84 protein-coding genes, 2 tRNA genes and 3 pseudogenes (1 of these 89 running past the window's edge) are annotated in these 104,947 nt (G+C 60.4%); 36 read left to right on the forward strand and 53 right to left on the reverse strand.

What is annotated here, in order from left to right; translation table 11 throughout:
• Positions 1–4,265: the 5' portion of a dermonecrotic toxin domain-containing protein gene (locus AC07T0_RS10775; protein WP_495001158.1), read on the reverse strand. It extends 610 nt beyond the left edge of the window; the window shows 4,265 of its 4,875 coding nt (coding positions 1–4,265); the start codon lies at positions 4,263–4,265; its stop codon lies off the left edge, out of view.
• Between the two features lie 277 nt (positions 4,266–4,542).
• Here AC07T0_RS10775 and AC07T0_RS10780 point away from each other — a divergent pair, with 277 nt between their 5' ends.
• A complete protein-coding gene (locus tag AC07T0_RS10780) occupies positions 4,543–10,764 on the forward strand; it encodes a TcdA/TcdB pore-forming domain-containing protein (protein WP_495001159.1) in 6,222 nt (2,073 codons plus the stop codon).
• A gap of 17 nt (positions 10,765–10,781) precedes the next feature.
• Here AC07T0_RS10780 and AC07T0_RS10785 read toward each other — a convergent pair whose 3' ends face one another.
• From AC07T0_RS10785 to hemA, 6 genes are all read right to left on the reverse strand, one after another.
• Positions 10,782–11,300, reverse strand: coding sequence for an acyloxyacyl hydrolase (locus AC07T0_RS10785; protein ID WP_495001160.1), 519 nt, complete (start codon positions 11,298–11,300; stop codon positions 10,782–10,784).
• Between the two features lie 109 nt (positions 11,301–11,409).
• Positions 11,410–12,201, reverse strand: coding sequence for a glutamate racemase (gene murI, locus AC07T0_RS10790; protein ID WP_495001161.1), 792 nt, complete (start codon positions 12,199–12,201; stop codon positions 11,410–11,412).
• Positions 12,194–12,949, reverse strand: a complete 756-nt coding sequence (locus tag AC07T0_RS10795) for a molybdopterin-synthase adenylyltransferase MoeB (RefSeq protein WP_495001162.1) — start codon at positions 12,947–12,949, stop codon at positions 12,194–12,196. The genes murI and AC07T0_RS10795 overlap by 8 nt, the downstream gene beginning before the upstream one ends.
• On the reverse strand, positions 12,943–13,773 hold the full coding sequence (prmC, locus tag AC07T0_RS10800) for a peptide chain release factor N(5)-glutamine methyltransferase (RefSeq protein ID WP_495001163.1): 831 nt from the start codon (positions 13,771–13,773) through the stop codon (positions 12,943–12,945). The genes AC07T0_RS10795 and prmC overlap by 7 nt, the downstream gene beginning before the upstream one ends.
• Entirely contained in the window at positions 13,774–14,856 is a 1,083-nt protein-coding gene (gene prfA, locus AC07T0_RS10805) for a peptide chain release factor 1 (RefSeq protein WP_495001164.1), read from the reverse strand.
• Positions 14,853–16,142, reverse strand: coding sequence for a glutamyl-tRNA reductase (gene hemA / locus AC07T0_RS10810; protein WP_495001165.1), 1,290 nt, complete (start codon positions 16,140–16,142; stop codon positions 14,853–14,855). Before hemA ends, prfA begins: the two co-directional genes overlap by 4 nt.
• Positions 16,143–16,326: 184 nt before the next feature.
• Here hemA and AC07T0_RS10815 point away from each other — a divergent pair, with 184 nt between their 5' ends.
• The 11 genes from AC07T0_RS10815 (at position 16,327) to AC07T0_RS10865 (ending at position 27,274) form a co-directional block, all read left to right on the forward strand.
• Complete coding sequence (locus tag AC07T0_RS10815; RefSeq protein ID WP_495001166.1) at positions 16,327–18,051, forward strand: tetratricopeptide repeat protein; 1,725 nt, start codon at positions 16,327–16,329, stop codon at positions 18,049–18,051.
• 4 nt (positions 18,052–18,055) lie between these two features.
• Positions 18,056–18,673 carry a lipoprotein insertase outer membrane protein LolB gene (lolB, locus tag AC07T0_RS10820; RefSeq protein WP_495001167.1) on the forward strand — a complete coding sequence of 206 codons (618 nt, stop codon included), beginning with the start codon at positions 18,056–18,058 and terminating at the stop codon, positions 18,671–18,673.
• 1 nt (position 18,674) lies between these two features.
• A complete protein-coding gene (ispE, locus tag AC07T0_RS10825; RefSeq protein WP_495001168.1) occupies positions 18,675–19,526 on the forward strand; it encodes a 4-(cytidine 5'-diphospho)-2-C-methyl-D-erythritol kinase in 852 nt (283 codons plus the stop codon).
• 34 nt (positions 19,527–19,560) lie between these two features.
• Positions 19,561–19,635, forward strand: a tRNA-Gln gene (locus tag AC07T0_RS10830).
• Positions 19,636–19,681: 46 nt separating this feature from the next.
• A complete protein-coding gene (locus AC07T0_RS10835) occupies positions 19,682–20,623 on the forward strand; it encodes a ribose-phosphate pyrophosphokinase (protein WP_003171603.1) in 942 nt (313 codons plus the stop codon).
• Positions 20,624–20,761: 138 nt separating this feature from the next.
• Complete coding sequence (locus AC07T0_RS10840; protein ID WP_495001169.1) at positions 20,762–21,355, forward strand: 50S ribosomal protein L25/general stress protein Ctc; 594 nt, start codon at positions 20,762–20,764, stop codon at positions 21,353–21,355.
• A gap of 169 nt (positions 21,356–21,524) precedes the next feature.
• Complete coding sequence (gene pth / locus AC07T0_RS10845; protein WP_495001170.1) at positions 21,525–22,109, forward strand: aminoacyl-tRNA hydrolase; 585 nt, start codon at positions 21,525–21,527, stop codon at positions 22,107–22,109.
• A gap of 22 nt (positions 22,110–22,131) precedes the next feature.
• Entirely contained in the window at positions 22,132–23,232 is a 1,101-nt protein-coding gene (gene ychF / locus AC07T0_RS10850) for a redox-regulated ATPase YchF (RefSeq protein ID WP_495001171.1), read from the forward strand.
• 406 nt (positions 23,233–23,638) lie between these two features.
• On the forward strand, positions 23,639–25,096 hold the full coding sequence (locus AC07T0_RS10855; RefSeq protein WP_495001172.1) for a sensor histidine kinase: 1,458 nt from the start codon (positions 23,639–23,641) through the stop codon (positions 25,094–25,096).
• A gap of 2 nt (positions 25,097–25,098) precedes the next feature.
• Positions 25,099–25,533 (forward strand): response regulator, encoded by a 435-nt coding sequence (locus AC07T0_RS10860; protein ID WP_495001173.1) that lies wholly within the window; start codon positions 25,099–25,101, stop codon positions 25,531–25,533.
• A complete protein-coding gene (locus tag AC07T0_RS10865; RefSeq protein WP_495001174.1) occupies positions 25,508–27,274 on the forward strand; it encodes an EAL domain-containing response regulator in 1,767 nt (588 codons plus the stop codon). The genes AC07T0_RS10860 and AC07T0_RS10865 overlap by 26 nt, the downstream gene beginning before the upstream one ends.
• A gap of 254 nt (positions 27,275–27,528) precedes the next feature.
• Here the strand turns inward: AC07T0_RS10865 and AC07T0_RS10870 are convergent, their stop codons facing one another.
• The 6 genes from AC07T0_RS10870 to AC07T0_RS10895 all read right to left on the reverse strand — a co-directional run bounded on the left by AC07T0_RS10870 (position 27,529) and on the right by AC07T0_RS10895 (position 35,031).
• Entirely contained in the window at positions 27,529–30,372 is a 2,844-nt protein-coding gene (locus AC07T0_RS10870) for an autotransporter outer membrane beta-barrel domain-containing protein (protein WP_495001175.1), read from the reverse strand.
• A gap of 324 nt (positions 30,373–30,696) precedes the next feature.
• Positions 30,697–31,737: a helix-turn-helix domain-containing protein gene (locus tag AC07T0_RS10875; RefSeq protein WP_495001176.1), complete on the reverse strand. Its 1,041-nt coding sequence runs from the start codon at positions 31,735–31,737 to the stop codon at positions 30,697–30,699.
• A gap of 3 nt (positions 31,738–31,740) precedes the next feature.
• Entirely contained in the window at positions 31,741–33,039 is a 1,299-nt protein-coding gene (locus AC07T0_RS10880) for an MFS transporter (RefSeq protein ID WP_495001177.1), read from the reverse strand.
• A 213-nt stretch (positions 33,040–33,252) separates the two neighbouring features.
• Entirely contained in the window at positions 33,253–33,564 is a 312-nt protein-coding gene (locus tag AC07T0_RS10885; protein ID WP_495001178.1) for a hypothetical protein, read from the reverse strand.
• Positions 33,565–33,587: 23 nt separating this feature from the next.
• Entirely contained in the window at positions 33,588–33,932 is a 345-nt protein-coding gene (locus AC07T0_RS10890; RefSeq protein WP_495001179.1) for a CC0125/CC1285 family lipoprotein, read from the reverse strand.
• Positions 33,933–34,107: 175 nt separating this feature from the next.
• Complete coding sequence (locus tag AC07T0_RS10895) at positions 34,108–35,031, reverse strand: TAXI family TRAP transporter solute-binding subunit (protein WP_495001180.1); 924 nt, start codon at positions 35,029–35,031, stop codon at positions 34,108–34,110.
• Positions 35,032–35,249: 218 nt separating this feature from the next.
• On the opposite strand from AC07T0_RS10895, the gene AC07T0_RS10900 reads away from it, so the two are divergent.
• Positions 35,250–36,263, forward strand: coding sequence for a LysR substrate-binding domain-containing protein (locus AC07T0_RS10900; RefSeq protein WP_495001181.1), 1,014 nt, complete (start codon positions 35,250–35,252; stop codon positions 36,261–36,263).
• A gap of 47 nt (positions 36,264–36,310) precedes the next feature.
• On the opposite strand, the gene AC07T0_RS10905 is transcribed toward AC07T0_RS10900, so the two are convergent.
• From AC07T0_RS10905 to AC07T0_RS10915, 3 genes are all read right to left on the reverse strand, one after another.
• Positions 36,311–36,898, reverse strand: coding sequence for a hypothetical protein (locus AC07T0_RS10905; protein ID WP_495001182.1), 588 nt, complete (start codon positions 36,896–36,898; stop codon positions 36,311–36,313).
• A gap of 4 nt (positions 36,899–36,902) precedes the next feature.
• Positions 36,903–37,346 carry a DUF3592 domain-containing protein gene (locus AC07T0_RS10910; protein ID WP_495001183.1) on the reverse strand — a complete coding sequence of 148 codons (444 nt, stop codon included), beginning with the start codon at positions 37,344–37,346 and terminating at the stop codon, positions 36,903–36,905.
• Between the two features lie 220 nt (positions 37,347–37,566).
• Entirely contained in the window at positions 37,567–37,701 is a 135-nt protein-coding gene (locus AC07T0_RS10915) for a hypothetical protein (RefSeq protein ID WP_495001184.1), read from the reverse strand.
• Positions 37,702–37,817: 116 nt separating this feature from the next.
• Here AC07T0_RS10915 and AC07T0_RS10920 point away from each other — a divergent pair, with 116 nt between their 5' ends.
• Positions 37,818–39,170 (forward strand): Fic family protein, encoded by a 1,353-nt coding sequence (locus AC07T0_RS10920; RefSeq protein WP_495001185.1) that lies wholly within the window; start codon positions 37,818–37,820, stop codon positions 39,168–39,170.
• 91 nt (positions 39,171–39,261) lie between these two features.
• Here AC07T0_RS10920 and AC07T0_RS10925 read toward each other — a convergent pair whose 3' ends face one another.
• From AC07T0_RS10925 to AC07T0_RS10940, 4 genes and pseudogenes are all read right to left on the reverse strand, one after another.
• Positions 39,262–40,314: a GGDEF domain-containing protein gene (locus AC07T0_RS10925; protein WP_495001186.1), complete on the reverse strand. Its 1,053-nt coding sequence runs from the start codon at positions 40,312–40,314 to the stop codon at positions 39,262–39,264.
• A 136-nt stretch (positions 40,315–40,450) separates the two neighbouring features.
• Complete coding sequence (locus AC07T0_RS10930) at positions 40,451–41,218, reverse strand: methyl-accepting chemotaxis protein (RefSeq protein WP_495001243.1); 768 nt, start codon at positions 41,216–41,218, stop codon at positions 40,451–40,453.
• Between the two features lie 135 nt (positions 41,219–41,353).
• A pseudogene (locus AC07T0_RS10935) lies at positions 41,354–42,406 on the reverse strand (cache domain-containing protein); the annotation flags it as partial.
• Positions 42,407–42,624: 218 nt separating this feature from the next.
• A complete protein-coding gene (locus AC07T0_RS10940) occupies positions 42,625–43,407 on the reverse strand; it encodes an SDR family NAD(P)-dependent oxidoreductase (protein ID WP_495001187.1) in 783 nt (260 codons plus the stop codon).
• Between the two features lie 210 nt (positions 43,408–43,617).
• Here AC07T0_RS10940 and AC07T0_RS10945 point away from each other — a divergent pair, with 210 nt between their 5' ends.
• On the forward strand, positions 43,618–44,766 hold the full coding sequence (locus AC07T0_RS10945) for an aldose epimerase family protein (RefSeq protein WP_495001188.1): 1,149 nt from the start codon (positions 43,618–43,620) through the stop codon (positions 44,764–44,766).
• Positions 44,767–44,993: 227 nt separating this feature from the next.
• Here the strand turns inward: AC07T0_RS10945 and araH are convergent, their stop codons facing one another.
• The 7 genes and pseudogenes from araH to AC07T0_RS10980 all read right to left on the reverse strand — a co-directional run.
• A complete protein-coding gene (gene araH, locus AC07T0_RS10950; RefSeq protein ID WP_495001189.1) occupies positions 44,994–45,962 on the reverse strand; it encodes an L-arabinose ABC transporter permease AraH in 969 nt (322 codons plus the stop codon).
• Between the two features lie 9 nt (positions 45,963–45,971).
• Complete coding sequence (gene araG, locus AC07T0_RS10955; protein ID WP_495001190.1) at positions 45,972–47,516, reverse strand: L-arabinose ABC transporter ATP-binding protein AraG; 1,545 nt, start codon at positions 47,514–47,516, stop codon at positions 45,972–45,974.
• A 64-nt stretch (positions 47,517–47,580) separates the two neighbouring features.
• Positions 47,581–48,585, reverse strand: a complete 1,005-nt coding sequence (locus tag AC07T0_RS10960; protein WP_495001191.1) for a substrate-binding domain-containing protein — start codon at positions 48,583–48,585, stop codon at positions 47,581–47,583.
• 64 nt (positions 48,586–48,649) lie between these two features.
• The gene (locus tag AC07T0_RS10965) at positions 48,650–49,525 is read right to left on the reverse strand and encodes an SMP-30/gluconolactonase/LRE family protein (protein WP_495001192.1); all 876 of its coding nucleotides are present in this window, start codon (positions 49,523–49,525) and stop codon (positions 48,650–48,652) included.
• A gap of 50 nt (positions 49,526–49,575) precedes the next feature.
• On the reverse strand, positions 49,576–51,156 hold the full coding sequence (locus AC07T0_RS10970) for an aldehyde dehydrogenase (NADP(+)) (protein ID WP_495001193.1): 1,581 nt from the start codon (positions 51,154–51,156) through the stop codon (positions 49,576–49,578).
• Between the two features lie 10 nt (positions 51,157–51,166).
• The gene (gene araD1 / locus AC07T0_RS10975) at positions 51,167–52,159 is read right to left on the reverse strand and encodes an AraD1 family protein (protein ID WP_495001194.1); all 993 of its coding nucleotides are present in this window, start codon (positions 52,157–52,159) and stop codon (positions 51,167–51,169) included.
• A gap of 16 nt (positions 52,160–52,175) precedes the next feature.
• A pseudogene (locus AC07T0_RS10980) lies at positions 52,176–52,812 on the reverse strand (MFS transporter); the annotation flags it as partial.
• Between the two features lie 193 nt (positions 52,813–53,005).
• Here AC07T0_RS10980 and AC07T0_RS10985 point away from each other — a divergent pair.
• A complete protein-coding gene (locus AC07T0_RS10985; protein ID WP_495001195.1) occupies positions 53,006–54,742 on the forward strand; it encodes an IlvD/Edd family dehydratase in 1,737 nt (578 codons plus the stop codon).
• 109 nt (positions 54,743–54,851) lie between these two features.
• On the forward strand, positions 54,852–55,574 hold the full coding sequence (locus AC07T0_RS10990) for a FadR/GntR family transcriptional regulator (protein ID WP_495001196.1): 723 nt from the start codon (positions 54,852–54,854) through the stop codon (positions 55,572–55,574).
• A gap of 37 nt (positions 55,575–55,611) precedes the next feature.
• Here AC07T0_RS10990 and AC07T0_RS10995 read toward each other — a convergent pair whose 3' ends face one another.
• The 5 genes from AC07T0_RS10995 to AC07T0_RS11015 all read right to left on the reverse strand — a co-directional run bounded on the left by AC07T0_RS10995 (position 55,612) and on the right by AC07T0_RS11015 (position 60,702).
• Entirely contained in the window at positions 55,612–56,415 is an 804-nt protein-coding gene (locus AC07T0_RS10995; RefSeq protein ID WP_495001197.1) for an IclR family transcriptional regulator, read from the reverse strand.
• Between the two features lie 62 nt (positions 56,416–56,477).
• Positions 56,478–57,788: an MFS transporter gene (locus AC07T0_RS11000; protein ID WP_495001198.1), complete on the reverse strand. Its 1,311-nt coding sequence runs from the start codon at positions 57,786–57,788 to the stop codon at positions 56,478–56,480.
• Between the two features lie 87 nt (positions 57,789–57,875).
• Positions 57,876–59,024 (reverse strand): galactonate dehydratase, encoded by a 1,149-nt coding sequence (gene dgoD / locus AC07T0_RS11005; RefSeq protein WP_495001199.1) that lies wholly within the window; start codon positions 59,022–59,024, stop codon positions 57,876–57,878.
• Positions 59,025–59,072: 48 nt separating this feature from the next.
• On the reverse strand, positions 59,073–59,693 hold the full coding sequence (locus tag AC07T0_RS11010) for a 2-dehydro-3-deoxy-6-phosphogalactonate aldolase (RefSeq protein WP_495001200.1): 621 nt from the start codon (positions 59,691–59,693) through the stop codon (positions 59,073–59,075).
• A 31-nt stretch (positions 59,694–59,724) separates the two neighbouring features.
• Positions 59,725–60,702 (reverse strand): 2-dehydro-3-deoxygalactonokinase, encoded by a 978-nt coding sequence (locus tag AC07T0_RS11015; protein ID WP_495001201.1) that lies wholly within the window; start codon positions 60,700–60,702, stop codon positions 59,725–59,727.
• A gap of 1,709 nt (positions 60,703–62,411) precedes the next feature.
• Between AC07T0_RS11015 and AC07T0_RS11020 the strand changes: the two genes are divergently transcribed.
• Positions 62,412–63,467, forward strand: a complete 1,056-nt coding sequence (locus AC07T0_RS11020) for a methyl-accepting chemotaxis protein (protein ID WP_495001244.1) — start codon at positions 62,412–62,414, stop codon at positions 63,465–63,467.
• Positions 63,468–63,582: 115 nt separating this feature from the next.
• A tRNA-Met gene (locus AC07T0_RS11025) sits at positions 63,583–63,659 on the forward strand.
• A 114-nt stretch (positions 63,660–63,773) separates the two neighbouring features.
• Here the strand turns inward: AC07T0_RS11025 and AC07T0_RS11030 are convergent.
• Both AC07T0_RS11030 and AC07T0_RS11035 read right to left on the reverse strand, forming a co-directional pair.
• Positions 63,774–64,106 (reverse strand): hypothetical protein, encoded by a 333-nt coding sequence (locus AC07T0_RS11030; RefSeq protein ID WP_495001202.1) that lies wholly within the window; start codon positions 64,104–64,106, stop codon positions 63,774–63,776.
• A gap of 73 nt (positions 64,107–64,179) precedes the next feature.
• Positions 64,180–64,368: pseudogene (locus AC07T0_RS11035) on the reverse strand (helix-turn-helix domain-containing protein); the annotation flags it as partial.
• Positions 64,369–64,806: 438 nt separating this feature from the next.
• On the opposite strand from AC07T0_RS11035, the gene AC07T0_RS11040 reads away from it, so the two are divergent.
• Positions 64,807–65,652 (forward strand): LysR family transcriptional regulator, encoded by an 846-nt coding sequence (locus AC07T0_RS11040; RefSeq protein ID WP_495001203.1) that lies wholly within the window; start codon positions 64,807–64,809, stop codon positions 65,650–65,652.
• A gap of 1 nt (position 65,653) precedes the next feature.
• On the opposite strand, the gene AC07T0_RS11045 is transcribed toward AC07T0_RS11040, so the two are convergent.
• The 4 genes from AC07T0_RS11045 to AC07T0_RS11060 form a co-directional block, all read right to left on the reverse strand.
• Positions 65,654–65,779, reverse strand: a complete 126-nt coding sequence (locus AC07T0_RS11045) for a hypothetical protein (protein ID WP_495001204.1) — start codon at positions 65,777–65,779, stop codon at positions 65,654–65,656.
• Between the two features lie 357 nt (positions 65,780–66,136).
• Positions 66,137–66,475 carry a hypothetical protein gene (locus AC07T0_RS11050; protein ID WP_495001205.1) on the reverse strand — a complete coding sequence of 113 codons (339 nt, stop codon included), beginning with the start codon at positions 66,473–66,475 and terminating at the stop codon, positions 66,137–66,139.
• A gap of 284 nt (positions 66,476–66,759) precedes the next feature.
• Positions 66,760–67,551, reverse strand: a complete 792-nt coding sequence (map, locus tag AC07T0_RS11055; protein ID WP_495001206.1) for a type I methionyl aminopeptidase — start codon at positions 67,549–67,551, stop codon at positions 66,760–66,762.
• A complete protein-coding gene (locus AC07T0_RS11060) occupies positions 67,548–67,814 on the reverse strand; it encodes a ParD-like family protein (protein ID WP_248794918.1) in 267 nt (88 codons plus the stop codon). The genes map and AC07T0_RS11060 overlap by 4 nt, the downstream gene beginning before the upstream one ends.
• Positions 67,815–68,189: 375 nt before the next feature.
• On the opposite strand from AC07T0_RS11060, the gene AC07T0_RS11065 reads away from it, so the two are divergent.
• Positions 68,190–69,623: an acyltransferase family protein gene (locus AC07T0_RS11065; protein ID WP_495001207.1), complete on the forward strand. Its 1,434-nt coding sequence runs from the start codon at positions 68,190–68,192 to the stop codon at positions 69,621–69,623.
• A 27-nt stretch (positions 69,624–69,650) separates the two neighbouring features.
• Here the strand turns inward: AC07T0_RS11065 and lysA are convergent, their stop codons facing one another.
• Positions 69,651–70,889, reverse strand: a complete 1,239-nt coding sequence (gene lysA, locus AC07T0_RS11070; RefSeq protein ID WP_495001208.1) for a diaminopimelate decarboxylase — start codon at positions 70,887–70,889, stop codon at positions 69,651–69,653.
• Positions 70,890–71,042: 153 nt separating this feature from the next.
• Between lysA and AC07T0_RS11075 the strand changes: the two genes are divergently transcribed.
• Positions 71,043–71,978, forward strand: coding sequence for a LysR family transcriptional regulator (locus tag AC07T0_RS11075; protein ID WP_495001209.1), 936 nt, complete (start codon positions 71,043–71,045; stop codon positions 71,976–71,978).
• Between the two features lie 44 nt (positions 71,979–72,022).
• Entirely contained in the window at positions 72,023–72,226 is a 204-nt protein-coding gene (locus AC07T0_RS11080) for a hypothetical protein (RefSeq protein WP_495001210.1), read from the forward strand.
• 213 nt (positions 72,227–72,439) lie between these two features.
• Here the strand turns inward: AC07T0_RS11080 and AC07T0_RS11085 are convergent, their stop codons facing one another.
• Together AC07T0_RS11085 and AC07T0_RS11090 are read right to left on the reverse strand one after the other, a co-directional pair.
• Positions 72,440–72,976, reverse strand: coding sequence for a PBECR2 nuclease fold domain-containing protein (locus tag AC07T0_RS11085; RefSeq protein WP_495001211.1), 537 nt, complete (start codon positions 72,974–72,976; stop codon positions 72,440–72,442).
• 280 nt (positions 72,977–73,256) lie between these two features.
• Positions 73,257–73,688, reverse strand: coding sequence for a nuclear transport factor 2 family protein (locus AC07T0_RS11090; protein ID WP_495001212.1), 432 nt, complete (start codon positions 73,686–73,688; stop codon positions 73,257–73,259).
• Positions 73,689–73,699: 11 nt separating this feature from the next.
• On the opposite strand from AC07T0_RS11090, the gene AC07T0_RS11095 reads away from it, so the two are divergent.
• The 3 genes from AC07T0_RS11095 to AC07T0_RS11105 all read left to right on the forward strand — a co-directional run bounded on the left by AC07T0_RS11095 (position 73,700) and on the right by AC07T0_RS11105 (position 76,181).
• Complete coding sequence (locus AC07T0_RS11095) at positions 73,700–73,990, forward strand: tautomerase family protein (RefSeq protein ID WP_495001213.1); 291 nt, start codon at positions 73,700–73,702, stop codon at positions 73,988–73,990.
• A 183-nt stretch (positions 73,991–74,173) separates the two neighbouring features.
• Positions 74,174–74,845 carry an ATPase gene (locus AC07T0_RS11100; RefSeq protein ID WP_495001214.1) on the forward strand — a complete coding sequence of 224 codons (672 nt, stop codon included), beginning with the start codon at positions 74,174–74,176 and terminating at the stop codon, positions 74,843–74,845.
• 376 nt (positions 74,846–75,221) lie between these two features.
• Positions 75,222–76,181: a cation diffusion facilitator family transporter gene (locus tag AC07T0_RS11105; RefSeq protein ID WP_495001215.1), complete on the forward strand. Its 960-nt coding sequence runs from the start codon at positions 75,222–75,224 to the stop codon at positions 76,179–76,181.
• A gap of 59 nt (positions 76,182–76,240) precedes the next feature.
• On the opposite strand, the gene ddlA is transcribed toward AC07T0_RS11105, so the two are convergent.
• The 4 genes from ddlA to AC07T0_RS11125 form a co-directional block, all read right to left on the reverse strand.
• Positions 76,241–77,335 carry a D-alanine--D-alanine ligase gene (gene ddlA / locus AC07T0_RS11110; RefSeq protein ID WP_495001216.1) on the reverse strand — a complete coding sequence of 365 codons (1,095 nt, stop codon included), beginning with the start codon at positions 77,333–77,335 and terminating at the stop codon, positions 76,241–76,243.
• 225 nt (positions 77,336–77,560) lie between these two features.
• Complete coding sequence (locus AC07T0_RS11115) at positions 77,561–78,013, reverse strand: carboxypeptidase regulatory-like domain-containing protein (RefSeq protein WP_495001217.1); 453 nt, start codon at positions 78,011–78,013, stop codon at positions 77,561–77,563.
• Positions 78,014–78,307: 294 nt separating this feature from the next.
• Positions 78,308–79,177 carry a Dyp-type peroxidase gene (locus AC07T0_RS11120; protein ID WP_495001218.1) on the reverse strand — a complete coding sequence of 290 codons (870 nt, stop codon included), beginning with the start codon at positions 79,175–79,177 and terminating at the stop codon, positions 78,308–78,310.
• 74 nt (positions 79,178–79,251) lie between these two features.
• A complete protein-coding gene (locus tag AC07T0_RS11125; RefSeq protein ID WP_495001219.1) occupies positions 79,252–80,856 on the reverse strand; it encodes a sensor domain-containing diguanylate cyclase in 1,605 nt (534 codons plus the stop codon).
• 159 nt (positions 80,857–81,015) lie between these two features.
• Between AC07T0_RS11125 and AC07T0_RS11130 the strand changes: the two genes are divergently transcribed.
• A complete protein-coding gene (locus AC07T0_RS11130) occupies positions 81,016–81,495 on the forward strand; it encodes a RidA family protein (protein ID WP_495001220.1) in 480 nt (159 codons plus the stop codon).
• On the opposite strand, the gene AC07T0_RS11135 is transcribed toward AC07T0_RS11130, so the two are convergent.
• Together AC07T0_RS11135 and AC07T0_RS11140 are read right to left on the reverse strand one after the other, a co-directional pair.
• Entirely contained in the window at positions 81,488–82,804 is a 1,317-nt protein-coding gene (locus AC07T0_RS11135) for a methyl-accepting chemotaxis protein (protein WP_495001221.1), read from the reverse strand. The two genes, AC07T0_RS11130 and AC07T0_RS11135, sit on opposite strands and share 8 nt — an antisense overlap.
• A gap of 163 nt (positions 82,805–82,967) precedes the next feature.
• A complete protein-coding gene (locus tag AC07T0_RS11140; RefSeq protein WP_495001222.1) occupies positions 82,968–84,281 on the reverse strand; it encodes an MFS transporter in 1,314 nt (437 codons plus the stop codon).
• A 257-nt stretch (positions 84,282–84,538) separates the two neighbouring features.
• Between AC07T0_RS11140 and AC07T0_RS11145 the strand changes: the two genes are divergently transcribed.
• The 6 genes from AC07T0_RS11145 to AC07T0_RS11170 all read left to right on the forward strand — a co-directional run bounded on the left by AC07T0_RS11145 (position 84,539) and on the right by AC07T0_RS11170 (position 93,695).
• On the forward strand, positions 84,539–85,957 hold the full coding sequence (locus AC07T0_RS11145; protein WP_495001223.1) for a short-chain fatty acid transporter: 1,419 nt from the start codon (positions 84,539–84,541) through the stop codon (positions 85,955–85,957).
• Between the two features lie 293 nt (positions 85,958–86,250).
• The gene (locus AC07T0_RS11150) at positions 86,251–86,937 is read left to right on the forward strand and encodes a helix-turn-helix transcriptional regulator (RefSeq protein WP_495001224.1); all 687 of its coding nucleotides are present in this window, start codon (positions 86,251–86,253) and stop codon (positions 86,935–86,937) included.
• A gap of 191 nt (positions 86,938–87,128) precedes the next feature.
• Complete coding sequence (locus tag AC07T0_RS11155) at positions 87,129–88,826, forward strand: acid phosphatase (protein WP_495001225.1); 1,698 nt, start codon at positions 87,129–87,131, stop codon at positions 88,824–88,826.
• A gap of 211 nt (positions 88,827–89,037) precedes the next feature.
• A complete protein-coding gene (locus AC07T0_RS11160) occupies positions 89,038–90,735 on the forward strand; it encodes a molecular chaperone HscC (RefSeq protein WP_495001226.1) in 1,698 nt (565 codons plus the stop codon).
• Between the two features lie 13 nt (positions 90,736–90,748).
• Positions 90,749–92,383, forward strand: a complete 1,635-nt coding sequence (locus AC07T0_RS11165; RefSeq protein ID WP_495001227.1) for a J domain-containing protein — start codon at positions 90,749–90,751, stop codon at positions 92,381–92,383.
• A gap of 139 nt (positions 92,384–92,522) precedes the next feature.
• Positions 92,523–93,695, forward strand: coding sequence for a hypothetical protein (locus AC07T0_RS11170; protein ID WP_495001228.1), 1,173 nt, complete (start codon positions 92,523–92,525; stop codon positions 93,693–93,695).
• A 195-nt stretch (positions 93,696–93,890) separates the two neighbouring features.
• On the opposite strand, the gene can is transcribed toward AC07T0_RS11170, so the two are convergent.
• The 3 genes from can to AC07T0_RS11185 all read right to left on the reverse strand — a co-directional run bounded on the left by can (position 93,891) and on the right by AC07T0_RS11185 (position 95,829).
• Positions 93,891–94,535, reverse strand: a complete 645-nt coding sequence (gene can / locus AC07T0_RS11175; protein ID WP_495001229.1) for a carbonate dehydratase — start codon at positions 94,533–94,535, stop codon at positions 93,891–93,893.
• A gap of 69 nt (positions 94,536–94,604) precedes the next feature.
• Positions 94,605–95,057 (reverse strand): ribosomal protein S18-alanine N-acetyltransferase, encoded by a 453-nt coding sequence (gene rimI / locus AC07T0_RS11180; protein WP_495001230.1) that lies wholly within the window; start codon positions 95,055–95,057, stop codon positions 94,605–94,607.
• Positions 95,050–95,829: an energy transducer TonB gene (locus tag AC07T0_RS11185; protein ID WP_495001231.1), complete on the reverse strand. Its 780-nt coding sequence runs from the start codon at positions 95,827–95,829 to the stop codon at positions 95,050–95,052. Before AC07T0_RS11185 ends, rimI begins: the two co-directional genes overlap by 8 nt.
• A 167-nt stretch (positions 95,830–95,996) precedes the next feature.
• On the opposite strand from AC07T0_RS11185, the gene mksB reads away from it, so the two are divergent.
• From mksB to mksF, 3 genes are read left to right on the forward strand one after another with little or no spacing between them, the layout of a single operon-like run.
• The gene (gene mksB, locus AC07T0_RS11190; protein WP_495001232.1) at positions 95,997–97,277 is read left to right on the forward strand and encodes an Mks condensin complex protein MksB; all 1,281 of its coding nucleotides are present in this window, start codon (positions 95,997–95,999) and stop codon (positions 97,275–97,277) included.
• Positions 97,267–97,980 carry an Mks condensin complex protein MksE gene (gene mksE / locus AC07T0_RS11195; RefSeq protein ID WP_495001233.1) on the forward strand — a complete coding sequence of 238 codons (714 nt, stop codon included), beginning with the start codon at positions 97,267–97,269 and terminating at the stop codon, positions 97,978–97,980. The genes mksB and mksE overlap by 11 nt, the downstream gene beginning before the upstream one ends.
• Positions 97,977–100,817 (forward strand): Mks condensin complex protein MksF, encoded by a 2,841-nt coding sequence (gene mksF, locus AC07T0_RS11200; protein WP_495001234.1) that lies wholly within the window; start codon positions 97,977–97,979, stop codon positions 100,815–100,817. The genes mksE and mksF overlap by 4 nt, the downstream gene beginning before the upstream one ends.
• A 190-nt stretch (positions 100,818–101,007) precedes the next feature.
• Here mksF and AC07T0_RS11205 read toward each other — a convergent pair whose 3' ends face one another.
• The 3 genes from AC07T0_RS11205 to AC07T0_RS11215 are packed head-to-tail and all read right to left on the reverse strand — an operon-like array spanning position 101,008 to position 104,573.
• Positions 101,008–103,311, reverse strand: a complete 2,304-nt coding sequence (locus AC07T0_RS11205) for a PqiB family protein (protein ID WP_495001235.1) — start codon at positions 103,309–103,311, stop codon at positions 101,008–101,010.
• Positions 103,304–103,927 carry a paraquat-inducible protein A gene (locus AC07T0_RS11210; RefSeq protein ID WP_495001236.1) on the reverse strand — a complete coding sequence of 208 codons (624 nt, stop codon included), beginning with the start codon at positions 103,925–103,927 and terminating at the stop codon, positions 103,304–103,306. The genes AC07T0_RS11205 and AC07T0_RS11210 overlap by 8 nt, the downstream gene beginning before the upstream one ends.
• On the reverse strand, positions 103,914–104,573 hold the full coding sequence (locus AC07T0_RS11215; RefSeq protein WP_495001237.1) for a paraquat-inducible protein A: 660 nt from the start codon (positions 104,571–104,573) through the stop codon (positions 103,914–103,916). Before AC07T0_RS11215 ends, AC07T0_RS11210 begins: the two co-directional genes overlap by 14 nt.
• Positions 104,574–104,947: the final 374 nt, after the last annotated feature.

Consider the following 104,947-nt stretch of genomic DNA (forward strand, 5'->3'; position numbering starts at 1 on the left):
CCGGCCAGCGCCTCCAGCGCCCGCGCCCGTACTTCGAGCACATCCTGCAGATAGATCGGGTCTTTGGTGACCGGGACCTGCTGCCGGGCGATCTCGATCTCCCGGCCGGCCTGACGGATCTGGCTCTCGGCCATCAGCACCAGGCGCCTGAGGCCCGGCTGCGGCTGGGGTCTGGGCAAGGAGGCGGCAGCCGGCTTGGGCAACGGCTGCCAGTAGCCATCTTCTTCTTCAACAAAGGAGTCGATCGGTTGACCGGTCTGGGGATCCATCAACTCGACCACCTCATGGCCATCCTGAGGCGTGTCTCGAACATAACCGATATAGTTTTTCTTACGACGGGTACGGATAATTTTCCGGGTCTTGCCGGCGGGCTCCGAGGGTAGCTCAGGCTCGTCTTGCAGGGGGGCCTGCGCCTCAATGCGCTCGACCAGGCTGCGCTCGGCCTCTTGCTGCAACTCCACCAGACGCTGGACAAACAGATCGCCCCAGACCAGACGGTGACCTGGCGGCAAGAACCCGGTCTTGTACTCGACCATGGCCAACGCTTCGTTATATTGACTCACACAGGTGTTGAGCACCGCCATGTCCGCCTCGGCGGACAGGGGCGAGGTAGATCGCTCATCGAGAATGGACTGGGAGGCCAAGGCACTACGCAGGTCGTCGAATTTCGTCCAGATATCGCTCTCGAGCTGCTGCGGATCCAGTTCCCTGAAGCAATACAGCGCGAGCCGACACGCCCTGACGGCTTTCAGTCCAGGCACATTGCTCTTCCTGTCCCTGATCTCGCGAATGGCCTGATAATCCGTCAAATTCTGGTTGCGATGATTGCCCAGTTCGCTGAACGCCTGTTTCTCTCGCTCCGACCAGTCGATAAACAGGTCCGCGGCGCGGTTTTCCCGTAGCTCCAGCCGTTGCGTTTCCAGCAAGACCCGGCCCGATTCGTCCTGATAGGGCAGACGCCCAATGATCCGCACGCAACGATGCTCGATAATCCTTATCGCATCCAGGGCAATCTGCATCGACATGACGAACTGATGCAAGGTGTCAAAGAGTTTCCCCTTGTACCCCCGCAGGAATAACGTCTCGTTCATCCGCAGCTCGTTGAGCTGTTGCTCGTAACCGTCGATCAAGGCTTTTCCCAGGTCGCCGATCCGATCCATGCGGGCGAACCACTGCTGGGCGGTATAGCGGTCGGGATTGTCGTCCATCCTCACCAGCATCTCCCGCTCGGGAAACAACGCGCGTGCATGTTGCCGCTGCTCCGTAACGCGCAGTTCCCACCCCTCCATGAAGCGCTCACGGACCGAGTCCCTCTGCTCCTGCTCCCGACGTTTTTGCTCAAGCAGGGCGGCTCTTCTTTTCCCGATGTTTCCCTGACGCCCCGATCCGCCGCGCAGACGCAGCTTCAGGTCCGGCGTCCAGGTTCCCGCACCATCGCTTTTCAGATAGAACCCATCACGCAGACCGTCCGCAGAGACCACCTGCACATTGCCTTCGGTATCCGCCTTCACAGCAAACAGCCATCCTCCGAAGTAGGCCGCCAGCCGGTTTGATTCCTTCAATCGGATCAGCCCCTTCAGATCGCCGGATGCAATGACCTCGCCCAGGGTCTCCGGCTCGGGCCAGGGATACGGGTGAATCTTCAAGGTGAACGAACTGAGCGTCGGACGCGAGGCGGCCATGCCTGGCGCCACGGGGTTGTCCAGTTTCATCGGCAGCGGCCGGTCCGGCCCTTCGCTGACTGTCGCCCGGATCGGCGCGCGCCGGCCCTCATCCACCGGGATCTGCTGCGGTGTCTCGGTGTGCGCCTGGCGGCGGGTCAAGTGATGCCCGAGAATAAAAGCAATATTGACCAGTATATCGGCCCAGGCACTGGCCTTGGCCCCGGGGTCCTTTTCCTGCAGCCGCCGAAAGTCGGCATCGACACTGGCGACCACGGCGAAAATCCAGCCGGCCACCGCCGCCGGGCCGCGGATAAACATCAGCACCACGTTGAACAGTTGCCAGCCGCCCTCCTTCAAGGTATTCCAGCGCAATTCGGCATTGGACACCGATTGCCGGTCCGCCAGGGCGATCAGGGTCCTGGCCAGCGAGCCGAACAGGTGATGCGGATAGTCGCCCGGGACCTCCGCGTCATCGAGCGTGGCCGGCGCCACCGGCAACAGCGCGGCAAAATCGTCCTCGAACGAGCGCCGCAGATGGGGCTCGACAAAGCCGCCATTGGCGTAGGTGCGCCGGGCCTGATCGCTCAACCAGGTCAGGACGCTGTCCTGCAATGCACCGGGTTGCTTGAGCGCCTCGAACAGGGCCGGTAGCGTCGGGTATTGCAGCAGCGGCTCGACGGCAGGCGTGGGACGGGCGTCATTGTCGTGAGGACAAAAATTCTTGTCCGGGGCCGACTGGAACTGCTGGAAAGCCGACGCCTGCGGACCGGCCTTGGCGAGCAGGGGACGATAGAGAATGAACGGACCGTGGCCAGTGTCCCTCGGACCGATAATGAACATCGACGCCACGACATCCGCTGTCGCATCGGATTCGGCCTTGAAAGCCAGGGGGCGCAGGACGATCTCCTGGCCATTCACCTGGCGCTTCTGCGCTTCGGCCTGCAATACCGCCTCGACAGTGCGGTATCCCGATTCGTCGAAATTCGCTTCACCGCGAATCTTCAGCTCCAGCGCCGCCATGGGCAATTGCACCCGCAGTTGCTCGGTGAAGAGTTTTTCCCGACGCAGGGCCTCGTCGGCGTCGTCGATAAGCTTGGCCCGCAGTGTATCCAGGTAGGTTTTGCCGATGTCCACGGCCGTCACCAGCCCCTTGACATAGTCCGGGGTCAGCCATTCGGGAACCGGCCTGTCCACGCCACAGTGGCGAATACCGATCTTCATCTTCGCATGCCGAAAGCCGCCGAGATTCTCCAGGGCAAAATCCGTCAGGCTCATCCGCACCTTTTGCACCGTCCCCAGCGCCCCGCCCGCGCCCCCGGCGACGGCCACCGCGACGACCTTGTCGAGTTCCAGGCGAATATCATCAGGGTTGGCGATATCGGCAGCGGGTGGATGGTCCTCGCCCATCTTCTTGCGCAGCGCCTTGACCGCGAACGTCGGCAGATCCCCCACATCATCGAGAAATGCCTTGCCACCCGAGGTTTGTTGCACATCGGCGAGTTTTTCCAGCAGGGAGCGGTAGGCGCTGATGTCTTCGCTCGATGCACCCAGCAACCAATGCGGCAAACCATCCCTGAGCGCCGCCAGCGCTTCGGGCAACTCGACCACCTTATGGGGCTCTGCCCGCACCGGCGTAAAAAACCAGTCATCGGGACGGGTAATCGCATCGAGCCGGCGCTGGTAGTCCTCGAGTGTCCACTCGGTATCGAGCCCGATCAGGGAAATCTCCTGAAGCTGGTTTTCCAGCAGGCTTTCGGCAAGGCTGGCGAGGGCCTGCTCCAACTGCATATCCGGGTCGCCCTGCTGCCAGAGCAGATGCTCGCGGTACTCGATATTCCGACCGTTGGCCCGGGCACTCATGAACAAGGGCACCAGTTGTCCGAGATTCGTGGTACCGGCCCTGAAGAGGCCTTTGGCCAGGCTGAGCACCAGCGGGCTCTGCTCGATACCCCGCTCCTTGCGGCGGGCCACCAGCACGGGCAAGGCTTCAGGATAGGCGCCCCCCCAGAGGTCCTTGCTCACCGCCTGTATGCCATAGAGGGCCAGTTGCTGCTCGGGCCGTTCCAGATCGATCGACAGAAAGGCACGATGCTGTTCACGACCGGCGGACAACATCCGCCCCAGTATCCTGCCAAGACGATAAAAGCGGCTGTAGCCTTGCTCATCCTCCGCGTTCCAGTAGTCGACCAATGCCTGTTGATAGAGTTGCAGCAGGATATCTCCCCACGACCCGAGCGTCGCCTGGATTGCCGCGGCCTCAACCACGAACCGGTCGCCGGGCAAACCCTCGAGCCTGATCTCCAGCACATGCTCGGCGGTAAAGACCGGCGCGACCCCGGTCGTAAAATGCTCGAGCACCAGGTCAATGACCGCACGGTATTGATAGCCACCCGAGAACCTTTTTCCATCGCGCTCCAACCATTGCAGTTTGCCGACATACAGATGCGAGGCATTGCGCCGCGGGTCCCAGCGGCTGAAAAAATACCCCTGGATGGCCGACAAGGCCACTTCCCGCAAAGTCGGCGGATGGGCGAAAAGCGCCTTGGCCGCCTCGATTTCGTGCTCAAGCGACACGCCCGGCAGTGTGACAGCATCATTCATACCGACTATTCCCTTCAAACAGATCCGACAGGCTTGGATTCAAGCGGCCATGCCTGGCACCGCACAGGTACAAGGGAAGTAGGCGCCTGACACACCCAGTCCATGCGGTATCCGGCTATAGCTCCAAACGCGGGGCCGAATCGGGGCGATTTCAGCTCCGAGTCAGGGACGCATCCCATATATCCAGTGAACCGGCTCAATCCACACTTGCGACCAACGCGTCACAAGCAGCGGGCAGCTCGACAGTTGCCCCCCCGGACCCCGAGACCACTGACCCATGAACACCCCCTCTCCCGTTTCCTCCCCTCCGCCCTGTATTTCACCCTCCTGCGCGACCGACAGCACGCCCATCCAGACGCGACTGTTGCTCTCGCTCAATACCGCCAATGCGCAAGTGGCGGCCCTGTTCAACGAACTGCCCGAGCCGCTTCTCACCACGGGTGAAACGCAGGCGACAGCCACGCTTGAGCAGATACGCCAGCAACAGCCGAGTTACCTGGCACAATTGCAACAGTTCTGGAGCCAGTCCAATGGCGTCACCGCCGGTCAGCCCGCCGGGCAATGGCTCGCGCAGATCCTGAAAACCCAACTCGACAGCGAGGCGCAGCTGCGCAGCGCCGATGGGACGCTCTGCGCTGACGACCGACAACTGATTGACCAGGTGCTCAACCATTCCACCCGGGCACAACGCGAGGAGTCATTGCCGGTACTGCCCAAGGTCCGGCGGCCCGGGGTGTACGATATTCTCCGCCAGGACGCAAACACCTCGGACAATCCACCGTGGCCCGGGGCATTCGTGATCACCGGCAGCGACGGTGCCGCTTTGCCGGGTAGCGACCCCGACCCAAGACATTTCAAGGGCAAGACCGCGGTCGAGATCCACAGTGAGCTGGGCCGGGTCGTGCTGTACAGCCTGGAGGACGGTCTCGAGTCCTTTGACTCGCTCAAGCTTTTGCACACAACGCTGCAAGCGCGACTCGGAGAAAAAATCGCCCAGCGTTTCAGCGCGAACGGTGACAAGCACGAAAGCGTCTTCGAGCGACAGGTACAGGCATTGCGCAATGCCCAGCAAGAGCGGGTGCGCGAGGCCTTTGCCGAGCACGAGGCGGACACGCCGGCGGACCTGCTGGAACGCATCAAGGCCGCCGCGGACCTGCGCGACATCCTGGATATCGGCACTCGCCTGAATCGGCGGGCGCAACTGCTGCACTACCGCACCTGGCAACAGCGCTTCAAGGGGGGCAGCATCGAGGACTGGAAATGCTATCAGGCGGCGTCCTGGCAAGTGCGGGCAAGCCACTTGGCACTGAAGGCGGCGAGCACTGTCGCGAGCGCGGAGCGGGAACAGGCGCTACGTAACACCTGGCAATTCGCCAATGCCGCCGCCATGCAACTGGCGGCCCTGGAAGCCACGTTCCACGGTCGCATCGACGCCCGCCAGCGACAATGGATCGAGGTGGTGCTCGACTATCCGGACCCCGACACCCGCCCCACCCTCGGCGCCTACGCCATTATCGCCAATGCCCTGGGCTGGCGGGCGCCCACCCAAGCGCCGCAGAGCGCGACCCCTATCATCAGTGGTGGCGTACTCGCGATCAGCAGCGCGGATCCGAGCGATCCTGGCGTACTGCTGTATACCCCGGACGCACCTGACAGCCACGACTGGGTAGCACTGAACCAGCTCCACGACCTGGGCCAACGCTTCCCGGAACCCGCGTGGACCGACTACTTTAGCGCGCGACTGGCAACATCGGAGAACCCCGCAGTACCGTTGCCGACACCCGAAAACGCTGCTCACTTCCAACTGCTGCCCATGCCAGGCAACGTGCAGCAGCACCTCTACGAAATACAGGCAAGCGGGCAAATCGACACAGTACCGCAGCCGAACAGTCACTCCATTTGGCGCAAGATCAGCATCGACGCCACGCAACCCGAGGCACCGGCAATAGCCGGGCGCCTGCGATTACTGGGTGGCGCGCCGACACAGCCCTCCTCGTCGCGACGGCGGTCGGCAATCGCCGGCCTGGTTCGCCTGGGGTCGTGGAACCCCCAGGTGATGAACATCGTGCCGCCGATCATGACCAGCCTGCCTGACTGGCCAGCGGGCTGCAGCCTGGTGATTATTGACAACAGCCAACTGGGACCTGGCTGGTCGGTCCGTTACGGACTCAATGAAGACAGCTATGGATACCGGGTGAATCCGGATATTTTTACCACCCGTCACGATGTCGTGCTGTACCGGTCCGCTCCTGATCATTACAGCGTCAGGCTCAATGGCGGACGGTTGGACGTTCCCGCCGGAGATGACAGCTTCTTCCATGCCGTGGCCCTGTCGCTGAACCGCGGCCATGAGAGCGGCGCGTTCAACATAGAAAGACTGCGCAATGCCGCCGCCGATCAGATCGAACACAATCCGCGGATCGCGCGCCTGGTGAGCTCGGCGTATCTGCCTCTTTATACCCGCGCACTTGAACGCTGCATGGAACTGGGCGTCTGGCTGGGCGATGAGGTCTATCGAGAGCTGCTCGCAATCCTCAAGGGCGAGCCCAATCCCCACGGTCTCTTCCTGCCGGCCATCCGTTACCTGGAGGCGACCTTGCCGTCCCATTCGGCGAGCCTCAGGGACGCGGTCGATGCCGCATTCAATGCCGTCCGCGAGGACTATCAACTGCGCGCGCTGCCTGCCGAAATACGCCGGATCATCGATGCTCACATTGACGCCCACCCGCGTCCAAGCTTGTTCCTGTCGAGCGACGCACCCGACAGGAAAGCATTGTTCGAAACCCTGCTGGTCCGCCCCTCACCTGCGCCAGACATCGAATTCCTGGTTGAACACAGCTACATTTTTGATCACAACATCCGCCATCTCACGCTGGAGTACGGGGCCACAGCCACACAGCTACGCCAGTATGCAACCCTGTATCCGGGGAATTCGATTACCGCCCGGCGTGACTTGCTGAGGGCCGTGCTCGGCCGTTTCCCGGCGCTGCTTGAACGGCTGGATATCATTTTCAGTTCACCCGCCTTGACCCCTCCCCTGGGTGCGGGACTCAATATCAATCAAATCGCCCACTTGCTGCGAGACCCGCAAACCTCGACGAACAGGCTGCGCTTGATCGCCCGCTGCGCGGATGCCGGCATCGCGCCGATCAACCTGCTGGGCAACGCCGACTGGCTGAAGTCACTGACTGACGATGTGCTCGGCCGACTCCTCGACTATCGACAACCACTGCGGGAACTGGCCGATCATATGGAGCTCCACGACATCAGATCGATGCTTTCCCCCTTCGACCCCGGCTTCGCCTTATGGAGCCCGGACCGGTTCCACTCGGCGCCGCTGGCGAATGCCCGACTCAGGCTGCTGCTCGATACGCCCCGGCTGTTCAGCCTGCTCAGGCAACGCTCGGGCCGAGTGGCCGCCAATATGTGGAGGCAACTGAGCAGTGCGACCCATGACGAGGCCAGGATTCGTCAGGTGCTGGCCAATCCGCGCACGCTCAGCAGCCTGCGCCAGCTGGAAAGGGCGCTGAGCGCAGAGCTGCCGATCACGACCGCAGGCGCCGGGCCCTCGACCAGCGTGGCGCAGTCGCAGCCGGCCGGCCTGAGGGGCTATGCGGTCAACTGGTCGGAACAGGCATTGCCAGGGCCGGATGAGCAAGGCCTGTATTATGCGACCGATGGCAGGACGTACATCCTCCAGGCCGGCCGCTACTACGAGGTCCGCCGCATCGCCGGCAAGTTCCAGATCGTCCATCCCATCCATGGCCTCATGAGCCCGACCTATGAAGTGGCGCGGCGCAGCGACGGCTCGTGGATACTCATCGACGTCCCCGGCCTGGGCGGCGATGTACGCCACCCCTATCCCGCCATCGCCGAGCAATCGCGGAGACAACGCGACGCATTCGCCGACCTTGGCCAGGCGGCGCAACAGGAGTGGCAACAACTCGCGGCCAGTGCACCACTGTCCGAGCGGGTTCCCGACCTGCGCACCCTGGAGCCCATCGGCGGAGGCTACACGCTGGAGCTCATCGGCGCGCCACGCCGGCGCCTGACGCTGGAGAAAGCCAGCCCACTGGCCCAACTCTCGACACGCATCCGCAATACCCTAAGCACGCTCCAGCAGCACTTCGAGCTCCACAACGGTCAGTTGCAACCGCGCCCGGGCGTGACTCACCACGAAGTGATCCACAGCCTGGCGCAACTCGATGGGCTGCACAGCCTGAATAGCGGCTTCGCCTTGTTGCTGCTCAATAGCGGCAAGCGCTTTTCCCTGTCGGCGCAACTGGCCAGTGCCGTCCAGGTGCAGTTCTATACCCAATTGGCTCTGGTGGTCGTGGGGGTCGCGACCGATGCGAGCCTACTGGTCAAGGCGATTTACCTCGGTCTGAAGGATGCCGGCCACCTGGGCAGCGAAACCCTCAGCCTGCTGGACAAGGCCGGTCGCGGTATCCGCCTGGGCGGCAAGACGCTCACCCTGCGTGGACTGCTGGCCGCCGGCAATACTTTGCTGGTCCTGGCCAGCCTGGGGGTCGACAGCTATCTGCTCGCCCATGCCGAGAGCGCCGAGGACAAGGCCCTCTACGGCAGCAACGTGGGGCTCGATAGCGTGGCGCTGGGCACGGTCCTGGCCGGCTTTGCCGAGGGCGCCGAGGTCCTCGGGCCGCTGTCGATACCGCTGGCCGGCCTGGGCCTGGGCGCCAGCAGCCTGGTCTCGGGGTTCTTTGCCAAGGCCCATCAGGTCCTCGCCACAGGGGAGCAATTCGCCCAGGAGATCGAGGCCTACCGCAGCGGTTACGTCGAGAATCCTGAAACCCATGGGCTGCGCACAAGCGGCCCGGTAGTGGTGCGCCATCTGGATCAGCGTAACGGTCAGGTCTATCTGGGCAGCCCGAAGATCTACAGCGTCGACAATTCCCGTTCAGGCGATCCGCGAGTGATCCTCGACGAGCGTGAGGCGATCGATGTCGGTCGGCTCCTGGAGCTGCCCACGCAGCTGCCGCTGCCCGTTTCAAACAGCATCCGCACCCTCCATCTGCCGGCCACGCCCGAGCATACCTACCGGCCACAATATGGCTGGCTGGTCGGCGCCACCCAGCGCAATGACGCTGAATTGCAGCTGTTCAAGGCGCTGGAACAAAAGACCCGGGGCAAGTTCATCGAAGCCGAATGGGTGACGCTGTTCGAGAAGATCGTGGAAAAACTGCAGCCGCACTACCACCTCACGCGCATCCGGATCAGCCTGGGGCAGAAGGCGCCGGCGCTGGTCATGGACGATCCCGGCGAGGGCGCCGGGTATCTGAGCTATGACATCGAAGGCCAGGGCAGCCAATATGACCTGTATCTGAGCGACGGCCCACGGGTTCATCTGTCCAGTTGCACCACATCCCCGCCCTCCACCTGGGTGCTGCACACCGACAACCTGAGTCGCCCGGACGATATCGGGTTCGAGGCCGAGCACCTGACGGTGGGCGACGTTGTGCTGCAAGTCCAGGACCAAAACACGGTGTATGTCGTCAACAAGGCCGACGAGGCCTACCGGTTGGACCTCGCTGGCGGCCGACAGACACTGGCGACACTGAGCGCGCGGGACTACGAGAATGTCGGCACGCTGGTGCAGCGCCTGCAAACGCTGCAGGGCCAGCAACGACTGGGATCGCCGGTGCATCTCGAAGACCTGTGGGTATCCGGCTATCCGGGCCGCGGCATTTACTATCGCCCCACCGACGGCACCTTCATGGCCATTCCCGTGGACGGGGAAGATCACGGCGAGGCGCTGTACCAGATCCCGGTGCCGCCCGAAACGCTGATCATCGCCCCCAGCGCGCAGCGCGAGAAGGTCCAGGAAGCCGCGGCCACACTGGCGACGATAACGGCCCATCTGAACACCCAGTACCGGAAATTCGGCGGGCGCTCGGCAGGCTTCTGGAGTGCCCACCCCGCCGATGGCCTGCCCGACAACGAGAAGCTCTATGGCGATTTTTTGCGCGCGCAATACCGCCTGCAGGTCCGGCGCGCACATCTGCACAACGGTTACTCCGAGACCGCATACTCGATGATGGTGCAATTGCTGCCCAACCACGAACGCGACCGCTCGACCCAGGGGGCCCGCCAGGTGCCGGTGCATCGGTTGAACATCAACGGCTACCCCTCCGACGACGTGCTGATACTCGGCGACCCCCATCAGGGACTGCTGCTGTTGTATGTGCCGGAGCCACAGCCGGCCTTGGCCGAGTTCAGTGGCATCAGTGAACTCAAGGCCGGTGTGCAACAGCTGGCGGCTGGGGATAGCACCCGCCAGGCACTGCAGGAACACTTCCCGCGCCGCAACCGCGCCAGTAACCACAGCGCGCTCTGGGGCTACACGGGAACGGACGAGGCGCTGGAAAAGCTCGGCGACAACGGCGACTGGAGCCTGCTCCAGATCGACCGCAGCGCCATCGATAACGAGGACGTGTTTGCCGCCCTGGCCAGCCTCAAACGCCAAAGCGAAGGTGGCTGACCGCGGCAAATGCTCCGTTACAACGGCATCGTATAGTGCAGCGCGTAGCTTTCGATGCCTTCGTTAGGCGTGCGCAGACCCGCGTTGGAGTAGTGGGTCGCACGGATCCCGACTTCATGCCCGCCGGCGAAGCGCAGGCCGAAGCCCACGCGGTCCTCGAAGAGGAAGGCTGAGCCCAGCTTGTTGCCTTCCACTTCGGTGTGGGCAAACAGGGCGACGCCGATCCCCGCCTCGATATACGGCTTGATCGATGCCCCGGAAAACTCGTAGACGAACACCGGTGAGAACGACAGGCTGTGATTGCCCGAACTCTTGTCACCTTCCCAGTAGGTGTAGGCACCGTTCCAGTAACCGGTCAGGCGCCCCACATCGCTTTGCAGCCAGCTTTTCTCCCAGTCCGATTGCAGGCCCAGGCGATAGCTGCGGGTCGAATCGCTGGTCTGGCCAATCGAGAACTCGACGCCGGCGGCTGGCGCCATGGCGCCATACCCCAAGGTAGCGGCCGCAATCGCAGCCAAGCAGAACAGTCGTTTCATAAGAAACTTCCTATGTCCAATGCACTTCAGGTACGGCTCAACAGCCCCCCGCAACAGAAACCTGACGTGAGGCATAAGCTCACGGGGATTCGCCGCTCTACGCCGACGTTTACCCTGTAAAGCTTTGCACAACGCCGGACTTCTGCCAGAGCATTGGCAGAATTTTCCTGAAATGATCCGGGTCGGCGCTGGTCCAGAATTGCGCTTCGCGCACAGGTCCCGGTGATAGCAGGTCGCGCGCTTCCAGCAGACGCTGAAGTTGCCGGGCCACGGCGGCGCCGGTGTCGATCAGGCTGATGGACGGCGGAATCATCTCCAGCAGCAGCGGCTTGAGGAAGGGATAGTGGGTGCAGCCGAGGATAATGGTGTCGCAGCCCGCCGCCAGCAAAGGGTCGACATAGTAGCGTAGCAACTGGCGCAAGGCCTCGCTGTGCAAATCCCCGTCTTCGATCATTTCCACCAGGCCCGGGCAAGGCTGGGTGATCACCCGTACATCGTTGGCAAAACGATCGAGCAAGGCAGCGAACTTGGCGCTTTGCAAAGTCCCGGTGGTGGCCAGCACGCCGACCACGCCACTGCGGGTGGCCGCCGCCGCGGGTTTGACCGCCGGCTCCATGCCCACCAACGGCCAATCCGGGTAACGCAGGCGCAAATCGGCAGCCGCGGCCACCGTCGCGGTATTGCAGGCAATCACCAGTGCCTTGGCGCCTTGCTCACGACAGAAGTCAGCGATCACCGAGCAGCGCTGGCGAATGTACTCCGGGCTTTTTTCACCGTAGGGGATATGCCCGCAGTCGGCGACATAGAACAGCGACTCATTGGGCAACAGCGCCTGGATTTCCTTGAGCACCGACAAACCGCCGACGCCAGAGTCGATGACCGCGATCGGTGCGTCACGCATCGCCGCCACCACAGACGCTGCACTGCGGATCGCGCTTGACCCGCAGCTCACGGAATTTCGTGCCCAGGGCATCGATCAGCAGCAGGCGGCCGACCAGCGGCGCGCCGAAACCGGCCAGCAGCTTCAAGGCTTCCAGCGCTTGCAGGCTACCAACCAGGCCCACCAGCGGACCGATGACGCCGGCCTCGCTGCAGGTCAGCTCAGCTTCGCTGCCGTGCCCGTACAAGCAGTGATAACAAGGGCTTTCCGGACGACGTGGGTCGAACACCGAAAGTTGCCCTTCGAGGCGAATCGCCGCACCGCTCACCAGCGGCTTGCCGGCGGCGACACAGGCCGCGTTCACCGCTTCGCGGGTGGCGAAGTTGTCGCAGCAATCGAGCACCAGGTCCACCGCCGCCACTGCGACACCGAGGGAATCGGCGTCGAGGGCCTGGCGATGGGCGACCAGGGTCACTTCAGGATTGATCGCCGCCAGCCGCCGCAGCGCCGAGTCGACCTTGCTCGAACCGATGCTGGTGGTGTCGTGGATGATCTGACGCTGCAGGTTGGTCAGCTCGACCGTGTCGAAGTCCGCCAGGTGCAGTTCACCGACGCCGGCGGCGGCCAGGTAAAGCGCCACTGGAGCGCCGAGGCCGCCCAGGCCGACGATCAGTACCCGGCTGTTTTTCAGACGCAACTGGCCGTCGATATCGACCTGTTGCAACAGGATCTGCCGGCTATAGCGCAACAGCTCCTGGTCGCTCAGCACGATAGGCACCCCAGACTGATGCGTTGATGGCCGCCCAGGTCAGTACGGCTGTGAACGTCGCTGAAACCCTGCGCCGAGAGCAACGCACGAACGGCTTCGGCCTGATCGTAACCGTGTTCGAGCATCAACCAACCATCGGCCTCCAGGTACGCCGGGGCCTGGGCGATGATCAAACGCAGATCGTCCAGGCCGTCGGCACCGGCCACCAGGGCGCTGGCGGGTTCGAAACGCACATCGCCCTGGGCCAGATGCGGGTCGCTCGCGGCAATGTACGGCGGGTTGCTGATGATCAGATGGAAACGCTGACCGTCCAGGGCGCTGAACCAATGGCTGCTCAACACCGTGGCGTTGTCCAGGCCCAGGCGCTGGCGATTGCGTTCGGCCAGGGCGACGGCTTCCGGCACGCGGTCCACCGCGGTCACTCGCCAGGCCGGACGCTCGCTGGCCAGGGCCAGGGCAATCGCCCCGCTGCCGGTGCCCAGGTCGAGCACCTGTGCCGGGGTCGCCGGCAGCCGCTCAAGGGCCGCTTCCACCAGCAGCTCGGTGTCCGGACGGGGAATCAGGGTATGCGGCGCGACTTCCAGGTCCAGTTTCCAGAAACCCTGCTGGCCGAGAATATAAGCCACCGGCTCGCCACCACGACGGCGTAGCAGGAAGTCGGAAAAGGCCAGCGCGGCTTCGCTGCTGACGATCTTTTCCGGCCAGGTGTGCAGGTAACTGCGGGACTTGCCCAGGGCGGCCGCCAACAGCAGTTCGGCATCCAGGCGCGCGCTCGGCGAGTCAGGCAGTTCGGCGGCGCGCAGCAAGCTGGCAATAATGGTCATTCAATCACCCAAGGCGGCCAGTTGATCGGCCTGGTATTCGGCCAACAGCGGCTCGATAACGGCTTCCACCCCCCCGGCCAGGACTTCATCCAGGGAATACAGGGTCAGGTTGACACGATGGTCGGTGACCCGGCCCTGGGGGAAGTTGTAGGTACGGATACGTTCGGAGCGGTCGCCCGAGCCTACCAGCAGCTTGCGCTCGCTGGCGATGGCGTTGGCCGCGGCGCTGGTCTGCTGGTCGTTGAGCTTGGCCGACAGCCAGGACATGGCGCGCGCCCGGTTCTTGTGCTGGGAACGCTCTTCCTGACATTCGACCACGATGCCCGAAGGCAAGTGGGTGATGCGGATCGCCGAGTCGGTCTTGTTGACGTGCTGACCACCGGCGCCGGAGGAGCGATAGGTGTCGATGCGCAGGTCCGCCGGGTTGATCTCGATGGCTTCCTGTTCGTCCGGCTCGGGCAGTACCGCGACCGTGCAGGCCGAAGTGTGGATGCGCCCCTGGGATTCGGTGGCCGGCACGCGCTGGACGCGGTGGGCACCGGATTCGAATTTCAGCTTGCCGTAGACGTTGTCGCCTTCGACCCGGGCAATGACTTCTTTATAGCCGCCATGCTCGCCGACGTTTTCCGAAAGGATCTCCAGGCGCCAGCCGCGCCGCTCGGCATACCGCGAGTACATGCGGAACAGGTCGCCGGAGAAGATCGCCGCCTCGTCGCCGCCGGTGCCGGCGCGGATTTCGAGAAACACGTTGCGGCCGTCATTCGGGTCCTTGGGCAGCAACATGCGTTGCAGGTTGCCCTCCAGTTCGAGCAGTTGCTCCTTGGCTTCGCGGACTTCCTCGACGGCCATTTCACGCATGTCCGGATCGCTGTCCTTGAGCAGCGCCTGGGCGCCCTCGAGGTCGGACTGCACCTTCAACACCAGTTTGTAGGCCGTGACAATCGGCTCGACTTCGGCGTACTCCTTGGAATAGGCGCGGAACTTATTCTGATCGGAAATGACTTCGCCATCGCCAAGCAAGGCGGTCAGTTCCTCGAAACGGTCCTGGAGGATGTCCAGCTTATTGAGCAGTGACGCTTTCATTGCGGTTTCTTATCCGAAAAGCTATCCGATGAGCCCTCACCGAGGGCAAAGAGTTCCTGGGCCATGGCCAGCGCATCGAGGCGGCCTTCGGCGGACAACTTTTTCAGTTGCACGCTGGGCGCATGCATCAACTTGTTGGTCAGGCCGCGAGCCAGTTGCATCAGCACCTCCTCGGCGCTGCCGCCATTGGCCAGCAGCCGCTGCGCCTTCAGCAATTCTTCGTCGCGCAGGCGCTCGCTCTGCTGGCGGTAGGCGCGCAATACATCCACCGCGGCCAGCTCGCGCAGGCGCGCCATGAAATCGTCGACACCGCTGCTCACCAGTTCTTCGGCGGCTTGCGCGGCGCCCTGGCGGCTCTTCAGGTTCTCGGCGACCACTTCGTGGAGATCGTCGACGCTGTAGAGGTAAACGTCGTCCAACTCGCCGACTTCCGGCTCGATATCCCGGGGAACGGCGATGTCCACCATGAAGATCGGCTTGTGCTTGCGCAGCTTCAAGGCACTTTCCACCGCGCCCTTGCCGAGGATCGGCAACTGGCTGGCGGTGGAACTGATGACGATGTCGCTGTGCACCAGCTCCTGGGGAATATCGGCCAACAGCACCGCATGGGCACCGAACTCTTCAGCGAGGATCTTCGCCCGCTCCAGGGTCCGGTTGGCCACCACGATACGCTTGACGCCCTGCTCGTGCAGGTGGCGGGCGACCAGGGTGATGGTTTCGCCGGCGCCGATCAACAACGCGCTGCTGCGCTGCAGATCGCTGAAAATCTGTTTGGCCAGGCTGACGGCGGCAAAGGCCACCGACACCGGGTTCTCGCCGATGGCGGTGTCGGTGCGCACCTGCTTGGCGGCGCTGAACGTGGCCTGGAACAGGCGCCCGAGCAACGGACCAACGGTTCCCGCCTCCCGCGCCACGGCATAGGCCGACTTCATCTGGCCGAGAATCTGCGGCTCGCCCAGAACCAGCGAATCCAGGCCCGAGGCCACGCGCATCATATGACGAACGGCGGCATCGTCTTCGTGCACATAGGCGCAGGCCCGCAGTTCTTCGAGGCTCAGGTGGTGATAATCGGCCAGCCAGCGCAGGACCGAGTCCGCGGTAATGTGCTCCTGCTCGATATACAGTTCACTGCGGTTGCAGGTGGAGAGGATCGCGGCTTCGCGGCTGTCGGTGAGGCGACACAGCTGCTGCAGGGCCTCCACCAATTGCTCGGGGGTAAAAGCCACGCGCTCGCGCACGTCTACGGACGCCGTCTTGTGGTTGATGCCGAGTGCGAGGAAGGCCATTCAGGGTCGCTGATGATGTCGGGAAGCCGACAATTGTCCACCTTCGACTGATTCAGAACAACCATTGCCGACTATTGTCCTAATGTAACGTTGCTATAAGTGTCTGGTGAGCGTCTCGGGTATGGTTCTGCCCACCGCTTGTGTCATGATGACCCGACCCGCAGGTAAGTCGTCCTTCTCCTATATGAATAGATCCTCCGCGTTGCTCCTCGCTTTTGTCTTCCTCAGCGGCTGTCAGGTCTTGGCACCCGTGTTGCCGGGGCGTACGCCACCGGCTGAAGACACCACTCCGGCCCCGGAAAAGCCCAAGGTCTACAGCTCGTTCACCGAAGATACGGTGTTCAGCCTGTTGAGCGCGGAGTTGGCCGGACAGCGAAATCGTTTCGATATCGCGCTGGATAACTACGTGACCCAGGCGATCAACACCCAGGATCCGGGGATTTCCGAGCGGGCCTTCCGCATTGCCGAGTACCTGGGCGCCGACCAGGCCGCCCTCGATACCTCGCTGATCTGGTCGAAAAACGCCCCGAACGACCTTGAGGCGCAACGCGCGGCGGCCATCCAGCTGGCGCGCAGCGGGCGTTATGACGACTCCATGGTCTATATGGAGAAGGTCCTGCAAGGCAAGGGCGATACCCATTTCGACTTTCTCGCCCTGTCGGCCGCCGACACCGACCAGGACACCCGCAACGGCCTGAAGAAAAGTTTCGACCGCCTGCTGCTCAAGCACCCGAAGAACAGCCAGCTGATTTTCGGCAAGGCCCTGTTGCTGCAACAGGATGGCGATACCCAGGGCGCCTTGACACTGCTGGAGAAAAACCCGCCGGAAGACGGCGAAATCGCCCCGATCCTGCTGCGCGCACGCTTGCTGCAAGTGCTGAACCGCGGCAAGGAAGCCTTGCCGATCCTGGAAAAAAGCATCAAGCATTACCCGGACGACAAGCGCCTGCGACTGACCTATGCGCGGATGCTGGTGGAACAGGACCGCATGGCCGACGCCAAGACCCAGTTCTCCAGCCTGGTGCAGCAATACCCGGAAGACGATGAGTTGCGTTTCTCCCTGGCACTCGTCTGCCTCGAGGCCAAGGCCTGGGATGAAGCCAAGGGTTACCTGGAAGAACTGATTACCCGCGACAGCCATGTCGACTCGGCGCACCTGAACCTGGGCCGCATCGCCGAAGAACACAACGACCTGCAGACCGCCCTGGATGAATACGGGCAAGTCGGGCCGGGCAACGATTACCTGCCGGCGCAACTGCGCCAGACCGATATCCTGGTCACCACCGGGCGCGGCGCCGAGGCCTCGAGCAAACTCAAGACGGCCCGCGACGAGCAGCCGGACTACGCGATCCAGCTCTACCTGATCGAGGCCGAGATTCTTTCCGCCAACCATCAGGGTGATCGTGCCTGGAGTGTCCTGCAAAAGGCCCTGTTGCAGTATCCAGACGACCTCAACCTGCTTTACACCCGTGCCATGCAGGCGGAAAAGCGTAACGATCTGGCACAGATGGAGAAAGACCTGCGCGCCATCCTCAAGCGCGAACCGGACAATGCCATGGCGCTGAACGCCCTCGGCTACACCCTGTCGGACCGCACCACCCGCTATGCCGAGGCCAAGGAGCTGATCGAGAAGGCCCACCAGCTGAACCCGGAAGATCCGGCCGTGCTCGACAGCCTCGGCTGGGTGAATTTCCGCCTGGGCAACCTCGACGAAGCCGAACGCCTGCTGCGCCAAGCCCTTGAGCGTTTCCCCGACCAGGAAGTCGCCGCGCACCTGGGTGAAGTCCTGTGGGCCAACGGCAAGCAGCGCGAAGCCAAGCAAATCTGGGGCAAGTTCCTCAAGGACCAGCCCGACAGCCCCCTCCTGCGCAGCACCATCAAGCGCCTGACCGGTTCCGAGACTCTTTAAGCTTATGTTTTTGCGCCACCTCGTTGTTTTCAGCCTGATCGCCCTGCTCGCCGGTTGTGCGGGCTTCGGTGCCCGTGAATCGGTCGAAGGTCACGGTGACCCGGCCCTCTGGGCCAAACACAAACAGCAATTGAGCAGCCTCGACGGCTGGCAGATCAATGGCAAGGTCGGTATCCGCGCACCGAAGGATTCCGGCAGCGGCACCCTGTTCTGGCTGCAACGCCAGGATTACTACGATATCCGCCTGTCCGGCCCGCTGGGTCGCGGCGCCGCGCGCCTGACCGGGCGTCCCGGCCAGGTGACCCTGGAGGTTGCCAACCAGGGCCGCTATGCCGCCACCAGCCCCGAGGCCCTGCTCCAGGAGCAATTGGGCTGGGAGCTGCCAGTGTCCCATCTGGTCTGGTGGGTCCGCGGTCTCCCCGCGCCTGACAGCAAGAGCCGCCTGAACCTGGACAGCGACAGCCGCCTGGCTTCCCTGGAACAGGATGGCTGGCAGGTCGAGTACCTGAGCTACAGCGAGCAGAACGGTTACTGGTTGCCCGAGCGCGTCAAGCTGCACGGTCGCGACCTCGACGTGACCCTGGTAATCAAGGACTGGCAGCCGCGCCAGCTGGGGCAGTGAGATGAGCGCCGCACGCCTGACGCTGCCCTCGCCGGCCAAGCTCAACCTGATGCTGCACATCCTCGGTCGCCGTGAAGACGGCTATCACGAGCTGCAGACCTTGTTTCAGTTTCTCGACTACGGCGACGAACTGAGCTTTGCCGTGCGTGACGACGGTGTGATCCAGTTGCACACTGAATTCCCGGGCGTGCCCCACGACAGCAACCTGATCGTGCGCGCCGCGAAGAAACTCCAGGAACAATCGGCTTGCTCCCAGGGCATGGATATCTGGATCGAAAAAATCCTGCCCATGGGCGGCGGCATCGGTGGCGGCAGCTCGAATGCCGCGACCACCCTGCTCGGCCTCAATCACCTCTGGCACCTGGGTTGGGACGAAGATCGCCTGGCCGCGCTGGGCCTGACACTGGGCGCCGACGTCCCGGTTTTCGTCCGTGGACACGCGGCTTTCGCCGAGGGCGTGGGGGAAAAACTCACCCCGGTAGACCCCGAAGAACCCTGGTATGTCGTGCTCGTTCCGCAAGTCTCTGTAAGTACAGCAGAAATTTTTTCCGATCCGCTGTTGACACGTGACTCTGCGCCCATTAAAGTGCGCCCCGTTCCCAAGGGAAACAGTCGTAATGACTGCTTGCCGGTTGTCGCAAGGCGTTATCCAGAGGTACGTAACGCTTTGAATTTGTTAGGTAAATTTACCGAAGCAAAGTTAACCGGAACTGGAAGTTGTGTGTTTGGGGCCTTCCCAAACAAAGCTGAAGCTGATAAAGTCTCGGCCCTTCTTACAGAGACCCAAACAGGGTTTGTGGCAAAGGGAAGCAATGTTTCGATGTTGCATCGCAAGCTGCAGAGTCTGCTCTAGGAATCGAGTACTGGGTACTCGTTGCAACAGATACAGGGGCGTCGCCAAGCGGTAAGGCAGCAGGTTTTGATCCTGCCATGCGTTGGTTCGAATCCAGCCGCCCCTGCCATTTTCCTATACTCATCCAGGTTACCCTCAGCCTTCAGGTACTGCGCGTGTCCAAGATGATGGTCTTTACGGGGAACGCCAACCCCGATCTGGCTCGACGTGTCGTACGTCAGCTGCATATCCCACTCGGTGACATCTCTGTCGGCAAGTTTTCCGACGGCGAAATTACCGCTGAGATTAATGAAAACGTCCGCGGTAAAGACGTCTTTATCATTCAGCCGACTTGCGCTCCGACCAACGATAACCTGATGGAACTCGTCGTGATGGCAGATGCCTTCCGCCGTTCCTCAGCCACTCGAATCACTGCGGTGATCCCTTACTTTGGTTATGCCCGTCAGGATCGCCGTCCGCGTTCCGCGCGTGTGGCTATCAGCGCGAAAGTCGTCGCTGACATGCTCACCGTCGTCGGCATCGACCGTGTTCTCACGGTTGACCTGCACGCAGACCAGATCCAGGGTTTCTTCGATATTCCGGTAGATAACATCTACGGCTCCCCCGTTCTGGTGGATGACATCGAAGACCAACGCTTCGAAAATCTGATGATCGTGTCTCCGGACATTGGTGGCGTCGTGCGTGCACGGGCCGTTGCCAAGTCGCTGGGCGTGGATCTGGGCATCATCGACAAACGTCGTGAGAAGGCCAACCACTCCGAAGTGATGCACATCATCGGTGACGTCGAAGGCCGCACCTGTATTCTCGTCGATGACATGGTCGATACCGCCGGCACCCTGTGCCACGCGGCGAAAGCCCTCAAGGAACATGGCGCTGCCAAGGTCTTTGCCTACTGCACACACCCTGTGCTGTCGGGTCGCGCGATCGAGAATATTGAAAATTCCGTGCTGGACGAGCTGGTGGTGACCAACACCATCCCGCTGTCCGCTGCCGCACAAGCCTGTGCGCGTATCCGTCAACTGGATATCGCACCGGTAGTCGCCGAAGCGGTTCGCCGCATCAGCAACGAAGAATCGATCAGCGCGATGTTCCGCTAAGGGCCCTGCCCTTTCGGATGTCTCGCTGACGAAAAGCGCCCCGCCCCAACACCTGTTGGGGCGGGGCTTTTTTGCCCATACCGCCTTTAGCGCTGGTCGCAAACGCTAGGGTGGATGTGGTTAATTTGGAGAGTCAACATGAACGAATTTACCCTGAATGCTGAAGTGCGTTCCGACCTGGGGAAAGGTGCGAGCCGCCGCCTGCGTCGTCTCGCTAGCCTGGTTCCAGCTGTAGTTTACGGTGGCGAAAAAGCCCCTGAATCCATCAGCATGCTGGCCAAAGAAGTTGCCAAACTGCTCGAAAACGAAGCGGCTTACAGCCACATCATCGAGCTGAACGTTGGCGGCACCAAGCAAAACGTGATCATCAAAGCCCTGCAACGTCACCCGGCCAAAGGCCACGTGCTGCACGCAGACTTCGTGCGCGTTGTGGCCGGTCAGAAACTGACCGCTCACGTGCCTGTGCACTTCGTCAACGAAGCGGCAGCCATCAAGAAAGGCGGCGAGATTTCCCACGTTGTGGCCGAAGTCGAAGTGACCTGCCTGCCAAAAGATCTGCCTGAGTTCATCGAAGTCGACCTGGCTGACGCCGAAGTCGGTTCGATCATTCACCTGTCGGACCTCAAAGCTCCGAAAGGCGTTGAGTTCGTCGCACTGGCTCACGGTAACGACCTGGCTGTTGCCAACGTTCACGCGCCACGTGTTGCACCGGAAGCTGACGCTGCCGAGTAATATTTACTCCGTAACGTTGGAGTCATGGAAACATCGCGAGCTGGCAAGTAGCGAGTAAAGCGGGCGGGATCGCGAAGTTTGCATCATGTAAATGAGCGCGTTTCGTCCACTTTCGCCGCTACCTGAGTAGCGCCGATGTTATCCACAACTCCTAGGAAGGGCCCCTGTCGTGACTGCCATCAAACTGATCGTTGGCCTGGGAAATCCAGGCCCCGAATACGAACAGACCCGGCATAACGCGGGGGCCCTTTTTGTTGAGCGCATCGCCCACGCCCAAGGTGTCAACCTGGTGGCCGATCGCAAATATTTCGGCCTGACCGGGCGCTTCAATCACCAGGGTCAGGACGTTCGTCTGTTGATCCCCACCACCTACATGAACCGTAGCGGCCAGGCCGTTTCGGCATTGGCTGGATTCTTCCGCATCACGCCTGAAGAAATCCTGGTGGCCCACGACGAACTGGACCTGCCTCCCGGCGTCGCCAAGCTCAAACAGGGCGGCGGACACGGCGGGCACAACGGCCTGCGTGACATCATCGCGCAGCTCGGCAACCAGAATACCTTTCACCGCCTGCGGCTTGGCATTGGCCACCCGGGCGTTGCCAGTATGGTTTCAAATTTCGTCCTGGGTCGTGCGCCACGCGCCGAACAGGAAAAGCTCGATGCCAGCATCGATTTTGCCCTCGGCGTGCTGCCGGATATCCTCGCCGGGGAATGGAACCGCGCGATGAAAAACCTGCACAGCCAGAAGGCCTGACTCTTACCCGAGGGGAAACACCATGGGATTCAACTGCGGCATCGTCGGCCTGCCCAACGTCGGCAAATCCACCCTGTTCAACGCCCTGACCAAATCCGGTATCGCGGCGGAGAACTTCCCCTTCTGCACCATCGAGCCGAACAGCGGTATCGTGCCGATGCCTGACCCGCGCCTGCAGGCCCTGGCCGAGATCGTCAAGCCCAAGCGCATCCTGCCGACCACCATGGAATTCGTCGACATTGCCGGCCTCGTCGCCGGGGCTTCGAAGGGTGAAGGCCTGGGCAACAAGTTCCTCGCCAACATCCGCGAGACCGATGCCATCGCCCACGTGGTCCGCTGCTTCGAAGACGAGAACGTGATTCACGTCTCCAACAGCGTCGACCCCAAGCGCGACATCGAGATCATCGACCTGGAACTGATCTTCGCCGACCTCGACAGCTGCGAGAAGCAACTGCAGAAAGTCACCCGCAACGCCAAGGGCGGTGACAAGGACGCCGTGGTGCAGAAGGGCCTGCTGGAGCAATTGATCGCCCACTTCACCGAAGGCAAGCCGGCGCGCAGCCTGATGAAGAGCATGAGCGACGACGAGAAAGCGGTGATCCGCGGCTTCCACCTGCTGACCACCAAGCCGGTCATGTACATCGCCAACGTCGCCGAAGACGGCTTCGAGAACAACCCGCTGCTGGACGTGGTCAGGGCCATTGCCGAGGAAGAAGGCGCGGTGGTGGTGCCGGTGTGCAACAAGATCGAAGCGGAAATCGCCGAGCTTGATGACGGTGAAGAGAAGGACATGTTCCTCGAAGCCCTGGGCCTTGAAGAACCCGGCTTGAACCGTGTGATCCGTGCCGGCTACGAAATGCTCCACCTGCAGACCTACTTCACTGCTGGCGTCGAGGAAGTCCGCGCCTGGACCGTGCGTGTCGGTGCGACCGCGCCACAGGCTGCCGGTGTGATCCACACCGACTTCGAGAAAGGCTTTATCCGCGCCGAAGTGATCGCCTACAACGACTTCATCCAGTACAAGGGCGAAGCCGGGACCAAGGAAGCCGGTAAATGGCGCTTGGAAGGCAAGGAATACATCGTCAAGGACGGTGATGTGATGCACTTCCGCTTCAACGTGTAAGCGCGCAGCCGGATTCCGGCGGACACTAAACCCCCGTACTCACGCAGTGATACGGGGGTTTTTTTATCCGTTTAATCGAGTAGCTCTGCGACGGGGGCTCTGGGGGATCCTGGACGGCGAGCTCGTCTTTTCAGCTCAGCCCGGCCCTGACTGGTGATCTTTGCTGAGCGGGTAAGCACGTATTTATTAAATTTGAGGACTTGCACCGAGGTTTGCTGGCATTGCGCTATGCTCTACTCCATTAGCTGGAGGATGCCATACCCATCGGGGGTAGCTAGAAGAGCAGCTACCCGTCGTACAAGCCGCAGGCGTCAAGCTACACCTTTGACAACCGGCTAAAGTCATCAAAATGTTTAACCATGGAAAGCTTTCGAGGCTTTGTAAAGGGACGGCGATGACTAATGGCATGCATTATGATCATTTCAGACTTGTCGTTGATGCAGCGCCGACGGGTATCGTTATGGTCGACCCCAAGGGTGACATCGTCCTGGTGAACCGGCATCTGTTGGGCGTATTTGGCTATGCTGAATCAGAACTGCTAGGGCAACCGATAGAGTTACTGCTGCCTCAGTCCCTACGTCCGACTCACCCGGCGAAAGTACGCGCTTTTTTCAATAGCCCTTCTGTCCGTTCCATGGGCGCTGGACGTGACCTGTACGCGGCCCGAAGCGATGGAAGCGAGTTTCCAGTAGAAATTGGCCTGACCCCCGTGGACACTGAAGAAGGCCTTCATGTCCTTGCTACTATTGTGGATATCACCGAGCGCAAAAATGCTGAGAAGCTGCGTGCCCGCACCCGTGATCAGTTCAATGCTGTCGTGGAAGCCTCTCCAACCGGCATTGTGATGATCGATGAAAATGCGCGTATTACCTTGGTTAACTGTCAGATTGAACGCCTATTTGGTTATTCGCGCCATGAACTGATCGGCCAACCCATTGAAATTTTGTTACCCGCGCGAATGCGTATGAGCCACCCTGAAAAGGTGAGAAGTTTTTTCATTAACCCCACCACCCGATCGATGGGAGCAGGGCGTGACCTTTATGCGGCCCGTTTTGATGGAACTGAATTCCCTGTCGAGATTGGTCTGAATCCGCTTGATTTGTTCGATGGGCGCCAGGTCATGGCGACTATTGTTGATATCACCGAACGAAAAAAAGCCGAGGTCAAGCTCCTGCGCGCCAATGAGGGATTGGAGCAATTTGTGTACGTTGCTTCGCATGATCTGCGCTCGCCTCTGCGGGGCATTGCCGATCTGTTGGAGTGGATCAAGGAGGATATTCAAGACACCCCCAACGAAAGCGCGCTGAAGAATATTGATCGGGCCAGGCTCCGGGTGGAAAGGCTTGAATACCTGATTTCCGATTTATTGATTTACGCACGCGCTGGCTCAGTGGATGCGGAAGTCTCGTGCATCGACTTTCAAGCTTTTTTTTCACAACTATTGGAACTGCAATCCCTGCAGGCAGGTTTTGAAATCAAGCTCAACATTGGGCCAGCCAATATCTATGCTGCGCGCACGCCAATTGAGACGGTGATGCGTAATCTGGTCTCTAACGCGGTTAAACATCATGATCTTGATCACGGTGTATTGACGATCAGCGTGCTGGACAAGGGAAAGTTCATTGAATTTTCGGTTGGCGATGATGGCCCCGGAATACCTGAGCACGCACAGCAACGTATCTTCAAGTTATTTCAAACTGCGTCGTCGAGTGAGCGACAAAGTTCGGGGGTGGGCTTGGCTGTCGCCAAGAGGCTGACGGAAGCGCACGGCGGCTGGATTGTTGTTGAATCCCAGGATGGTCAGCGTGGAACCACTTTCCGCGTCAATTGGCCGAATACTCGGCCGGACATGGGAGCAAGCTAACCATGGCACAATCACACAACTCCGGGTTCTCGATTTTATTAATCGAAGATGATGACGTCGCGGCTGAAGCCGCTATGCGCAATCTGAAAAAAAGTGGGCTTGACTACCCGTTCTATACGGTTGCCAATGGTGCCGAAGGCCTCGCTGCTCTGCGCGGTAATAGTCCCCACGGGACACTGCCTAAATCCACCATCGTACTGCTCGACCTCAACATGCCGGTGATGGATGGTTTTGAGTTTCTCGAGGCTCTGCGCGCAGACCAAGAACTTCGCTCCAAGGTCGTGTTCGTACTAACGACGTCGGACGCTGATGCGGACCGCACGCGGGCTTATCACAACTGCATTGCTGGTTACATAGTGAAATCTGCCTTGGACAGCAGGCTTTCCAATCTTGCCAATCTGTTGAAGTCCTATGACGCAGCCATCACACTCGCCTGATACGGCAGTTGAGATAGGCATAATACGCCTCTTGCTCGTTGATGATGACGATGTCGACCGCGAGCGTATTTGTCGCCTCTTGGCTAAAAGCAGCGTCCCGTGTACGGTGACTGAGTCCTCGACATTGGATAAAGCACGTTCCTTGTTAGTCTCGAATGACTTTGATTGCGTGTTTTTAGACTACCACCTTGGTGAAAACATTAGCACAGAACTCCTGCGCGAGATTAAATCAAGCTCGAAACCCTATCTACCTGTCATCATAGTAACCGGAAGCGACAATGAGCGCCTGGTCGTACAAACTATGCAGGATGGTGCGTACGACTTCATTTCCAAAACCCATCTACAGGTAGGCCTGGTAGAAAGCATTTTGCTGAATAGCCAGGTCCGCATCAAGCTGGAGCGCGAATTGCGTTCCGAGCGCGAGCGGCTTGAGTACCTGAGCTTTTACGACACATTAACCGGCCTACCAAACCGCGCGTTGTTTTTTGACAGGGCAGAAAACAACCTGCAAACGGCATCCCGTAGGGGTGAAGCGTTTGCGATCATGCAGATTGACCTTGATCTATTTAAAAACGTGAATGATAGCTTTGGACATTGGGTCGGAGATGTCGTGCTGACTGTCGTGGCACAGCGCATCAAATCCGTTCTGCGAGGGGCCGACACCGTCGCACGTTTTGGCGGCGACGAGTTTGCGGTCGTATTGTCCGAAGCCTCTACCTCAGAAGTTGCTTTGCATGTTGCTGAAAAGATAACCCAGGAAATTCGCAAACCTATCTCTGTTGACAAACATGTGGTGATCATTGAGTCCTCGATCGGTATTGCCCTATACCCATCGCAGGGCGAGTCCGTTCAAACGCTCCTCCTTAAGGCCGATTGGGCCATGTACGCGGCAAAAAAAGGCGCCAACCTTTACCTGACGTACGCGGAGGGCATGGAATCCATGCGTCAATGTCCAGCTCTCGAGAGCGAGCGCTTGCGACAAGCACTTGACCGCCAAGAGTTGTTTGTTGAATATCAGCCCATTATGGACCTGTGCAGCCAAGACATTGATGGTTTCGAGGCGCTTGTACGCTGGCGCACTCAGGACGGAAAAGTCGTACCACCTGACGTGTTCATCCCTCTTGCCGAACGATCTCCACTGATCCGGCCACTGACTTACTGGGTGCTCGGCGCGGCTTTAGACCAAGCTCAAGCTTGGCGCGCTCAGGACTTGGCACTAACGATATCCGTCAATATTTCTGCGCGAATGCTCGATGACACGACCCTTACGCAACGTGTCTTGCAGGAACTGAAGGTCCGTGGACTTCCGACGTCGCTACTAACACTAGAACTCACCGAAACGGCACTTATGTCTAACGTAGAAAGGGCCAGGAAAATTCTGGAAGAACTTATAGACTCAGGTATTCGTATTTCCATCGACGATTTCGGTGCAGGGTTTACTTCATTTAAATATCTGCGCCAGATGGATGTCTCGGAAATCAAAGTGGACATGGCGTTTACCACCGATTTGAAAGAAGGTTCGCGTGATAGGGTGATTGTTCGCTCCATCGCACAGTTAGCCAACGGCTTTGGAGCTACAGCCGTGGCCGAAGGCATAGAGAACCTTAGCGACGTTCCCAAACTGCTGGCGCTCGGTTGTCATAAGGGGCAAGGTTATGGGATTGCGCATCCGATGCTGGGCAAACTCGTTGCTGGATGGATAGCCAATTGGAATACAAGCCGGGTTTTGTTAAATAAATAACCAGAAAAGCCATCCCCCTTTGACCTTGCTGGCACTATTAACTATATCCATAAAACCAGCTTTACCATGGAAAGATCGTGGACCGCCCCAAACCGCTGGCGTGCTTGACGTCTTTCAGGCGAAGACTCATCAAGCCTCATCATCGCGATAGATGCGCACAGGATTTTCGTCCACATCCGCTGCCGACCGAAAGATAAACGCCCATTGTTCATCACTGAACAATGGGCGTTATCCGATCAGCACAATTTAACGGATCAGAAGGTCCAGCGCACCTGCACATCACCGGTATTGGCGGTGTAACCGCTCGCCGCCTCCAGGGTGTACTTCGCCGACAGGCTGAGGTTTTCGCTGCGCAGCAGGGTCACGCCCAGTGCCAACACCCCGGTGTCGGCGACCGGTTTCGCCCCCGGGCTGGTGAAGCTGGTGGCGCCCGAGGTATCGGCGGCGTAGTTGGCGACCGATTGCAGGCCGTTGTCGTGGTACTCATGCCGCCAGGTCAGTTGCGCCGAAGGCACGACGCTGCCGTAGGACGTGGCGAAGGAACGCTCCAACTTGGCGCCCAGGTCGCTCTTCAGCGAAGTGCTGTTGCTGGAATCCAGGTGCAGCGCCGCGCCATTGCCGCCGCTTTCGGTGTAGCTGTCCTGGCGCAAGGTGCTGTAGGTCAAGCCGGCAATCGGTGTCAGGATGACGTTGGCCATCGAGGCGCCGAGGTCGATCGGGTAGCCGGCTTGTGCCGAGGCAATGTACTGCATGCCATCGTGTTGGCCTTTAGCCGCGCCATTGAAACCGCTGAAGCTGATTTCACGCTGGGTATCGTACTGATGCTGGATGGCACCCAGCGACAGGTCCAGATACCACGGCTGGCCCTGGTAGCTGGCATAACCGAACAGGCCGTAGGACTTCACGTCGGCGGAACTGCCGCTGTTGTCGCCGTCGTTGTTCACCGTGGTCTTGGTGTAGCTGAACAGGCCGCCGGCGCGCCAGCTGTCGTTGAGCGCGGCATCGGCGCCCAGCAGGAAGCCGCTGTAGCGGGCGTGGTAGCCGGCAATATCGTCGCGCTCGCCAAGGTGCGAACTGCCACCGAAGGCCTGGCCCCAGAGCCCGGTGTTGCGGGCGCTTTCACCGGTGGCCACACCGCTGCCGGCGCTGTCGTTCTGTGCGGTGCGCAACCCATCGAGGTGCGCCGCGGCGACATTGAGGACTTGCACGGTGGAGGCGGTGGACGCCTGGGTGGCGGCACTACTGTTCGCGGTCGGGCTCAACTGCGCCCCGGCGTGGTTGCCGGCGGCCGAAGAGTCGAGGGCCGCGGCGGCGTTGAACAGGTTCATCAGACCGGCATCGACACCGCTGTAATTGAACAGCCCGGTCAGGGGGGCGTTGCTGTTGGCGCTGGAGGCCTGATTGATCGGCGTGGCCCCTGCCGTCGCCGTCCCCAGCGTCACCAGCAAGTCGGCATTGGCGCCATCGGCCACACTGGTACCTGCGGCGTTAAAACCCGCAACCGTGTAGTGCAGGCTGTCGGCGTTGTAGTTCGTCCCCGTGGAATTGGCTTGAATCACCACGTAGCGTTGGCCTTGGGCAAAACCATAGCTGCCCAGCTTCTGCAGGCCGATCGTCGAACCCGAAGCGACGTTCGCGCTGCCGGACACCACCAGGCGCCCGTAGCCTGCGTCGGTGTTGATATTACCGGTGGTCACGGCATTGTTGGCCACGCCGAGGATCAGGCTGGCGTTGGCGGCCTGCTGGTAATTACCGGTGATATGGATCGTGTTATTGACCTGCAGCGTGCCTTGGTTGGACACGTTGAAGCTGCCGACATTGATATTGTCGTTAAGCAGTTGATTGCCAAGACCGAATACCAGGTTCGAGGTGGTATTACTGATCGTGCCGATCGTGCCGCCGAAACCGGTCAGGGTGCCGAAGGTCAATCCCGTGCCACCGTTGATGGTCAGGTCCTGGCTGGAGAGGTTCGTGATATCGCCCGCCATCGTGCCTGAGTTGGTAATCACGCCAGGGGTGCCGCCGAGCACGCTGGCCGCCTCGTTGTAAAGCGCATAGCTGCTGCCGGTGATCAGGCCGCTGTTGCTTAGCGTACCGATCGTGCCGCTGTTGTCGATGCCATAGCCGGTGCCGGTGCCGCTGACAGTGCCGCTGATCGTACCGCTGTTGTTCAGCGTGCTGATCGTGCCGCTGTTGACGATGCCATAGCCGAAAGTACCAGCGTTGCTGTTACTGCCGCTGATGATGCCGCTGTTGTTCAACGTGCCGATGCTGCCGTTGTTGCCGATGCCCTCATAGTAGCCGCCGCTGATGGTGCCGCTGTTGCTCAGCGTGCCGATCGTGCCGCTGCTGCTGTTGGCGAAGCCGGTACTATAGCCGCTGATGGTAGCGCCGGCATTGTTGGTCAGCGTGGTGATGCTGCCGTAGTTGAGCATGCCGTCGGCAGTGCTGCCGTTGATGAGGCCATTGTTGGTCAGCGCGCCGATCGTGCCGTCGTTGCGGAAGCCGCCGTTGCCGCCACCACTGAGAGTGCCACCGACATTGTTGGTCAGCGCGGTGATGCTGCCACTGCTGTAGATGCCGCTGTTGTTGCCGCTGATAAGGCCGCTGTTGATCAGCGTGCCGATCGTGCCCTGGTTGTTGATACCGCTGCTGCCGCTGGCGCTGATGGTGCCACCAGCATTGTTGGTCAGCGTGGTGATGCTGCCAGCATTGTAGACACCTGTACCAATGGCGCTGATGGTGCCACCAGCATTGTTGGTCAGCGCGGTGATGCTGCCGCTGCTGTAGATGCCGCTGCCAGCGCTGCCGCTGATGAGGCCGCTGTTATTCAGCGCGCCAATACTGCCGCTGTTGTTGATGCCATTGCCGCTACCGCTGCCGATGAGGCTGCCGTTGTTGAGCAGCGTGCCAAGCGAGGATCCCGTTGCCGACACTGCCGTGCCACTGGATACCGAGACGCCGCTGTTGACCGTGAGATCGCTATTGGTCCATGAAACCTGGTTAGTGGTATTGGAGGAGATAACCGTCGGGACCGGAGCCGCACTCGCCATCGCCGTCGTGGGCGCCAGCGCCGCCAGCGCCGCCGTTATCGACATGCTTAATAGGGTCAAGCGGCCAGCCGTCGATGGCTGTCGATACCTGGATGGGCGTATCGTCATGTACTGCATTTTTTCTCCCCTGTGTCACTTTTTGAAATAATTATTAAATTCGCCGGAGTTTATTCAATCCGCTTTCACAGCCTTGACCGTGCGTCCAAGTTACTGAAATAAATCATTACAACTTACTCTTAAAGGGAATGACTCGCAGGGACGACGGAAAAACGACGTATCGCTGGCGTCAAAGATCGCGATCCTCGACAACCGCGGCGCAACATGCGCAGACAATCAATGCGAGGAAGAATACGTGTCCAATCCTGGAAGTTAACGCCCAAGCGAAGCGGCATAGGCATGCAAATCCTGCGGAGCCATGTCATAGGCTCGACGAAATGCGCGCGTAAAACTCGATGCGTTGTTAAACCCCAGCCCGAAGGCAATATCCTTTACCGCCAGATGCGGAAAGCGGACCAGATCACTGGCCGCCGCACGCAGCCTGCGGCTGCGGATATAGGCCGCCAGGCCGCCTTCATGGGCAAACAAGCTGTAGACGCTGGCGCGCGACAGATGCAACTGCTGCAAGACACTGTCGGGAGATAAATCAGGCTCGTGCAGATGCGCCTCGACATAACGCCGCACCTGTCCATATACGGCTGCGCGCACCGCCGCGCGGGCGTTACCGGAAAGCCCCGCCTGCTGGCTGAAAGCCGTGGCCAGCAACTGAATCCCTGTGCGAAAGGCACTATCCGCTTCGTCCTTGCTCAGACCGACGATCTGTTGATTGAGTGTCAGCAGATGCGCAACCAGCACCCGTGTCAACGGCGTGGTCGCTTCAACCCGTCGACCATGCAGAGAGGCAGCATCGGGAAAGACCTCTTCCACCAATGCACGCGGCACGAAAAATATCAGCATTCGGCCATGAAAACTCTGGATGGTGCACGGCTGAGCCAGGTCCTGCACCAGAATGCTCGGCGCCGAGGGCCGGTGCGTGTCGAGCCAATGCGCGTAACCCTTCATGTGCGCGGGCGTTCCCTCCAGGAACAGGCTAAAAGAGAGATCGCAGACGCTCTCCGTCGACACGCGCCCGAGTGAGCGCTCGGCCACATTCGGGCTGGTGTGAATATCGAAGAAGCTCAAAGGACCGATCGAGTAACGGCAAAGCGAAGCCGCGAAGGTTTCCTCGCCCTTGGCTGATGGCGGGCGCAGATCGTAGACCGGATCCATCCGTTCTTGCCAGGCCAAAAAGCTCAGGTTGGCATCGCCTTGCACGCTGAAATGACTGCACGTGATGCCAGGCGCGAGGATGGGCCGCTCCGGCGGCAACAGCAGGCGCCTTTCCGGCATGCCATCTAACACCATATCGCTCATTCGTCAGTCTTCGTGAACGGTATCGGGAAACCGGATCAACGCGAACAGGCTGATGCATAAGGTTGCCAGCAAATACCAGGCGGGCGCCATCGGGTTGCCGGTCACGCCGATCAGCCAGGTCACGATAAAGGGCGAAAAACCGCCGAAAGTCGCCACGCCCAAACCGTAAATGATGGAAATGCCGGTGGCCCGGTGGTGACGCGGAAAAGCTTCGAGCATCATCACCGAACTGGGCCCGGTGTTGGTTAACGCCAACGCGACATAGCCCATGATAATGAGCAATGAAGCAATCTCTCCGACACCATGCGTCAATGCCAGGAACGCGGGGTAAACCAGCAGGATACAGCCGGTCAGCAGCAGGTACTGGATCGGTTTGCGGCGGGGTTGTCGATCGGAAATACCGCCCAGCAACGGTGTGCCAAGGAAAATGACCGTGCTTGCGAGACAGGCGCACAGCAGACTGAAGATGGGTGGCAGATGCAATACCGTCACCAGGTAAGTCGGCATGTAAAACACCATGATGTAAGCACTCGCCGAGGGCCCCGCCATCGACAGTATCCCCAACCACAGCGCGCGCGGATGGTGAGCGAACATACTCTTCAGCGAGGGGCGATAGGTTGCATCCATCGGACGCTCGGTCATTTGCTGTCGCAGATACCATCCGACCGGCCCGATCAGCATTCCCAGTATGAAAGGGATCCGCCATCCCCAAAGCTGCATGGCTTCGGGCGTCAGCACTGCCGTGGTGCAGGCGCCGATCAACGCGCCGGCCAGCGCGGCCACCCCCTGGCCGGTGCCCCGCCAACTGGTCAGGTAACAGCGGCGGCCTTTTTCAGCCAACTCCATCAAGGCCGCCGTAGAGACGCCGATTTCCCCGCCCGCCGCGAAGCCCTGCAGCAGCCTTGCCAACACCATGAGCAGCGCTGCCGCCCAGCCGATGGAGGCGTATGACGGGGTGAATGCGATGATGCCGGTGCCCAGCGTCATCAGCGTGATCGAGAGCGTCAGTCCCGCCTTGCGCCCCTTGCGATCCGCCAGATTACCGATGAGCAGCGCCCCCAGCGGACGCATGATGAAACCGACGCCGAATGTGGCGAGCGAAAGCAGCAGCGATACGAGGACGCTGCCCGATGGAAAAAAGAGTTTGCCGATGATGACAGCGGAAAAGCTGTACACCGTAAAGTCGTAGGTGATTAAACCGTTACCAATGGCAACCGCCCAGATGATGCGCTTTGACTGTTCATCGGCGCGCAGGGCCTCTTCAGCGACGGGCATTGGGACTGAGACGGGAAGCATGGTCATTTTAGCCTTTAGTTATCGAGCAAAATCCATGCCCAACTCAGCAAAATCCATGCCAGAGAATTCAAAGCGCTGTACGAGTATCAAAACAGAAACTGGCCGTGATATTTCACACCGAACCGATCACAACGGCCACTTTTCTTCGTGTGCCTGCGGATTCCACACACATCCGAGCACCTGCTCCACGCTCATCCGGTCAGGGAGGAGTCGCGGCCTTCAGCCATGTGTCATGATCAAATCGCAGGCCCGGACCGGCGCGCCGGAACTCAGCATGTGGCCCTTAGCCTTATACACGCTAGCGCCGACTGAGAGTTCGCCGTTGAATTTGAACTGCCAGATGACATCGGGATTGCTGATGCGGTAGCCGATGCCCTGCAAGTCCAGCATGTTGTTGGCGATGTTACCGGTCAAGGTTTCCACCACGATATCATTCTTACGGTAGGCGTTGACGGTACCGCCGTTCACTTCCATGGTGAACTTGGCCTGATAGGCGCTTTTACCGTTGTTCGTGTTCGCATCGCAGCTCATCAAGCCATTCCATTTCTCTGCTGTCAACACAGGCGCCGGTCTCGCCTGCGACGGTGGTGTGGCGGGGTTGTGGAGGCCTCGGCTTGCGACAGCACCGGGGCCTTCAATTGCCTCTGTGACGGGATGAAAAACTCATAACCGTTTTGCGTGGTCAATTCGGCGCAGCGATAAATCCAGTAATACCAGACCATGTCGCGCGAGGTTTGCCCATTGCCGTTGAAGACGACACGATAGGTGCTGTCGTCGATTTTGGTTTCAGTGTAACCGCCGGTGAATCCATGCGGTCCGTAGGCAGTGGTGCATCCGCTCAGCAACGCTGCTGTCAGCAACAAGCAGGGTAAGGCCTGGCACCACGGGTTAATCATCATGGATGACGAATTGACCTTGTTATTGTTGTGGATATATCTTGAAAAACGCCAGAATATTATCCTGACTTACGGCTGTATGGGGGTACAAAGTTCTACCCGTGTTCCGTCGGGGCATCAAACATAGGAAACCGTTTGTCCCCAGCCGCGATTTGTGTGGCGCCTGTGTTAACCCTCATTATGATACCGGCAACACAATGTTGCTTTCCTGGTAATAACGTAGCGCGCCAGGATGAAAGGCTATGGACGAGCCCAAAACAGCATGCGCAGGTGTGATTTCCTTTGCGGCGGGAAGTGTCTGTGCAAGTTCAGGAGCGTGCTCCAGAAGTGCCTTGGTGATCTCATAAGCCTGTGACATCGCCATTCGCTCATGCGCCACGAAGAGTGTTTTCCCAACCGCAACGCAAATGTCCTGGTCGATCCCTGGATAGGTGCCCTTGGGTATCGGTGCCACGAAATAGAACGGACCGTATTTTTCGACCATCTTGGGGACGGCATCGCCGGTGGCCAGCAGACGAACCTTGATCCCCGGCGTTGCCGCCAGATCGAGAATCACTGGCCCGGGCAACGTGGCATCCCAGGCGAAGGCGTCAAGCTTGCCGTCCTTGAGCGCCTGGGCAGCCTCCGGATATTCCTGGTGGACATGCGCGCCCAGGTTATCAGGCGTGACACCATAGGCTTCCAGTACCCGAAGTGCTTTGACCTCTGTCCCGCTGCCTGTCAACCCAGTCGATACGCGCTTGCCTTTCAGGTCGGCTACCGTGTCGATTCCCAGTCCTTCGAGAGTCACGATATGCATGTATCCGGAGGTCGTGCTCAGGAGGGTTTTCACCGGCACTCGCTCGGGGAAGCCGTCGAGCCGACCTTGAGTGGCAGCCCATGAAACATCGGCCTGGGCGAGAGCGAGCTCAATTTTCCCCTCTTGAAGAAGTTTCATATTCTCAGCGGCACCACTGGTCACGACGGCTTTAGCATCGATCTCTGGTGCGTACCTGGAGATCACTGCTGCCAGACTATTACCCAACGGGTAAAACACCCCGCCTTTGCCGGCAGTCCCGATAGCAAGTTGGCTGCGCGTCTGGGCCAGGAGTGATTCAGGCATTGCCGCAATCACTAGCGATGCCCCAACTCCCGTCCCAATGAGCTTGATGATCTGCCTGCGTGTCATTGTTGTCATAGCACACCTTTCATTGATATTTACGATGTTTGACCCACCAGGATCTTCGCCGGGCATCCGTATATCTGATGCCGGGCGAATGCTATTTTCCCGCGACGGGAGCAACAAACGATTTGTTTGGCATCGATGCATGAGCTAGAGTCATGCATGATTTTTACCGACAGACTTCAATGAAGCGCGCACTCCCTCCATTACTCGCACTGCGTGCCTTCGAAGCCGCCGCGCGTAGGTTGTCGTTCACCCATGCGGCGCTTGAACTCAACGTCACCCAGAGCGCAATCAGCCGACAGGTGCGTGCGCTGGAAGAGCATCTGCAGCGCAAGTTATTTATCCGTCTGACAAGAAAAATTGAACTGACCGAAGAGGGCCAATCCTTCTACGAAGCGATACGCAAGGCGTTTGAACAGATCGAGGAAGCGAGCGCGATTGCAATCGGCAGGCGTGCGCGCACAGTACTGACCATCAGTGTATTGCCAACTGTCGCCTCACTCTGGCTGATGCCGCGTCTGAGTTCATTCTGGCAGTCGAACCGGGATATTGAAGTACGGATAGTTGTCTCGACCGAGCCCGTTGATTTTCAGGCGCAGCAGGTCGATATGGCGATCAAGGTCGGACCGTTGCCGGGCAAGTGTTATCAAGCGAAACAACTTGAACTGGGTATTGGCGGCGAGATGGTGAAAGAATGGCGTGGTGTACAGGCCGATATGCTCTTTCCAGATGTGCTGGTGCCGATCTGTAGCAAGCACTTGCTTGAGCGCGGAGCACCGTTGAAAGAACATGCCGATTTGCAGTGGCACACGCTCATCCATACGGCGATCCGCCGCCATGCGTGGCGGGACTGGCTGAGCGCCCATGACGTTCATTTCGATACACGTAAGAATGCCATCGATTTCGGCCAATACTTCATGTCCCTCCAAGCCGCGCGCGACGGCGAGGGTGTCGCATTGATACCTTCCATACTGGTCGACAGTTTTGATTTGAATACCGAGCTGGTTCGACCGTTTCCGACAACGCTTGCCAGTGCCGGGGAGTATTACCTGCTGACGCAAAAGGCACGCTATGAAGAACGGGCGATCAAGCGTTTCCGCCAGTGGATTCTTACGCAGACAGCCATATCAACGTCAGGCAGCACTCCAAGTGAGTCTGTTTTGAACTGATGGGTCAGTTGGCCTCGGCACGGACAGCCAGCAACAAGCCCATCGCACTAGAACAGATAGCCCATGTAGATCGCGGCGCTACCACCGGCCTGCACGCCAGCGTTCATGCCGGCCATGACCACCGCCCCCTTGGCCGACTGCAGCAACTGCCGGTTGACCGTGGTGGAGGCAATGAGCGAGGTTGCCGGGTTGGAACTCAGAACCGCCGCCAACGCCAGCAGCTTGGGATCAAGTCCGAACAACAGCGCCGTGGCCGAACCGCCGACCACCAGCCCCGCCCCCACTTCGGTATACAGGCAAGGCCCGGTGATGTCGTCGCTGGTCAGATCACGACTGAGCAAGGCATCGCTGACAAACACCTTGCCGGTACTCGGGAAAGCCTCCGCCGCACCGGCTGCACCCACGCTCTTACCCTTGAGCTGGATATTGATCTTGCCGAAACGCGGCAGGCGCGCGCCAAATCCGACCCCCACCCCGACGCCACCGTAGCGATAGCTGACGTTCTCGCCCTGGGGCGAACGCAGGATGATCGAACCACCACTGCCCGCCACCAGGGCCACGCTCAGACCGCCGCCGCTGGCGGTCTGATACTGCCAGCGACTTTCATTGACCGGGATCGGGATGTTGTAGCTCATACGTTCAAAGTCCTTTAAGTGAATGAACCGCACCGCGACCGCGCCGGCTGATAGCCCTCAGCAGACCGGTAATAATGAACACCAGACCGATACCACCCAGTACCCCCGGAGTGCCCCACAATGCGGCCGGGTCATCGACGGTGGCGCTGCTGGCCGGCTGCTCGGGCAGGTAATACACCCGCACCGGCTGATCCTTCTGGTAGCCGAAGATAAAGCCGCCCTGGGGGTAGGAGATCTTTTCACCACTGCTGGCGATGAAGGCGATCTCAGGATGCGAGCCACCGGCATTCAAGTGGCTGACGATGCCATCGGCGGTCTGTGCGTGAGCGAGGAATTCGCGTCGATCAAACGTGAGATTGACGGCAATGCCCAACAAGACGATACCAATCAGGGCAAAAAGCAGTCCCTGGAGTATCGTCCCGAGGCGTGACGGGGTGAGGTTAGCCATGGCTTGTCTCGGTATTCGTCCATGAAAGAGGCGCTCAGGATAACAAGAAACTTCGCTATATCGCACTCCAGCAAAATAGGGCACCCCCCTGACATAATGGTGCCCTACCCTCCCGAAAAGATTCTGACTCGAGAAACAACCGCGCCTCTCAAGTAGCCCTCAACCTGCCAGTCCTGCCGGCTGTTCGTCGAGAAGCGAATCCAACAACTGCTGCACCACTTCAATCTGAAGTGACAGCGTGGCGCACCGCCGACTCAGGATGGGCGCAATTGTGATAAGCCAGCGCACGATCAATGGTTTTCGGATCAAAGTCTGTGCAAGCACTCAACGAGGGATTGGAGATAGTCTTGAGCATCTCTGAAACTCCTGTAATAGATAGTAAAGAACCTCTTGGCCTTGACCTCTTCAAGGCCAGACAGGTGCGACTCGCGAGTCAGTGAGCTCATATGAGCTGATACCAGACCCGCCCAAATGGCCAATGCACCCGACGCCCTCATCGCCACCCTCCAGCGCCGAACCCAAGGCAGCAACCCTTGGATCAGCTCTAGTGAACTGCTGAGCGAAGTGAACATAAGCTGGTCCACGATCAAGCGCCATCTGGACGATCTGGTCAGGTCTGGAGAAGTCATTCGGGAAGGTAAAGCACGCGCCACTCGCTATCGACTGGCTGGCAGCAATGCTGCCCCACTGCCCGGCAGCATTGCGGTCTCCACACCAGGGGTAGCTCCTGCCTGGTCAACCGAAAGTCAGACACTGCGCCAAGCTCTGCTGCAACCTCTAGGCCTGCGCAACGCCGTCACCTACCAACGCACCTTCGTGGACAACTACGTCCCCAACCAGACCTCGTTGCTACCAACCTCACTCGCCACGACCCTGATGGAAGAAGGACGCATGCGCGGCCAACAACCGGCGGGCACCTACGCACGCAAGGTCCTGGAGCCCCTGCTTATCGACCTGTCCTGGTCCTCTTCGCGCCTGGAGGGCAACCGCTACTCATTGCTCGCCACCGAGCAACTGTTCAAGAGCGGAGCCACCGGTGGCGACCTGGATGCCGTGATGCTGCTCAACCACAAGGCAGCCATCGAGTTCATGGTCGACACCGTCCCCACCTACGGCCTGACCACTCCGGTGATCCAGAATCTGCATGCACTGCTGATGCAGGATCTGCTGGCCGACCCGAGCGGCCTGGGCACCATTCGCCAGAAAGTCGTCAATATCAGCGATACCACCTACCTGCCCAGCCAGGCCCCTTCCCTGCTCGGCGAAATGCTCGAATCCATCCTGGAGAAGGCCAGGCAGATCAAGAACCCGGTCGAGTCGGCCTTCTTCCTGTGGGTCAACCTGGCCTATCTGCAACCTTTCGACGACGGCAACAAACGCACGAGCCGTCTGGCGGCCAACGTCCCCCTGATGCTGTACAACAGCGCGCCGTTGTCCTTTCTGGATGTCGATGCGCGCGATTATGCGCACGCCATAATGGGCGTCTATGAACACCTGGATGTATCGCTGGCCGCAGACCTGTTCGAATGGGCCTATCGCCGCTCGATCAGGAAGTACGAAGTGACCCTGGAGGCCATGGGCAAACCCGATCCCGTTCGGGTGCAATTCAGGGAAGCGCTGAACGAGTCCATTGGCGCCATTGTGCACGACGGCAAGACCTGTGAAGAGGCCATCGCCGACTTATCGCTGCCCCTCGATCAGGCGCAGCTACTGCGCCCATTGCTGATGGACGAACTCAGGGTGCTGGGTGTCTTCAACTGCGCGCGCTACCGGTTGACGATGAAGCAGACCGAGAGCTGGATCAATGCCGGCCGCCCTTTGTAGGGGCGAGCTTGCGGGCAAATGAGAGCGGCCCGTCGCTCGGCTCAACACTACGGCGCGATCTGCACTTCACTCGGCAACACAGCCAGCCCCCTCAAGCCAGTACCACTTCCACCCTGTTGCGGCCAGCCGATTTGCCCTCGTAGAGCGCGCGATCGGCCCGGGCAATGGCGTTGCTGAGTGCCTCTTGAGCGCGATATTGGGTGATGCCGATGGACAGCGTCACGCTGACTTTATTGTCGTCACTGTCAATCACCAACGCCTGGATCGCCTTGCGTATGCGTTCCGCGATTGCAGCCGCCTGGTCAAGATCGGTTTCCGGCAATATCGCCAGAAACTCTTCGCCGCCCCAACGGCCAATATAATCCTGCTCGCGCATCGAGCTGTCGAGTAAGTCGCTCACGGCATTGAGCACCCGGTCCCCCACATCGTGACCGTACTGATCATTGATGTGCTTGAAGTGATCGATATCCATCAACATCATGGTCAGGTTGTTGGGGCGTCGATGGTGCCGCGTCAACTCTTTCTCGGTCAGCGCAATCATGTGCCGACGATTGAACAGGCCGGTCAACGAGTCGGTCGTCGCCATCCGCGCCAGGCTCTTGTGCGCACGGGTCACGGTGATCACATAGAACAGCGCCAGGTAGCTGAACATGCAGAACACCACCGTCAGGTTGAAAACATGCACACCCAACAAGGCATTGGAGGAAATGGGTTGCAGCGGCTGGATGTACCACATGAGCACATCCAGCCCCACATAGTAGGCCCACAGGCAAGCGGCGAGGGTCCAGGCGCTGCGGGGACGCATGGTCACGAACAGGGCCGGTATGAACATCAGCAGAAAATAGTGAAAGCCACTTTCCCAGCCAATCAGCACGGTTCCCAGTCCTGCGTGCACCAGGACTTCAGTGCGGATCAGCAGGATCGCCAGCCGATTACGCCGCTGGCTGAACGCGCGATAGGCGTAGACATACATGGCCACGCTGATCACGTTGACCCAGGCCAGGATGGGTGAGCCAAGCAGGAGAAAAATAAACAGAAAGGCGACATCCACCGCGCCGGCCAACTGGCAGCAACGCATGGAAAGCTGCCAGAACTCGGGACGGGCGACACTCTTGTGCGAGTTTTCCGAGGGTATGCCTGGCATCGAACCTGTTACCTCAAGTGCCGGTCGCGAGTCGCGGTTTTTACTTAGGTTGACTACCTGATAACCGGCAGCCAGGGAGCGTCTGAAGTGTAGTGAATCGCCGGGCGGTCAGCCACCCGGCAATATCATAATGCCTCTACGACTTGAAGCGCCCCACCAGCCCGTTCAGTTCATCCGAGAGGTGCGAAAGCCGACCTGAGTCTTCTTGCGCGGAATTGGCCAGGCTTTCGACCAACTGTGCCTCGTCGTAGATCTGCTGGATATGTCGATTGATCTCTTCGGCGACACTGTGCTGCTCTTCCGCCGCCGCCGAGATCTGCAGGTTCTGATCGCGGATTTCATTGACCGACAACTGGATACCTTCAAAGCTGTCACGGGCGCTCTCGATCGAGGACACACTGGCCCGCGACAGGTCCAGGCAACTTTCCATCTTCTGCGAAACTTCCTGGGTCTTGCTGCCGAGCGTATTGAGCAGCTGGTCGATTTCCCCGGTGGAGTCGGACGTGCGCTTGGCCAGGGCCCTGACCTCATCCGCAACCACGGCAAAACCGCGGCCCTGGTCACCGGCCCTGGCGGCTTCGATCGCCGCGTTCAGCGCCAGCAGGTTGGTCTGTTCGGCGATGGCGCGGATGGTCCCGAGAATCTGGTTGATATTGCGGCTGCCCTCCTCCAACTCGACCATGGCCTGGGACGATTCGGTCAAGCGCCGCCCTAGCCGGCCGACATTCTCGGTGGTCAACTCGATCTGCTGCTTGCCTTCGGCCACACGGTGGTGCCCGCTCTCGGCGGAGTCGGCGGCGGCACTACAGGAGCGGGCCACTTCGTTGGCGGTGGCGACCATTTCGTTGAAGGCCGTGGACACCAGTTCCACCGCTTCACGCTGGCGACCGGCCGCCTGGTTCATGTTGTGCGCCACCTCGCTGTTGACCCGTGAGGCATCCTGCAGGTTGGTCGAGGCGGCACCGATACGTTGGATCAACTGGCGTATCGCGGCGAGAAACTTGTTGAACCAGCCGGCCAGTTCCGCCGTCTCGTCCCGGCCCTGTACCTCGAGATCGCGGCGCAGGTCACCCTCGCCCTCGGCAATCGATTGCAACCCGGTGCTGACTTGGCCGATCGGCTTGACGATGACCTTGGCGAACGCCGCCGCGAGCAGTGCAAAGAGCAGCACCAGCACCACCACGATCCCCGCCGTCAGGTAGGTCATGCGCGTGGCCGCGCCCATGACTTCGTTGTACTCGATCAAACCGACGTAGCGCCAACCCAGGCCGGGCGATGTCCAGATATTGGCCATATACCTGACCCCGTTGATCTCCACTTCGGTGGAGCCTTGCTGGATGGCCGCCAGTTTGCCGTAGGGCTCGCCCAGGTCCTTGAGCGACTTGAAGTTGTGCGCGGCGTCACGCGGATCGACCAGCACGGTGCCATCCTCGATCAGCATCACATAGCCGCTTTCGCCGAGCTTGATGCTTTTGACCAGCTCGGTAAGGTTTTTCAGCGAAACGCTGACGACAAACACACCCTTGGCCTTGCCCGCGTCATCGAGCATTGCCCTGGCGCTGCCAACCAGCGCCAGGGCGTCCTTGTCATAGTAGTAAGCCGGCGTGCGCACCGCCTTGCCCGGGCTGGCCATGGCGGCCTTGTACCAGGGCCGCGCACGCGGATCGTAGCTCGACAGCTGCGGGTCGTCCGGCCATTTGGCGTAGCTGCCATCTTCCAGGCCGATGGAAATGATCGCCGCGGCCGGGTGCGTCGAGCCATAACGCGCAAACAGATCAATGACCTGTCGGGCGGCCGGCGGCATCGGCTGGCTGGCGGCATCGGCAGTCTCATAGTGCTTGAGGCTGGTGACCGATGTGTATACAGGATCAGCGGCCATCTGATCGACGTTCTGCTGAGTGCCGTCGAAAAACTGCCGGATATTGCCGTCGATCTGGCGTATCTCGCGGGTGCTGCCATCAATAAACTGATCGACCGCCTGCGACCGTATATTCAATACCGATATCACCGCCACCAGGCTTACAGGAATGAAGGCGACCAACACAAAGGCGAGAACGAGCTTGTTTTTTATTTTCATTGTAACGATCACCATCCGAGGAAATGCGGTGCGAATGGCCAGACTACACGGACAAATAGCGATTTGCCACCGAGCCTGCCTCGGTTGATTTGACGGAATATCCGCCGATTTTTCGTATACAAAATTAATAAATATTGTGGCGAACACAAAGACTGATCACACGAACTCTCACTTCATGTCGCAGCACGGTTGAGCTGATTCCTGTATCCGCTCAAATCAGCTCATCCAAACGCCTATACCCAACCCCCATCGACGATGAAGTTTTGCGCGGAACACATGGCGGACGCCGCGGAGGCCAGGAAAAGCGCCATGTTGGCGATATGCAAAGGTTCCACGCTACCTGGCAGGCACTGGCTGCGACTGATCAACGCCCTGGCGGCATCATCGACCCAGAGAGCAAGCTGCTTTTCGGTCATCACCCAGCCGGGAACCAGGGTGTTGACCCTGATGCGCCATGGCCCCAACTCCCGCGCCAAGGCCCGGGTCATGCCGTGAGTGGCCGCTTTGCTGGCCGCGTACACCGGGTATCCGCTGGAGGCCATCATCCAGCCAATCGAACCCAGGTTGATGATCGTGCCTTCTCCCGCGGCCTTCATCATGGGGACCACCGCCCGAGCGGCAAAAAAAGCATGCTTCAGATTGACCGAAATCAGCTTGTCGAATGTCTCAGAGTCAACTTCATCCAAGGTATGCCGGACATCATTGGCGGCATTGTTGACCAGGACCGTCACCGGCCCCAGGGTTTGCGCAAAGCGCCCGATCGCCTCTTTATAGGCGCTCTCGTCAGTGATATCGCAGTGAGCGAACTCAACCCGATGGCCCTCGGCCGACAATTGCGCCGCCAGCCGTTCGCCTTGGCTCTTGGCCATATCCACAAAGGCCACCTTGGCTCCCTGCCGGGCAAAGGCGCACACCATGGCCTCGCCAATCCCTGAAGCACCACCGGAAATCAGTACGGTTTTATTTTTCAGGTCCGCATACACGGCCTGCGGACCGGCGTCCGTTTCGTTATTCATCTGACGGTTACTCCACAGTAAGCATTTCGATTCAAGCAGTTGGACTCAAGGTGTGCCTGGGCACGGATGGATCACTTTTGCCAACCTGCCAATTAGTCTTATTTTATATTGCAAAACCGGCATTCAAGGCTATAAATTTGTGGGAATTTCGGAAAATTATCGCGAATTAGTAGAACTATTCAACTCAACAACAATAAAAGGAGTTCAACCATGCGACAATCCCGGCACCTGCTTTCCGGCCTCGGTCTTTCCCTGATGATCAGCAGCTTCGGCGCCCAGGCTGGCGGCCTGTCCAGCGAACACAAAGCGTTTGGCAAGACCCATGATGGAACCGCCGTCGAACAATATGTGTTGCGCAACAGCCATGGCCTGCAAGCCACGGTCATTACCTACGGCGGCGTTCTGCAGTCGTTGAAGGTGCCGGATAAAAACGGCAAATTCGAAGACGTGGTACTGGGCTTTGACGATGTCCAGGGCTATCAGAGCGGCAAGGCATTCTTCGGCGCGACCATCGGACGCTACGGTAATCGCCTGGCCAAGGGTGCGTTCGAACTGGATGGCAAGCGTTACCAGGTGCCGCTTAACGATGGCCCCAACGCGCTGCACGGCGGTGCGCTGGGTTTTGACAAGCGTGTCTGGAAAGCCCAACCGGTCAAGAGCAAGGATGCGGTCGGCGTGAAGCTGAGCTATCTGTCGGCGGACGGTGAAATGGGTTTTCCCGGCAACCTGAAAGTCGAGGTCACCTACAGCCTCAACGACAACAACGAGCTGCGTATCGAGTACAAGGCCAGCACCGACAAACCCACGGTACTGAACCTGACCAATCACAGTTACTTCAACCTCGCCGGGGCCGGTAACGGTGATGTGCTCAAACAGCTCGCGACCTTGAATGCCAGCCATTACACCCCGGTCAACGGCACGTTGATTCCAACCGCTGAACTGGCTCCGGTCGCCGGCACGCCGATGGACTTTCGCCAACCGACCGCCATCGGCCAGCACATCAGGGACGATCATCCGCAACTCAAGTTCGCCGAGCCGAAACAGGGCGGTTTTGATTTCAACTGGGTCCTGGATACCAAGGGTGACGTCAGCCAACTCGCCGCCGACGTGCGCGACCCACAATCCGGCCGGCGCTTGCAGCTCTATACCAGCGAGCCTGGGGTGCAGTTCTATACCAGCAACTTCCTCGATGGTTCGGTCAAGGGCAAGGCGGGCAAAACCTACGCCCACTGGGGGGCGTTTACCCTGGAGACCCAGCACTATCCCGACTCGCCGAACCAGCCGGGCTTCCCGTCAACGCGGTTGGACCCAGGCCAGACCTATACCCAGAACACTGTCCTGAAATTTTCCGCTGATTGAACCTGAAACCTGAAACCTGAACTGAACCTGTAGGAGCTGTCGAGCCTTGGCGAGGCGGCGATGACGACGGTACAGGCAACATTGATGTTGCCTGATCTACCGCTATCGCCGCCTCGCCAAGGCTCGACAGCTCCTACAATATCGAATATCGGTGTCAAACCGCGAAGCTTTTGGCAGCCTCAAGGGCCTCTTCGCGGCGTTCCAGCTCCCACATTGAACAACCGTGCTCAGCGTTGTTTCAGGCGATCAATCACCACCGCCAGCAGCAGGATCGAACCACGGATCACGTACTGGTAAAACGTGTCGATGTTTTTCAGGTTCATCGCATTCTCGATGATCGCCAGTATCAGCACCCCGGCAATCACATGCCGAATCATCCCCACCCCACCACTCAACGACACCCCGCCCAGCACGCAGGCGGAAATCACCGTCAATTCGAAACCCTGGCCAATCATCGGCTGGCCGGAGGTCATGCGCGAGGCCAGGATCACCCCGGCCAACGCTCCGATAACCCCGTGCACGGCGAAGATGATGATCTTGGTCCGGTCGACGTTGACCCCGGCCAGCAGCGCCGCTTCCGGGTTGCCACCAATGGCCATGGTGTTGCGCCCATAGGTGGTGTAGTTCAGCAGCCAGCCAAAAAACAGGAAACAGCCGATAGTGATCAGGATCGGCACCGGCACGCCAAACAACTGGCCATTGCCGTAGATGAAGAACTGATCCTGGGACACGCCGACCGCCTTGCCGCTGGCAAAGATATAGGCCAGGCCCCGCACGATCTGCATGGTCGCCAAGGTGGTGATCAGCGCATTGACCCGCAGCTTGGCAATCACGATCCCGTTGATCAGCCCGACGATCAGCCCCATCAGCAGCGCCGCGCCGATACCCAGCAACACGCTGTCGGTGTCGCGCATCACCACCGCCGCAACGACCCCGGCACAGGCAATCACCGAGCCCACCGACAAGTCGAAATGCCCGGACGCCAGGCAATACAACATGGTGCACGCGGCAATGCCGGTGGTGGAAATCGCCAGGCCCAGACCGCGCATGTTCAGGGGCGAGAGGAAGTTGTCGATGAGCAAGGTGCAGAGCACAAAGATCCCCAACGCCGCCAACAGCATCGCCCAATTGTCGAGAAGGCTGCGCAGGTCCAGGGCTTTACGCGCCGTTGGTAAAGTGTTGTCTTGGATGGTCATAGTCACCTCTCAATTCTCCAGGCCGTCAGCGCGTTGGCGCGGCAAGGCCAGTTGCAGCAAGTTGGATTCATTGGCCTGTTCGCGGCTCTTTTCGCCACGCATCGCGCCTTCACAAAGCACCAGGGTGCGGTCGGAAATGCCCATCACTTCCATCAGGTCGCTGGACACCACGATCACCGCCACCCCACTGGCGGCCAGGTTATGGATGATCTGGTAAATCTCGGCTTTCGCGCCGATATCGATACCCCGCGTTGGCTCGTCAAGCAGCAGGACCTTCATCGGCATCGACAGCCAACGGCCAAGAATGGCCTTCTGCTGATTGCCCCCCGACAGGTACATGATTTTCTGCGTCGAATTAGGCGTTTTGACTTTCAACGCCTTGATCTGCTTGTCGGCATTGCCCCGTTCCCAGCCGTCGCGCAACAGCCAGCCAAAGGCGGAATTGGCGCCGCGGGCACTGATGTTGATGTTCTCGGCAACGCTGGAAAGCGGCATGATGCCTTCCTTCTTGCGGTCCTCGGGACACAGCAGGACACCGGCAGCAATGGCATCGCGCGGCGAGCGTAGTTGCAGCGCCTCGCCACACAGCTGCAGACTTCCGGCGGTACTGCGCTCAAGACCGCAGAGCAGGCGCAGCAGCTCGGTGCGCCCCGCGCCGACCAGGCCGAACAGGCCAAGAATCTCGCCCTTGTGCACCTCGAAACTCACCGGCGTACGCAAGCCCGGTCCCAACAGACCATCGACCTTGAGCGCCACCGCGCCACGTTCACGTGGACGGTAATCGTAGATGTCCTGAATGTCGCGACCGACCATGCAGGTGACCAGTTGATCGTGGGTCAGCGCGTTCATGTCCTCGAAGGTACGCACGTAGCGACCGTCCTTGAACACGGTCACCGCATTGCAGATACGGAACACTTCCTCCATGCGATGGGAGACGTACAGCACCACTTTGCCCTCGTCCCGCAGGCGCTCGATGATCGCCATCAAGCGCTCGATTTCCCGGGCGGACAAGCTGCTGGTGGGTTCGTCGAAGGCAATCACATGGGCGCCACGGGACAACGCCTTGGCGATTTCCACCAACTGCCGTTGCCCCAGGGACAGACGACCGACCTTCGTCTGCGGATCGATTTCATCGGCCAGGCCCTTGAGACAGGCCAGTGCATGCTGGCGCAATGCAGCACGGTTGATCACCCCGAAACGGGCCGGCAAGTGCCCGAGAAACAGGTTTTCCGCCACGCTCATTTCCGGCACCAGGTGCAATTCCTGGTGGATGACCGCCACGCCGCTGGCAATGCTGTCGGCGGCGCACTTGAAGGCCATGGTCTGCTCGCCGATCTGCAAATGGCCGCTGCTCGGGGTATAGGCGCCGCCGAGGACCTTGAGCAAGGTCGACTTGCCCGCGCCATTTTCGCCCATCAAGGCATGGACCTGCCCCGGGTGGGCGGTAAAGCTGATGGCGTCCAGCGCCTTGACCCCGGGAAAGGTCTTGCCGATGCCGTTGAAGCGCAAACTGGCGCCGACACTGTGCTGTTGTTTGTTCAATTGCGCGTGCATAACCACCTCATCACACCGATCAGGCAGCCCCGTCGCCAAGGCCGCCGAGGACAGCAACCGATCTTCAGTTCCACAGACCGATCTTTTCCAGTTCCTGCTTGAAGTTGTCGCGCGTGATCAGCGTGACCTTGTCCATCGCGGTGTATTTCAGTGGTTCCTTACCGGTGGTGACCCACTCGAACATCATGCTCGCGGTGTTGTAACCCTCAAGATGCGGGCTGGGCAGCATCGAGCCGAAGAACCCGCTGTTGGGCTTTTTCAACTCGCCGATGGCGTCAGTGCCATTGATCCCGACACCGATGACATTGGTGGCGGCGAAACCGGCGCTTTCGGTGGCGCGCACGGCGCCCAGCACGGAGTTGTCGTTCATGCCGCCGACGATCAGTTTTTTCGCCGCGCCCGGCAGTTTCACCAGGGCCGAGTTGGTGGCGTCCATGCTGCCTGGCACGTCGAGGGTCTTGAGCGGCGCAAACAGGATGTGGTCTTTCGCCAGGCCAGCGTCTTCGAGCGATTTGACCGAGCCATCGGTACGTTTTTTACCCGTATCGAGCTCATTGTAGGTGGTGATCACCGCGTAGGTGTCTTTCCAGTCCCAGCCACGCTTCTTCGCTTCGCCAGCCATCGCCGCGCCCTGCTGCTGGCCCACTTCGAACGCCGCCATGCCCAGGTAAGGCACGTCTTCCATGAACTTGCCCTTGGCATCGACAAAGCGGTCATCGACGGCGATCACCTTCAGGTCATTGGCCTTGGCCTTGGCCATGATCGCCGGCCCGAGGGACACGTCCGGCGCGCAAATCACAAAGCCCTTGGCACCATTGGCGGCGAGACTGTCGATGGCCGAGAGGGTTTTCTCACCGTCCGGCACGGCGATCTTGATCACGGTAAAGCCCTTGTCCTTACCGGCCTTTTCCGCGAACGCCCATTCGGTCTGGAACCAGGGCTCTTCCGCCTGCTTGACCAGAAAACCGATCTTCACCGGCTCGGCGGCCAGCAACAGGCTGCTCAGGCTGACGGCCGATGCTGCCAGGGCGATACAGCACAGGGAACGGATTGCACGACGACGATTCATAAGGTGACTCCTTGTTTTTGTTGTGAGTGCGAGTGGTGAACCGGTACAGCCTGGTGTTCGACATTTATCCGGCAAAGCGGTGACAGAGAGTCCCCGGGGTTTCGACCTCAATGGCCAGCACCGCGCCGTCCAACGGGTGATTGAGCGGGCTGGCGGCACTGGTGATGTACAGGGTTCGCAGATCCTTGCCACCGAACACGCAACTGGTGGGGCGGCTGACGGGCAGCTCAATCACCCGATCGACCTCGCCGTTGGGTGCCAACCTGAGCAGGCAGCCACCGTCCCAACGGGCGTTCCAGAGGTAGCCTTCGGCGTCCATCGCCGAACCGTCCGGGACGCCGCGCGGGTGCGGGCCAAACCATTCCCGCGCCGGGCCGAGCTGGCCGTCGCTGCCGAGCGAATACTGATACAGCGTGCCGTCCAGGCTGTCGCCGAAATACAACTGCGTGGCGTCCTCGCTCCAAAGCAAGGTATTGGGAATACCCAGGCCGCGCGCCAGAGGCGTGACTCGCGCATCCGCATCGATCCGAAACAAGCCACCGCAACGGCGCAGAACGGGGAGGTCTTCGCCCTGCTCGCCGAGGTTGTTCTGCATGGTCCCCAGCCAAAGCCGGCCCTGGGCATCGCAGCGGGCCTCGTTGGCCCGGTTGCCCGGTTGCGGATCAGCCACGCAAAGCAACGTCAGGCGCGGCGTTTGTGCCACGGAGCTCAGGTCGAGTCGATACACGCCACTGCTCAAGGTGACCAACGCATCGCCGCTTGCGCAGGGGATAAACGCCGATACCGGCTCCGGCAGTTGCCAGATCTGTACGTCGGTACCCGTCATGCGCAAGGCCTGTTTGCCAGCAATATCGACCCAATACAGGGCCTGGCCCGGGGCGTCCCAGAACGGGCCTTCACCCAATTGCGCACGGTGTGCGGTGACTGCGGTCCACGACATGAAGCCTCCTCGGGTGTTCGGATTTTCAGTGGCCGACAAACGGGTTCACGTTACAGCGGGTCGCGGGATGGCAGCCCATCCACCAGTCGTTGAATGCGCAACGGGTTGGCATTTTTCAAAGCGTCCGGGAGCAGGCTGTCGGGGTAGTTCTGAAAGCACACCGGGCGCAGGAAGCGGTCGATGGCCAGGGTCCCCACTGAAGTGCCACGCGCATCGGAGGTCGCGGGATAGGGCCCGCCGTGCACCATCGCGTCACAGACCTCAACGCCGGTCGGATAACCGTTGAGCAGGATCCGCCCGACTTTCTGCTCCAGGAGTGGCGTCAGCTCGCTGAACTGCCGCAAGTCCTCGGGCTCGCCAATGATCGTCGCCGTCAGTTGGCCGTGCAGGCCGTTCAACGCGGCGCCGAGCTGCGCCTGATCGGCCACTTCAACGAACACGGTGGTCGGACCGAAGACTTCTTCTTGCAGTACTTCATCCCCCTTGATCAGCAGGCTGGCATCCGCCTTGAACAGCTGTGGCTGCGCCTGATTGCCCACTTGCACAGCGCCGGCCAAGTGCTCGATGCCAGGGTGGGCAAGGAGCTTTTGCAAGCCGTTGCCATAACTGCTCAGGGTGCCGGCGTTAAGCATGGTTTGCGCGGGTTGGTCGCCGATCAGTCGGGCGACCTGCTGGATGAACGCGGTGAACTGCGGCGAACGGATACCAATCACCAGACCGGGATTGGTACAGAACTGGCCGCAGCCTTGGACCACCGAGGCGGTCAGATCACGGGCCACGGTTTCCGCCCGCGCTTGCAGCGCCCCGGGTAACACGATCACCGGGTTGATGCTCGACATCTCGGCGAACACCGGAATCGGTTGCGGGCGCGCCGCCGCCATGTCGCACAATGCTCGTCCGCCCTTGAGCGACCCGGTGAAACCGACCGCCTGGATCGCCGGATGCTTGACCAGCGCTTCGCCGACTCCGGCGCCGAAGATCATGTTGAACACACCGGCTGGCATCCCGGTGGTTTGTGCCGCCCGCATGATCGCATCGGCGACCCGTTCGGCAGTTGCCATGTGGCCGCTGTGAGCCTTGAACACCACCGGGCAACCGGCCGCCAGCGCCGACGCCGTATCCCCGCCCGCGGTGGAAAACGCCAGGGGAAAGTTGCTGGCCCCAAACACCGCCACCGGCCCCAGGCCGATGCGATACTGACGCAAGTCCGGGCGCGGCAACGGCTGGCGCTCGGGCAGCGCCCGGTCGATACGCGCCCCGTAGAAATCGCCGCGACGCAGTACGTTGGCGAACAGACGCATCTGGCCACTGGTACGGCCTCGCTCGCCTTGAATCCGCGCGGCGGGCAACGCGGTCTCACGACAGACCAGGGCGACAAATTCATCGCCCAGCGCGTCCAGCTCATCGGCCACCGCCTCCAGGAACTGGGCCCGACGCTGCGCACTCAGGGCCCGATAGACCGGGTAAGCCAGCGCGGCCGCCTTGGCGGCGGCATCGACCTCCTGCGCAGTCGCCTGGTAGAAATCATGGGGCAAGCGTTCACCGCTGCGGGCATCGATACTCTGAAGCCTGACGCTGCCGGTCGCGCTGCGCTGGCCGCCGATGTAGTTGTGGCCAAAAAACTGGGTCATGCCTGTCTCCTTAAAGAGTCCCTAGGGTTCCGGGTGCAAACACCGCGTCGACAGCGCGAATACCGTTGATCAATGGCGCACCGAACTCCGCCTGGCTGATTTCGAACACATCGCCCGGCTGCGTCCGGATACCGTCCGCGAAAGACAGGGTGGCGGTACCGAAAAAGTGAATGTGTACATCCCCCGGCCGCAGGAACTGAGCGTACTTGAAGTGGTGGTACTCAAGATTTTCCAGGCTATGGCACATATTGGCTTGGCCACTGAGGAACTCGTTCTGCCACAACACCTCACCATCACGCACAATGCGACTGGTACCGGCCAGGTGCTGGGGTAGCTCACCGACCCGCAGTTCTGGACCGTAGCTGCAATTGCGCAACTTGGAGTGGGCCAGGTACAGGTAATTCTTACGCTCCATCACGTGATCGGAGAACTCGTTGCCCACGGCATACCCCAGGCGATAAGGCTTGCCGTCCTGGCCGATGACATACAGGCCGCCGATTTCCGGCTCTTCGCCGGCGTCTTCAGCGAACGGTGGCACGGCAAATGCCTGGCCCGGACGCACGACGATGCTGCCGTCGCCCTTGTAGAACCATTCCGGCTGCACGCCGGCCTGACCGGCGGCGGGTTTACCGCCCTCCACGCCCCATTTGAAGATGCGCATGGTGTCGGTCATCGCGCTGTCGTCACCGCCCTGCTGATGCATCTTGTCCCGCGCCGCCGCACTGCCCAGATGGGTCAGCCCGGTACCGCTGACCAGCATATGCGCCGGGTCCGGATGATCCAGTGGCACCAGCACCCTGAGCTCAGCCAACAACTCGGCGTAGTCATGACTGGCCCCCAAGCCGAGGTTCTGTACCTGTTGCCGCAGATCGACACCCGCCTCGATGGCGGCCAGCGCCAGCTCGCGCACCGTGCGCAGCGATTGCACTTCACGTACCCGGCCGTCCTCGACCACGCCAACCCGACGCTCGCCGTGACTCAATTCGAACTGAACTAAACGCATGAAGCTTCTCCTGATTGCCGATCACGAACGGACCGATGTAGCCGCCCAGGTTGTCCGCCGGGTTGATCAACGCAATCCCTGTCGCCGCACTGGCGCCGGCAAAAAAACGCCCCGGCAAGGTCCAGAACACCGCGGTACAGGAAAACAGCGCGAACGCCACCAGGCACAGCGCCGCCAGTTACAGCAGCGGGACGCTCAGCCTGATCCATCCAGGCAACCTGCCGCGGGCCATCGGGCAGATAACGCAGCACCGGCCAGGTCAGCAAAATCGCCGGCGTACCGATGGCGATGAGCAGCCACTGCCAGCCGTGCAGGCCGAGCAGCAAGCGCATCAGATAGAAACTGTAGGGCCCCTGGACAAATGCCATGCCAATGGTGATGGCGCCCCAGGTGAGCATGATCCGCGCGAACCAACGCCGTGCGCCGAAGCGGTCGAGCATCAGGTTGCTGGGGATTTCCAGGAGGAAGTAGCCAATGAAGAACAGGCCGGCCCCCAACCCATACGCCGCATCGCCGATGCCGATATCAGCGCCCATGTGCAATTTGGCGAAGCCTACTGCAGAGCGATCCACGTAGGCGATCAGGTACAGCAGGATCAGGAACGGAATCAGTTTCAGCGTGATGCGACGAATCAGCCGCAGTTCCTGGCTCATGAGATCGATTTCCGATTGTTGTTTTTATGGAAGCTCGGGGGACGCCTCTCGCGGAAAACCGCCAGGGTCATGCCTCAGTTGCAAACGACTATATAGTATTACTATTTACCCAACAACACTTCCAAACCCAAGATTTTGCGCTTATGTTAGACCCAGCAAAGAACAATATAGTCTTACAATAAGAGAGCTGACCATGTCCGATAAAAAACCCGACCTGCGCTCCGCCCAGTGGTTTGGTACGGCCGACAAAAACGGCTTCATGTACCGCAGCTGGATGAAGAACCAGGGCATTGCCGACCATCAGTTCCATGGCAAGCCGATCATCGGGATCTGCAACACCTGGTCGGAGCTGACCCCATGCAACGCGCACTTCCGCCAGATTGCCGAGCACGTCAAACGCGGCGTGATCGAGGCCGGTGGCTTTCCCGTGGAGTTCCCGGTGTTCTCCAACGGTGAATCGAACCTGCGTCCGACCGCCATGCTCACCCGCAACCTGGCGAGCATGGATGTCGAGGAAGCCATTCGCGGCAACCCGATCGACGGCGTGGTGCTGTTGACCGGCTGCGACAAGACCACCCCAGCGCTGCTGATGGGCGCCGCCAGTTGCGACGTACCGGCCATCGTTGTCACCGGCGGGCCGATGCTCAACGGCAAGCACAAGGGCCAGGATATCGGTTCGGGCACCGCGGTCTGGCAACTCAGCGAACAGGTCAAGGCAGGCACCATCAGCCTCGACGACTTTCTCGCCGCCGAAGGTGGCATGTCGCGCTCGGCGGGGACCTGCAACACCATGGGCACCGCCTCGACGATGGCCTGCATGGCCGAAGCACTGGGGACTTCCCTGCCCCACAACGCGGCGATTCCGGCGGTCGATGCACGCCGTTATGTCCTCGCGCACATGTCCGGCATGCGCGCGGTGGAGATGGTTCGCGAAGACTTGAAACTGTCGAAGATCCTCACCAAGGAAGCCTTTGAAAATGCCATCCGTGTCAACGCCGCCATCGGCGGCTCGACCAACGCGGTGATCCACTTGAAAGCCATCGCCGGGCGCATCGGCGTCGAGCTTGACCTAGATGACTGGACCCGGATCGGCCGTGGCATGCCGACCATCGTCGACCTGCAACCGTCCGGGCGCTTCCTGATGGAAGAGTTCTACTATGCCGGCGGCCTGCCGGCGGTGTTACGCCGCCTCGGCGAAGCCAACCTGATTCCCCACCCCAAGGCCTTGACCGTCAATGGCAAGTCGCTCGGCGAGAACACCCGGGAGGCGCCGATCTACGGCCAGGATGAAGTCATTCGCACGCTCGCCAACCCGATCCGCGCCGATGGTGGTATCTGCGTACTGCGCGGCAACCTGGCGCCGCTCGGCGCGGTGCTCAAGCCGTCCGCCGCCAGTGCCGAACTGATGCAGCATCGCGGCCGCGCGGTGGTGTTCGAGAACTTCGACTTGTACAAGGCGCGGATCAACGATCCGGAGTTGGACGTCGATGCCAATTCGATCCTGGTGATGAAAAACTGCGGCCCGAAGGGTTATCCCGGCATGGCGGAAGTCGGCAACATGGGCTTGCCGGCCAAACTGCTGGCCCAGGGTGTCACCGACATGGTGCGGATTTCCGACGCGCGCATGAGCGGCACGGCGTACGGCACCGTGGTCTTGCACGTGGCACCGGAAGCGGCGGCCGGCGGACCTTTGGCCATCGTCCGGGAAGGCGACTGGATCGAACTCGATTGTGCCAATGGGCGCCTGCATCTGGACATCCCGGACGCCGAACTGGCGGCGCGCATGGCCGACCTGCAAACGCCGCCGCCACTGATCGTGGGCGGCTATCGCCAGCTGTACATCGACCACGTGCTACAGGCGGACCAGGGCTGCGATTTCGACTTCCTGGTGGGTTGCCGCGGCGCCGAGGTGCCACGGCATTCACACTGATCGTCATGAAGCGGCAGCATTCCCCAGCGGTTCAGGCGCGCAGGAGCACCTGAAAGGAATGGGAGCGATGCTATGATGCGGCGTATTTCGTCAGAGCAGCCTCCCTGTTATGGAACACCAGCCCCCCAAGCCACGCAAGAGCATGCATGCCCAGATCGTTCAGGAACTGGGCATGCACATTGTCTCCGGACGTTTCAAACCGGAAGAGCGTTTACCTATGGAGGCAACGCTGTGCGAGGAATATAAAGTCAGTCGCTCGGTGCTGCGCGAAGCCACTCGGGTACTGAGCGCCAAAGGGCTGGTGTACTCCAAGCCACGGGTCGGCGCGGTGGTCCGCCCCCGCGTGAAATGGCACTTACTGGACCCAGATGTGCTGTCCTGGCTGATGCAGTCGACGCCGCACAGCGAGTTCTTCAACACCCTGGCCGGCGTGCGTCGCATCCTCGAACCGGAAATCGCCGCCATGGCCGCCACCACGGCGACCGATGCGGATATCGCGATCATCGAAAAAGCCTATAAAGCCATGGAAGCGGCACAGACCCACGCGAACCTGTTGCAGGCGGACCTGGATTTTCACCGGGCGATCGCCGATGCAACCCGCAACGACTTGCTCGCCTACATGTGCAACATGCTCTCGCTGCCGCTGCGCGAGTCCATCAATATCACCAATCAGCGTCCCGACAGTCAAAGGCTCAGCCTGCCCCGGCACAAGGCGATCCTGACCGCCATCAAGAATCGTGACGCCCTCGGTGCCCGGCATGCCTCGCTGGTGCAACTGGACGATACCCGGGTCGCCCTGGATGCCGTGATGAACGTCCTCACGCCGCTGTAAGCCAACGCGCTATCAACCAGGCCCGCACGTATCTGACTCAGGCCTTGGCCCCCAGCTCCGCGGAGAGCCGCGCGGCAACCTGTTTGATCAACGGGATCAGTTCGGCCATTTTCTCCAGCGGCATATAGGGCACGGTACTGGCGATGCTGATCCCGGCGACGATTCGCCGGCTGGCATCGCGTACCGGTGCCGCGACGCAGCGGATCGACGGTTCATTGTCTTCCAGGTCAAAGGCGTAGCCGCCCGCCACGTACGCCAGCATGCGCTGCTGAAATTGCTCCCAGGATTGCTCCGGGAGCTGCGGCCATAACAGATTTTTCCCGGCCACCGGCACGCTGAGCCGATACAGGCGCTGCCATTCCTCTGGCGAGTCATCGAGCATCAGTGCCTTGCCGATCCCGGTGCGCGCCAACGGCATGCGATGCCCGACCCGCGAACGCATTTCCGGACCATTACGTCCAGGGTTCTTGTGCAGGTAGAGCACGTCATCGTCGTCCCGAATCGCCAGGTGAATGGTGTCGCCGGTCAACACCGACAATTCATCCAGGTAGGGGCCGGCCAGGGTCACCAACGGCAACTCTTCGCGCGCCTGAAAACCCAGCTCGATCAGCTTGGGCCCGAGCAGATAACCGATTTGCGGCACCACCCGCAGATAACGTTCATCCACCAGGCAACTGGCCAGTCGATGGGTGGTGCTGCGGGTGGTGCCGATCAGCCGGGCGATTTCCTTGAGGTCACGCGCACCACTGGCCACGGCTTGCACCACACCGAGGCCGCGGAGCAGCGTCTGGGTACCGGTTGGCGCGGCGTCCTTGGCATTTTTTGCGGCGTCTTCCTGCATATCCGGCCTTCAACAATGAGCGAGAGAACGGGCGGCATTATGGTCGCCCGGTCTGGCGCTTGCTAGAGCTCGATCCGCGCCACCTTGCCCACCAGCAACACATAAGACAGTGCGCCGATCAGCGCCAGCACGGCGATATAGGTGATCGCCGGGGCGAAAGAGTCGCCGCTGGCGAGAAAGCCGATGACGATTGGCGTGGTGATTGCCGCCAGATTGCCGATAAAGTTGAACACGCCCCCCGTCAGCCCCAACAAGCGGGCCGGCGCCAAGGTCGAGACCAGCGACCAACTGATCGAGGCCATGCCATTGCCGAAAAACGCCAGCGCCAGGCAGGCGATCACCCACGGCGTCGATTCGACAAAGTTGGCACCGATGATCGAAGTGGAAATCAGCAAGCCGCCAATGATCGGCAACTTGCGGGCAAAGCCGAGCGGCGCGCCACGGCGGATCAACCAGTCGGAGAAGAACCCCGAGCAGAGCACGCCGACGAACGCCGCGAGAAACGGCAGCGATGCCAGCAGGCCGGACTTGATAAAGTCCATGCCACGGTATTTCACCAGGTAGGTCGGAAACCAGGTCAGAAAAAACCACAACGTCGAATTGAGACAGAACTGTCCGAGGTAGATACCCCACAACTTGCGTTTGCTCAACACGATGCCCAGGTCCGTCCAACTGAACGCGGTCTTGCGCCGGGCGGTCTCGGCCTGGATATCGACCAGCCCGCCGCCCTCACGGATGAGCTCGATTTCCGCCGGATTGGCACCCTTGAAATCCCGCGGCTCGCGATACACCGCGTACCAGACAACTGCCCAGAGAATCCCCACCACACCGGTACTGACAAACACCATGTGCCAACCGTATTGATGTTGCAGCCAGGCCAGTACCGGGGTCAGAAAGGCCAGCCCGACGAACTGCCCGGAGGTGTAGAAACCGATGGCGGTCGCACGCTCACGCTCGGGAAACCAGGTGGTCACCACCCGACTGTTGATCGGATAGGCCGGCGCTTCCAGGGCGCCCACGGCCATGCGCAACACGAACAGCGCGATAAAGCTGGCGGCGAAGCCGAGCAGCACCGTGGCCAGCGACCACAGCAGCAGTGCGACGCTGTAGAGGATGCGCGGCGGCACTCGGTCCACCAGCCAGCCACCGGGAATCTGCATGGCCGCGTAGGTCCAGCCGAACGCCGAAAAGATCAGCCCGACATGGATCGGATCGATCGCCAATTCGCTGGTCAGCGCCGGGGCCGCGATCGACAGGTTGCTGCGGTCCAGGTAGTTGATTACCACGGTGATGAACAGCAACAGCATGATGAAAAAACGCTTGCGGCTCGGTGTCACCAACGACACTGGCCCGGTAAAGATTTCCGGCTGCATGGGGAGTGCCTCTTCTTATGATTATTGAGGGCGTTGGCTTGCAAAAAGACGGCGGTCTGGGCACCGACCGTCAAAGTCCGGCAGGGCTTACCACTCGGCAAAACTGCCATCGGCATGGCGCCAGATCGGGTTGCGCCAGCGGTGGCCGATGGCGGCGCGTTCAATCACATATTCCTCGTTGATCTCGATACCCAGGCCCGGGCCGTTGGGGATTTTCACGAAGCCTCTGTCGTAGTCGAACACCCGCGGATCCTTGACGTAATCGAGCAGGTCATTGCTTTCGTTGTAGTGGATGCCCAGGCTCTGCTCCTGGATAAAGGCGTTGTAGCAAACCGCGTCCAGTTGCAGGCACGCCGCCAGCGCAATCGGGCCCAACGGGCAATGCAAGGCCAGCGCGACGTCGTAGGCTTCGGCCATGTTGGCGATCTTGCGGGTTTCGGTGATGCCGCCGGCATGGGACGCATCCGGCTGGATGATGTCGACGTAGCCTTCGCTGAGCACCCGCTTGAAATCCCAGCGCGAGAACAACCGCTCGCCCAGCGCGATCGGCGTGCTGGTCAGCGGTGCCAGTTCCTTCAAGGCCTCATAGTTTTCGCTGAGCACCGGCTCTTCGATGAACATCAGTTTGTAGGCATCGAGCTCCTTCATCAGCACCTTGGCCATGGGTTTGTGCACCCGGCCATGGAAGTCCACGCCAATGCCGACATTGGGGCCCACCGCATCACGCACGGCGGCGACGTTGGCCAGCGCCAGGTCGACTTTCTCGAAGCTGTCGACGAATTGCAGCTCTTCGGTGCCGTTCATTTTTACCGCGGTGAACCCCCGCTCGACGGCCTCCCTGGCCGCCCGGGCGGTGTCGGCCGGACGGTCGCCGCCGATCCACGAGTACACCCGGATCTTGTCACGCACCTGACCGCCGAGCAGATCACTGACCGACACCCCCAGGGCCTTGCCCTTGATGTCCCACAGCGCCTGGTCGATCCCGGCCAGGGCGCTCATGTGCACGGCGCCGCCACGGTAGAAACCGCCGCGATAGAGGACGGTCCAGATATCTTCGATATTGCGCGGGTCCTTGCCGATCAAGTAGTCCGACAGTTCCTCAACCGCCGTCGCGACCGTGTGGGCGCGGCCTTCGACCACGGGTTCGCCCCAGCCGGTCACACCTTCATCGGTTTCGATCTTGAGGAACAGCCAGCGCGGCGGAACGATAAAGGTCGTCAGTTTGGTGATTTTCATCTTGTGGTCTCTCTTGCTCAGAGGCGGCGCACGCGGCGCCGGAAAGTCTTAACGCAACGTGTTCCAAGCCTGCACATAAGCGTTGGCGCGGACCGCCACTTCATCCGCTGTCAGCCCCGGTTTGAACAACCCGGACCCCAGGCCGAAACCGCTGACGCCCGCTTCGACAAATACCCGCATGTTGTCCGGCGTGATCCCGCCCACCGGAATCAGCAAGGTCCCGGCCGGCAGCACCGCCAACCAGGCCTTGACCACCGCCGGGCCCATCTGCTCGGCGGGAAACATCTTCAGCACATCGGCGCCTTCGGCCAGCGCGGCAAAGGCCTCGGTCGGCGTGGCGACGCCTGGCGACAAGTACAGCCCCGCCGCCTTGGCCGCGCGCAGAACCTGGGGATCACTGTGCGGCATGACGATCACCTGCCCGCCCGCCGCCTTCACCTGCTCGACCTGTTCCGCAGTCAACACCGTACCGGCACCGACCAGGCAATCGGCGGGCAACAGGTCGCGCAGGATGCGGATACTGTCGTACGGTTCAGGCGAGTTGAGTGGCACTTCAATGACGCGAAAACCGGCCTGATACAACACCTCGCCGATGGCCGCCGCCTCTTGCGGACGCAGGCCACGAAGGATCGCGATCAGACCGTTTTTCGCCAGTGCTTGCTTGAGCATGTCAGACCTCTTGGTAATTGAACGTCGGCGCTCAGCCGAGCAGCCCGGCCGCTTCGGCCAGCTGCCATAAACCGCGCTCGGTGGCCTGTTCGGCCAGGCTCACCTGAGTAAAGCCGCAGGTAGCGAGCGCTCGGCTGTAGCGGGCGCAGAGTTGGGAATTGCCGATCAGGATGATCGACGGCAAGTGGGCGCTGTTGCGTCGATGGCGCTGCACGCTGGCGAGGGCCGCGAGTTCATGGCCAATCAACAGGCCCGACAGATAGTCGGTTTGTTCGGCCGCGCTCAGCTCGCCCGTCAGACCGAGGCTGCGCGCACTGAACAGGGTCGACAGAGGCCCGATGTCGCCATCGGCGGACAGCGCCACCTGCACGCCGCGATCAAACGCTGCGCCGTCAAAGGGCGCGCCGCGCTGTTGGGTACGCCCCAGAATGCTGTGTTCACTGAGCACGGCGAACACCTCGCCGGTCATGAAGGTGTCGAAATGGCGGATGCAGCCGTCGGCCACTTCGACCCATTTCGAATGGCTGCCCGGCAAGCCGATCAGCAGATTGTCGCCAGCGCCCGGCGGCAAACTTTGCAGCACGCCGAGGACCTGGGTCTCTTCACCGCGCATCACATTCGGCAAGCGCGAACGCTGGATTACCCCGGGCACGATATGCACAGCGACACCGCGCAAACTGTGCACGATGTTCAGGGCGGAGCCCAGATTGGCGACATTCGCCGGGGTGTCGCAGTAGGCGGCCTCAGCCCACCCCTGGGCGCTGCCGACCATACCGCAGGCGATCACCGCCAGTTCGGGCTGAGCATCGAGCCAGTCGCCACAGGCCTCATCGAAAGCCAACTCAAAACCATTGGCGCACATCTGGCCGGCGATCATCCGCGGCACGCTGGGCAACTGCATGATGCCCGACGACAGCGAACGCTGTTCGAGTACCTGGCCACCAGCCGCGAGTTTGTAAGCCCGAAGTGAGGTGGTCCCCCAATCGAGCGCAATCAATTGCGCCTGCATCGCTTCACCTGAAATTTATTTTTGGACAGTGAGTGCGTAGAGCTGATGAGGACGACTATAGACCTAACGCGGCAGAAGTCTCAATATATAAATTAACATCCCATATATAGGGATTAAAGTTGCAAAAATGATCTACGCCCGAGTGCAATATTCCCCGCCGTTTGCGTCTTGCAGAAGGATCGCGCCCAAGCCGGGCAAGGGCCCGCCAGATGTTCCAGCAGCGCCGCACCGATCCCGCCAAAACCGAACATCAGGCCGAAGCCCCCCGGCAATCATCCCGACATCGCCCTGACCGAACGCAATGATGATCAGCGCCGCCAGCAACGGGCTGGTTTGTGGCGGCGCCGACGCCAAGGTCGAGCCGTCAGAGGTTTGCGTAAGGGCCATGAAGTGATTCCGTAACACGGATGGATGCACAGTTGCAGGTGCAGCAACGTGCCATTTTTCGGTGCAGCCACACCAGATACTTGTGGAGCTAACAATCGGATTTTCTCGATGAAATGACTAGTAGCGTAACGCCATTGGTCTGAATCTTGCGTGCTCTGAGTGCTTACAGCACGCCCTCTTACAAAGGGGAGCGAGAATGGGAAGTTTCGCTACAACGGCTGACCTACAACGCCTCACTGGCGGACTTCCAAAGTATCTAACGACGGCTCCCGTTACGATCGCACCAAAATCGTGCGCGGCGCCTTGAGGAGTAGTCGACCATGCACGCTTTTTTATCACCGGGGATTCGACTGCTGGGCCACTTCGGGTTCGCCCGCAAGTTTCAGGTACTGTTCCTGTTGTTTATCGTGCCGCTGATGGGCAGCCTGTACCTGATCGGCCAGGATTATCGCGGCAAGCTGGCACTGATCACTGAAGAACGTGCCGGCGTCAATCAACTGCTGTCCCTCGACTCGCTGGACAACCTGCTGGAGGCCCAGCGTGACCGCGCCGCCCGTTGGCGCGCCACGGAAACCAACCGGCAACCGACACCGGCCACCCTCGCGGCCATGGCGACGCTGGACAAGGCCCAACCGGAAATCGACCAGGCCGTCGAGAAACTGGGCAAGACCCTGCAAAGCGAAGGGGCCGATGCCGACACCCTGAAGCGCTACCAGGCCCTGCAAGCCGCCCTCGCTGGCCTCGACTCCGCCAGCCTGAGCAAGGTCGGCTGGTGGCCGGACGGCTACGATCGCTTCACCAGCGCCTTGAGTGCATTGCAAGCGCTGCGCGAGCAGGTCGCCATGGACAGCCGTCTGATCCTCGCTCCGTGGATGGAAACCTACCTGCTCACGCAAATCGCCACCCAGCACGCGCCGGACCTGATCGAGCGGGTTGGCCGCCTGGCCAGCGTCGGTCAGGCCTCGGTGGTCTCGGGCCAGTTCAGCCTGCAAAGCCGCCTGCAACTGAAGGACCTGCGCGGTCGTATCGGCGATGCCCGTGAACAATTGACCAAGACCGGCAACCTGCTGGAAAGCCGTCTGCCGCCGGAGCTGAAAAGCTGGGCCGAGCGTTACCATGCCAGCCTGAAATACCTGGACGATGGCCTCAAGATACTCGACGACGGCATGTTCGGCGGCAGCATCAGCCTCAAGCCCGATGGCTTCGAACAGACCCTGGACAAGATGCTCGGCGAACTCGCCAGCTTGCGCCAGGACAGCCTCACCTCCCTCGACAGTCGCCTGGACTATTACCACGGTGCGGCCATCCGCCAGTTCAGCCTGATGGCGGGAATTTTTGGTTGCCTGCTGCTGGCGGCGCTGTACCTGTTCGTCTGCCTGCAAGCCTCGATCCGCCGTAGCGCCAGCGGCATCACCCTGCTGGCCGAATCCCTGCGCGACGGCAACCTTTGCCTGCAAGTGCCGGTGGAAGGCCGTGACGAGCTCGCGGCCATCAGTACCGCGCTGAACGTCGCCGTGGTGCAACTGCGCACCAGTTTGCAGGGGGTCGACCATGAGACCCTGCAACTGAGCGCGGCGGTGCGCACCCTCAACACCCACTCCAGCGGCGCTCTCAGCGAAGTCGAGACGCAACAGGCGCAAATCAGCCAGATCGCCGCGGCGGCCACGCAACTGGCGGCCACCTCCCTGGGCGTGGCGCAGAGCTGTGAACAGGCTTCCGGCAGCGCCCAGAACACCCAGCGCATTGCGTCGGAAAGCAGCCGTGACAGCCAACGCACCACCGCCAGCATCCAGCAGTTGAACCAGCGCCTGAACGAAACGGCCGCGGCCCTGGGTCGAGTCAGCGAACAGGGGCAACAGATCCAGCTGGTGGTCGACACCATTCGTGGCGTGGCCGAGCAGACCAACCTGCTGGCCCTGAACGCCGCCATCGAAGCGGCGCGGGCCGGCGAGCAAGGGCGCGGCTTTGCGGTGGTGGCGGATGAGGTGCGCAGTCTGTCGCAGCGCACTCAATCGTCGACCGCACAGATCGCCAGTACCGTCGACAGCCTGCGCTCCACGGTCAGCCAGGCGGTGAGCCTGATGGAGGCGGCCTGCCTCCAGGCCGAGACCGACGCCCAATCGGTGACCGGGCTGGGCCAGCGGCTGGTGGAAATCGCCGGTGCCGTACAGACCGTCACCGACACCCTGGCACAGATCGCCACGGCGGTGGACGAACAGGCGAGCACGGCGGACGAGGTCAGCGGTAATATCCAGCAGATCGACCAGGCGGCTGTACGGCTGCTGGAAGGGGCTCGCGCGGTCAACCGCGCGGCGGACAGCCTGAGCGAAGGTAGCAAGGCCCTGAGCGACAATACCGGGCGTTTCCGCCTGAGTTGAGGGGCTTAAGGCCCACGGTTTTTGCCGTCGGGCCTTAAGCGGTTGATAGCGTAGAGAAAATTTTCAGATATTTGCTTGACACAATATCGTTACCGGCGAATAATGCGCGCCACTTGGCTACATAGCTCAGTTGGTTAGAGCATAGCATTCATAATGCTGGGGTCCGGGGTTCAAGTCCCTGTGTAGCCACCAAGTACTAAAAACGGCTTACCGAAAGGTAGGCCGTTTTTTTATGCCTGGAGAAAAGTGGTGGACAAGGAAGGCAGAAACGACAGACCCGGAGATGGGCCTCGCGGAGCTCAGAATTTACGGGTGGATGAATTTTGCCGCCGTGAAGGCGAGCCCTGCGAGAACGGCCGAAATTTGCACGAAGCGCCAAGTCGAGTCACTGACGACTTTTTGAACGTCAGTAGCGATTGAGCCGCGCAGAGCCTCCACATCGAACTTGGTTGCCATGTTCTTTTCGACGCTGTCGAGTTTTGTCTCGACGCGAGCAAGCCGCTCCCTGATCTCAGGGATTACCTTCTCCAAGGCCGCTACGCGTGCTTCCATGGGATGATCTCCAGGCGGTTCCTCACCACCAGTATTGCTCGCGTCCCCTTTCTTGTCATCCCACTGACCAGAAACGACATCACCCATTTTCCTTCTCCATGGGAGACAAGCCTTCCACAACTTTTTTGACGCTGGTGTAAACCTGGCCGCCCCTGGTGCCTTAGTGATGCTCAAGTGCCGCCAACACATGCCCCGGATCATTGTGCAAAGCCCGCAACAACGCCCTTGCCGGCCCCTCTGGCTCACGTCGCCCCTGCTCCCAGTTCTGTAGCGCCCCTACCGGTACATCAATCGCTTTCGCAAACCGCGCCTGAGAAAACCCGGTCGCCTGCCTGATCATTTTGACCTTCTTAGTCGTTCAGGTACGGTGACGCAACACTCAACCGACCACTCGCCTGAGAACGCACTCACGTACAGTAAGAGGCTTTCAGAAGACAAGGCAGTGCGACTTGGTTTGGGGGGCCAGGAAACTTCGTTCGAACCACGAGGCGCTTGCGCTCACGGATGTGTGCAGACAGGAATGGGCATGATGAAAACGACCGCCAGTTTATGAACTGTACGTTTTCCAGTCTGCTAGAACGGTCTGCGATGACAGGAACACACCCTATGACTTTCGAGGCACCCAGACTGTAAAAAAACGCTCCCTCCGACACCTCTCAAATCCACACCAGACATCTCGCAGACGCCAGGCCGAGGTAAATCATACGGCTGCAAAAGCCGCCTTCGGCACACATGTCACTTGTCATGGTAACTTCACTACCTTCGATACAGGACCTCAGGCGCAACCATGAAAATGCCCGACATCGATGCTATCCAGGCGTTTGTCCTGGTCGCGGAACTCAAGAGCTTCACCCGCGCCGCTGATGTTATAGGCGGCACCCAAGCGGCTATCAGCCTGAAGATAAAGCGCCTGGAAGAAACCCTTGGTCGCAAGCTGCTGGAACGCACGCCGCGACGGGTCACGTTATCGGCTCACGGGCAGACTTTCCTGGCCAGCGCACGGCACTTGCTGGATAACTACCAGCAAGCGATGAACTGCTTCGGCAAGCAGAAACGCACCCTGCGGGTCGGCGTCAGCCATCACATTGTCGGGGCCGATCTCACCCTGTGGCTGCGACGCATGGCGAACACCGACCCGGAGGTTATCGTCGCCTTCAGCCTGGGCACTTCCCGGGACATGCTGGAGAACTACGAACAGGGCAAGCTGGATGCGGCCTTGATCCTGAGGCATGACAACCGACGCCAGGACGGTGAGGTGATTGGCGCAGCGCGATTCATCTGGATGGCCGCACAAGACTTCGAACTGCCACCCGGAGCAGCTTTACCCCTGGCGATACAACCGGAGCCCTGCGGTATGCGGAGCATGGTGATGGCGGCGCTACAAACACAGAACCGCCCTTGGGAAGAGGTTTTTGTCGGCAGCGGGATTCTGGCCATCGGCGCAGCAGTGGCGGCCGGCATTGGAATAGGCGCGATGGTCGGGCGCATGGCGCCAAACGGCTGTGTCGACGTGGCACAGCGGATCGACCTGCCGCCCCTGCCCTCGCGTGAAATCGTGCTCTATACCGCACAGCGCGACGCCCAGGCGCAAGCGCTGATCAGTACGTTGAGTGCCGACATTTCAAACGGTTGAGCTAGAAGAACAAGCGTCCGGTCAAGGCCATCATCATCGTCAGGCTCAGCAAGCCCAGGCTGACGAGGACGAATGCCGCGAGATGTACAAGTATGATCATCAGCGAGCGCATTCGATACTGTTCCATATTGGCTTCCTTGGTGGGTTCCAGAAGCACCAGTATGGAGAGGGGAATAGTGCGTGAAACAGACGTCGCGGGCTATTTCAGTGATAAGCGTTGCGCTTGCTGCGAGCGCATCAAGGTGGCCAATCAGATGCATGGTTTTCTAGCACCACGGCAGCCCCCAGGCACGATCACCGTCACGCAGCACAAAGCAGCACGAGCGCATCCGCCAAGCCCTCCGTGAGCGGCAGCGGGCAAAGCATTGGCGAAACCATCAGCGTCACCGCCTAAGCGCTGTTGAAGTCAGTCAAACCTCCAAACCCCGCTCGGCGGGGTTTGTCGTTATACGGCGGGACCTACGTAGCAATGCCTCGCAACGACTTAACGCGCCGGAATCGGTTGTGGCTGGTAGTAGTAGCCCGGTGGCGGTGCCTGGTAGTAGACCGGCGGCGGTTGCTGGATATACACCGGCTGCGGCTGGACATAAACCGGCTGTTGCACGTAAACCGGAGGCTGGGAGTTGGCGACGACCGAGCCTACTACGAGACCACCGACCACTGCGCCCAACAGGGCTGGACCACCCCAGCCCCAGCCCCCACCGTGACCGTAACCATGACCGTAACCATAACCGTAGCCACCACGGGCCTCAGCCTGCCCTGCAATGGCGAGTACGCCAATGAGCAAGACAGCTACTTTCATTTTTGAGAGTCGACTAATCATGATAAGTCCTCTTCTTTACACCGAACCGGCTTTAATAATATCTCCGGGAATACCTCTCAGACAGTTTTTTTCGATGAATTCACAACCTACCAAAGTAAATATTGGGTAAAGCCTGTACCCCGTCCGTTACCTGAACCGATGCTGAATTAAACATCTGTATTGAGCGGTTTCATGAATAACCCCCTCACAATCGCCGGCCCGGGCGGCGAGCGACGAAACGCCACCCCAGGCAGCTGACGAGTTGAAAGCCCAGCTGGGTTGATGTCGTTGGCGGTTTCAGGCGTCTAAACAACCGCTGGATACTCATCGGACTTGTCCGGCCAAGGGGTCAACACCTCGAAGCCGTTGTCAGTGACGGCCACCATATGCTCCCACTGGGCCGAGAGTGAGTGATCCTTGGTGATCACCGTCCAGCCATCGGCCAGGGTTTTCACATGACGTTTGCCGGCGTTGAGCATGGGCTCGATGGTGAAGATCATTCCGGCTTTCAGGGTCATGCCCTGCCCCGGATAACCGTAATGCAGAACCTGCGGCTCATCATGGTAGATCTTGCCGATACCATGACCGCAGTACTCGCGCACCACGCTGAATCCGTCCCGTTCGGCAACGCTCTGAATCGCGTGACCGATATCGCCCAGCGTGACCCCGGGGCGGACCACACGAATACCGGCGCACATGGCTTCATAAGTGGTCCTGACCAGGTGGCGAGCTTGCGCGCTGGGCTCACCGACGAAGTACATGCGGCTGGTGTCGCCGTACCAGCCATCCTTGACCACGGCGATGTCGATATTGACGATGTCGCCATCCTTCAGGGCCTTGGCCGTCGGGATGCCATGGCAGACCACCTCGTTGACAGAGGTACACACGGTTTTCGGAAAACCGTGATAACCGACATTGCCGGGAATGGCCTTCTGCACGTTGACGATGTAGTCGTGACAAAGCTGATCCAACTGGTCGGTGGTGACCCCCGCCTTGACGTGGGGAGCGATCATCGCCAGCACCTCGGCGGCCAGCTTGCCCGCCGTGCCGGACTGGGCTATTTGCGCCGGCGTATTGATTTTGACGTTGCTCTTCATTGCTGGGCTCCCGGCGCGGCATGAGCCCGAGCGCCTTGCGAAAGATCCGCGAGCGCGCACAACTGTTTCACATCGAGACCGCCCTCCAGTTCAGCACGTACCAGCAAGCGGCTGATGTCGCGGTGATCCAGGTTGGGATGCAACTCCGCCAGCATGCCGATGCGCATCCAGTGCTCGGCCTGGGCATTGATCGAACGACTCAACGCATCGCTGGCGACACGCAGGTTCTCATGCATGCTCTCTGAAATTTTGACGATACCCATGGGCCCACTCGATATGAATTATATATGAAACGTATATTATCCGATCATGACCAGGGATCGCAATCTCAGCGCCAAGTTCTATGCCGACCTGTTCGGTAACGCCCCCTCCAATGGAGTAGTTGGCAGCCTCCGACCACCCCTGTATAAAGCTCGTGCCAGTGGCACCTTGCCACCCTCCCGATGCCAGCGCTTTGGCCGATGTCATCAGGCTGATGAGGGGGTTGGCACAGGCTTATGTTTCAACTACCTCGTCACCGACCCTCCGGATGGAGACACGCTGATTTGGATATATTCGAGGAGCCCCTTAGAGGCAGCCCGGACGATCATCGCGTACAAGGCGCCCCCATAAAAAATCATGGAATTTGAGCGGAAATAATGGAGAAAGCTTCTACGCAGCACAGTCTGGCCTACAACCCGGCGTTCGATGGACTGCGCGGCCTGGCTATCGCCCTTGTCTTTATCACTCATTTAAACATGGGTTTTACCGGCGGCTCCTTTGGCGTCGACCTATTTTTCGTGCTCAGCGGATACTTGATTAGCGAAGTGCTTAACAATGCTCGAGAGAGCAAAAATTTCCTCTGGATATTCTATTTCAAGCGTTTTTTGAGACTGTTTCCGGCACTGGCCGTCTTGTGCATTGTTGTCGTTGTCATCTGTGGCGTTTCTGGTGGCCGCAGCAACATATATGAAGATGTATTATCGTCCATCTTGTACTCGCAGTCGTGGACGTCAGGGTTCAGTGACGGGTTCAGTTTCTATCTTGGACATACCTGGTCCCTTTCCGTCGAGGAGCAATTCTACCTTTTATTTCCTATCGTCTGGATATTGGCCACACGGACAACGGCAAAGACGACGTTCTTTATTTTTTTGCTAGTGCTTGCGCTGGCCGTTGCCTATGCCATGTACATGGCCAAAGCGCAACTGTCGTATGCCCGAATATATTATTCGGCTGATACCCGGTTTCAAGCGATCTTGATCGGTGCCGTCGGCGCGGTTGCCAGCAGAACACCGTTCGCCCGGCAGTTCTTGGAACGTTTTATCGCAACCCTCCCTCTCTTGCCCATGCTCGCTATCGGTTGGATTTGCAGTTCCTGGACGTGGAGCATCCAACATAGCCTGATCATGTCCGCTTTCAGTCTTATGCTGATTCTGCGATTGACACTGAAGAGCGGCACCCTCGACGCAAAGCTATTGAGCCTCCCGCCTCTCGTCAACCTCGGCAAGATTTCGTATAGCTTTTATCTCTGGCACGTTCCCATACTCGTACTGCTTCAGTTTCATTTCAAACTGAGCTTTGGGTATGTGGTTATTATCGGGCTGCCCGTTTCTCTGCTCGCCAGCATGGCCTCGTATCGGTTGATTGAACAGCCAACACTCAAACTCAGGACCCTCGTTTCGCCTGAAAAACAGGCTAAATTCGGACGTTATGCAGTGCCGGCTTCAGTGCTGTCGATTAGCCTCGGGCTGGTATATTTCCAGTTTTCGGACATTGATAACTTTGTCCGCGGGACAAAACTCGCCGTAACCGCTTATGGCCCTACCGTCTATCAGATAGGCGATAAAGGACCGCTGCAACCGGACGGCTCTCTTGTTATGTGGATGGCGCTGAACAGCCGGGCGGACATGCTCTCGAACGCCACTATATCCGAATTACAGTCACTCACTTTTGTCGGAAAGTCCGGCATCACCATTGTGGTCCCCCAGTCCATATTGACCACCCCCGGAAAACATATAGTCAAGGTCTTTACCGCGGCTGGAAAGTTACAACTACCGCCGATGGACCTTGACATCGTCGCCGCACCTTTATAAATAATACCGATGCCCAAATCGTCCTTCTTAGCCGCCCTCCTCAAGCTGCAACAGCGTACTCAAGCTCTGGCGCGTCCTGATCAGGCGAGACTCGCGCTCAGTCACCAACACTTCCGCCGCCTGGGTACGGCTATTGTAGTTGGAGGACATCGAGGCGCCGTAAGCGCCAGTGGTATGGAACACCAGGTAATCGCCCACCTCGGCAATGGGTAACAGGCGAGACTCGACGATCCCGCCTTCGGACTGGGTGAAGACGTCGCCGGACTCGCAAAGAGGCCCGGCCACAACCGTCGCCCGCATGGGCAATGGCTCATCGCGCCGGGTCAGCAATGAGATTTCGTGATAACTGCCGTACAGCGACGGGCGCATCAGGTCATTGAAGCCGGCATCGACCAGGGTGAAATGATTGCCGCCCATTGGCTTGGTGGCACGCACCTCCGATACCAGCACACCGGCCTCCGCCACCAGAAAGCGTCCCGGCTCGATTTCCAGGCGAATGGCGTGGCCCAGATGGCGCTCAATCCGCTTTCTGGCGTGATCCCACTGCGCAAAATAATGATCGACATCGACCGGCTGTTCTCCGGCCCGGTAGGGCACCGATAAGCCGCCACCCGCTGAAATGGCCTCGATATCCTGGTCCAGGCCCACCACCAATTCGGCCAGGCTGCCGCACACTTGCTGTAGATGCTGGTAGTCCACCCCGGAACCAATGTGCATGTGCAGCCCCACCAGGCGCAGGCCGTAATCCCGAACCAGCGCCAGGGCTTCTTCCAACTGGGCATGCCAGATCCCGTGCTTGCTGTTTTCGCCACCGGTATTGGTCTTGCGGCTGTGCCCGTGGCCAAAGCCCGGATTGATCCGCAGCCATACGCGGTGACCAGGGGAAAGCGGCCCCAGCTGATGCAGCATGTCGATTGAACCGATATTGACCTCGACCTGTGCTTCGACCACTCGCTGCAAGGTCGCTCGATCAAACACATCGGCCGTGAACACGATACCTGCCACGCCTTGCACAGGATCAGTGCTGAATCCGGCCTGCAGTGCGCGCTCGATCTCGCCGAGAGAAACTGCGTCCACCTTCGCCCCGGCCTCGCGCATCGAACGCAGGATATGGAGGTTGGAACAGGCTTTCTGGGCAAAACGCACCGTGTCGAAAGCAGCCAGCTGCCGGATGCGTTCTTGAATCAACTGACCGTCATACACCCACAAGGGGGTGCCATGGCGCTCGGCCAGTTGCCGCAACAGGTCGTCAGCGAGGGTTTTCATATCAGCAGGCCTCCGGTAAGCAATGCGCGCGCAGCAAAGGGGCTATCGCGCAGTCGGGGGCATGATGCAGAAAGAAGGCTCAGTCATAAAATATCAATATTCGGTAAAGCTATTCATTTACGATATGGGCATCAAAGAGGCCGAGCCCAGACCATGTCAGCCACGTTACGCCATATAGAAGTGTTCAGGGCAGTCATGACCACCGGCAGTGTGACGGAAGCCGCGGCCATGCTGCATACCTCTCAACCAACGGTCAGTCGCGAGTTGGCGCGTTTTGAACAACTCACTCAACTCAGATTGTTTGATCGTGTGCGTGGCCGCTTGCGACCGACGGCCCAAGCCCTCTCGCTATTCGAGGAGGTGCAACGGGCCTACTTCGGCTTGGGGCGGATTCTCAACACAGCGGCGTCATTGCGGGAGTTCGAGCAGGGCCCGTTGTCCATTGCCTGCCTGCCGGTGTTCTCGCAATCCTTATTGCCCAGGGCGTGCCAGCGTTTCGTTACGCAGTTCCCCAAAGCGAGCATGAGTATCACGCCACAGGAATCGCCGTTGCTGGAGGAGTGGCTGTCGGCTCAACGCTTCGACCTGGGGCTGACCGAAGTGGCGAACGCGCCGCCGGGGACAGAGCTGTCGCCCTTGATGACGGTGGATGAAGTCTGTGTCTTGCCGACGGGTCATCCGCTTCTGGAGAAGCCGGTACTGGCACCTGAGGACTTCGTCTCGAAACCCTTCATCAGCCTGTCCAGCCTCGATAGCTACAGGCAGCAGATCGACGAGATTTTCCGCCAAGCCCAGGTCGAGCGGCACATGGTGCTGGAAACCCATAGCGCCGCTTCGGTCTGCGCCATGGTTCGCGAGCGCGTCGGCCTGGCCATCGTCAACCCGCTGACGGCACTGGATTTCGTCGGGCAAGGCCTGGAGATCCGCCCGTTCAGCGTTTCGATTCCCTTTACTGTCAGCCTGATCAAACCTTTGCACCGCCCAGCTTCCAGGTTGGTCAGCCTGTTTGAGGAGGCGTTGCGGGAACAGGCTTCGGCGGTTGAAGCTCGATTGGCGGCGATCCGTGCTCAATCGAGTGTGAACTTGTAGACTCCAGGCATTGATTCTCTTACCCGCTACAAGGACGTACGAAATTGCTCGATGTATTGGCCGAAGTGATTTTTCACGCCATTTGCTTTCCCGTTGGCTGGCCCATCGTGAAACTGATCACCCGAGGTAAATACCCAGCCAAGGGTTCATGGTTCGCCGAAACGCCAGAAGCCCAATGGACGAGTGCCGTGGGACTTGCGGCCTTGACAATTGCCATGATGGCGGCCCTGAAGCAGTTTGTCATGTAGCCTCCTGCCCCCTCATGATTTGCAAACTATTCGCGCTTGACGATAGCCTCAACGGTGAATACTCTTGTCAACAGAGCGCGAAATCGACTGCCTTGCAGGGCAACAGGCGACGTAGGTACCTCGGCGATACTGCAAAATCGGCGTAAGGTGAGACCTCTCATCCCATTTCCTGAGGATGCTAATATCAGGATTCAATTCCCAAAGGGCAGCTTATCAAAGCTGCCCTTTTTCTTTGCCCTTCAACTCATAACGCCGATACAGCAACTCGCCCTGGCGATGCTTATTCATCGACCTTGAGGGAGCATGAAAGAAATTCCAGAGAACGTGCCCTCGCTGAATATCTACCACTACGATCATATCGTTTTTGGCTTCATCGGCATTGATAAATGCCAGTCGATGCCCCCCAATGCGCCATACCTCAAAAGGGCCTGTCAGGGTATCCAGAGCATGCCTGACATAGCGCTCTCGCGAATCTGCACGTTTCTCAACAATATGATCCAAGCTATTACGTGGCACCCACACGATACCCACAGGTGTTTCAAAACTGACGACGGCAATTGAAATGTCAGTGAAACCGAAGTGTTCGTAAAGAATAGCAAGCGCCCCTTCAAAATTGTCGGCACGCGTAACCTCCTCAAGCGCAGCAGATCGCAGCTCTCTGGTGAGTTTTCGAAGATCGGGCAAATCGAAATCAAACCACTTGAGCTGACCAGGCTCTTCCCTGGTCTGTAGGCGCACATCTGTAGTCATTAAATGTATTCAACGATTGCGGGGCACCTAGACTAATACCAACTTCACACTGATTTTTCGCCCCCCTTATCATTTAATCGCCAAAACCTCTTGGCATCACCATTCACACAAATAAAGAGGATAATCCCTACATGCAATATCAAACAGCTCTGTATTGATAGACGGTGCAAATTTTCAAAAAGACAACTTCAAGTACCGATAAAAATTCGAAATGAAAAATCAAATAATACCTGTGGCTCAGACCATATCGGCCTGAGCTCTCCCCTCTGTTACGCAAAGATCAAAGATGAAAGGCCTGCCGCCCCACCAACAGCCATTTGCCGTGCTGTTTCTGCCAGACCTGGAAGTTTTCGATCTCGGTAGGCACCAGTTCGCTGCCCTTGATCGCCTGTCCCGAAAAATGATGGCGGACAAACGCCACGTCACCTGACAGGGTAATGGTCTGGTTCTGCATCTCCAGCGTCTTGAAGGCGCTTTTCCCTGTTTCGATATCGCCGATAAAGTCTTTCTTGCCCTGCACCTTGCCGCTGGAATGCCCGTAGGTCAGGTTCTCGGAGGTCAGGGCTTTCAACTCAGGAATGTTCCTGCTCAACATAGCCTGGGTCAGATGGTCCACCGCGGCGGCAACCTCCGTCTCTCCCGCCGAAGGGGCCGCGGCTACGTAGCCACTGAAGAGGCAGAGGAAACCAATAAGCAATTTGATTCTTTTCATCGGGCATTTCCTTGTTGTTATGGGTACATGAGCGGCTCTCGCTGCCGACCATATCGTCAGTCATCGTACAACACAACAACCTTTTGCCGAGCGGCCCCACGGACAAAGTGCTTGTTTATCCAGGCGACCTGGATGGGGGCCGAACGGTTGAGGTCAAGAAAGCGTTCTACAAGGCAACCGCCGAGGGGATTCACACCAGGACCGGACTGCGCAAAGAGGATGTGTGGATCAGCCTGGTCGATGCAAAACACCAGGACGGGTCGTTCGGCAACAGTGAGATGCAGTACGCGCCAACCGAATGAGATGACATTTTAAATATTGGGGTGGCGCACTCAATGCGGCGCCCCATTGACGGCTACACTTCAAGGCACGGCCGCCTATCATTCGTTCAATTGATAGTAACCATCAAGGAATGCAAGTTCAGTTTTTCTGTCAAAGGAGGAGGATAGCGTTATGCCGAACCGACTTCAGAAGGAAAACGCGCGATGAGAATTTCTACCTTGCTGGCTCTTGTCGCCGTATTGACCGGCGGTTTCCTCGCCACCACCCCCACCTACGCGGCCGACGATCAGTCCTGCCATTTCCTGCCGGTGGCCGATAGCGCCGCCAGCCTGAAACATGCCCAGTCAGTGGGAGTGCTCTACAGCGAAAACACTGTCAGCACGCTCCAGTACCTTGAGCGCTACCACAGCGTTGCGCTGAGCGGCGCGAAGAACGCCGCGCTGGACCCGCGCATCAGCGACGCCTTCGTCAACAGCTCCGATCCGAAGCTGGCCATCGACTGGCTGATGGGCTCACTGCAGAAACAGTTCACCTCGGTGACCGTCTACGACAACCTTGATGCATTGGTAAAGGCCCGTCCTGACGTGGTGGTGATGCTCGACACCTACAGCCGCCTGGTGACCAAACGCAACAACCAGTTCGAAGCACGTTTCGTCGCCACCTTCTACGATTCGAACCTGCAATACATCGGCAAGGCTGAAGGCGTCGGTGGCAAGGAGCTGCCTTCGATCTGGGTCCATGGCAAGGCCGCGCCGGAGATTGCCGCGCAAATCAACCAACAACGCGAGTTGCAGGTCAACGCCCTGAAGCAGTTCGATACCTCGCTCAAAGCGCTGGTCAGCTCGGGTGAAACCGACCGGGTCGCCACCAACTGATACCACCCATCGCCAGGGGGAGCCACGCTCCCCCGGCTCTTTTCGACTCGCCCGCCAATCAATATCCCTCCTCCGCCGATAACCGGATATAAGGCTATTGGCGTGAGTGCGAGTGCCTTCGAACAGTCGCTGACGAAACATTAAGATTCGCATTTGAGAACATAGGCGATCGGTATACGAAACAATTTTTCAATCGCCCTGATTATTTAAATAGCCTGTGTATCCCACCCAACTTTTAAGTATGCTTTGTCCCTTGTTCATGCCTGTTTCAAGGCGAACGCCAATGATTGTCGATCACATCAAAGCTGCCACTTAATTAGCCGGAACGCCTTGAGTGCCGCGAGCGGATAGTCATTTGCGAATAATGGAAAAGCACATGATGAATGATGAAAAGTTCTCCGAAGACGCTGAGGACCAATACTGCACTCCCGCCGAACGAGCGACAGCGGCTTCCCGTTGTACCTGGGCGAGCGTGGGCGTCAATCTGGCGCTGTCCTGCACGCAGATCGTCGTGGGTATCCTGTCGAAGTCCCAGGGCCTGATTGCCGACGGTATCCACTCTCTGTCGGACTTGATTGCCGACTTTGTGGTGTTGTTCGCCAGCCATAAGAGCAAGCAGGACGCCGACGATGGCCATCCCTATGGGCACCTGCGCTTTGAAACCGCCGCCTCGATGATCCTCGGCCTGCTGCTGCTGGCCGTGGGCATCGGCATGGTCGGTTCGGCCGTGCTCAAGCTGCAAACCCCGGAGTCCATCCAGACGGTCCATATGACGGCCTTGTGGGTGGCGGGCGCCGCGTTGCTGACCAAGGAACTGCTGTTTCGCTACATGCTCGGAGTGGCGAAGAAGGTGAAATCGAGCCTGTTGATTGCCAACGCCTGGCATGCACGCTCGGATGCGGCCTCGTCGCTGGTGGTCGGTATCGGTATTGTCGGCAACCTGGCGGGCTATCCGATTCTCGACCCGATTGCCGCGCTGGTGGTCGGTGGCATGATTGCCAGGATGGGCTGGTCGTTCGGTTGGAACGCCTTGAATGACCTGATGGACAGCGCCGCTGATGAAGAAGAGGTGGCCTCCATTCGCACCACGCTCCTGGAAACCCCTGGCATCAAGGGCGTGCACGATGTACGCACGCGCAAAATGGGCGATATGCTCGCGGTCGATGCGCATATCGAAGTGGAAGCTTCGATTTCCGTTGAGGAGGGGCATGCGATTGCCGTGGCCGCGCGGGAAAATGTCATGCTGCGCCATCGGGTCCTGAACCTGATGACGCACATTGACCCCTGGCATCGACCGGACCTGGATCATCTCGACCCGTCCCGATCCGGAGCCTGAAACCCAGGTTCTTCCAAGCGTTTACCAGGCCTGAAGCGCGCGAAGCGGCTTCGGGCCTTTTAACGACTGTTCTTCAGATTCTTGCGCATCGCATGCCGCTCCAGCGCCAGTTCGATCAGACGGCTGACCAGTTCGCTGTAACTCATTCCCGCCGCCTGCCAGAGCTTGGGGTACATGCTGATGCGGGTAAAACCGGGCAGTGAGTTGACCTCGTTGATCAACACTTCACCGTCCGCGGTAAGAAACACATCGACCCGCGCCAATCCGGAGCAACCCAACACCTGGAAGGCCTCAATGGCCTGCGCGCGAATGCGCTCGCTGTCCTGTTCGCTGAGCGCCGCCGGCACCACGACTTCGGCAGCCTGCTCGTCAATGTATTTGCTGTCGTAGGAATAGAAGCCGCTGCGCACGACGATCTCGCCGCAACCGCTGGCCATCGGCTGGTCGTTGCCGAGGATCGCGCATTCGATCTCCCGCCCGCTGACCGCCGATTCAATCAGGACCTTTTCGTCGAAGCCCAGCGCCAGGGCCAGCGCGGCCTGGTACTCCTCGGCCGTCTCGACCTTGCTCACACCCACCGAAGAGCCCTGGTTCGCCGGTTTGATGAACAGTGGCAGGCCCAGCTTCACCTGTGCGGCCTCGAAGCCGAACCTCGCGGCGCTGGCCCGGTTCACGGTGATAAAGGGGGTCACCGCCAGCCCGGCATCGCGCAACAGACGCTTGCTCACGTCCTTGTCCATGCACACCGCCGAGCCCAGCACATCGGAGCCGACAAAGGGCAGCTCGGTCATGCGCAACAAGCCTTGCAGGCAACCGTCTTCGCCGAGGGTGCCGTGGACGATAGGGAAGATCACATCGACCTGCTCCAGCAGCGCCTGGCTGCTGGTGTCCACCAACTGCTGACTGGACTTGCCGGGGACCACGGCCAGTTCGCGATTGGATTGGTTCAAGGCGATAAGCGCCGGGTTTTCGGCATTGATCAGGTAGTTGGAGCTGTCGTTGAGGTGCCAGCGGCCCTGCTTGTCGATGCCGATCAGGATCGGCTCGAAACGCTCGCGATCCAGCGCATCGACCACATTGCGCGCCGATTGCAACGACACCTCGTGCTCGGCCCCCAATCCACCGAAAATAATCCCGACTCGCAACTTGCCCATCTTCCGACCTCGTGTCCAAATCTGTGTTTCAGGGGAATTCCCTCTGTACGCAGACTATTCGCAAGGCGGGGATTTGGCATCCCCCTGATGGGGAATTTCTTGATGGCCACACCACAGCTGGCTTGCCAGTGATTGCGCTGCAAGAGGCAACGCGGTTATCACCGGCAATTGCGATGCCGTACGCACCGCGCCACCGCTGGCAAGCCAGCGCCTACAGGACGCGCACTATTCGTTTCGCCAATGCACACTCACCGTCTGACTGGCTTCGCCATTGAGGACGACACTCTGTCTTTCCTCATGACCATTATATTGGCTGACAACCTCGTACTTGCCTGCGGGTAACTTGACGTACACCATCGGCCCGACCTGGCTCAGAGACAGCACCGAGGCGCCCCCGACCTTGTGGATCGTGATATCCACACCAGGCATGTATTCCCCTTTGGGCCCCACGGTCGAAACAATATGCAGGTTGTAACCGTGAGTATGAGCCAATGCCTGGCTTTCATCCTCGCCGATACCGCCGGTCAGGTAAGACACGCCGTTCTGAGTCTGCGGCGATAGCTGCACCGCTTCCTGGTTGATCGGTTCACTGTCACCCACAGCCCGAACCGTCGGCGACACGCCCAACAGCACAAGGCCAGGCAAGGTACAGAGCAAAAGAGCACGAATGGAGATCATGATGAACACTCCCTGGCTCCGGTGGAGCCCGAGTCTCATCCTTCTGCGGGCTGTCGCCCGATTTCATTCGACAGTCGGGTGCGGGTCTCTGGATGGCGAGCAAGCTGCGTGGATGAGCGGGGGGGGGGTTAACTTCATTTCGCAGCGACTGCACCTTAAGTTTAGTGCCAACCGACAGCCCGCTTAGATCAATTTCAAACCAGGCCGGGCCCGGATAGGACGACCAGTTTCCAGAGAGAGGGGTGAAAACGCCCGATGCGCGACATCGGGCGTGGGGTCAGGCCAAGCCTGGACTCAAGCGGCGCCCAGCACGCCCAGGTCCAAACGTCCTTCGCTCAACGGCGGGCACCAGTAGTAGCCGCCGGTAATCGGCCGACTGAAGCGATACAAAGCGTCGACGATGCCATCGTCCAAGCCACTCATACGCCGCAATTGCGCCTCGAAGGCCGCGAAGGAATGGCCGAACGCCAGGAACATCAGGCCGGCGCCCTGCTCGTTCGACCAGGGCATCGAGCGACGCACCACGAAGGCCTCCGGGGCAAAGCGCTCCTGGGCGGTACGTTTGACGTGGGCGGACTCCGGCGCAGCGTCCAGCTCCTCATTGTCGCTCTTGCGCCGCCCGATGATGTTGTCCTGCTCATGGGCTGGCAGCGCGGCGAAACCGTCCAGGTCATGCTGCCACTGCTGGATCGCGGCAAAACTGCCGCCGTCCGCGGCGATCCCGGCCTCGACGGCGGCCTCGTCCTGCGGGTTTTCGGTGCCGTCTTCATAACCGGTCAGGTCATGACCGCTCTTGTGCCGGAACGCCTCGGTCATTTGCACCAACCTCAAGGCCGGCGCCAGCGCCTGCTCCAGCGCACGGCTGCGGTGCAACAACTCGCCACGGTCTTCACCCTGCAACCAGCACCACAGGGCATGCTGGGTCGACGGATTATCCACACCCGCCCCGGTGATCACGGGAAAGGCCCGCAGCCCCGGGACATGAGCGCCCAGCACCTGCACCAGCGACTCGCCAAAACCGACCACGGTGTGCTTTACGTCCACCAGCCGGGTGAGATTGTCCAGTGCAGCCGGCAATGCTTCGGCGGATTCAAGGGCGAAGAACAGGTGGCGTGCCTGCAAGGGCACAGGCTTGGCGAGAATGCCGGGCTGGTAGTGACTCATGGGAACTCCTTTGGGAAAGCTTGGAGTTTACCTTTGTTGCGCCCGCTACGCTTGCGACTGAGCCGGGAGCGTCCTCAGAGCTTGTGGGTCATGTAGCGACCGCGCCCGGTTTTCTTGGCTTGGTACATGACCCGATCCGCGGTCAGCAGCAGCGCATCGGCGGAGCTTTCGCCGTTGCCCAGGGCGATACCGATCGAGACCCCCACCTGGCAAACCGTACCGGCAATGAGAAACGGCGTACTCAGCGCCGCGATGCACTTGGTGGCCACGGTAATCACGGTCTCCTCTGCATCGGTGCCCAGGTCGCTGAGCAGGACAACGAACTCATCACCGCCGATACGCGCCAGGGTATCGCTCATCCGTACCACAACCCCAAAACGCTTCGCCACCTGACGCAACACCTCGTCACCGGCCTCGTGCCCAAGGGTGTCATTGATCCGTTTGAAGCCATCGAGGTCCATGAACAACAAGCCGACCTGCGTGTCTTTGCGCTGGGCCTGGGCCAACACCTGACGCAGGCGGCCAGACAGGTGATGTCGGTTGGGCAAGCCCGTCAGCGTGTCGTGATGAGCTATCTTTTCGAGTTCCGCCTGTTTCTCGTTGAGTTTGCGCAACAAGCGATTGAACGCCGAGATCAAGTGACCGACTTCATCGTGACGAACCACCGGCAAGGGTGCATGCGGCAGTTCGTCACGGGTCATGCAGTCTGCCTGCGCGGCGGCCTGGAACAACGGACGAAAGACAAAGTACAGCACGATGGAGCAGATAGTGCCGAACAGAAAAATCGAGGAGATAGCCCCCTTGATCAGGAAACTCTGGGTCCGCTCAACGGTTGCAAACGCCTCGCGGCTCGGCAAACTGGCCACGATAAACCAGCCCGTACTGGGCACGGAGGCCATGGCGCGGACCTCCTCCTGGCCCTCGGCGTTGAGGGTAATCCCGGCACCGCGAAACCCCTCCATGGCCCGGTCCTGCAGCACATTGAGCCCCTCAGGCGCTGTCGGTTTGAAGGCCATCCCAAGCCGGGAGGAGCCGACCTGCAGGTGACTTTCCGGAAAAACCAGTTGGAACGCCCCGGTTGCCATTCGCCCGCGACTTTGCAGCAATGAATCAAGGAACCCGGGAGCGGCGAGTGCCGTCATGCCAACCAGTACCGCCCGCACCTTACCCGCGCCATCTCTGATGGGGGCGGCTACCGGTAGCATAAGCTGGGCGTCTGCCTGACTCACCACTGGCCGTCCGATCAGCGACTTACCGGCCAATCCCGCCTGAATATAATCACGATCGGCATAGTCCGTGTCGGCCGCGTCCTCGTCGGGATAACCCGCCACCCGTTTGCCCATGGCGTTGACGATGAAGGTATCGGTCGAGAACAAGGCCTGGTAGGGGGAGCGCTCTTTCAGCCAGGCTTGCAGTTGTTCAGGCTGTGCCAGTAGCTCAAGGGGCACGCTGTCCGCGAGGCGCTCGACCAATAGCCGAGAGCGAATAATCTTGGTGTCGACATCGTGCGCGACATAACTCGCCAACGCCAACTGCTGGCCTTCCACGACGGCGCTCAAATCCTCGCGCAGGAAGTTGGTCAGCACGTAATAGCGTATGACAGCGCCAGAAATAACAATGCACAGCGCCAACACCAGCAGTCGGGTCAACACGCTGTTGTAGATTCGGGCAAAGGTCAAAACTGCATGATGTTTTTTTGACATTACGGGAGTGTAACCGACGACATTGCACTTTTCGCTATTTTCCCCAACCCTACGCGAACGCCGCCGCAGAGCCTTACACAGGCCGGATCGCGCTTGGCCCGCACGAACCGAACCTCTCTTATCAGGAGCTGGACCATGTCAGACACCAGAAACGCCTCATTTGATGCCATCGCCCGGGAACTCGGCTACAGCTTCGACGGTGAAATGAAGATCGGCGGTAACTACGTGCCGGCGGTGCGCAACGATCTTGAAGTGTATGTCAGCGGGCAGATTCCGCGCATCGACAATACCGTGATGGTGACGGGCCGGGTCGGCGCCGAAACCACACTGGAGCGGGCACGGCACGGGGCTCAGATCAGCACCATGCGCGCCCTGGCGATTTTGCGACAACTGCTCGATGGCGACCTGGGGCAGATCAGGAAAGTCTTGCGCATCAATGTGTATGTGCAGAGCGCGGCGGACTTCACCCAACAGAGTGAAGTCGCCGACGGCGCGTCCGAGGTACTGTATTCGGTGTTCGGCGAAGCCGGGGTGCATACGCGCACCTCGGTCGGGGTATTCCAACTGCCGAAAAACGCCTCGGTCGAGGTGGATATGGTGGTGGCGCTCAATTAGTCAGCTGGTTGGCGAACTGCCCGACCGCATTGACCACCTTCTGCGCGCCGTCCTGGATCTCGACGATCACCGTGCCCGCCTCCGCCGCCAGCGCAAGACCTTCCTCGGCCTGGGTCTTGCCGCTGTTCATCAGCGACACCGCATCGCGCGCCATATCCTGGTTCTGCCGCACCACGCCGACGATCTCGTCGGTGGCCTGGCTGGTGCGCGAAGCCAGCTGCCGCACTTCGTCGGCCACCACCGCAAAACCACGACCTTGCTCACCCGCGCGTGCCGCCTCGATCGCCGCGTTGAGCGCCAGCAGGTTGGTCTGCTCGGCGATGCCACTGATGGTCTTGACGATGGAGCCAATCACCTGGGACTGCGCGTTCAAGGCTTCGATGCCGTCACTGGCGGTTTGCATGTGGGCCGCCAGGTCGCGCATCACTTCCACGGCCTGGGTCACCACGGTGGTCCCGCGCTGGGCGGTGCTGTCGGTCTGCAGTGAAGTGCTGTAGGCAATGTTCGCCGCTTCGGCCACCGCCTTCTCCTGGTTCACCTGGTCGGTGATCACGGTGGCGAACTTGACCACTTTGTAGAGCTTTTCGTTGGCATCGAGTACCGGGTTATAGGACGCCTCCAGCCAGACCTCGCGACCACGGCTGTCGACCCGTTTGAAACGACCGGCGACGAACTCGCCGGAATTCAAGCGTTTCCAGAAAGCCTGGTAATCGGCGCTGTTGTATTCCGCCGGCTCGCAGAACAGGCGGTGATGCTTGCCCTGGATCTGCGCCAGGCTGTAGCCCATGGCGCTGAGGAAACGGTCGTTGGCCGTGAGCACGTCACCGGCCAGGTTGAACTCGATCACGGCGGTGGAGCGCAACAGCGCGCCGATCAGGTTTTCGTGCTCGCGGGACGATTCGATGGTCCGGGTCAGGTCGTTGGAGTAAATCGAAAAACTGCGGATTCGCCCCTGGGAATCCCGAATCGGCTGCAGGATCGAGCGCAGCCAGGCTTCCTGGCCGTTGCCGCGCAACAAGCGCACCGCGCCGCTGAAATGCTCGCCACGGGTCAGGGCATTCTTGAAACGCTGGTGAAAATCCGAGTGTTTGAGGTAGTCCGGCACAAACTCGTCAAGACTGCGCCCCAGCAGCGAACCACTCGGGTAGAGCATTTCCTGGGTGAAGTTCTGGTTGACCGATTCGATGCGACCATCGGGGTCCAGGGTCAGCACGAGCATTTCCTGTTCCAGGCTGTCCTTGACTTGCTGGAGACTGGAGAGTTCTTCACGAAGAGCCGACAGCTCCTGCTTCAAGCGTTTGTTAAACATGGAAGGCACCGATGGGCAAATGAAAGCGCGGGTAATCTGACATTGGCATCGGCTAGGGCAGTTTTTTCTGAAGGAAGATTCCGGGTTATTCAATCAGCCGCGGTTCCTCAAGAAAGTCACCGAGACGCGCTGAGTGCAGCGCGTCGCTACCGACGGACGCGGCTCAGCAGCCGCGAACGCTCGAAGCCTCGGCCGTCGCGGCTGCACGTGGAGCGAAGTACAACGCGATCAGCACCCCGACGCCGCCCATCACCGCGCAATAACCAACGCAGACCCAAGGGCTCCAGGGCATCAGGCCGATCAGAAACAGCGGTGTGGTGCTGGCCCAGAGTGCATAGGCAATGTTGTAGGTAAAGGAAATACCGGAGACCCGGATGCGCGCCGGGAACAACCCCACCATCACCGAAGGCACCGCCCCCACCACGCCACAGGCCAGGCCCGCCAGGGCATAGGCCAGGCCAATCCATTCAGCACCATGGATCAGGCAGCTGTAGAGCAGCGCGATGCCCAGCGGCAGCAAGGCGCTGTAGAACAGCACCGCGCGCCAGGCACCGATGCGGTCGACCAGCAGGCCCGCCAGCACGCAGCCAATGTTCAGAAACACAATCCCCAGGCTGCTCAAGGCGAAGGTATGACTGGCACTCATGCCAAAGACTTTCTGCATCACGGTCGGCGTAACCACCACCAATACCACCACCGCCGAGGTCAGCACACAGGTCAGCAGCATCGCCGGCAGGATCGCCCGGCGGTGGGTGCGCAAGACCGCCTGCAGCGGCACCTCCTCGCCCTCCTCCCGGCGCGCCTGCAAAGCCATGAACACCGGGGTTTCACTCAGCCAGCGACGCAACCAGACCCCGATCACGCCGAATACCCCGCCCAGCAGGAACGGAAAACGCCAGGCGAAATCGAGGATCTCACTGGGGCTGTAGATTCGCGCCAGGGCGGTCGCGGTCAAGGCGCCCAGCAGATAACCGAAGGTCAGCCCGGCCTGCAAAACCCCCAGGGCATAACCACGCTGCCCGGGCGGTGCGTGCTCGGCGACGAAGACCCAGGCACTCGGCACCTCGCCGCCCACCGCCGCGCCTTGCAATACCCGCAGCAGCAACAGCAGCAGGGGCGCCCAGTAACCGATCTGGGCATAGGTCGGCATGATCCCGATCAGCAGACACGGCAGGGCCATCATCAGGATGCTCAAGCTGAAGACCCGCTTGCGCCCCAAGCGGTCGGCGAAATGCGCCATCAGGATGCCACCAAGCGGTCGCGCCAGATAGCCGGTGACGAAAATCCCGAAGCTTTGCAGCAGGCGCAACCATTCGGGCATTTGCGGGGGGAAGAACAGGTCGCTGAGGGTCAGCGCGAAGAACATGAAAATGATGAAATCGTAGATTTCCAGCGCACCGCCCAACGCCGCCAGGCCCAGGGTCTTGTAGTCGGACCGGGCAAAACGACGGGCGTGTGGAATGTGATCGACAGTCATGAAAACACTCTGGCAACGTATTCAAGTGGCGCATCGGCCCGTTAGGCCGGCGCTGCAAAAAATCGGAGGATACCTGAGTTTGCCAATGGCATTGGGCCGATATCGCCAATGGCCCCTGGATAAGCAATATCACTCTGCTACTAACCAAAATCGGAAAATGCCACGGGATTGATTTATCGTGGACACCAGCCCGCAGGTTGCGCCCCCAGCGTTGCGCCTGTGGCCCCCAATAAGATCAAGAACAAGAGGACCGTCCAATGGCCGCTGCTATCGAAACCAGCCGCTACGCCCGCTTTGCCCTGCACTGCTCGAATTGGGCCGAGCGCTGGTTTCCCGACTCCTGGGTGTTCGCCGCGCTGGCGGTGATCGTCGTCACCCTGGCCACCCTGGCCATCGGCGCCAAGCCGAGCGAAGCCGCGATGGCCTTCGGCGACGGTTTCTGGAGCCTGATTCCCTTCACCATGCAGATGGCCTTCGTGGTGATCGGCGGTTATGTGGTCGCCAGTTCGCCACCGGCGGTGAAGCTGATCGACCGCCTGGCCCGGCTGCCGAAGAACGGCCGCTCGGCGGTGGCCTGGGTCGCGCTGATTTCCATGGTCGCCTCGCTGCTGAACTGGGGCCTGTCCCTGGTCTTCGGCGGCTTGCTGGTCCGCGCCCTGGCGCGCCGCACCGACCTGCGCATGGATTACCGCGCCGCCGGTGCCGCGGCCTATCTGGGCCTGGGCGCTGTCTGGGCCCTCGGGCTGTCCTCGTCCGCCGCCCAGTTGCAGGCCAACCCGGCCAGCCTGCCGCCGTCGATCCTGTCGATCACCGGGGTGATTCCGTTCACCCAGACCATCTTCCTCTGGCAGTCCGGTGTGCTCCTGTTGGCGCTGATCGTGGTCTCGCTGGTGATCGCCTACGCCACCGCACCAGGGCCTGATTCGGCCCGGGATGCCAAGGCCTGCGGCGTCGACCCGAGTTTCAACCTGCCACCGCTGAGCAAGCGCTCGCGCCCCGGTGAATGGCTGGAATACAGCCCGCTGCTGACCATTCTGCTGGCCCTGCTGGCCGCCGGCTGGCTGTTCCACGAGTTCTCGACCAAACCGGCGATCAGCGCCATTTCCGGCCTGAACACCTACAATTTCCTGTTCCTGATGGCCGGTGCGCTGCTGCACTGGCGTCCGCGCAGCTTTCTCGACGCAGTGGCCCGCGCGGTGCCGACCACCACCGGCGTGCTGATCCAGTTCCCGCTGTACGGTTCCATCGCGGCGCTGATGACCACGGTCAAGGGCGGCGATGCCCTGACCCTGGCTCACCACATCTCGACCTTCTTTACCCAGATCGCCTCCCACGACACCTACGCATTGCTGATGGGCGTGTACTCGGCGGTGCTGGGCTTCTTCATCCCTTCCGGTGGCGGCAAATGGATCATCGAGGCGCCCTATGTGATGCAGGTGGCCAATGACCTGAAATACCACCTGGGCTGGGCGGTGCAGATCTACAACGCCGCCGAGGCGCTGCCGAACCTGATCAACCCCTTCTACATGCTGCCGCTGCTGGGCGTGCTGGGCTTGAAGGCGCGGGACCTGATCGGCTTCTCCTTCGTGCAACTGCTGGTGCATGCGCCGCTGGTGCTGTTCCTGCTCTGGGCACTGGGGACAACGCTGGCCTACAACGGGCCGGTGATGCCATAGCACCTCGAGCCTTCGGGCTGCAATCCTGGACGAATTCAAGAGCGCTGTGACCAGCGCTCTTGCGACTCGCTCCGACCTGAAAACCATCAATGCAAGCTTCAGTCTCAAAAACGACGACACGAATAGTCACAATGCTGAATTGATGCTGAACAAGTGCACAAGAACGCAAATAATTATGTAGGCCGCTGTTCACGTCATGTATTAGTCTGCCTAGACAAAACCGGCACGATCGTACCATCGACTTTTTCAGAACGTGCCCAGCCCCACCCGTCGTGCTTCAAGGTGGATGCATCATGAACCAGTGGAAAGAAGAGCAACTGCGGCTTCTGGGTTCAAAGCAAGACGAGCAGGAACTGCTCGAACTCTTGCCCGGCCTGGTCAGGCAACTAGGCTATCCCTATTACCGCTACGTCAAACTGGGCCACGGGACCGCCGCCTGGATAAAGAACAATTATCCCGAGGAATGGAACCGGTACTACCAGGACCAGAATCTCCAGAAAATAGACCCGCTGCTGACCCGCGTCCGGCATTCGCACCTGCCCGTGTTCTGGTCGCCGGAAACTTTTGCCAAGTCCCCCGCGTTCTGGACAAAAAAGCAATCGTTTGGCATACGCTATGGCTGGTCCCAGGCAGTACAGCATGTGCAGGGGCACCAGAGCATCCTGTGTGTCGCCCGCTCCGAGGGGGAAATCGACCGTCGCGAGTTCTATCACCACGCCGGACATATCCTGTGGCTGTGCAATGTCCTGCATTCGGCGGCCACCCGCGACCTGCCGACAACGCCCATGTATCTGTTGTCGCCTCGGGAAGTCGAGGTATTGAAGTGGTCGGGCGAAGGTAAGACCGCGCCGGAAATCGCCCAGTTGCTCGAGCTCAACGTGCGCACCGTGAACTTCCATATCGCCAACGCGATCAGCAAGACCGGCACCACCAACAAAATCGCGGCGATGGTCGCGGCGATTCAGTGCGGGGCCTTGTAAGGCCCCCGGAAAAAGCTCAAGCCCGCCACTACCACCAGCAAAATTCCGTAACCCAATTCCTGCCCCACACCCTCGACAATCGGCATACTGCCCGGCGGCAGAACGGATCTGTCGCTGTTCCGTCATATTGCATTGCTAAGTTGCGATGCGAAATATTTTGATACGTCAAACCCAGCCAGCAGGAACCCAGGATGAGTGACGAGAAAGACCTCGACCAGTCGCAAGCGCCCGAAACCGATAACCCCACTGACACCAGTCGTCGCCGCTTCCTCGGTGGCGTGGCGGTGCTGGGTGTTGGCGCGACGCTGACCGCCTGCGGTTCCCCGAGCGAACCCGGCAAGCCGGACAGCCGCGAGCTGTCGGGCGCCGAGTTGGACAAGGCGTTGCGCGACCAGGTGAAAACCGTGGTGGTGATCTACGCCGAGAACCGCAGCTTCAACAACCTGTTCGCCGACTTCCCCGGCCTCGAGAAACCCTTGTCGGCCCTCGCGCCTGCCGACTACCAGCAACGCGATCGCGATGGCAGCCTGCTGCAGAGCCTGCCGCCGGCCTGGGGCGGTGTCCTGCAGATCGGCCCGCAAACCGTCGATGGCGTGACCTATCCGGCGCAAACCCAGTTCCAGCAAAACCTGCCCAACGCGCCTTATGCCCTCAAGGGCCCGGACGGCGAGGACCTGCCCCTGAGCCTGGTCACCCGCGACCTGTGGCACGTGTTCTACCAGAACCAGATGCAGATCAACGGCGGCAAGAACGACCAGTTCGTCGCCTGGGCCGACTCCGGCGGCCTGACCATGGGGCACTACGCCCAGAACCGTTACTCGTTGCGCCTGTGGGACGTGGCCAAGGAGTTCGTGCTCTGCGACAACTTCTTCCAGGGTGCCTTCGGCGGTTCGTTCCTCAACCACCAATACCTGATCAGCGCGGCCGTGCCCTTCTACCCGGACGCCGCCAACTCGGTGGCCAAGCCGCAGATCGCCACGCTGCAAAGCGACGACCCGCTCGGTACGCACCTCAAGCCTCTGGACAAGTCCCCAGCCAGCGCCATGAGCGGCGCGCCGCAGTTCGGTCCGAGCGCACTGACCCCGGATGGCTACGCGGTCAACACCATGGCTCCGCCCTACTGGCCGACCTGGATCCGCGACACCGAACATCCAGACTATTCCAAGCCGGGCCTGCCCACAGTGCTGGTACCCCAGACCCACGAACACATCGGCGACAAGCTGTCGAAGAAGAACGTCGACTGGGCCTGGTACGCCGGTGCCTGGCAGGCCACCCTGGACCAGTTCAAGGACTCGGGCGGCATTCCGAAGATCCCGAACTTCCAGTACCACCATCAACCCTTCAACTATTTCAAGCAGCAGGGCCCGGAAAACCCCGGTGAGCGGGCCAAGCGCTTGCGCGACGGCGGACTGGGCGAGGACCCGAGCAGCAACAAGTTCCTCGCCGATGCCCAAGCCGGCAAGTTGCCAGCGGTGACCTTCTACAAACCCCAGGGCAACCTGAACATGCACGCCGGTTACGCCGACGTGGCGTCCGGCGACCGGCATATCGACCGTATCCTGAAAGTACTGCGCGAAAGCCCGCAATGGAAAAACATGGTGGTGGTCGTCACCGTCGATGAAAACGGCGGCTGGTGGGACCATGTGGCGCCGCCGCAAGGCGATCGCTGGGGCCCGGGCACACGGGTTCCGACCCTGGTGGTTTCGCCCTTCGCCCGCAAGGGCACGGTGGATCACACGGTGTATGACACCGCCTCGATCCTGCGCCTGATCACCCGGGTGTTCCAGTTGGAGAAACTCGATGGGATCAAGCAGCGCGATGACGCGATGACTGCCCGTGGCCAGAAGCCGATGGGCGACCTGACCAACGCCTTGCGCTTTACGCTCTGAGACAGGCACTCCGAGGAGTCAATGGCTGACCCATGCTCCTCTCGCCCCGCCCCTGCAGGAGTCAGGCTCCTGCAGGTTCCGGCATACCCTGCATCGATCAAACAATAGCCTAGAGCCACTATCCGCTTTACCCCCTCCGCACTCCGGTAATATCCTTGCCTGATAGTATTCTGTTTCAGAATTTTACCGAGCGAAAAGGGAGTTCGTCGTAATGATCGTAGGGATTGACCTGGGGACCACCAACAGCCTCGTTGCCGTCTGGCGCGGAGAAACCAGCGAGTTGGTGCCCAATGCCCTCGGCCAGTTCCTCACACCCAGCGTGGTTGGCCTGGACGATGAAGGCCGGGTACTGGTCGGGCAGGCGGCGAAAGAGCGACTGCATACCCACTCGCAAACCACCACCTCACTGTTCAAGCGCCATATGGGCAGCGCCCAGGAAGTACGCCTGGGCAATCGCCTTTTCCGCCCGGAGGAACTGTCCGCCCTGGTCCTCAAGAGCCTCAAGGAAGACGTCGAACGTGCCTACGGTAAAACCGTGCACGAGGCTGTGATCAGCGTCCCGGCCTACTTCAGCGATGCCCAGCGCAAGGCCACCCGTATCGCCGGAGAGCTGGCGGGGCTGAAAGTCGAAAAACTGATCAACGAACCCACTGCCGCCGCCCTCGCCTATGGCCTGCACCAGCGGGACAAGGAGACCTCGTTCCTCGTCTTTGACCTCGGCGGCGGCACTTTCGACGTATCGATTCTTGAACTCTTCGACGGTGTCATGGAGGTCCGTGCCAGCGCCGGCGATAACTTCCTCGGCGGCGAGGATTTCGATAGCGTATTGCTCGAGTCCTTTATCGACAGTCAACGCGCAGTCGCGGACTTCCCAGACCCGGCAAGCGTCAGCCAGGCACTGCGGCGCGAAGCCGAACGGGTGCGCAAGGCGCTGGGCCAGGATGCCAGCGCCGAGTTCAGCCTGCGGGTCGACGGCCGGCAGTGGAGCAGGACCGTTACCCAGCAGCAATTGGCCGAACTCTACGCACCGCTGCTGGAACGTCTGCGCGGTCCTATCGAACGGGCGCTGCGCGATGCACGGATTCGTGTCAACGACCTGGACGAAATCCTCTTGGTGGGGGGCACCACGCGCATGCCACTGGTGCGCAAGCTCGCCGCCAGCCTCTTCGGACGCTTCCCGTCCATCAGCCTCAATCCGGACGAAGTCGTGGCCCACGGTGCCGCGGCGCAGGCCGCGCTGAAGGCGCGTTCCGCCGCCCTGGAAGAAGTGGTACTGACCGACGTCTGTTCCTACACACTCGGGATCGAAACCTCTCATCAGTTCGGCCAGCAGATCGACAGCGGGCACTACCTGCCTATCATCGAGCGCAACAGCATCGTACCGGTCAGCCGGGTCAAGCGCGTGTATACCCTGCAAGACAACCAGGCCGTGGTGGTGCTGAAAATCTATCAGGGCGAAAGCCGCCTGGTACGCGACAACGTCTTTCTTGGCCAACTGGAAATGACGGTGCCCAAGCGCAAGGCCGGCGAGGTCGCGTTGGATGTGCGCTTCACCTACGACAACAACGGCTTGCTCGAAGCCCAGGTCAATATTCCACTGACTGGCGAACAACACTCGCTGATCATCGAGAACAACCCCGGGGTGCTTTCACCGGAAGAGATCCAACAGCGCTTGCAGGCCCTGACCTTGCTCAAGGTGCACCCACGCGATCAGCAGGTGAACACAGTCCTGAGCGCACGCCTGGAACGCCTCTACCAGGAAAGCCTCGGTGAGCTGCGCGAACGTATCGGCCAGTGGGCCGGGCAGTTCCAGCAAGTGTTGGAGGGCCAGGACGAACGACGCATTCGCGAGGCCCGTCAGAATCTGATCGAACAGTTGAATAAACTGGACAACGGTATCTGGCACTGACAGGAGTCGCGAGATGAATTGCTGGACGCTGTTGCACCTGCCGGAAGACGCCGATGAACGCAGCATCAAGCGCAGCTACGCGCGACTGCTGAAAAGCAATCGCCCGGATGAAGAGGCCGAAGGTTTTCAACGCCTGCGTGAGGCATACGAAAATGCACTGGCGATCGCCCGCTGGCGGGATGAAACCTCGACAGAAGAAGCACAGCACCTGCCTGTGAGCAACTTCGCCGCCGAGCCGCTGGAACACGCGCAGAAGCACGACTGGTCCCGGCCCGCGGAGATTCAGCCACTGGGCACAGGCCTGTCGGCCCCCGTCCTCGATGACCCGGTTCCCGCGCTGGTGGCCGAGCTCAGCGAACAGAACCTGGCCGAGCGTTGGCAGCAGGCCCGGCAACAGCAATGCGCCGAAGCGTTCCAACAGGCATTGCTGCGGCTGTGTTTTGAACAACCGGGATTGCGTAGCCCAATCGCCGCCTGGGCCGTTCAGCAGCTGGAATGGCTGACGCCCTGGCAAACCGTGCGCATGACACCCTGGCAAGCTGAAGCCTTGTCCAGTGGGTTGCTGCAGGAATATCGGCAGACACTGCAGGACCTGCTGGAGGCCGGGCAGGAACGGCCATTCCTCCAGCAGTTGAAAAACTACTCGCAACAGCCTTGGATAAAGATTTTCGACCGAAGCCAGGAATGGCAACGGATCGTGCTGCAGTTGCTGAACGAAACCCAATGGAGCGTGCCGCTATTCGACCGGGTCTGCCAGGCGTTCGGCTGGGACGACAAGGCCGGTGTTACCCCCGAGCCACACTGGGTCTGGCAATCACTGAACCAGCGCTGCGAACGCGAAGCTTTCTACGAGGAACTGCAAACCAGGGCCTTGAACCATTTCTATGGGGGCCCCGCGCCAAAAGCCGCCTTTCTGCTGCTGACGCCCCTCACGCTCTGGCAACAGGGCCTGGAGTTCAAGCACTTCACCCATAATCATTGGCAAGCCTGCCAGGATCTTTCGGATCAACTGGCCCACCGGTATCCGGAACTTATCGAACGCCTGCCAAATCGCGACGTCTTTTTCTGGCGCCAGTTCCTGCCGCGCTCCGTGCCCCCCTCTGGCTGGCGATGGTTATGGGCCGGCTGCTCGCTGGCAGTGACCTTGTCAACGCTGCCCTCATGGCAAATCTGGCAAGCCAAGGGCACGCTCTGGACGAGTCTGATGACCTCACTGTTGACTGGTCTGATCCCAGTGATCATCGGCGTCTACGCGATGCGTTTTTGGCAGCCCCTGTGCTGGCACCTGATGACGATCGATTTGTGGCTGAGCCAGCATCTGTTGCCCAAACGCATCAACCCGACCCGGCATTGGCTGGTTATTCGCCATGGCGTGCCGCAGGCGTTGATTGCGTTACTGTTCCTGGCCTGGTCAGGTGGCTTGGGCATGGCGACATTCATCGGCATCGGCGCCATCGGCCTGTTCGACAACAAACGCCCGCGTTGCGAACGCCCCGACTCGATCTGGCGACACCCCTGGCAGGCCATCCAGCACCTCACTCAGTGGAGTCCCCTGCAGCTGGGATTCTTCCTGCTGATGTTGTGCATCACCGTCACTTGCTTGCTGGTGGTCCCCGGCTATCCGTTGACCACGGGCAGCAGCCGATGAAGTCCGGGGGGAATGCCTACGCTTGGTCAGGGATATCAAGTACAAGAAAAATCACAGTTTCCCCATAACGGGAAAGCAGTACCTGCCGCAGTATGACAAGTCACCTCACCCGATGGTCAACGCTGAAAAGGATCTGAGCATGTCAAAAATCGCTGTATTGACGAGTACCTTAGCCGCACTCACCCTGAGTACCCTCGCTCACGCCGATGTCGAAATGAAACTGGGCAGCCGGGAGCGCGTCACCCAGCTCTTCGCCTATCCCAACAATTGCAATGTCATCTGCTTTCGCCCCTGGACCCTGGAACAGACCGCCGAGCACTATCTGAACCAGAGCGTGAAGCGTGACGGCTACCTCAACGCCAAGGTGACGGTGAAAGCCGACGCCGGCCAACTCTATGCCCACTTCAGCGGCGTGCCGAACGGTTATGACAAACCGCTGGAGCAAGTGCTCAATGCCGGCGAACTGGCCTACAAAGGCGCCTCCAAACTGAATGCCGACGGTAAATGGGCCTACAACTGGTACCTGTTCCTGCCGCTGGGCCTGGCTCTGGACAACCGCAAGAGCGTCGAACTGCTGCACTTCCCGCCGGATTACTCGTTGACCCAGGCCCAGGACTACCTGGAGTCGGCTACCACCGACCGCTGGGCCGAGCTCCTGACCGACAATGGCATCCCCAAGGAGCAGACGCCGGGTTACCAGACCATCGTCGACATCGCACCGATTGCCGCGCCGTCCAACGCCGGCAGTACCCTGGAAACCGTCTACAGCTACTTCACCGACTACCAGACCACCATGGTCAAGGAAGTCAGCATCACCACCAAGGGCACGGCGTTGCCGATGGTGGCCTTCGGTACGCCGGTGCGTAACTGGATCAAGCAGCAATATGGCGCGGACGTCGGTGTGCTACAGCTGGGTCTCATCCGCCCGACAGCGGGGGCGATAGTACCGGTATTGGGCTCCAACCACCCGAGCTACATCTGGTACGCGGCGGACCCGGCCAGCTACGGTGGTGACCAGGCGAAAGCCGATGCGGCGGGCTTGAAAGTGATGGGGCAGGACTTGAGTGCCGCCTGCTGGCAGGCCGGCATGGGCCAGAAACCGGACAGCGATCCGGCGGCGCAGCTGAAAAGCTGTACCGACAACTGGCAGGTGACCAACACGCAGAAAACCTGCGTGCTGTTCTACGAGTCGATACGCAAGCTGTCGGAAGCCGATGCCGAGAAGAAATGCTCGACCACGGCGATCAAGACGCAACTCAACCAGCTAAAGCAACCGGCGCCAGCGCCAGTGACCGCGATGCCGGCCATCTGACCAACGCCGCAACACCCACTGTGGGAGCCGGCTTGCCGGCGATGGGGCCCTTGGGTCTGGCATTGACCTCAAGGCCGCCATCGCTGGCATGCCAGCGCCTACAAGGTCCGTGTCGTGTACAAAATCCGTGTTCGACACGGCACTGATGTGGGAGCCAGCTTGCTGGCGATGGCATACTCACAGCCTATGCAGGCCTCAGGGCGCTTCCACCGGCCGCAACCGGTACTGCGGTGGCAGCTGCTCAATCCCGCTGATGGTGGCGTTCAGACTCTTCCAGCGCCCATCCTTGATCCCGTAGATGCAGCCGTGGATCGACAGGCTCTGCCCACGATGCCAGGCGTTCTGCACAATGGTGGTATGACCGACGTTGGCCACCTGCTGGATCACGTTCAACTCGCACAAGCGGTCGACCCGCTCCTCTTCAGTGGGCAACTGCGCCAGCACTTCACGGTTCTCGTAGTACAGGTCGCGAATTGACCGCAGCCAGCCATCGATCAGGCCCAACTGGCGATCCTGCATCGCGGCCCGCACGCCGCCACAACCGTAGTGGCCGGTGACCAGGATATGCTTGACCTTGAGCACATCCACCGCGTACTGGATCACCGACAGGCAGTTGAGGTCGGTGTGCAGCACCACGTTGGCGACGTTACGGTGTACGAACAGATCGCCCGGCAGCATGCCGACAATCTCGTTGGCCGGCACCCGCGCATCGGAGCAGCCGATCCAGAGGAACTCCGGAGTCTGCTGACGGGCGAGCTTGGCGAAGAACTCCGGGTCTTCTTCCTTGATCGCAGCGGCCCAGCGCTCGTTGTTATCAATCAGATCCTGTAGTTCGTTCATGCTCTGCTGCCTCAAGATAGTCCGAAGTTATGACACCCGACCCCGACTTGGGGTCACGTGGGGAAATCCTCAGTCAACCAGCGTACACGCCATCACCACCGCATCTTCGCGTCCGCCCACCGCCGGATAGTAGTCGCGACGACGGCCGACTTCATTGAAGCCATAACGCTCATACAGGCGGAAGGCCGCCTGATTGCTGTCGCGCACCTCGAGGAAACACTCCCGGGCCTCGGCCGCATGGGCCCGCGACATCAAGTGTTCGAGCAGGCGCAAACCCAGGCCACGGCCCTGGCTCTCCGGCTTGACCGTGATATTGAGCAGGTGCGCCTCATCGAGAATGATCTGCACCACGCCATGCCCGACCTGCTGGCTGCCTTCGAACATCAGCCAGATCTGATACTTGCCCAGACCATCGAGGAAAATCCCACGGGTCCAGGGATGGCTGAAGGCCGCGTATTCGATCTTCAGGACCGCATCCAGGTCCGCCTCGGTCATCGGGCGAAAACTTACCGCATCACTCATCGTTACTTTTCCATCGCGCCATCAGCCGGCGCATGGCTTGCCAGACATCAGCCTTGCGCTGTGGCTCATCCATCAATAATTCCAGACCGGGCAGCGCCCAGGCCGATCCCAGGCCTTCGACCTGCAGTTCACGGTTGTATGATTCGGCATTGGCCTCACCGGCAAAACGCACCGCCGGCAGGCCGATCAGCCACAGGCAGGCGCACTCGCCTTCTTCCCGCCGGGCCTGGACGAAGCCCTGGACAAAGTCCCGCGCCGCCTCCGGGCCCTGGTCGAGGTTGCCGCGGACCAGCAGCGGCCAGCGCACCGGCTCGCCGACGATCTGCGGGCTGTCCGGCAGCCCGGCGGCGCGCAGCATGTCCTTGAGCAACAGGTAGGCCGGGTCGCGGCTCTGGAAGGGTTCGCCCGTGGGTAACTCCACCAGCACCAGGCAACGTCCGGCGCGTAACAATTGCAACGCGAAACGCGGCGGCGGCACCTGAACCACCTTGACCGGGGCCGGCGCCTCTTCGGCGACAACCGCCGGCTTGCTTTCCGCGCGCTGGATTGGCGAGGGCCGTGGCACTTCGATCTTCGCCCGTTCGACGGGCTTGGCCAGCGGTTCGGCGGCGTTACGCGCCTCAGGCACGGGGGCCTGGACCTCGACCAACGGCTCCGGCTCCACAAACAATTCCGCCCGCGACGGCGCGGCGAACGGCAGTTCGGTGCGGGGCAGCCAGTGGACCACCTGCATGGCGGTCAGATAAGCGCGGCGGCGGGACTCGATAAGCAAAGGTCGGCCATCTGTGGATAAGTTGAAGCAGGGATTCTACCGCCCTTCGGCGAAGATCGCCCGCAGTTGATCGCAAGAACGCCAAGCCTCTGATCAGCTGGGGATAAATCGGACGCGGCATGCAGTACAATCGCTGCTTTTAATTTGCTAACCAGCCGGCCTCCCCCATGATCGAACCCAAGCGCGTCTTGCGCGCCCTCGCCGAGCACTGGGCCCTTCTGGAGCCTCTGTGCGAACACTTCGACCAAGGCACCCTGAGCCTCGGTGAACTGCGCCAGCAACTGGCCGCCCAGCAGTTGGACAGCACGCCCCAGGACATCACCAGCCTGCTGGACGTGTGGATTCGCCTGGATATCCTGGTGCCCGTGGCGAAAAGCCCGAACCGTTTCGAGCTCAATGCCCAGATCCACGACTTCCTCGCCTACCTGCGTCGCGAACACCGCCTGGGCCTGTGCCTGGAGATCGAAGCCTACCTGCGCCACCTCGAACGCCTGGCAGGCTACATCCAGGACGCCTTCGACATCCGCGACGGCAACGACCTGGCCCGCCAGCTGCGCCTGCTCGACATGCGCGTGCGCGATGTACTGAAAAAGCTCGCCAACGACGAACAGGCCCTGGTGGCCGTCGCCGAACGGGCCAAGACCAGCGACCGACAGATCCCTCTACGCCAGCGTTACGCCGAGGTCCTGGCGACCTGGGACGAATACGTCGAACCGATGATCCAGTTGGTGAACGCCGACGGCGCCTTCGAACAGGGCGTGCGCAAGGTCGAGAACGTGCTGTTGCGCATGCTCAGCGAACAGCAACGCCTCGGCCACCTGGTGGACGACGACATGCTGCTGCGCACCCACGCGCGGATCCTGGAAATGCAGACCAGCGCCCAGTTGACCCTGCGCCATGCCCGCGAACTGCTGCTGCCGCTGCGTGAAGAAGCGCGCCGGCACAACGCCGTGACCCGTGGCGCCGCCCTGGCCCTGTCGGTGATCCGGCGCAAAGGCCTGGACGCCGTGCCACAAGCGGCGATGCCGATGTTCAGCCGCCCGCAAAGCACCTTTCTCGGCAGTTCCGGCCAGGTCGAGGCGTATGTCTACGCCCTGGCCCGTTTCGAGGCCAAGCCGTCGCGTTTCCCCAAGGCGCACAAGTCGTCCAATGGCGGCGAGTCGCCACGGGCCCCGCGCACGGTCAAGGAAATGCTCGAACGCTGCAGCGATGCGCTGCCGATGCCGGACCTGATGAGCTGGCTGCTGGAGCAGGAACCGGACGGCGCCACCGACGAATTGCTCTACTGGTTCTCGCGCCTGTCGCGGGAAAAACGTTTCCAGCGCGAGCGCCTCGAACGCCGCGACTACCACACCCAGGAGCACCAGGTCAGCCTGCGCTCCTTCGCCCTGCTCTCGCGTGTCGAAGAAGCCGGCGAGAATTCCGCGAGCACTCCCCATGCATCTTGATCTTTCCGAACTGTCCCAGCTGGCGCCGATCTTTCGCGAGCTGTTCAAGGGTTACCACGTCAGCCGCCGCGACCCGGAGCTGTACGCCCAACTGTCCAATTGCCAGGACCAGTACCGCAGCCTGTTCAAGGCCCTGGGCTTCGAACTGGTCTGCGACACCCGTGGTTTCTACTACTTCGTCCCGGACAACGCCGCCGCCCAGGTCAACAAGACCGCCCAGCGCCTGGCGCTGTTCACCTTTATCCTGGTCGAACACCTCGCCGACCAGGGCCGCGACCCGGTGGCCGTGCTCGACGGCGGTAGCCTGGGCCGTGACGAACTGCCGTCGCTGCTGGACAAATACCGCGACCTGTTCGTCCAGGCCGAAGTCACCACCCAGGAGGAACTGGAAGAGAAGATCATGCGCCGCATGACCCAACTCGGCTTCGCCCTCGAGGAGCCCGGCCTGTTCCGCTTCCTGCCACCGATGCACCGTTTCCTCGACGTCTGCCTGTCGGTCCAGCAGGACCGTGACATGGCCGCCAGCCTGCACAGCGTGCTGCCATTGCCGACGCCGGTACTGGTGGATGACGACAGCGACGAAAAACTGCTGGAAACCGATGACCCGCTGGACCTCAGCGAATTCGTCGAGGCCCCTGAAGAAAGTGAAGAAGACGCGCTGGCCCGGGCCATTGCCGCCGAGCAACAGGAGATGGACGCATGAGCCAGGAACGCTACGGTATTCGCCGCTTCGCCCTGCTGAACACCGCCGGCTACAGCCTCGGTCTGTTTCCGCTGGAACATCCGCTGTCGGTGTATGGCGCCAACAACCTGGGTAAATCGGCTTCGATCAACGCCTTGCAGTTCCCGATCCTGGCGCGCATGTCGGACATGAGCTTCGGCAAGTACAGCCTGGAGCAGTCGCGGCGCTTCTATTTCGCCACCGATACCAGCTACATCCTCGTCGAAGTCGCCCTGCCCCACGGCCCGCATGTGATCGGCGTGGTCGGACGCGGCCCGGGCGGTGGTTTCGGCCACCAGTTCTTCGCCTACGCCGGGCGCCTGGACCTGACCCACTACCAGAAAGACGACACCTGCCTGCGCCAGAAGGAGCTGTTCAACAACCTCGAGCGCAACGGCCTCAAAGCCTACGAGCTCAAGCCCGATGAACTGCGCCGGCTGCTGGTCGGCGGTCACACCTCGATTCCACTGGACCTGACGCTGATCCCGCTACGCTCCACCAGCGAACAGAGCCTGAAGACCTTCCGCGCGCTGTTCATCAACCTGCTGCACATGCGCGAGATCACCGCCGCCAAGCTCAAGCAGCTGTTCCTCGATGCCTTCGAGCACAGCCTGCGTTCCGGCAGCGTCGACTATATCGCGGCCTGCGAGGAAGCCTTCCGCGACGTGCGGCGCATGGAACAGGACTACAACGCCATGGTCGCCGCCGGGCCCCTGGTCGAGGCGCTGGCCTCGGGGGTGCGTCAGCGCGATGTGCTGCGCGGCAAGCTGCACCGGATCTCGCCGTTGCTGGACTCGTTGCTCGGCACCTGGTCGGACTATGCCGGTGCGCGCAAGGAAGAGCTGCTGATCCAGTCCGAACATTACCGCAATGAACAGGACGCCCTGCAGAACGACCAGCGCAGCAGCACCCAGGAACTGATGCGCCTGGAGCGGGAAATCAGCGACCTGCAACGCTGGCTCGGCGAGTTGTCGGTGCTCAAGCATCGCTTCGCCCTGGTCAACGATGTGAAGGTGCTGGAGCAGCAGCTGCTGGCAGCCAAGGATGCCCACGACGAACTGGCCGGTGCCCTGGCCCAATCCCGGCAGTTCAGCGCCGAGGACCTGGAAGAGCGTCTGCGCGACCTGGAAAAACGCCTGAAGTCGGTGAAGCAGCAACTCGATCACGCCGACAACAACAGCTATGCGCGCTTGCGCGAAGAGTTCTCGCAACAGGACGTCGAACGCCTGATGCGTCTGTTCAACAGCGCCCTGTTCAGCCTGCCGCTGGGCGAGCACGGTATTGCCCTGGACGAGGAAGGCCAGTGGGTCAAGTCCATGGAACTGATCCTCGACGGCTTCAAGGGCGAGCGTTTCGAAGTACCGGGCCTGTCCATCGACCTGTCCCATATCGAGCCGCCGGCGCTGCAAGCCCTGGCCGATCGCGCCGCGTTACGTGACCAGAAAGAGCGCCTGGACAAAGAGCTCAAGCAATTGAAAACCCAGCAGGCCGTTGCCGCCGACCGGGCCGCGAGCAAGACCCAGACCGAAGCGCTGTACCAGCAGGTGCTGGATGCGCAGAAAGCCCTGGAAGACTTCCGTCGCGCCCAGACCCTGAGCGCCGAGGAAGGCGACAAGTTGGAGCAGTTGGCACAACTGGAAGCCGCGCAGGATGAACTCAAGCGCTCCAGCGACGCCTTCACCGAGCGCGTCCAACAGCTGTCGGCCAAGCTGCAACTGGTCGGCCGGCAGATCGGCGACATGGAAGCCAAGCAACGCACCCTCGACGACGCCCTGCGCCGTCGCCAGTTGCTGCCGGCCGACCTGCCGTTCGGCACGCCGTTCATGGATCCGGTGGACGATTCCATGGACAACCTGCTACCGCTGCTCAACGACTACCAGGACAGCTGGCAGGGCTTGCAGCGGGCCGACGGACAGATCGAGGCGCTGTACGCCCAGGTGCGCCTCAAGGGCGTGGCCAAGTTCGACAGCGAGGACGACATCGAGCGCCGCCTGCAACTGCTGATCAACGCCTATGATCACCGCACCGACGAAGCCCTGACCCTGGGCAAGGCGCGCCGTGCGGCGGTGACCGATATCGCCCGGACCCTGCGCAATATCCGCAGCGACTACGACAGCCTGGAACACCAACTGGCGTTGTTCAACCGCGAGATCAACAAACGCCAGGTGTCCAACCTGCAAAGCTTCCGCATCGTGCTGGCGCCGAACAAGGAGGCGCTCAAGCACATCGACCAGATCATCCACAGTGCCGGCCAGTATGAGGAAGGCGAGACGCTGTCGGTGTTCGACCTGAGCCAGAGTGCCGATCAGGACAACAAGAACGAAGAAGCCAAGGAATACCTGGCGCGGCTGGTGGCGGCCAACCACAACCAGCTGGGCTTGAAGGACCTGTTCGAGCTGGCGTTCGAGATCACCAAGGTCAACGGCCAACCGGTGATCCATACCGATATCGACGGCGCGGCGTCCAACGGCACCACCATGACCATCAAGGCGCTGACCAACATGTACCTGTTGCTGCACCTGATGGACCGCGACCAGGCCGGGCGCGTGCGTCTGCCGTACTACCTCGACGAGGCCGCGGACATCGACGAACGCAACCAGGCGGCGCTGCTCGAGACCAGCCTGCAACTGGGCTTCGTGCCGATCCTGGCGAGCGTGAAGCCGCAGGTGTCGGCGCACGTGGCCATCGACCTGGAAGGCGGCAGCGGACCGAACGGGATCTATATCGACGAGGCGGACTGGAAGTACATTCGCCGGCACGATCAGGTGCGGGCGCCACTGCCAAGTGAAGCGGCGGAACCGGAGCTCGACGAGGTCTGACTCCGGAAGCTGGAAGGCAAAAGGCCGCGATCATTGATCGTGGCCTTTTTATTTTTGGGGGGTGCTTCACCGAGAAACACCACCACACCGAGAACCCTGTAGGAGCCAGCTTGCTGGCGATGAGGCCAGTAAGCCTTGCATCGACCTTTCGGCCGCCATCGCCAGCAAGCCGGCGCCTACACAAACAGCGCTATTTGCCGAGGCTGATCTTCGGCGCCCAGGTCAGCCATTCATCCTCGAACTTGTCGAATAGCGGGAAGGTCTGCAACGGCCGCGCCGCCCCGCCCATGCGCTCGCCATCCGGCGTGGCAAAGGCGATCCCGCCCTGGATCAGGGTCTCCAGCGACTCGGTGCGCACCGTCGCGCCCTTGAACAGGCCGAAGTCGAGACCAAAGCCACTGGTGTTCCAGAACCGGCTACCACTACGCACCAACGGCGCGTAACGCGGCTCGATCAGAATATGGATCAGCACCCGGTCGGCGGTGTCCCCCAGCTCATACCCCGTGACCTTGCCCACCGTCACCTCGCGGTAAGTCACCGGCACCCCCTCCTTCAGCGAACCACGCCGCGCCGCGCTCAGGGTCAGGCTCAAGCCGGCTTGTGGCACCGCCACATCCGGCGCTTCCTTGAGCGCGACAAAATCCTTCTGCACCCCGAGCTTCTTCGTCGCCGGCTGCACTTCGAGATACTGCCCGGTGACCAGGGTTTCCAGGTTGGCGGTCTTGATCAGGCCCAGCTGCGGCTTTACCACCCAGAACTGACTGCCGATCCGGGCGATGCGCTCCGGCACTTCGGTAATCCGCGCCGAGAGCAGCACCGACTGCAAGTCGTCACTCAGGTCGACGCTTTCGATCTTGCCCACATCCAGGCCCTTGAAACGGATCGGCGTGCCGCTGCGCAATCCATCGGCGCGATCAACCCGAATGGTGATCAGGGTGCCTTGCTGCTGTGCCTCGTCATGGTTGGCGAACAGACGGAAACGCGGAATGCGTTTCTGCAGCGGAGCTTTGTCCTGTGGGGTCTCGAAGGCAATACCGCCGGACATCAGGCTTTGCAGCGATTCGCTTTTCACCTGGATGCCCCCTGTCAAACCACCGCTCAGGGTGATACCGCTGGCGTTCCAGAAGCGACTCGAGGCGTTGACCAGGTTTTCATATTCCTTCTCGATATGGACGCCAATCACCACTTGCTTGCGCGTACGGGAGAACTGGTAACTCTGCACCGAACCGACTTTCACCTGGCGGTAGAGCACCGGGCTGCCGACATCCAGGGAACCGAGGTTGTCGGTGAACAGCACCATGTGCAGTCCCGGGGAGCGCAGGTCGAGGGGCGGGGCCTTGGCCCGGGCCTCGAACTCGCGTTGCGGGTGAGCGCCCTTGTCGCCGGGACGAATGGCAATGTAGTTGCCTTTGACCAGGGCCTCGAGCCCGGTGATGCCGGCCAGGGAAATCGACGGCTTGACCACCCAGAACTGGGTACCGTTCACCAGGTAGTCTTCAGCCAGCGGATCGAGGGTCAACTCGGCGTTGGCACTGGCCAGGTCGGGATCGATCTTCAGGGCTTTGAGGCTGCCGACCTGGATCCCCTTGTACATCACCGGCGTACGCCCGGCCTGCAGCCCTTCGAAGTCGCTGAGCTTCACTTTGACGCGGATCCCCGCCTGGGCCGCGTCGAAATCCTCATAGAGGCGGAACGGCAGGCTCGGATCGGTGGGTGGGCTGTCCTTGCGATTCTCCGGCGTGGCGAAGGCAATACCGCCGGCGACGATGCTGGCCAGGGACTCGCTGCGCACCTTCACACCGGACAGGTTGGCATCGATACTGATGCCGCTGGCGTTCCAGAAGCGCGTGTGTTTGCGCACCAGGTTGGCGTAGGCCGGTTCGATAAAGACCTTGAGCTCGACCATGTTCTGGTCCGGGGACAGTGCATAGCTTTTGATCTGGCCGACCTGGATCTGCTTGTAGAACACCGGACTGCCACGGTTCAGGGAACCCAGGCGATCGGCCTTGATGGTGATGTGCAGGCCCGGCTTGAGGTCCGACAGCGGCGGCTCCTGGGTCAACGCCTTGAACTTGCGCTCCGGTTCGCCATCACCGGGGCTGACCGCGATGTAGTTGCCGGACACCAGGGTGTCCAGGCCGGTAATCCCCGCCAGGGTCACGCTCGGTTTGACCAGCCAGAAGCGGGTATTGGTGCGCAGGGACGACTCGACGTCCTTGTTCATCTCAATGGTCGCGGCGACCCCCTTGGTCGAGCCCTCGACATCCAGACTCAAGCCCTTGACCTTGCCGATGGGCATGCCCTTGTAGACAACCTCGGTCTTGTTGGCCTGGATGCCCTCGCCGCTTTCAAAGCGCACCTGGATTTCGATGCCGGTCTGGTTGTAGGCCCGCCAGCCCAACCAGCCGCCGATGACCAGGGCAATCAGCGGCAGGACCCAGACGGCCGACCAATTCGAGGCCGGACGGGTTTTGGCTTTTGGCAAATCACTCATGGTCGTCGTCCGACTCCGTGTTATCCCAGATGAGTCGGGGATCGAAAGTTACTGCGGCAAGCATCGTCAAGATCACCACACTGGCAAAGGCTATCGCGCCGAGATTGGCCTCGACACTGGCAATTCTGCCAAAGTTCACGATCGCCACCAGGATGGCAATCACGAAGATATCCAACATTGACCAGCGGCCAATGAATTCGATGAAACGGTACATGATGATCCGCTGGCGGGCCGACAGCGGCTGGCGGCGCTGCACCGAGAACAATAGCAGGGCAATGCCCACCAGTTTGAACGTGGGTACCAGGATACTGGCGACAAAAACCACGGCCGCGATGGGAAACATGCCGTGCTGCACCAGGGTAATGACACCCGACATGATGGTACTGGGATCACCCTTGCCCAGAGAGCTGACGGTCATGATCGGCAGCATGTTGGCCGGGATGTAGAGAATCGCCGAGGTTAGCAGCAGGGCCCAGGTCCGCATCAGGCTGTTGGGACGCCGTGGGTGCACGGAGGCACCGCAGCGGGTACAGATCTGCTCGTCGCTGTCTTCTTCCTGCCGGTTCAACTCATGGCATTCCGTGCAGATCAGAATGCCTGCATCAATCGCCCGCATGTACATCCTCTCCCGATAACGCCTGCCAGATCTGGTGGGGCGACATGACCACCTCCAGCAGCACTTGGACCAGCAGCAAAGCGACAAAGCAGGCCAGGCCCAATCCGAGGCTCAGCTCCGCCAGGTCGGCGAGTTTGACAATCGCCACCAGCACACCCATGAGATAGACCTCAAGCATGCCCCAATCGCGCAGGTGATGGTAAATACGGTACAGCAGCAAGCCGTAGCTGCGCCCAATATCCCAGCGAATGCTCAACAGCACGGCCAACTGGCAGAGCAGCTTGAGCAGGGGGATCCCCATGCTGCACAGGAACACCACCACGGCGACGCCGGACATACCGGTATGGTACAGGCCCAGTACACCGCTCCAGACCGTGTCGGCGGAGGTCCGACCCAGAAGATTGAGCTGCATGATCGGTAAAAAGTTCGCCGGGATGTACAACAGGAGCGCGGCGAGCACCAGGGCCAGGCTACGCTCGATGACATTGTGGCGATTGGCGTAGAGCTCATAGCCACAGCGTGGGCACTGGGCTTTTTCGCCGAGGCCGAGTTGGGGTTTGAGCATCAGCAGGTCGCATTCGTGGCAGGCCACCAACGTGTCCAGGGGGAGTTCCGACACCGCTGAGGTGTCCACCGGATCCGGCATAAATGGGCTCGGTTCTGTAAAAGACGGTGCCTATTCTAGTGTTCCTGCTCGAAAATAACTGTGCAAAATTCGTCTGGAGTTGAGCCTTGCAGCGCCCATGCGGCCGCCATCGCCGGCAAGCCGGCTCCTACGAAGGCCGGGCACGACGCTATCTCTGCGCTGGAACACCCGCCCCCTGTAGGAGCCAGCTTGCTGGCGATGACGATCGAACAGCCGCCACAGGAGGCCGGACCTGGCGCCGGACATTTGCGCAGCACAAAAACAAAACCCCTACCTGCGTACGCAGATAGGGGTTTCGGAATTTAATCTTGACGATGACCTACTCTCACATGGGGAAACCCCACACTACCATCGGCGATGCATCGTTTCACTGC

The sequence above is a fragment of the Pseudomonas sp. GW821-FHT04D07 genome, assembly GCF_059420225.1.

Excerpts from the sequence above, each read along its gene's own strand:
- ddlA (WP_495001216.1), bottom strand. The coding sequence starts at position 77,335 with ATGGGCAAGTTGCGAGTCGGGATTATTTTCGGTGGATTGGGGGCCGAG.
- AC07T0_RS10920 (WP_495001185.1), top strand. The coding sequence starts at position 37,818 with ATGGCCAATGCACCCGACGCCCTCATCGCCACCCTCCAGCGCCGAACC.
- AC07T0_RS11145 (WP_495001223.1), top strand. The coding sequence starts at position 84,539 with ATGGCCGCTGCTATCGAAACCAGCCGCTACGCCCGCTTTGCCCTGCAC.
- AC07T0_RS10785 (WP_495001160.1), bottom strand. The coding sequence starts at position 11,300 with ATGAAACGACTGTTCTGCTTGGCTGCGATTGCGGCCGCTACCTTGGGG.
- AC07T0_RS10865 (WP_495001174.1), top strand. The coding sequence starts at position 25,508 with ATGACGCAGCCATCACACTCGCCTGATACGGCAGTTGAGATAGGCATA.
- AC07T0_RS10900 (WP_495001181.1), top strand. The coding sequence starts at position 35,250 with ATGCATGATTTTTACCGACAGACTTCAATGAAGCGCGCACTCCCTCCA.
- AC07T0_RS10880 (WP_495001177.1), bottom strand. The coding sequence starts at position 33,039 with ATGACCATGCTTCCCGTCTCAGTCCCAATGCCCGTCGCTGAAGAGGCC.
- AC07T0_RS11030 (WP_495001202.1), bottom strand. The coding sequence starts at position 64,106 with ATGGGTGATGTCGTTTCTGGTCAGTGGGATGACAAGAAAGGGGACGCG.
- AC07T0_RS11155 (WP_495001225.1), top strand. The coding sequence starts at position 87,129 with ATGAGTGACGAGAAAGACCTCGACCAGTCGCAAGCGCCCGAAACCGAT.
- AC07T0_RS11045 (WP_495001204.1), bottom strand. The coding sequence starts at position 65,779 with ATGGAACAGTATCGAATGCGCTCGCTGATGATCATACTTGTACATCTC.
- AC07T0_RS11115 (WP_495001217.1), bottom strand. The coding sequence starts at position 78,013 with ATGATCTCCATTCGTGCTCTTTTGCTCTGTACCTTGCCTGGCCTTGTG.
- AC07T0_RS11165 (WP_495001227.1), top strand. The coding sequence starts at position 90,749 with ATGAATTGCTGGACGCTGTTGCACCTGCCGGAAGACGCCGATGAACGC.
- AC07T0_RS11015 (WP_495001201.1), bottom strand. The coding sequence starts at position 60,702 with ATGCAGGCGCAATTGATTGCGCTCGATTGGGGGACCACCTCACTTCGG.
- ispE (WP_495001168.1), top strand. The coding sequence starts at position 18,675 with ATGAGCGCCGCACGCCTGACGCTGCCCTCGCCGGCCAAGCTCAACCTG.
- AC07T0_RS10915 (WP_495001184.1), bottom strand. The coding sequence starts at position 37,701 with ATGCTCAAGACTATCTCCAATCCCTCGTTGAGTGCTTGCACAGACTTT.
- AC07T0_RS11085 (WP_495001211.1), bottom strand. The coding sequence starts at position 72,976 with ATGACTACAGATGTGCGCCTACAGACCAGGGAAGAGCCTGGTCAGCTC.
- AC07T0_RS11050 (WP_495001205.1), bottom strand. The coding sequence starts at position 66,475 with ATGATTAGTCGACTCTCAAAAATGAAAGTAGCTGTCTTGCTCATTGGC.
- AC07T0_RS11105 (WP_495001215.1), top strand. The coding sequence starts at position 75,222 with ATGATGAATGATGAAAAGTTCTCCGAAGACGCTGAGGACCAATACTGC.
- AC07T0_RS10840 (WP_495001169.1), top strand. The coding sequence starts at position 20,762 with ATGAACGAATTTACCCTGAATGCTGAAGTGCGTTCCGACCTGGGGAAA.
- araG (WP_495001190.1), bottom strand. The coding sequence starts at position 47,516 with ATGCACGCGCAATTGAACAAACAACAGCACAGTGTCGGCGCCAGTTTG.
- rimI (WP_495001230.1), bottom strand. The coding sequence starts at position 95,057 with ATGAGTGATGCGGTAAGTTTTCGCCCGATGACCGAGGCGGACCTGGAT.
- AC07T0_RS10815 (WP_495001166.1), top strand. The coding sequence starts at position 16,327 with ATGAATAGATCCTCCGCGTTGCTCCTCGCTTTTGTCTTCCTCAGCGGC.
- mksE (WP_495001233.1), top strand. The coding sequence starts at position 97,267 with ATGCATCTTGATCTTTCCGAACTGTCCCAGCTGGCGCCGATCTTTCGC.
- AC07T0_RS11010 (WP_495001200.1), bottom strand. The coding sequence starts at position 59,693 with ATGCTCAAGCAAGCACTGGCGAAAAACGGTCTGATCGCGATCCTTCGT.
- AC07T0_RS11140 (WP_495001222.1), bottom strand. The coding sequence starts at position 84,281 with ATGACTGTCGATCACATTCCACACGCCCGTCGTTTTGCCCGGTCCGAC.
- AC07T0_RS11210 (WP_495001236.1), bottom strand. The coding sequence starts at position 103,927 with ATGCGGGCGATTGATGCAGGCATTCTGATCTGCACGGAATGCCATGAG.
- ychF (WP_495001171.1), top strand. The coding sequence starts at position 22,132 with ATGGGATTCAACTGCGGCATCGTCGGCCTGCCCAACGTCGGCAAATCC.
- AC07T0_RS10860 (WP_495001173.1), top strand. The coding sequence starts at position 25,099 with ATGGCACAATCACACAACTCCGGGTTCTCGATTTTATTAATCGAAGAT.
- AC07T0_RS11120 (WP_495001218.1), bottom strand. The coding sequence starts at position 79,177 with ATGAGTCACTACCAGCCCGGCATTCTCGCCAAGCCTGTGCCCTTGCAG.
- AC07T0_RS11205 (WP_495001235.1), bottom strand. The coding sequence starts at position 103,311 with ATGAGTGATTTGCCAAAAGCCAAAACCCGTCCGGCCTCGAATTGGTCG.
- AC07T0_RS10925 (WP_495001186.1), bottom strand. The coding sequence starts at position 40,314 with ATGCCAGGCATACCCTCGGAAAACTCGCACAAGAGTGTCGCCCGTCCC.
- AC07T0_RS11060 (WP_248794918.1), bottom strand. The coding sequence starts at position 67,814 with ATGGGTATCGTCAAAATTTCAGAGAGCATGCATGAGAACCTGCGTGTC.
- AC07T0_RS10870 (WP_495001175.1), bottom strand. The coding sequence starts at position 30,372 with ATGTCGATAACGGCGGCGCTGGCGGCGCTGGCGCCCACGACGGCGATG.
- lysA (WP_495001208.1), bottom strand. The coding sequence starts at position 70,889 with ATGAAAACCCTCGCTGACGACCTGTTGCGGCAACTGGCCGAGCGCCAT.
- AC07T0_RS11040 (WP_495001203.1), top strand. The coding sequence starts at position 64,807 with ATGAAAATGCCCGACATCGATGCTATCCAGGCGTTTGTCCTGGTCGCG.
- AC07T0_RS11020 (WP_495001244.1), top strand. The coding sequence starts at position 62,412 with ATGGCGGGAATTTTTGGTTGCCTGCTGCTGGCGGCGCTGTACCTGTTC.
- dgoD (WP_495001199.1), bottom strand. The coding sequence starts at position 59,024 with ATGAAAATCACCAAACTGACGACCTTTATCGTTCCGCCGCGCTGGCTG.
- AC07T0_RS10890 (WP_495001179.1), bottom strand. The coding sequence starts at position 33,932 with ATGATGATTAACCCGTGGTGCCAGGCCTTACCCTGCTTGTTGCTGACA.
- AC07T0_RS11090 (WP_495001212.1), bottom strand. The coding sequence starts at position 73,688 with ATGAAAAGAATCAAATTGCTTATTGGTTTCCTCTGCCTCTTCAGTGGC.
- AC07T0_RS11100 (WP_495001214.1), top strand. The coding sequence starts at position 74,174 with ATGAGAATTTCTACCTTGCTGGCTCTTGTCGCCGTATTGACCGGCGGT.
- AC07T0_RS11160 (WP_495001226.1), top strand. The coding sequence starts at position 89,038 with ATGATCGTAGGGATTGACCTGGGGACCACCAACAGCCTCGTTGCCGTC.
- AC07T0_RS10910 (WP_495001183.1), bottom strand. The coding sequence starts at position 37,346 with ATGGCTAACCTCACCCCGTCACGCCTCGGGACGATACTCCAGGGACTG.
- AC07T0_RS10930 (WP_495001243.1), bottom strand. The coding sequence starts at position 41,218 with ATGAACCAGGCGGCCGGTCGCCAGCGTGAAGCGGTGGAACTGGTGTCC.
- murI (WP_495001161.1), bottom strand. The coding sequence starts at position 12,201 with ATGCGTGACGCACCGATCGCGGTCATCGACTCTGGCGTCGGCGGTTTG.
- AC07T0_RS10985 (WP_495001195.1), top strand. The coding sequence starts at position 53,006 with ATGTCCGATAAAAAACCCGACCTGCGCTCCGCCCAGTGGTTTGGTACG.
- AC07T0_RS10940 (WP_495001187.1), bottom strand. The coding sequence starts at position 43,407 with ATGAATAACGAAACGGACGCCGGTCCGCAGGCCGTGTATGCGGACCTG.
- araH (WP_495001189.1), bottom strand. The coding sequence starts at position 45,962 with ATGACCATCCAAGACAACACTTTACCAACGGCGCGTAAAGCCCTGGAC.
- AC07T0_RS10780 (WP_495001159.1), top strand. The coding sequence starts at position 4,543 with ATGAACACCCCCTCTCCCGTTTCCTCCCCTCCGCCCTGTATTTCACCC.
- map (WP_495001206.1), bottom strand. The coding sequence starts at position 67,551 with ATGAAGAGCAACGTCAAAATCAATACGCCGGCGCAAATAGCCCAGTCC.
- prfA (WP_495001164.1), bottom strand. The coding sequence starts at position 14,856 with ATGAAAGCGTCACTGCTCAATAAGCTGGACATCCTCCAGGACCGTTTC.
- AC07T0_RS10895 (WP_495001180.1), bottom strand. The coding sequence starts at position 35,031 with ATGCCTGAATCACTCCTGGCCCAGACGCGCAGCCAACTTGCTATCGGG.
- lolB (WP_495001167.1), top strand. The coding sequence starts at position 18,056 with ATGTTTTTGCGCCACCTCGTTGTTTTCAGCCTGATCGCCCTGCTCGCC.
- AC07T0_RS11065 (WP_495001207.1), top strand. The coding sequence starts at position 68,190 with ATGGAGAAAGCTTCTACGCAGCACAGTCTGGCCTACAACCCGGCGTTC.
- AC07T0_RS10990 (WP_495001196.1), top strand. The coding sequence starts at position 54,852 with ATGGAACACCAGCCCCCCAAGCCACGCAAGAGCATGCATGCCCAGATC.
- AC07T0_RS10855 (WP_495001172.1), top strand. The coding sequence starts at position 23,639 with ATGCATTATGATCATTTCAGACTTGTCGTTGATGCAGCGCCGACGGGT.
- AC07T0_RS11130 (WP_495001220.1), top strand. The coding sequence starts at position 81,016 with ATGTCAGACACCAGAAACGCCTCATTTGATGCCATCGCCCGGGAACTC.
- AC07T0_RS11150 (WP_495001224.1), top strand. The coding sequence starts at position 86,251 with ATGAACCAGTGGAAAGAAGAGCAACTGCGGCTTCTGGGTTCAAAGCAA.
- prmC (WP_495001163.1), bottom strand. The coding sequence starts at position 13,773 with ATGACCATTATTGCCAGCTTGCTGCGCGCCGCCGAACTGCCTGACTCG.
- AC07T0_RS10885 (WP_495001178.1), bottom strand. The coding sequence starts at position 33,564 with ATGAGCTGCGATGCGAACACGAACAACGGTAAAAGCGCCTATCAGGCC.
- hemA (WP_495001165.1), bottom strand. The coding sequence starts at position 16,142 with ATGGCCTTCCTCGCACTCGGCATCAACCACAAGACGGCGTCCGTAGAC.
- AC07T0_RS10945 (WP_495001188.1), top strand. The coding sequence starts at position 43,618 with ATGCGACAATCCCGGCACCTGCTTTCCGGCCTCGGTCTTTCCCTGATG.
- AC07T0_RS10905 (WP_495001182.1), bottom strand. The coding sequence starts at position 36,898 with ATGAGCTACAACATCCCGATCCCGGTCAATGAAAGTCGCTGGCAGTAT.
- AC07T0_RS11215 (WP_495001237.1), bottom strand. The coding sequence starts at position 104,573 with ATGCCGGATCCGGTGGACACCTCAGCGGTGTCGGAACTCCCCCTGGAC.
- AC07T0_RS11135 (WP_495001221.1), bottom strand. The coding sequence starts at position 82,804 with ATGTTTAACAAACGCTTGAAGCAGGAGCTGTCGGCTCTTCGTGAAGAA.
- mksB (WP_495001232.1), top strand. The coding sequence starts at position 95,997 with ATGATCGAACCCAAGCGCGTCTTGCGCGCCCTCGCCGAGCACTGGGCC.
- AC07T0_RS10965 (WP_495001192.1), bottom strand. The coding sequence starts at position 49,525 with ATGTCGTGGACCGCAGTCACCGCACACCGTGCGCAATTGGGTGAAGGC.
- AC07T0_RS10995 (WP_495001197.1), bottom strand. The coding sequence starts at position 56,415 with ATGCAGGAAGACGCCGCAAAAAATGCCAAGGACGCCGCGCCAACCGGT.
- AC07T0_RS11170 (WP_495001228.1), top strand. The coding sequence starts at position 92,523 with ATGTCAAAAATCGCTGTATTGACGAGTACCTTAGCCGCACTCACCCTG.
- AC07T0_RS10875 (WP_495001176.1), bottom strand. The coding sequence starts at position 31,737 with ATGAGCGATATGGTGTTAGATGGCATGCCGGAAAGGCGCCTGCTGTTG.
- AC07T0_RS11075 (WP_495001209.1), top strand. The coding sequence starts at position 71,043 with ATGTCAGCCACGTTACGCCATATAGAAGTGTTCAGGGCAGTCATGACC.
- AC07T0_RS10960 (WP_495001191.1), bottom strand. The coding sequence starts at position 48,585 with ATGAATCGTCGTCGTGCAATCCGTTCCCTGTGCTGTATCGCCCTGGCA.
- can (WP_495001229.1), bottom strand. The coding sequence starts at position 94,535 with ATGAACGAACTACAGGATCTGATTGATAACAACGAGCGCTGGGCCGCT.
- AC07T0_RS11000 (WP_495001198.1), bottom strand. The coding sequence starts at position 57,788 with ATGCAGCCGGAAATCTTTACCGGGCCAGTGTCGTTGGTGACACCGAGC.
- mksF (WP_495001234.1), top strand. The coding sequence starts at position 97,977 with ATGAGCCAGGAACGCTACGGTATTCGCCGCTTCGCCCTGCTGAACACC.
- araD1 (WP_495001194.1), bottom strand. The coding sequence starts at position 52,159 with ATGCGTTTAGTTCAGTTCGAATTGAGTCACGGCGAGCGTCGGGTTGGC.
- AC07T0_RS10970 (WP_495001193.1), bottom strand. The coding sequence starts at position 51,156 with ATGACCCAGTTTTTTGGCCACAACTACATCGGCGGCCAGCGCAGCGCG.